Origin of the sequence: Geodermatophilus amargosae, assembly GCF_041028265.1 — a bacterium.
Lineage (GTDB): Bacteria > Actinomycetota > Actinomycetes > Mycobacteriales > Geodermatophilaceae > Geodermatophilus > Geodermatophilus amargosae_A.
In genome coordinates this window covers 112,219-224,603 of record NZ_JABGCW010000010.1, presented here as the reverse complement: position 1 = coordinate 224,603, position 112,385 = coordinate 112,219, and the positions used below count along the sequence as shown (strand labels likewise).

At 75.6% G+C, this 112,385-nt stretch carries 109 protein-coding genes, 1 tRNA gene, 3 pseudogenes and 2 riboswitches (2 of these 115 only partly in view); of the genes and pseudogenes, 53 read left to right on the top strand and 60 right to left on the bottom strand.

Annotated elements, in window-relative coordinates; translation table 11 throughout:
- The 7 genes from HLV61_RS14150 to HLV61_RS14120 form a co-directional block, all read right to left on the bottom strand.
- On the bottom strand, window positions 1-332 hold the 5' portion of the coding sequence (locus tag HLV61_RS14150; RefSeq protein WP_369256463.1) for a bifunctional o-acetylhomoserine/o-acetylserine sulfhydrylase. It extends 961 nt beyond the left edge of the window; only the first 332 of its 1,293 coding nucleotides appear in the window; it begins with the start codon at window positions 330-332; the stop codon falls past the left edge of the window.
- 44 nt (window positions 333-376) lie between these two features.
- A riboswitch (SAM riboswitch) is annotated at window positions 377-492 on the bottom strand.
- Window positions 493-526: 34 nt separating this feature from the next.
- On the bottom strand, window positions 527-2,494 hold the full coding sequence (locus HLV61_RS14145) for an acetyl/propionyl/methylcrotonyl-CoA carboxylase subunit alpha (protein ID WP_369256461.1): 1,968 nt from the start codon (window positions 2,492-2,494) through the stop codon (window positions 527-529).
- 5 nt (window positions 2,495-2,499) lie between these two features.
- Window positions 2,500-4,080, bottom strand: a complete 1,581-nt coding sequence (locus HLV61_RS14140; protein WP_369256459.1) for a carboxyl transferase domain-containing protein — start codon at window positions 4,078-4,080, stop codon at window positions 2,500-2,502.
- A 70-nt stretch (window positions 4,081-4,150) separates the two neighbouring features.
- On the bottom strand, window positions 4,151-4,657 hold the full coding sequence (locus tag HLV61_RS14135) for a hypothetical protein (protein WP_369256457.1): 507 nt from the start codon (window positions 4,655-4,657) through the stop codon (window positions 4,151-4,153).
- On the bottom strand, window positions 4,654-5,538 hold the full coding sequence (locus HLV61_RS14130) for a mechanosensitive ion channel family protein (RefSeq protein ID WP_369256455.1): 885 nt from the start codon (window positions 5,536-5,538) through the stop codon (window positions 4,654-4,656). Before HLV61_RS14130 ends, HLV61_RS14135 begins: the two co-directional genes overlap by 4 nt.
- Window positions 5,539-5,620: 82 nt before the next feature.
- Window positions 5,621-6,403, bottom strand: coding sequence for a thioesterase family protein (locus HLV61_RS14125; protein WP_369256453.1), 783 nt, complete (start codon window positions 6,401-6,403; stop codon window positions 5,621-5,623).
- Window positions 6,404-6,446: 43 nt separating this feature from the next.
- On the bottom strand, window positions 6,447-6,806 hold the full coding sequence (locus HLV61_RS14120) for a hypothetical protein (RefSeq protein ID WP_369256451.1): 360 nt from the start codon (window positions 6,804-6,806) through the stop codon (window positions 6,447-6,449).
- A gap of 125 nt (window positions 6,807-6,931) precedes the next feature.
- On the opposite strand from HLV61_RS14120, the gene HLV61_RS14115 reads away from it, so the two are divergent.
- Complete coding sequence (locus tag HLV61_RS14115; RefSeq protein WP_369256584.1) at window positions 6,932-7,330, top strand: VOC family protein; 399 nt, start codon at window positions 6,932-6,934, stop codon at window positions 7,328-7,330.
- A gap of 47 nt (window positions 7,331-7,377) precedes the next feature.
- Window positions 7,378-8,352, top strand: a complete 975-nt coding sequence (locus tag HLV61_RS14110; protein ID WP_369256449.1) for an EamA family transporter — start codon at window positions 7,378-7,380, stop codon at window positions 8,350-8,352.
- Here HLV61_RS14110 and HLV61_RS14105 read toward each other — a convergent pair.
- Window positions 8,349-9,350, bottom strand: coding sequence for an ABC transporter substrate-binding protein (locus HLV61_RS14105; protein ID WP_369256447.1), 1,002 nt, complete (start codon window positions 9,348-9,350; stop codon window positions 8,349-8,351). The genes HLV61_RS14110 and HLV61_RS14105 overlap by 4 nt on opposite strands.
- Before the next feature lie 110 nt (window positions 9,351-9,460).
- Here HLV61_RS14105 and HLV61_RS14100 point away from each other — a divergent pair, with 110 nt between their 5' ends.
- Window positions 9,461-10,402, top strand: a complete 942-nt coding sequence (locus HLV61_RS14100) for a siderophore-interacting protein (RefSeq protein WP_369256445.1) — start codon at window positions 9,461-9,463, stop codon at window positions 10,400-10,402.
- A 54-nt stretch (window positions 10,403-10,456) separates the two neighbouring features.
- Here HLV61_RS14100 and HLV61_RS14095 read toward each other — a convergent pair whose 3' ends face one another.
- From HLV61_RS14095 to HLV61_RS14060, 8 genes are all read right to left on the bottom strand, one after another.
- On the bottom strand, window positions 10,457-11,311 hold the full coding sequence (locus HLV61_RS14095; protein ID WP_369256443.1) for an ABC transporter ATP-binding protein: 855 nt from the start codon (window positions 11,309-11,311) through the stop codon (window positions 10,457-10,459).
- Window positions 11,308-12,414, bottom strand: coding sequence for a FecCD family ABC transporter permease (locus tag HLV61_RS14090; protein ID WP_369256441.1), 1,107 nt, complete (start codon window positions 12,412-12,414; stop codon window positions 11,308-11,310). The genes HLV61_RS14095 and HLV61_RS14090 overlap by 4 nt, the downstream gene beginning before the upstream one ends.
- Window positions 12,411-13,394 carry a FecCD family ABC transporter permease gene (locus HLV61_RS14085; protein WP_369256439.1) on the bottom strand — a complete coding sequence of 328 codons (984 nt, stop codon included), beginning with the start codon at window positions 13,392-13,394 and terminating at the stop codon, window positions 12,411-12,413. The genes HLV61_RS14090 and HLV61_RS14085 overlap by 4 nt, the downstream gene beginning before the upstream one ends.
- Window positions 13,395-13,569: 175 nt before the next feature.
- On the bottom strand, window positions 13,570-14,286 hold the full coding sequence (locus tag HLV61_RS14080) for a mycothiol-dependent nitroreductase Rv2466c family protein (RefSeq protein WP_369256437.1): 717 nt from the start codon (window positions 14,284-14,286) through the stop codon (window positions 13,570-13,572).
- Between the two features lie 112 nt (window positions 14,287-14,398).
- The gene (locus HLV61_RS14075; protein ID WP_369256435.1) at window positions 14,399-14,893 is read right to left on the bottom strand and encodes a glutathione peroxidase; all 495 of its coding nucleotides are present in this window, start codon (window positions 14,891-14,893) and stop codon (window positions 14,399-14,401) included.
- A gap of 54 nt (window positions 14,894-14,947) precedes the next feature.
- Window positions 14,948-15,355 carry a DUF2237 family protein gene (locus HLV61_RS14070; RefSeq protein WP_369256433.1) on the bottom strand — a complete coding sequence of 136 codons (408 nt, stop codon included), beginning with the start codon at window positions 15,353-15,355 and terminating at the stop codon, window positions 14,948-14,950.
- A gap of 98 nt (window positions 15,356-15,453) precedes the next feature.
- Window positions 15,454-16,836 (bottom strand): hypothetical protein, encoded by a 1,383-nt coding sequence (locus tag HLV61_RS14065; protein ID WP_369256431.1) that lies wholly within the window; start codon window positions 16,834-16,836, stop codon window positions 15,454-15,456.
- A 90-nt stretch (window positions 16,837-16,926) separates the two neighbouring features.
- Complete coding sequence (locus tag HLV61_RS14060; protein ID WP_369256430.1) at window positions 16,927-17,868, bottom strand: hypothetical protein; 942 nt, start codon at window positions 17,866-17,868, stop codon at window positions 16,927-16,929.
- A gap of 175 nt (window positions 17,869-18,043) precedes the next feature.
- Between HLV61_RS14060 and HLV61_RS14055 the strand changes: the two genes are divergently transcribed.
- Window positions 18,044-20,026, top strand: coding sequence for an acetoacetate--CoA ligase (locus HLV61_RS14055; RefSeq protein ID WP_369256428.1), 1,983 nt, complete (start codon window positions 18,044-18,046; stop codon window positions 20,024-20,026).
- Here HLV61_RS14055 and HLV61_RS14050 read toward each other — a convergent pair.
- Genes HLV61_RS14050 through HLV61_RS14040 form a run of 3 tightly spaced genes read right to left on the bottom strand, consistent with a single transcriptional unit; the run spans window position 20,023 to window position 21,871 of the window.
- Window positions 20,023-20,700: an NUDIX domain-containing protein gene (locus HLV61_RS14050; protein ID WP_369256426.1), complete on the bottom strand. Its 678-nt coding sequence runs from the start codon at window positions 20,698-20,700 to the stop codon at window positions 20,023-20,025. The two genes, HLV61_RS14055 and HLV61_RS14050, sit on opposite strands and share 4 nt — an antisense overlap.
- Window positions 20,697-21,074, bottom strand: a complete 378-nt coding sequence (locus tag HLV61_RS14045; RefSeq protein WP_369256424.1) for a DUF4406 domain-containing protein — start codon at window positions 21,072-21,074, stop codon at window positions 20,697-20,699. The genes HLV61_RS14050 and HLV61_RS14045 overlap by 4 nt, the downstream gene beginning before the upstream one ends.
- Entirely contained in the window at window positions 21,071-21,871 is an 801-nt protein-coding gene (locus HLV61_RS14040; RefSeq protein ID WP_369256422.1) for a DeoR/GlpR family DNA-binding transcription regulator, read from the bottom strand. Before HLV61_RS14040 ends, HLV61_RS14045 begins: the two co-directional genes overlap by 4 nt.
- A 166-nt stretch (window positions 21,872-22,037) precedes the next feature.
- Between HLV61_RS14040 and HLV61_RS14035 the strand changes: the two genes are divergently transcribed.
- Entirely contained in the window at window positions 22,038-23,294 is a 1,257-nt protein-coding gene (locus HLV61_RS14035) for an acyl-CoA dehydrogenase family protein (protein ID WP_369256420.1), read from the top strand.
- A gap of 46 nt (window positions 23,295-23,340) precedes the next feature.
- On the opposite strand, the gene HLV61_RS14030 is transcribed toward HLV61_RS14035, so the two are convergent.
- Entirely contained in the window at window positions 23,341-24,582 is a 1,242-nt protein-coding gene (locus tag HLV61_RS14030) for an MFS transporter (RefSeq protein ID WP_369256418.1), read from the bottom strand.
- 151 nt (window positions 24,583-24,733) lie between these two features.
- Between HLV61_RS14030 and HLV61_RS14025 the strand changes: the two genes are divergently transcribed.
- Window positions 24,734-26,020, top strand: a complete 1,287-nt coding sequence (locus tag HLV61_RS14025) for an MFS transporter (RefSeq protein WP_369256416.1) — start codon at window positions 24,734-24,736, stop codon at window positions 26,018-26,020.
- Here the strand turns inward: HLV61_RS14025 and HLV61_RS14020 are convergent.
- Window positions 26,004-27,716: a glycoside hydrolase family 13 protein gene (locus HLV61_RS14020; protein WP_369256414.1), complete on the bottom strand. Its 1,713-nt coding sequence runs from the start codon at window positions 27,714-27,716 to the stop codon at window positions 26,004-26,006. The two genes, HLV61_RS14025 and HLV61_RS14020, sit on opposite strands and share 17 nt — an antisense overlap.
- A 114-nt stretch (window positions 27,717-27,830) precedes the next feature.
- On the opposite strand from HLV61_RS14020, the gene HLV61_RS14015 reads away from it, so the two are divergent.
- The 3 genes from HLV61_RS14015 (at window position 27,831) to HLV61_RS14005 (ending at window position 30,085) form a co-directional block, all read left to right on the top strand.
- Window positions 27,831-28,211 carry an FKBP-type peptidyl-prolyl cis-trans isomerase gene (locus HLV61_RS14015; protein ID WP_369256412.1) on the top strand — a complete coding sequence of 127 codons (381 nt, stop codon included), beginning with the start codon at window positions 27,831-27,833 and terminating at the stop codon, window positions 28,209-28,211.
- A 145-nt stretch (window positions 28,212-28,356) separates the two neighbouring features.
- Window positions 28,357-29,364, top strand: a complete 1,008-nt coding sequence (locus HLV61_RS14010) for a cation diffusion facilitator family transporter (protein WP_369256410.1) — start codon at window positions 28,357-28,359, stop codon at window positions 29,362-29,364.
- 28 nt (window positions 29,365-29,392) lie between these two features.
- A complete protein-coding gene (locus HLV61_RS14005) occupies window positions 29,393-30,085 on the top strand; it encodes a DsbA family oxidoreductase (RefSeq protein ID WP_369256408.1) in 693 nt (230 codons plus the stop codon).
- A 74-nt stretch (window positions 30,086-30,159) separates the two neighbouring features.
- Here HLV61_RS14005 and HLV61_RS14000 read toward each other — a convergent pair whose 3' ends face one another.
- Both HLV61_RS14000 and HLV61_RS13995 read right to left on the bottom strand, forming a co-directional pair.
- Entirely contained in the window at window positions 30,160-30,402 is a 243-nt protein-coding gene (locus HLV61_RS14000) for an acyl carrier protein (RefSeq protein WP_369256406.1), read from the bottom strand.
- A gap of 68 nt (window positions 30,403-30,470) precedes the next feature.
- Entirely contained in the window at window positions 30,471-30,716 is a 246-nt protein-coding gene (locus HLV61_RS13995) for a hypothetical protein (protein WP_369256404.1), read from the bottom strand.
- A 73-nt stretch (window positions 30,717-30,789) separates the two neighbouring features.
- Between HLV61_RS13995 and HLV61_RS13990 the strand changes: the two genes are divergently transcribed.
- A complete protein-coding gene (locus tag HLV61_RS13990) occupies window positions 30,790-31,131 on the top strand; it encodes an ArsR/SmtB family transcription factor (RefSeq protein ID WP_369256402.1) in 342 nt (113 codons plus the stop codon).
- The gene (locus HLV61_RS13985) at window positions 31,128-31,673 is read left to right on the top strand and encodes an SRPBCC domain-containing protein (protein WP_369256400.1); all 546 of its coding nucleotides are present in this window, start codon (window positions 31,128-31,130) and stop codon (window positions 31,671-31,673) included. The genes HLV61_RS13990 and HLV61_RS13985 overlap by 4 nt, the downstream gene beginning before the upstream one ends.
- A 12-nt stretch (window positions 31,674-31,685) precedes the next feature.
- On the opposite strand, the gene HLV61_RS13980 is transcribed toward HLV61_RS13985, so the two are convergent.
- On the bottom strand, window positions 31,686-32,108 hold the full coding sequence (locus HLV61_RS13980) for a hypothetical protein (protein WP_369256398.1): 423 nt from the start codon (window positions 32,106-32,108) through the stop codon (window positions 31,686-31,688).
- A gap of 1 nt (window position 32,109) precedes the next feature.
- A complete protein-coding gene (locus HLV61_RS13975; protein ID WP_369256396.1) occupies window positions 32,110-33,288 on the bottom strand; it encodes an NADH:flavin oxidoreductase/NADH oxidase in 1,179 nt (392 codons plus the stop codon).
- Between the two features lie 221 nt (window positions 33,289-33,509).
- Here HLV61_RS13975 and HLV61_RS13970 point away from each other — a divergent pair, with 221 nt between their 5' ends.
- The 3 genes from HLV61_RS13970 (at window position 33,510) to HLV61_RS13960 (ending at window position 37,461) form a co-directional block, all read left to right on the top strand.
- Entirely contained in the window at window positions 33,510-35,324 is a 1,815-nt protein-coding gene (locus tag HLV61_RS13970; RefSeq protein WP_369256394.1) for a phosphoenolpyruvate carboxykinase (GTP), read from the top strand.
- A gap of 201 nt (window positions 35,325-35,525) precedes the next feature.
- The gene (locus HLV61_RS13965; RefSeq protein WP_369256392.1) at window positions 35,526-36,752 is read left to right on the top strand and encodes an MFS transporter; all 1,227 of its coding nucleotides are present in this window, start codon (window positions 35,526-35,528) and stop codon (window positions 36,750-36,752) included.
- A gap of 4 nt (window positions 36,753-36,756) precedes the next feature.
- Window positions 36,757-37,461: an acVLRF1 family peptidyl-tRNA hydrolase gene (locus HLV61_RS13960; protein WP_369256390.1), complete on the top strand. Its 705-nt coding sequence runs from the start codon at window positions 36,757-36,759 to the stop codon at window positions 37,459-37,461.
- A gap of 55 nt (window positions 37,462-37,516) precedes the next feature.
- Here the strand turns inward: HLV61_RS13960 and HLV61_RS13955 are convergent, their stop codons facing one another.
- The gene (locus tag HLV61_RS13955) at window positions 37,517-38,563 is read right to left on the bottom strand and encodes a zinc-binding dehydrogenase (protein WP_369256388.1); all 1,047 of its coding nucleotides are present in this window, start codon (window positions 38,561-38,563) and stop codon (window positions 37,517-37,519) included.
- Between the two features lie 112 nt (window positions 38,564-38,675).
- On the opposite strand from HLV61_RS13955, the gene HLV61_RS13950 reads away from it, so the two are divergent.
- Both HLV61_RS13950 and HLV61_RS13945 read left to right on the top strand, forming a co-directional pair.
- The gene (locus HLV61_RS13950) at window positions 38,676-40,739 is read left to right on the top strand and encodes a HelD family protein (protein WP_369256386.1); all 2,064 of its coding nucleotides are present in this window, start codon (window positions 38,676-38,678) and stop codon (window positions 40,737-40,739) included.
- Between the two features lie 91 nt (window positions 40,740-40,830).
- Window positions 40,831-43,347 carry a penicillin-binding protein gene (locus HLV61_RS13945; protein ID WP_369256384.1) on the top strand — a complete coding sequence of 839 codons (2,517 nt, stop codon included), beginning with the start codon at window positions 40,831-40,833 and terminating at the stop codon, window positions 43,345-43,347.
- A 23-nt stretch (window positions 43,348-43,370) separates the two neighbouring features.
- Here HLV61_RS13945 and HLV61_RS13940 read toward each other — a convergent pair.
- Window positions 43,371-44,180: pseudogene (locus HLV61_RS13940) on the bottom strand (YhjD/YihY/BrkB family envelope integrity protein); the annotation flags it as partial.
- A 65-nt stretch (window positions 44,181-44,245) separates the two neighbouring features.
- Window positions 44,246-44,470 (bottom strand): hypothetical protein, encoded by a 225-nt coding sequence (locus tag HLV61_RS13935; RefSeq protein ID WP_369256382.1) that lies wholly within the window; start codon window positions 44,468-44,470, stop codon window positions 44,246-44,248.
- 174 nt (window positions 44,471-44,644) lie between these two features.
- Window positions 44,645-44,788: riboswitch (cyclic di-AMP (ydaO/yuaA leader) on the top strand.
- 155 nt (window positions 44,789-44,943) lie between these two features.
- On the opposite strand from HLV61_RS13935, the gene HLV61_RS13930 reads away from it, so the two are divergent.
- On the top strand, window positions 44,944-45,975 hold the full coding sequence (locus HLV61_RS13930) for a C40 family peptidase (protein ID WP_369256380.1): 1,032 nt from the start codon (window positions 44,944-44,946) through the stop codon (window positions 45,973-45,975).
- Here the strand turns inward: HLV61_RS13930 and HLV61_RS13925 are convergent.
- Window positions 45,948-46,505 carry a hypothetical protein gene (locus tag HLV61_RS13925; protein WP_369256378.1) on the bottom strand — a complete coding sequence of 186 codons (558 nt, stop codon included), beginning with the start codon at window positions 46,503-46,505 and terminating at the stop codon, window positions 45,948-45,950. The genes HLV61_RS13930 and HLV61_RS13925 overlap by 28 nt on opposite strands.
- Window positions 46,506-46,609: 104 nt before the next feature.
- Between HLV61_RS13925 and HLV61_RS13920 the strand changes: the two genes are divergently transcribed.
- Window positions 46,610-46,927, top strand: a complete 318-nt coding sequence (locus tag HLV61_RS13920) for a DUF3817 domain-containing protein (RefSeq protein ID WP_369256376.1) — start codon at window positions 46,610-46,612, stop codon at window positions 46,925-46,927.
- Window positions 46,928-46,941: 14 nt separating this feature from the next.
- Complete coding sequence (locus HLV61_RS13915; protein WP_369256374.1) at window positions 46,942-48,282, top strand: serine hydrolase domain-containing protein; 1,341 nt, start codon at window positions 46,942-46,944, stop codon at window positions 48,280-48,282.
- A 56-nt stretch (window positions 48,283-48,338) separates the two neighbouring features.
- On the opposite strand, the gene HLV61_RS13910 is transcribed toward HLV61_RS13915, so the two are convergent.
- Window positions 48,339-48,857, bottom strand: a complete 519-nt coding sequence (locus HLV61_RS13910) for a hypothetical protein (protein ID WP_369256372.1) — start codon at window positions 48,855-48,857, stop codon at window positions 48,339-48,341.
- A 54-nt stretch (window positions 48,858-48,911) separates the two neighbouring features.
- On the opposite strand from HLV61_RS13910, the gene HLV61_RS13905 reads away from it, so the two are divergent.
- Window positions 48,912-49,166, top strand: coding sequence for a DUF3253 domain-containing protein (locus HLV61_RS13905; RefSeq protein WP_369256370.1), 255 nt, complete (start codon window positions 48,912-48,914; stop codon window positions 49,164-49,166).
- Window positions 49,167-49,181: 15 nt separating this feature from the next.
- Here the strand turns inward: HLV61_RS13905 and HLV61_RS13900 are convergent, their stop codons facing one another.
- Window positions 49,182-49,682 (bottom strand): Lrp/AsnC family transcriptional regulator, encoded by a 501-nt coding sequence (locus HLV61_RS13900; protein ID WP_369256368.1) that lies wholly within the window; start codon window positions 49,680-49,682, stop codon window positions 49,182-49,184.
- Window positions 49,683-49,897: 215 nt separating this feature from the next.
- On the opposite strand from HLV61_RS13900, the gene pdhA reads away from it, so the two are divergent.
- The 5 genes from pdhA to HLV61_RS13875 all read left to right on the top strand — a co-directional run bounded on the left by pdhA (window position 49,898) and on the right by HLV61_RS13875 (window position 55,447).
- Window positions 49,898-51,067: a pyruvate dehydrogenase (acetyl-transferring) E1 component subunit alpha gene (pdhA, locus tag HLV61_RS13895; RefSeq protein ID WP_440284739.1), complete on the top strand. Its 1,170-nt coding sequence runs from the start codon at window positions 49,898-49,900 to the stop codon at window positions 51,065-51,067.
- Between the two features lie 79 nt (window positions 51,068-51,146).
- Complete coding sequence (locus tag HLV61_RS13890; RefSeq protein ID WP_369256364.1) at window positions 51,147-52,127, top strand: alpha-ketoacid dehydrogenase subunit beta; 981 nt, start codon at window positions 51,147-51,149, stop codon at window positions 52,125-52,127.
- A 1-nt stretch (window position 52,128) separates the two neighbouring features.
- Window positions 52,129-53,628: a dihydrolipoamide acetyltransferase family protein gene (locus tag HLV61_RS13885; RefSeq protein ID WP_369256362.1), complete on the top strand. Its 1,500-nt coding sequence runs from the start codon at window positions 52,129-52,131 to the stop codon at window positions 53,626-53,628.
- Between the two features lie 85 nt (window positions 53,629-53,713).
- Window positions 53,714-54,892, top strand: coding sequence for an AGE family epimerase/isomerase (locus HLV61_RS13880; protein ID WP_369256360.1), 1,179 nt, complete (start codon window positions 53,714-53,716; stop codon window positions 54,890-54,892).
- Between the two features lie 87 nt (window positions 54,893-54,979).
- Window positions 54,980-55,447 (top strand): SRPBCC family protein, encoded by a 468-nt coding sequence (locus HLV61_RS13875; RefSeq protein ID WP_369256358.1) that lies wholly within the window; start codon window positions 54,980-54,982, stop codon window positions 55,445-55,447.
- Window positions 55,448-55,550: 103 nt separating this feature from the next.
- Here the strand turns inward: HLV61_RS13875 and HLV61_RS13870 are convergent, their stop codons facing one another.
- From HLV61_RS13870 to HLV61_RS13855, 4 genes are read right to left on the bottom strand one after another with little or no spacing between them, the layout of a single operon-like run.
- The gene (locus HLV61_RS13870; RefSeq protein ID WP_369256356.1) at window positions 55,551-55,811 is read right to left on the bottom strand and encodes an HPr family phosphocarrier protein; all 261 of its coding nucleotides are present in this window, start codon (window positions 55,809-55,811) and stop codon (window positions 55,551-55,553) included.
- A gap of 50 nt (window positions 55,812-55,861) precedes the next feature.
- On the bottom strand, window positions 55,862-57,976 hold the full coding sequence (locus tag HLV61_RS13865; protein WP_369256354.1) for a PTS fructose transporter subunit IIABC: 2,115 nt from the start codon (window positions 57,974-57,976) through the stop codon (window positions 55,862-55,864).
- An 18-nt stretch (window positions 57,977-57,994) separates the two neighbouring features.
- Window positions 57,995-59,026 carry a 1-phosphofructokinase family hexose kinase gene (locus HLV61_RS13860; RefSeq protein ID WP_369256352.1) on the bottom strand — a complete coding sequence of 344 codons (1,032 nt, stop codon included), beginning with the start codon at window positions 59,024-59,026 and terminating at the stop codon, window positions 57,995-57,997.
- A complete protein-coding gene (locus HLV61_RS13855) occupies window positions 59,023-59,790 on the bottom strand; it encodes a DeoR/GlpR family DNA-binding transcription regulator (RefSeq protein WP_369256350.1) in 768 nt (255 codons plus the stop codon). Before HLV61_RS13855 ends, HLV61_RS13860 begins: the two co-directional genes overlap by 4 nt.
- A gap of 185 nt (window positions 59,791-59,975) precedes the next feature.
- Here HLV61_RS13855 and HLV61_RS13850 point away from each other — a divergent pair, with 185 nt between their 5' ends.
- The 3 genes from HLV61_RS13850 (at window position 59,976) to HLV61_RS13840 (ending at window position 64,278) form a co-directional block, all read left to right on the top strand.
- A complete protein-coding gene (locus tag HLV61_RS13850; RefSeq protein WP_369256348.1) occupies window positions 59,976-61,658 on the top strand; it encodes a putative PEP-binding protein in 1,683 nt (560 codons plus the stop codon).
- A gap of 137 nt (window positions 61,659-61,795) precedes the next feature.
- A complete protein-coding gene (locus HLV61_RS13845; RefSeq protein ID WP_369256346.1) occupies window positions 61,796-61,948 on the top strand; it encodes a hypothetical protein in 153 nt (50 codons plus the stop codon).
- A gap of 227 nt (window positions 61,949-62,175) precedes the next feature.
- Window positions 62,176-64,278: a diguanylate cyclase domain-containing protein gene (locus HLV61_RS13840; RefSeq protein ID WP_369256344.1), complete on the top strand. Its 2,103-nt coding sequence runs from the start codon at window positions 62,176-62,178 to the stop codon at window positions 64,276-64,278.
- Between the two features lie 71 nt (window positions 64,279-64,349).
- Here the strand turns inward: HLV61_RS13840 and HLV61_RS13835 are convergent, their stop codons facing one another.
- The gene (locus HLV61_RS13835) at window positions 64,350-65,192 is read right to left on the bottom strand and encodes a tyrosine-protein phosphatase (RefSeq protein WP_369256342.1); all 843 of its coding nucleotides are present in this window, start codon (window positions 65,190-65,192) and stop codon (window positions 64,350-64,352) included.
- Window positions 65,193-65,409: 217 nt separating this feature from the next.
- On the opposite strand from HLV61_RS13835, the gene HLV61_RS13830 reads away from it, so the two are divergent.
- The 5 genes from HLV61_RS13830 to HLV61_RS13810 are packed head-to-tail and all read left to right on the top strand — an operon-like array spanning window position 65,410 to window position 70,215.
- Window positions 65,410-66,630 carry a substrate-binding domain-containing protein gene (locus HLV61_RS13830; RefSeq protein ID WP_369256340.1) on the top strand — a complete coding sequence of 407 codons (1,221 nt, stop codon included), beginning with the start codon at window positions 65,410-65,412 and terminating at the stop codon, window positions 66,628-66,630.
- Window positions 66,631-66,654: 24 nt separating this feature from the next.
- On the top strand, window positions 66,655-67,452 hold the full coding sequence (locus HLV61_RS13825; protein WP_369256338.1) for an ABC transporter ATP-binding protein: 798 nt from the start codon (window positions 66,655-66,657) through the stop codon (window positions 67,450-67,452).
- Entirely contained in the window at window positions 67,449-68,192 is a 744-nt protein-coding gene (locus HLV61_RS13820) for an ABC transporter ATP-binding protein (protein ID WP_369256336.1), read from the top strand. The genes HLV61_RS13825 and HLV61_RS13820 overlap by 4 nt, the downstream gene beginning before the upstream one ends.
- Window positions 68,189-69,073 (top strand): branched-chain amino acid ABC transporter permease, encoded by an 885-nt coding sequence (locus tag HLV61_RS13815; RefSeq protein WP_369256334.1) that lies wholly within the window; start codon window positions 68,189-68,191, stop codon window positions 69,071-69,073. Before HLV61_RS13820 ends, HLV61_RS13815 begins: the two co-directional genes overlap by 4 nt.
- Window positions 69,070-70,215 carry a branched-chain amino acid ABC transporter permease gene (locus HLV61_RS13810; RefSeq protein ID WP_369256332.1) on the top strand — a complete coding sequence of 382 codons (1,146 nt, stop codon included), beginning with the start codon at window positions 69,070-69,072 and terminating at the stop codon, window positions 70,213-70,215. The genes HLV61_RS13815 and HLV61_RS13810 overlap by 4 nt, the downstream gene beginning before the upstream one ends.
- Before the next feature lie 17 nt (window positions 70,216-70,232).
- On the opposite strand, the gene map is transcribed toward HLV61_RS13810, so the two are convergent.
- Window positions 70,233-71,006, bottom strand: a complete 774-nt coding sequence (gene map / locus HLV61_RS13805; protein WP_369256330.1) for a type I methionyl aminopeptidase — start codon at window positions 71,004-71,006, stop codon at window positions 70,233-70,235.
- A gap of 65 nt (window positions 71,007-71,071) precedes the next feature.
- Between map and HLV61_RS13800 the strand changes: the two genes are divergently transcribed.
- Entirely contained in the window at window positions 71,072-71,341 is a 270-nt protein-coding gene (locus HLV61_RS13800; RefSeq protein WP_369256328.1) for a helix-turn-helix transcriptional regulator, read from the top strand.
- Window positions 71,342-71,355: 14 nt separating this feature from the next.
- On the opposite strand, the gene HLV61_RS13795 is transcribed toward HLV61_RS13800, so the two are convergent.
- From HLV61_RS13795 to HLV61_RS13785, 3 genes are all read right to left on the bottom strand, one after another.
- On the bottom strand, window positions 71,356-72,243 hold the full coding sequence (locus HLV61_RS13795) for a 3-methyladenine DNA glycosylase (RefSeq protein WP_369256326.1): 888 nt from the start codon (window positions 72,241-72,243) through the stop codon (window positions 71,356-71,358).
- A gap of 97 nt (window positions 72,244-72,340) precedes the next feature.
- Complete coding sequence (locus HLV61_RS13790; protein WP_369256324.1) at window positions 72,341-74,287, bottom strand: helix-turn-helix domain-containing protein; 1,947 nt, start codon at window positions 74,285-74,287, stop codon at window positions 72,341-72,343.
- A gap of 14 nt (window positions 74,288-74,301) precedes the next feature.
- Window positions 74,302-75,054 (bottom strand): 3-hydroxybutyrate dehydrogenase, encoded by a 753-nt coding sequence (locus tag HLV61_RS13785; RefSeq protein WP_369256322.1) that lies wholly within the window; start codon window positions 75,052-75,054, stop codon window positions 74,302-74,304.
- A 256-nt stretch (window positions 75,055-75,310) separates the two neighbouring features.
- On the opposite strand from HLV61_RS13785, the gene HLV61_RS13780 reads away from it, so the two are divergent.
- The 4 genes from HLV61_RS13780 to HLV61_RS13765 are packed head-to-tail and all read left to right on the top strand — an operon-like array spanning window position 75,311 to window position 78,954.
- Window positions 75,311-76,261, top strand: coding sequence for an ABC transporter ATP-binding protein (locus HLV61_RS13780; protein WP_369256320.1), 951 nt, complete (start codon window positions 75,311-75,313; stop codon window positions 76,259-76,261).
- A 31-nt stretch (window positions 76,262-76,292) separates the two neighbouring features.
- Window positions 76,293-77,108, top strand: a complete 816-nt coding sequence (locus tag HLV61_RS13775; RefSeq protein ID WP_369256319.1) for an ABC transporter permease — start codon at window positions 76,293-76,295, stop codon at window positions 77,106-77,108.
- Window positions 77,109-77,149: 41 nt separating this feature from the next.
- Window positions 77,150-78,352 carry a sensor histidine kinase gene (locus HLV61_RS13770; protein WP_369256317.1) on the top strand — a complete coding sequence of 401 codons (1,203 nt, stop codon included), beginning with the start codon at window positions 77,150-77,152 and terminating at the stop codon, window positions 78,350-78,352.
- Window positions 78,349-78,954: a response regulator gene (locus HLV61_RS13765; protein ID WP_369256315.1), complete on the top strand. Its 606-nt coding sequence runs from the start codon at window positions 78,349-78,351 to the stop codon at window positions 78,952-78,954. The genes HLV61_RS13770 and HLV61_RS13765 overlap by 4 nt, the downstream gene beginning before the upstream one ends.
- 26 nt (window positions 78,955-78,980) lie before the next feature.
- On the opposite strand, the gene HLV61_RS13760 is transcribed toward HLV61_RS13765, so the two are convergent.
- The 11 genes from HLV61_RS13760 to HLV61_RS13710 all read right to left on the bottom strand — a co-directional run bounded on the left by HLV61_RS13760 (window position 78,981) and on the right by HLV61_RS13710 (window position 85,689).
- Window positions 78,981-79,172, bottom strand: coding sequence for a hypothetical protein (locus tag HLV61_RS13760; protein ID WP_369256313.1), 192 nt, complete (start codon window positions 79,170-79,172; stop codon window positions 78,981-78,983).
- Window positions 79,169-79,423 carry a hypothetical protein gene (locus HLV61_RS13755; RefSeq protein ID WP_369256311.1) on the bottom strand — a complete coding sequence of 85 codons (255 nt, stop codon included), beginning with the start codon at window positions 79,421-79,423 and terminating at the stop codon, window positions 79,169-79,171. Before HLV61_RS13755 ends, HLV61_RS13760 begins: the two co-directional genes overlap by 4 nt.
- A gap of 112 nt (window positions 79,424-79,535) precedes the next feature.
- Window positions 79,536-81,380 (bottom strand): acyl-CoA dehydrogenase, encoded by a 1,845-nt coding sequence (locus tag HLV61_RS13750; RefSeq protein WP_369256309.1) that lies wholly within the window; start codon window positions 81,378-81,380, stop codon window positions 79,536-79,538.
- Window positions 81,381-81,534: 154 nt separating this feature from the next.
- A complete protein-coding gene (locus HLV61_RS13745) occupies window positions 81,535-81,921 on the bottom strand; it encodes a LapA family protein (protein WP_369256307.1) in 387 nt (128 codons plus the stop codon).
- Between the two features lie 52 nt (window positions 81,922-81,973).
- On the bottom strand, window positions 81,974-82,159 hold the full coding sequence (locus HLV61_RS13740) for a hypothetical protein (RefSeq protein ID WP_369256305.1): 186 nt from the start codon (window positions 82,157-82,159) through the stop codon (window positions 81,974-81,976).
- A gap of 45 nt (window positions 82,160-82,204) precedes the next feature.
- Window positions 82,205-82,630 (bottom strand): hypothetical protein, encoded by a 426-nt coding sequence (locus tag HLV61_RS13735; RefSeq protein ID WP_369256303.1) that lies wholly within the window; start codon window positions 82,628-82,630, stop codon window positions 82,205-82,207.
- Window positions 82,631-82,715: 85 nt separating this feature from the next.
- Complete coding sequence (locus HLV61_RS13730; protein ID WP_369256301.1) at window positions 82,716-83,372, bottom strand: TetR/AcrR family transcriptional regulator; 657 nt, start codon at window positions 83,370-83,372, stop codon at window positions 82,716-82,718.
- 148 nt (window positions 83,373-83,520) lie between these two features.
- Window positions 83,521-83,661 carry a hypothetical protein gene (locus tag HLV61_RS13725; protein WP_369256299.1) on the bottom strand — a complete coding sequence of 47 codons (141 nt, stop codon included), beginning with the start codon at window positions 83,659-83,661 and terminating at the stop codon, window positions 83,521-83,523.
- A gap of 206 nt (window positions 83,662-83,867) precedes the next feature.
- Window positions 83,868-84,020 carry a hypothetical protein gene (locus HLV61_RS13720; protein ID WP_369256297.1) on the bottom strand — a complete coding sequence of 51 codons (153 nt, stop codon included), beginning with the start codon at window positions 84,018-84,020 and terminating at the stop codon, window positions 83,868-83,870.
- Between the two features lie 29 nt (window positions 84,021-84,049).
- Window positions 84,050-85,018 carry a ribokinase gene (locus HLV61_RS13715; protein ID WP_369256295.1) on the bottom strand — a complete coding sequence of 323 codons (969 nt, stop codon included), beginning with the start codon at window positions 85,016-85,018 and terminating at the stop codon, window positions 84,050-84,052.
- Window positions 85,019-85,053: 35 nt separating this feature from the next.
- Window positions 85,054-85,689: a DUF6328 family protein gene (locus HLV61_RS13710; RefSeq protein ID WP_369256293.1), complete on the bottom strand. Its 636-nt coding sequence runs from the start codon at window positions 85,687-85,689 to the stop codon at window positions 85,054-85,056.
- A 94-nt stretch (window positions 85,690-85,783) separates the two neighbouring features.
- On the opposite strand from HLV61_RS13710, the gene HLV61_RS13705 reads away from it, so the two are divergent.
- The 4 genes from HLV61_RS13705 (at window position 85,784) to HLV61_RS13690 (ending at window position 88,701) form a co-directional block, all read left to right on the top strand.
- Window positions 85,784-86,128, top strand: a complete 345-nt coding sequence (locus tag HLV61_RS13705; RefSeq protein ID WP_369256291.1) for a DUF3140 domain-containing protein — start codon at window positions 85,784-85,786, stop codon at window positions 86,126-86,128.
- A gap of 10 nt (window positions 86,129-86,138) precedes the next feature.
- A complete protein-coding gene (locus tag HLV61_RS13700) occupies window positions 86,139-86,921 on the top strand; it encodes a class I SAM-dependent methyltransferase (protein ID WP_369256289.1) in 783 nt (260 codons plus the stop codon).
- Between the two features lie 40 nt (window positions 86,922-86,961).
- Complete coding sequence (locus HLV61_RS13695) at window positions 86,962-87,990, top strand: type III polyketide synthase (RefSeq protein ID WP_369256287.1); 1,029 nt, start codon at window positions 86,962-86,964, stop codon at window positions 87,988-87,990.
- A 69-nt stretch (window positions 87,991-88,059) separates the two neighbouring features.
- Window positions 88,060-88,701: a response regulator transcription factor gene (locus HLV61_RS13690; protein WP_369256285.1), complete on the top strand. Its 642-nt coding sequence runs from the start codon at window positions 88,060-88,062 to the stop codon at window positions 88,699-88,701.
- A 6-nt stretch (window positions 88,702-88,707) separates the two neighbouring features.
- Here HLV61_RS13690 and HLV61_RS13685 read toward each other — a convergent pair whose 3' ends face one another.
- From HLV61_RS13685 to HLV61_RS13665, 5 genes are all read right to left on the bottom strand, one after another.
- Window positions 88,708-90,357 carry a GAF domain-containing sensor histidine kinase gene (locus HLV61_RS13685; protein WP_369256283.1) on the bottom strand — a complete coding sequence of 550 codons (1,650 nt, stop codon included), beginning with the start codon at window positions 90,355-90,357 and terminating at the stop codon, window positions 88,708-88,710.
- 67 nt (window positions 90,358-90,424) lie between these two features.
- Window positions 90,425-90,862 carry a universal stress protein gene (locus tag HLV61_RS13680; RefSeq protein ID WP_369256281.1) on the bottom strand — a complete coding sequence of 146 codons (438 nt, stop codon included), beginning with the start codon at window positions 90,860-90,862 and terminating at the stop codon, window positions 90,425-90,427.
- Window positions 90,863-91,010: 148 nt separating this feature from the next.
- Complete coding sequence (locus HLV61_RS13675; protein WP_369256279.1) at window positions 91,011-91,841, bottom strand: putative protein N(5)-glutamine methyltransferase; 831 nt, start codon at window positions 91,839-91,841, stop codon at window positions 91,011-91,013.
- The gene (locus HLV61_RS13670) at window positions 91,832-92,086 is read right to left on the bottom strand and encodes a TOPRIM nucleotidyl transferase/hydrolase domain-containing protein (RefSeq protein ID WP_369256277.1); all 255 of its coding nucleotides are present in this window, start codon (window positions 92,084-92,086) and stop codon (window positions 91,832-91,834) included. The genes HLV61_RS13675 and HLV61_RS13670 overlap by 10 nt, the downstream gene beginning before the upstream one ends.
- Window positions 92,087-92,146: 60 nt before the next feature.
- A tRNA-Gly gene (locus HLV61_RS13665) sits at window positions 92,147-92,217 on the bottom strand.
- Window positions 92,218-92,579: 362 nt separating this feature from the next.
- Between HLV61_RS13665 and rox the strand changes: the two genes are divergently transcribed.
- The 5 genes and pseudogenes from rox to HLV61_RS13640 all read left to right on the top strand — a co-directional run bounded on the left by rox (window position 92,580) and on the right by HLV61_RS13640 (window position 96,404).
- The gene (gene rox / locus HLV61_RS13660) at window positions 92,580-94,136 is read left to right on the top strand and encodes a rifampin monooxygenase (RefSeq protein ID WP_369256275.1); all 1,557 of its coding nucleotides are present in this window, start codon (window positions 92,580-92,582) and stop codon (window positions 94,134-94,136) included.
- Window positions 94,137-94,152: 16 nt separating this feature from the next.
- Window positions 94,153-94,359, top strand: a pseudogene (locus HLV61_RS13655) (hypothetical protein); the annotation flags it as partial.
- A gap of 29 nt (window positions 94,360-94,388) precedes the next feature.
- Window positions 94,389-94,634, top strand: a pseudogene (locus HLV61_RS13650) (dihydrofolate reductase family protein); the annotation flags it as partial.
- Between the two features lie 211 nt (window positions 94,635-94,845).
- Window positions 94,846-95,253 carry a YciI family protein gene (locus HLV61_RS13645; protein ID WP_369256273.1) on the top strand — a complete coding sequence of 136 codons (408 nt, stop codon included), beginning with the start codon at window positions 94,846-94,848 and terminating at the stop codon, window positions 95,251-95,253.
- Window positions 95,254-95,258: 5 nt separating this feature from the next.
- Window positions 95,259-96,404 carry an RNA polymerase sigma factor gene (locus HLV61_RS13640; protein WP_369256271.1) on the top strand — a complete coding sequence of 382 codons (1,146 nt, stop codon included), beginning with the start codon at window positions 95,259-95,261 and terminating at the stop codon, window positions 96,402-96,404.
- 10 nt (window positions 96,405-96,414) lie between these two features.
- Here the strand turns inward: HLV61_RS13640 and HLV61_RS13635 are convergent, their stop codons facing one another.
- The gene (locus HLV61_RS13635) at window positions 96,415-99,096 is read right to left on the bottom strand and encodes an ATP-binding protein (RefSeq protein ID WP_369256269.1); all 2,682 of its coding nucleotides are present in this window, start codon (window positions 99,094-99,096) and stop codon (window positions 96,415-96,417) included.
- 186 nt (window positions 99,097-99,282) lie between these two features.
- Window positions 99,283-101,949 (bottom strand): S8 family serine peptidase, encoded by a 2,667-nt coding sequence (locus tag HLV61_RS13630; protein WP_369256267.1) that lies wholly within the window; start codon window positions 101,947-101,949, stop codon window positions 99,283-99,285.
- 158 nt (window positions 101,950-102,107) lie between these two features.
- On the opposite strand from HLV61_RS13630, the gene dcd reads away from it, so the two are divergent.
- The gene (gene dcd, locus HLV61_RS13625) at window positions 102,108-102,695 is read left to right on the top strand and encodes a dCTP deaminase (RefSeq protein ID WP_369256265.1); all 588 of its coding nucleotides are present in this window, start codon (window positions 102,108-102,110) and stop codon (window positions 102,693-102,695) included.
- On the opposite strand, the gene HLV61_RS13620 is transcribed toward dcd, so the two are convergent.
- Both HLV61_RS13620 and HLV61_RS13615 read right to left on the bottom strand, forming a co-directional pair.
- Window positions 102,664-103,938 carry a CynX/NimT family MFS transporter gene (locus HLV61_RS13620; RefSeq protein WP_369256263.1) on the bottom strand — a complete coding sequence of 425 codons (1,275 nt, stop codon included), beginning with the start codon at window positions 103,936-103,938 and terminating at the stop codon, window positions 102,664-102,666. The two genes, dcd and HLV61_RS13620, sit on opposite strands and share 32 nt — an antisense overlap.
- A 146-nt stretch (window positions 103,939-104,084) precedes the next feature.
- On the bottom strand, window positions 104,085-106,376 hold the full coding sequence (locus tag HLV61_RS13615) for a (Fe-S)-binding protein (RefSeq protein ID WP_369256261.1): 2,292 nt from the start codon (window positions 106,374-106,376) through the stop codon (window positions 104,085-104,087).
- Window positions 106,377-106,895: 519 nt separating this feature from the next.
- On the opposite strand from HLV61_RS13615, the gene HLV61_RS13610 reads away from it, so the two are divergent.
- From HLV61_RS13610 to HLV61_RS13590, 5 genes are all read left to right on the top strand, one after another.
- Window positions 106,896-107,912 carry a hypothetical protein gene (locus tag HLV61_RS13610; protein ID WP_369256260.1) on the top strand — a complete coding sequence of 339 codons (1,017 nt, stop codon included), beginning with the start codon at window positions 106,896-106,898 and terminating at the stop codon, window positions 107,910-107,912.
- A 223-nt stretch (window positions 107,913-108,135) separates the two neighbouring features.
- Entirely contained in the window at window positions 108,136-110,010 is a 1,875-nt protein-coding gene (gene dnaK / locus HLV61_RS13605) for a molecular chaperone DnaK (RefSeq protein ID WP_369256258.1), read from the top strand.
- Window positions 110,007-110,717, top strand: coding sequence for a nucleotide exchange factor GrpE (gene grpE, locus HLV61_RS13600; RefSeq protein WP_369256256.1), 711 nt, complete (start codon window positions 110,007-110,009; stop codon window positions 110,715-110,717). The genes dnaK and grpE overlap by 4 nt, the downstream gene beginning before the upstream one ends.
- 61 nt (window positions 110,718-110,778) lie before the next feature.
- A complete protein-coding gene (dnaJ, locus tag HLV61_RS13595) occupies window positions 110,779-112,014 on the top strand; it encodes a molecular chaperone DnaJ (RefSeq protein WP_369256254.1) in 1,236 nt (411 codons plus the stop codon).
- A protein-coding gene (locus HLV61_RS13590; protein WP_369256252.1) for a heat shock protein transcriptional repressor HspR crosses the window boundary here: on the top strand, window positions 112,011-112,385 show its 5' portion. The gene runs 102 nt beyond the window's last position; only the first 375 of its 477 coding nucleotides appear in the window; its start codon is at window positions 112,011-112,013; its stop codon lies off the right edge, out of view. The genes dnaJ and HLV61_RS13590 overlap by 4 nt, the downstream gene beginning before the upstream one ends.

Sequence of the window (112,385 nt, the reverse complement as noted above, 5' to 3'; positions counted from 1 at the left end):
GAGGCCGAGGCGACGACGTGGCTGCCTGCCTCGGCGACGTTGAGGATCGCCAGGGTCTCGGCGGCCTGGCCGCTGGCCACGGCGAGCGCCGCGACGCCGCCCTCGAGGGAGGCCACGCGCTGCTCGAGCGCGTCCTGCGTCGGGTTCATGATCCGCGTGTAGATGTTGCCCATCTCCGCCAGCGCGAACAGGTCGGCGGCGTGCTGGGTGTCGCGGAACTGGTAGCTGGTGGTGGCGTAGATCGGCAGGGCGCGGGCCCCGGTGGTCGGGTCGGGGCTGGCCCCGGCGTGGATCTGCCGGGTCTCGAAGCTCCAGCTCTGCGGGTCGGTCACGGCGCCGTCTCCTCTCGCTCGCGGAGACCCCGCGGCGCACGGAGGGCTCCGTCTTGCCGTGCGGCGGGCGCCACGCGGCCGGCTCTTCCCCTGGGAGCACCTCGGACGGAGAGAGGTTGCCGGGCAGCCAGCCAGGTACTTGACGCTGCCTCTCGTGAGCCTGCGCCGACCCTAGCGGGAGCCCCGGCCGGGGGTCAGGCGGGGGTGAGCCGGGCGAGCACCTGGTCGAGCGCCACCTGCGCGCCGGCGGCGACCAGCAGCTCGACGACGCCGTCGACCGGGGCGCGCAGCGTGTGCTCCATCTTCATCGCCTCGACGACGACGACCGGGTCGCCGGCGCGCACGGCCTGCCCCCCGGCCGCCGGGACCGCGATCACGGTGCCGGGCATCGGGCTGGTCAGCTCGGGGGCGTGCGCGCCGGCGGCGTCGGGCCGCAGCAGCACCCGGCGGGCCCGCCGCAGCGGCCAGTCCGCGCCCTCGGCGTGCACGAACAGCGTCTCCCCGTCGTCGGCGACCAGGCAGCGGGAGCGGACGCCGGCGCGCACGAGCACGACGCCGCCGTCCTCGGCCGCGCAGGTCAGCAGGCCGGCGTCGGCACCGTCGACGATGGCCTGCGCGGCCGCGGGGGTGCCGGTCAGGGTGACCGTGCGCGGCTGCGCCCCCGCCTCCAGGCGGACGACGAACGGCGCGGTCCCGGACCCGGCGCGGAAGCCGGTGGGCGCGCTCCACGGGTCGGCCGGGTCGGCCGCGGCCCACGCGGCCAGCCACACGGACGCGGCGGCGGCGAGCAGCGCGGTGTCGGGCACCGGCGCCGGCTCCCAGCCGGCGGCGAACCGGTCGAGCAGCGCGGTGTCGAGCTGCCCGGACCGCACCTCGGGCTCGGCGAGCAGCGCCCGGACGAAGCCGACGTTGGTGGCCACGCCGAGCACCGCGGTGCCGGCCAGCGCGCGGTCCAGCGCGGCCAGCGCGGTGGCGCGGTCGATCCCTGCGGCGACCACCTTGGCCAGCATCGGGTCGTAGTCCGAGCCGACGACGGTGCCGGCCGCGATCCCGCTGTCCACGCGGGCGCCGGCGGGCTCGGCCAGCGCCAGCACCCGCCCGCCGGTGGGGAGGAAGCCGCGGCCCGGGTCCTCGGCGTAGACCCGCGCCTCGACCGCCCAGCCGGTGAGCGCGACGTCGCCCTGGGCGAAGGCGAGCGGCTCCCCGGCGGCGACCAGGAGCTGCTGCTCGACCAGGTCCAGGCCGGTGACGACCTCGGTGACCGGGTGCTCGACCTGCAGCCGGGTGTTCATCTCCATGAAGAAGAACTCGTCCGGCCGGTCGGCGGAGACGATGAACTCCACCGTGCCGGCGCCGGTGTAGCCGACGCTGCGGGCGGTGGCGCAGGCCGCCGCGCCGATCCGCGCACGGGTGGCGGCGTCGAGCAGCGGGGACGGCGCCTCCTCGACCACCTTCTGGTGCCGCCGCTGCAGGCTGCACTCGCGCTCGCCGAGGTGGACGACGGCGCCGTGCGTGTCGGCGAGCACCTGCACCTCGACGTGCCGGGGCCGCTGGACGAACCGCTCGAGGAACAGCGTGTCGTCGCCGAACGAGGCCCGGGCCTCCCGGCGGGCGCCGGCGAGGGCCGCGGGCAGGTCGGCGGCGTCGGCCACCACGCGCATGCCCTTGCCGCCGCCTCCGGCCGAGGGCTTGACCAGCACGGGGAAGCCGATGCCGGGTGCGGCGGCCACCAGGTCGGCGTCGGTGAGGCCGGGCTCGGCGATGCCCGGGACGACGGGCACACCGGACGCCTCGACCGTCTTCTTGGCGGTGATCTTGTCGCCCATGACCCGGATCGCCTCCGTGGGCGGGCCGACGAAGACGACGCCCGCCTCGGCCAGCGCGGCGGCCAGCGCCGGGTTCTCCGACAGGAAGCCGTAGCCGGGGTGCACGGCCTGCGCACCGGTGGCCCGGCACGCCTCGACCACGCGCTCCACCGACAGGTAGCTCTCCGCGGCCGCGGCGGGCCCCAGGCGGTAGGCGACGTCGGCGGCGCGGACGTGCGGGGCGCCCGCGTCGGCGTCGCTGTAGACGGCGACCGAGCGGATGCCGAGGCGGCGCAGGGTGCGGATCACCCGGACGGCGATCTCGCCCCGGTTGGCCACGAGGACGGTGTCGAACACGGGAGTCACATCCGGAAGACGCCGTAGGCGACGTCGTCGAGGGGGGCCTGGGCGCACGCGGACAGCGCCAGGCCGAGGACGGTGCGGGTGTCGGCGGGGTCGAGGACGCCGTCGTCCCAGAGCCGCGCCGTCGAGTAGTAGGGGTTGCCCTGGGCCTCGTACCGGTCGCGGACCGGCGCCTTGAACGCCTCTTCCTCCTCCGCGGGCCAGTCGGTGCCGCGGGCGGCGAGGCCGTCGCGGCGGACGGTGGCCAGCACCGAGGCGGCCTGCTCGCCGCCCATCACCGAGATGCGGGCGTTGGGCCACATCCAGAGGAAGCGGGGGGAGTAGGCCCGGCCGCACATCGAGTAGTTGCCCGCGCCGTAGGAGCCGCCGATGACGACGGTCAGCTTGGGCACCCGGGCGCAGGCGACGGCGGTGACCATCTTGGCGCCGTGCTTGGCGATGCCGCCGGCCTCGTAGTCGCGGCCGACCATGAAGCCGGTGATGTTCTGCAGGAACAGCAGCGGGATCCGCCGCTGGTCGCAGAGCTGGACGAAGTGGGCGCCCTTGAGCGCGGACTCGCCGAACAGCACGCCGTTGTTGGCCACGATGCCCACCGGGTGCCCGTGCAGCCGGGCGAAGGTGGTCACCAGCGTCGGCCCGTAGAGCGCCTTGAACTCCTGGTGCTCCCCGCCGTCGACGAGCGTGGTGATGACGTCGCGGACGTCGTAGGGCGTGCGCGGGTCGACCGGCACCAGGTCGTAGAGGTCGGTCTGCGGGCGGACGGCGTCGCGCGGCGGGGCGACCTCCCAGGCCGGTGGCGCGGGCGGGGCCAGCGTCGCGACGACGCGGCGGACGATCTCCAGCGCGTGCTCGTCGTCGTCGGCGAGGTGGTCGGTGACGCCGGAGACGCGGCTGTGCAGGTCGCCGCCGCCGAGGTCCTCGGCGGTGACCACCTCGCCGGTCGCCGCCTTCACCAGCGGCGGCCCGCCGAGGAAGATCGTGCCCTGCTCGCGGACGATCACCGACTCGTCGGCCATGGCCGGCACGTAGGCGCCGCCGGCGGTGCAGGACCCGAGGACGGCGGCGACCTGCGGGATGCCGCGGGCGCTCATCGTGGCCTGGTTGAAGAAGATCCGGCCGAAGTGCTCGCGGTCGGGGAACACCTCGTCCTGCATCGGCAGGAACGCCCCGCCGGAGTCGACCAGGTAGACGCACGGCAGCCGGTTCTGCAGCGCCACCTCCTGCGCGCGCAGGTGCTTCTTCACCGTCATCGGGTAGTAGGTGCCGCCCTTGACGGTGGCGTCGTTGACGACGAGGACGCACGGCCGGCCGGCGACGCGGCCGATCCCGGTGATGATCCCGGCGCCGGGGGAGTCGCCGTCGTACATGCCCTCGGCGGCCAGCGGCGAGAGCTCGAGGAAGGGGCTGCCGGGGTCGAGCAGGTGGGCCACGCGGTCGCGGGGGAGCAGCTTGCCGCGCTCCACGTGCCGGGCCCGCGAGGCCTCCGACCCGCCGAGCGCCCGCTGCCGGAGCCGTTCCTGCAGCTCGGCGACCAGGTCCTCGTGGTGGGCGCGCGACGACTGCGGCGCGGCGACCGCCATGTGTGCCTCCGGATGAGCTCTGGGGATGCCTGACGTTAACCGGCGTTCACATCCGGTGTCCACGCGCCGGTCAGCCGGTCGGGCTGCTCCCCGGAGTGGGGGCGGGGGGCTCGCCGGCCGGCGGCGCCTCTCCGGTCGTGGTCGGTGCGGGCTCACCCGGCTCGGTCTCGCGGGGCTCGGTGGTCCTCGAGCCGGTCGGCGGGGTCGGGGCGGTGGTGCCGGTGGGCAGGTCGGTCGTCGTCGGCGCGGTGGTCTCCTCCGGCGTCGTCGGCGCCGGCTCGCTCGTCGTCGGTGGCTCGCTCGTCGGGGGTGCGGTCGTCGTCGCCGGCGCGGGCGCGGGGGTGCTCACCTGTGCCGGGTCCCCGGCCGGGACCGTCGTGGGATCCGGCGGCCGGACGTAGAGGTACAGCACCCCGAGGCCGACGAAGAGCAGCGCCAGCACCAGCGTGGAGGTGCGGGCACGGCCGATGTGCCCGGGCGAGCGGCGGAAGAGGCCGGACAGGCCGAAGCGCCCGCGGGCCGCGGGGTCGCCGCCCGTGCCCTCGGGATCGGTCCGCGGGGCACCCGGGACGGTCACTGCTGCGCCCCCTGCGGGGCCGGCGCCGGCGCCGGCTCGGGACCGGGCGTGAGGTTGAGGCCGGCGCGGGCGAAGGCCAGCACGATGCGGGCGCGCAGGTCGCGGCCCACCTCGAACTGCCGGCCGGGCAGCGTGCGGGCGACCACGCGCACGTTCACCTGCTCGAGGTCGATGCTCTCGACGCCCATCACGCTGGGCTCGTCGAGCAGCAGGCGGCGCAGGTCCTCGTCGGCGAAGGCCTGCCGGTTCACCTCGCGGAGGACCTCGTTGACCCGGTTGACGTCGGCCGTCGTCGGCACGGGGACGTCGACCACGGCACGCGCCCAGTCGCGGGAGAGGTTGACGACCTTGACGATCTGGCCGTTCGGCACGGTGACGACCTCGCCGTCGGCCGAGCGCAGCCGGGTCACCCGCAGCGTGACGTCCTCGACCGTGCCGTCGGCCGGGTCGCCGCCGCCGACGACGTTGATCGAGACGACGTCGCCGAACCCGTACTGCCGCTCGGCGATGAGGAAGAACCCGGCGAGGACGTCACCGACGATCCGCTGGGCGCCGAAGCCCAGCCCGACGCCGAGCACGGTGGCCGGCGCCACCAGGCCGGTGACCGGGACGCCGAGGCGGTCGAGGACGTAGAACACCGTGACGGCGTAGACCAGGACGATCAGCGCCCAGGTGATCACCTGGGTCAGCGAGTGGCGGTGCTTGGCGGCCTCCGACCGCACCAGCACGTCGCCGCCGGTGGAGCGGGCGTCGATGCGGTCGGTGATCCGCTTCCCGACCCAGGTGATGAAGCGGGCGACCAGGATCGAGCCGAGGATGATCAGCACGATCTCCAGGCCGCGGCCGGCGAGCCAGTCGAGCAGGGCGGTCAGTGGCGCCATGGCGGCTGCGGTCCTCCCGGTCTCCTCGTCCCTGCGGTCCACCCTGGTCCGGAGCGGCAGATATGGCCATCTCTGTCGCTCGTCACCGGGGTTCGACGAAGAGGGAGGCGACCGAGCGGCCGATCCGCCCGGTGCCGTCGTAGAGGTCGGCGGCGCACTGCCCCACGCCGGTGGGCCCGAGCGTCGTCCTCGCGTCCATGCCCAGCCACTCGCCCGCCGGCTGCCGGAACAGCGCGACGACGAGGTCGACGTTGGCGAAGGTCGTCCGGTCCCACGACAGCTCGGCGGAGATGCCGCTGGCCGCGTCGGTCATCACCAGCAGGTGCTCCAGCGGCGTCATCGGCTCGCCCTCGACCAGCGCGCACAGCGGGCGGGTCCAGGCCGCGGCCGGCCCCGTGCCGGTGAGCGTGCCCGAGGCCTCCCGCCAGTCCAGCGCCCGGTGGTAGGCGACCTCCTGGCGGAAGACGTCGAACACCGCGGGCCGGCCGTCCTCCGGGCCGACGGCGGGCGGCTGCGGCGGCGTCGCGGTGTCGGCGGCGTCCCGGGTGCGCATGCGCCAGGCGGTCACCCGCATCGCCGTGCGCCCGCCGGCGGTGAGCGTGGCCTCGACCAGCTCGATCCGCCGGCCGGGCCGCAGCACCCGCGCCTGCACCGCCACGGGCCCGACCGGCACCGGCCCCAGCACGTCGTAGGCCAGCCGCACCGTCTGCCCGCCGGCGATCCCGCCGGCCCGCTCGACCTCGCGCGCCAGCAGCGCGGCCGGCGGCCCGGCGTGCTGGAGGCCCGGGTCCCAGGGGCCGATGGTCAGCGCGGTCGCGACGTAGCCGTCGCCGTCCGGGAGGTAGCAGGCGGAGGGCAGGTCCACGGTCGGCAGTCTCGCCCGGCCCGGACCGGGCTCCACCCGCGGGTCAGCCGGAGCGGGCCAGCCACAGCGCCGAGCCGAGCCACACGGCGCCGACCCCCGCGGTCAGCCACCACAGCGGCTGGCCCTCCGCCGAGAGGGCGACGAGGACGCCGACGACGAGCACGGCGCCGGCCACCGGGGTGGAGCGCAGCAGCGTGCCGGCCGTGTCCGGTCCCGGGACGGCGACGAAGACGACCGCGGCCGCGACCAGCAGGAACGCGCACAGCGCCGCGAGGTAGGCCGCCGTGGCACCGAACTCGGCGGGCAGCACCAGCGCCGCGACCCCGCCGACGACGGCGCCGGCGGCCAGGCCCAGGAGCAGTCGGCGGCGCCGGCGGGACCACGGCGGGCGGGGTTCGGTCACGCCGTCGAGGGTGCCCGCGGTCCCTGGGAGCCACCCGTCCGCCGATGAGTTCCGCCGGGAGGCGCCGTCTCCCCTCCCGACGGGCCCCGACGGTGGGCCCCCCTGACGGGAGCAGAGCCGTGCGCATGGTCTTCCTCAACCTGCCGGTGGCCGACGTGGCGGCCAGCCGCGCCTTCTACACCGAGCTGGGCTTCTCGGTGGACGAGCAGTTCTCCGACGAGACGTCGGCCTCGGTGGTGGTCAGCGACGCGATCCACCTGCAGCTGGCCACCCGCGAGAAGCTGGCCGGGTTCGTCCCCGAGGGGACCCGGATCGCCGACCCGCGGCAGGCGACGGCGGCGCTGTACGCCCTGTCCTGCGAGAGCCGCGAGGAGGTCGACCAGCTGGTGGAGAAGGCGATGGGCGCCGGCGGCGGCACGTGGATGCCGGCCCAGGACCACGGCTTCCTGTACGGCGCGAGCTTCACCGACCCCGACGGCCACGTCTGGGAGGTCATGTGGATGGACCCCGCGCCGGCGCAGTGACCCGCGGGTAGGTGGCGTCCGGCGCTACGCCCGCTACTGTCGGACGGGTGCCGCACACCCGCCGCCCTGCCGTCGGCTACCTGACCACCATCGCGGCGGCGGGGCTGTTCGCCGTCAACGGCACCGTCTCCACGCTGGCGCTGCAGGCCGGCGTCCCGCCCACCTGGCTGACGGCGATGCGCTGCGGAGGGGCGGCGGTCGGCCTGCTGGTGGCGCTGGCCCTCGTGGCACCGCAGCGGCTGCGGCTGACCTGGCGCGAGGTGCCCTTCCTCGCCGTGTTCGGCGTGGTCGGCGTCGCGATGACCCAGTTCCTCTACTACGTCGCCATCGGCCGGCTGCCCGTCGGCATCGCGCTGGTCTTCGAGATGACCGCGCCGGTGGGCATCGCGCTGTGGGTCCGGCTGGTGCGCAAGGAGCCGGTCCGCCCGCGCATCTGGGCGGCGCTCGCGCTGTCGCTGTCGGGGCTGGTCCTCGTCGCCCAGGTGTGGCAGGGCGGTGGCTCGCTGGACCTGCTCGGCGTCGCGGCGGGCCTGTCGGCCGCGGTCTGCCTGGCCACGTACTACCTGATGGGCGAGCGCGGGACGGCCACCCGCGACCCGGTCGCGCTGACCACCTGGACGTTCGTCGCCGCGGCGCTGTTCTGGGCCGTCGTCGCCCCGTTCACGGCGCGGTTCGACGCCGACGTGCTGGGGGAGCGGGTGCCGGTCTCGCTCGGCTCGGCGCAGCTGCCGCTGTGGGCGCTCGTGCTGTGGATCGCGGTGCTGGGGGCCATCGTGCCGTTCTGGCTGTCGATCGCCGCCCTGCGCCACCTGCCGCCCACCACGGCCGGGCTGGTGGCCACCGTCGAGCCGGTGCTCGCCTCGATCGTCGCGTGGCTGTGGCTCGAGCAGGTGCTCAGCGGGTGGCAGGTGGCCGGGGGTCTGGTCGTGCTGGGGGGCATCGCGCTGGCCCAGACCGCCCGCACCGCCACGGCCCGCCCGGCGCCGGCGCCCGTCCCCGAGACGCCGGCGCCGCTCGGTTAGGCGACCTTCCGGGCGTCGGTCAGCCAGCCGGCCAGGCGCTCCATGAAGCGGGCCTGGGCGGCGTGGTCCATGCCGACGTACTCCCACGGGTACACCTGCCCGGCCTGCGCGGCCGGCAGCAGCTGGTAGGTGGGCTGGGTCGACATCTCCTCGGGCGTCATCGCGCCGCGCAGCGAGTACAGGATCACGTCGCTGGGGTACTGCGGGACCTGCTCCCAGCTCGCGGTCTGCCAGAAGTACTCCTCGCCGCCCGGGTCCACGAACTGCACGCCGAGGTCCTGGTACAGGTGCAGCGACGGGTCGTCGGGCGCCTTGGCCATGTAGAAGCCCTCGTCGGGATAGGCGGCCACCGGCAGCACGGTCACGCCGGAGGAGGCGGCCTCGGTGAGCGCGGCGGAGGCGTCCTCGTACTCCTGGCGCGCCGCGCTGACCTCCTCGCCCTCCATGTCCGCGCCGAGCGCCCCGGCGAGCTCGCCGGTGCGCTCGATGACGTCGGCCGCCGAGCCGCGCCAGGCGATCGCCACGACCGGGGCGATCCGCGCGACCTGCTCCTGCTGCTCGAGGGACTCGAAGCCGTACAGCGGCTGGCTGTCGTCGAGCGTCCCCTCGGAGTCCACCGGGTAGACGGTGGTGACGATGACGTCGGGGTCGGCGGCGGCCAGCGCCTCGAGGTCGATCTGCCCGTAGCTCTCGCCGACGATCTCGACGCCGGAGAGGTCGCGGCCCTCGAACTGGACGTCGTCGGCGGCCGAGGTCTGGCCGAAGGTGGCCACCGGCTCGACGCCGTAGTTCCACAGCGACGACACGACGTCGTTGAGGCCGGCGACCCGCTCGGGCCGGCTGTCGAGCTCGACGGTGGTGCCGAGGTCGTCGGTGAAGGACCAGCCCCCGGTCGCGGCCTCCGCCTCGTCGTCGGTGCCGGGACCGGCGCAGCCGCCGGTGGCGAGCAGGGCCGCCAGCGCGAGGGAGGCGCCGAGCAGGCGCGGGGGTCGGGACACCAGGGACTCCTCCGGATCGGGCAGGGGCTTCCCCCTGCGAGCAGAGGCAGGTTAGCCTTGCCTTACCCGCGGTCCGCAAGGGCCGTTCCCGAGCCGAGCGGAGACCGGCAGTGACGACGACGACCGAGGCCCCGGCAGCGGCGGTGACCGAGCTGCCGCAGTGGCTGTTCTTCGAGACCGTCGTCGCCCGGGTGGTGCCGCTGGGCCCCTCGACGGTGCGGATCACGCTGACCGGACCGCGCCTGGGCGGGTTCGGCGTCGCCGGCGACGACCAGCGCGTCAAGCTCGTCCTCGCCCCCGACGCCGCCGCGCTCGCCGAGCTGCAGGCCGCCGGTGCCGACTGGTACCCGGCCTACTGCGCGCTGGCCGAGGAGCGGCGCCCGGTCCTGCGCACCTACACCGTGCGGGCGGCCCGGCCCGAGCAGGCCGAGGTCGACCTCGACGTCGTCCTGCACGGGGTCTCCGACGGGCACGCCGGCCCCGCCGCCACCTGGGCCGCGGCCGCCCGCCCCGGCGACCCGATGGTCCTCATGGGCCCCGACCGGCCCGGCCGCGGCCGCGCCTGGGGCGTGGAGTGGGCACCGCCCGCCTCGGCCACCTGCCTGCTGCTCGCCGGCGACGAGACCGCGGTGCCCGCCGTCAGCGCGATCCTCGAGTCGCTGGCGCCCGGGCAGCGCGCCGTCGCCGTCCTCGAGGTGCCGCAGGCCGCCGACCTGCAGGACCTGCGGCTGCCCGAGGGCGTGCAGGTGCGCTGGCTGGCCCGCGCCGACCGCCCCCGCGGCGAGCTGCTGGTGCCGGCCGTGCACGCCGCCCTGGTCGACCTCGGTGTCTGCGCCGCGCCGGCACCCGCGCCCGAGGACGTCGACCTGGAGACCGAGCCGCTGTGGGAGGTCCCCGAGGACCCCGCCGCGGGCGCCGGCTGCTACGCCTGGCTGGCCGGTGAGGCCGGGGTGGTCAAGCGGCTGCGCCGGCACCTGGTCGCCGACCTCGGCGTCGACCGGCGCTCGGTGGCCTTCATGGGCTACTGGCGCGAGGGCCGCGCCGAGTCGTAGGAGGCATAGGAAGCTCTCCGCACGTCCTGCGCGCCAGGACGTGCGGAGAGCTTCCTATGCCTGGTCCTGGCGGCGGAGGCGGCGGACGGGGACGACCATCGGCGACCCGGCCACCGGGTCGGGCACCACGCGCGCCTCGAGGTCGAAGACGTCGGCCAGCAGCTGCTCGGTGAGCACCTCGTGCGGCGTCCCGGAGGCGACCAGGACGCCGTCGCGCATGGCCACCAGCCGCCGCGCGTACCGGGCGGCGAGGTTGAGGTCGTGCAGCACGACGACGACGGTGCGCCCGCGCTCGGCGTGCAGCCGGGCCACGAGCTCCAGGACGTCGATCTGGTGCGACAGGTCCAGGTACGTCGTCGGCTCGTCGAGCAGGATCAGGTCGGTGCCCTGCGCGAGCGCCATGGAGATCCACGCGCGCTGCCGCTGACCGCCGGAGAGCTCGTCCACCGGCCGGTCGGCGAGGTCGCCCATGTCGGTCCAGCTCAGCGCCTCGGCCACGACGGCCTCGTCCTCGGCCGACCACTGACGCAGCCAGCTCTGGTGCGGGTGCCGCCCGCGGGTCACGAGGTCGGCGACGGTGAGGCCCGCCGGAGCGACCGGCGTCTGGGGCAGCAGGCCGAGCACGCGGGCGACCTCGCGGGTCGGCGTCCTCGCGATCGAGCGGCCGTCGAGCAGCACCTGCCCGGCCGCCGGGCGCAGCAGCCGGCCCAGCGCGCGCAGCAGGGTGGACTTGCCGCAGCCGTTGGGTCCGACGATCGCGGTGAACGAGCCGTCGGTGAGCGTGAGGTCCAGCCCGTCGACGACGACGCGGTCGTCGTAGGCCAGCCGCAGCCCCTCGGCGGCCAGGCGCACGCGCCCGTCGGAGGGCGGCGCGGACAGCGGGGGCGCGGCGGAGGTGGAGGTCGTCATGCGGGGGTCCGCCTCCCGCGGACGAGCAGCCAGAGCAGGTAGGGGGCGCCGACCGCGGCGGTGAGGATCCCCACCGGCAGCGCCTCGGGCAGGACGGTGCGGGTCAGCAGGTCGGCCCCGGTGACCAGCGCCGCGCCGCACAGCGCGGAGGCCAGCAGCGGCGGCCGCGAGCCCCCGGTCAGCCGGACGGCGACCTGCGGGACGATCAGCGCGACGAAGGCGATCGGCCCGGCCGCGGCCACCGCCGTCGCAACCAGCAGGACGGCCACCACGACGACGGCGGCCTGGGCCAGCGACACCCGGACGCCGAGGCCGCGGGCGGTGTCGTCGCCGAACTGCAGCACGCCGAGCACGCGGCCGGCGGCCAGCGCCAGCGGGACGAGCACCGCCAGCGAGAGCAGCAGCGGTACCGCCTGGTCCCAGGAGCGGGCGTTGAGCGAGCCGGTGATCCACACGTAGGCCGCCGAGGCGTCGTAGATCTGTGCGCGGGTGAGCAGCCAGTCGGTGAGCGCCTGCCCCGCGGACCACAGCGCGATGCCGACCAGCACCAGCCGGAAGCCGTCGAGGCCGGACCGCCAGGCGAGGGTGAACAGCAGTGCGCCGGCTCCCAGCGCGCCGAGCAGCGCCGCCAGCGGGACGCCGAGGCCGCCGAGCAGCGCCCCGGCCGACCCGCCCGACAGCGTGATCGCCGCGACCGCCCCCACGGAGGCGCCCTGCGTGATGCCGAGGACGTCCGGGGAGGCCAGCGGGTTGCGGGCGAAGGTCTGGAACAGCGCCCCGGCCAGGCCGAGGGCCATCCCCACGAGCACGCCGACGAGCGTCCGCGGCGCCCGCAGGTCCAGCACGACGAAGCGCTGGTTCTGCTCCCCGGCGCCGACCAGGGTGCGCAGCACGTCGCCGATGCCGATCGGGTAGTCGCCGCGGCCCAGGCTCAGCGCGCCGAGCACCACGACGACGGCGGACGCGACCACCGGCACGACGACGGCGCGCCAGCGGAACCGCGCCGACACCGGCCCGAGGCGCAGCGTGACCGCCCGGCCGGCGGGGCGGCCTCCGGGGTCGGGCGGCGTCGTCTGCCGGATGGTGTCGACGGTCGCGGTCACAGGGTCGCCGTCCGCCGGCGGCGCACCAGCGCCACGAAGAACGGGGCGCCGAGGAGCGCGAGCACGATCCCGACCTGCAGCTCGCCGGGGCGGGCGACCACCCGCCCGAGGACGTCGGCCATCAGCAGCATGGCCGCCCCCAGCAGGCCGGCGCAGGGCACCAGCCAGCGGTGCGCCGGGCCGGTGAACGCGCGGGCGACGTGCGGGGCGACCAGGCCGACGAAGGCGATCGGCCCGCAGGCGGCGGTGGCCGCGCCGGCGAGCAGCGTCGTCGCGCCGAGCCCTGTCAGGCGCGCCAGCCAGATGCGCTGGCCCAGGCCGCGGGCGACGTCCTCGCCGAGGCCGAGCAGGTCGAGTGCCGGCGCGTTGAGCAGGGCGAGCACCAGGCCGGCGGCGATGAACGGCGCGACCTGCCAGGCGACGTCGGCACCGCGGCCGGCCAGCGCGCCGACCACCCAGAACCGGAAGGCGTCGAGGGAGTCCGAGTCGCTGATGAGCATGGTGCGGACCAGCGCGAACAGCAGCGCGCTCAGCGCCGACCCGGCCAGCGCGAGGGTGACCGGCGTGGCTCCGCCGCGTCCGGCCGACCCGAGCACGTAGACGGCGACCGTGCCGGCCAGCGCCCCCGCGAAGGCGAACCAGACGTAGCCCGCCGGGGTGCCGACCCCCAGCAGCACGATCGCCAGGACGACGGCGAACGAGGCGCCGGCGGTGACCCCGAGCAGGCCGGGGTCGCCGAGCGGGTTGCGGGTGTGCCCCTGGATCAGCGCGCCGGAGACGCCGAGCGCGGCGCCGGCCATGAGCCCGAGCGCGGTGCGCGGGACCCGCAGGTCCCACACGATGACCGCCTCCTCGGTCCGGAGCGAGCGGTCGGTGAGCGCGGTCCAGACGGTGCCGGGCCCCAGCGGGCGGGAGCCGATCGCGATGCTGGCCGAGCACGCGGCGACGACCAGGAGCAGCAGGGCGACCAGACCGAGCACGCGACGCCGGGTGCGGACGGTCCGCACGGCACGCGCCGGGGTCCCCGGGGTCGCCGCGGGAGCGCGGGTCGCGCTGGGGACGGACACCGGGCAGCTCCGGACGCTCGAGTTCAGGCGACGGGATCAGGCAAGGCTCACCTTATTCCCCGCGACGGGGCCGGTCACCCGCGCGGGCTCACCGCTTCGTGCGGCGGCTCCCGCCGTGCCAGTCCTCCTGCACGCCGGCCTCCCCGGGCGCGACGCCGGCGGAGACGAGCTGCGGGCGCTCCCGCAGGCTCCGCTTGAGCTCGGCGAACCCGGGGAAGCGGGCGAGCCCCACCACGTGGTCCCACAGCTCGGCCGCCCGGTCCTCCGGCGGTACCCGGCTGATGACCGGGCCGAAGAAGGCCACGCCCTCCGGTGGCTCGAAGTGCAGGATCGGCGTCCCGACGTCCTTCCCGGTCAGCGCCAGCGCCTCGTCGGTCTCCGCCTGCAGCACGGCGTCCCAGCGGTCCTCGTCGAGGTCGGCGGCGAGGTCGGTCGGCAGGTCGGCGCGCTCGAGCACGGGCTCCAGGTAGCCGCGGGTGCCGCGCTCGGCGGCCGTGCCGGGCCGGTCGGGCTCGGTGTCGTGGATCCGCTCGCCGAGGCGTTCGTACAGCGTGCCGACCGCCGCGCGGCCGTGTTCCTCGCGCGTGCGGGCGGCCACCCGCAGCAGCCGCAGACCGGCGGTGTGGCCGGCCTCGTACTCGGGCGGGAACTGGCTGTCGTAGTCGACGTGCGCGTTGAGCAGCCGCAGCGAGATGAACCGCCAGTCGACGTCGTACTCGCGCTGCGCCGCGACGGTGCGGACCCACCGGCTGGTCAGCCACGCGAACGGGCACACCGGGTCGAAGTAGAAGTGCAGGTCGGCCATGCGGGTGATGCTGCTCCGCTTCGGGCGCTCCTGCGGTGTCCTGCCCCCTCGTACGGCGTCGCAGGACCGCAGGGGCAGGTGGAACACCGCACGACCTCGGCCGAGCAGGTGGTCAGCGGGGGAGCAGTGCCTCGATCGCCGTCCGGACCTCGGGCGCACCCGGGTCGGTCATCGGGCGGAACCGCGCGACCACCGCGCCGTCGCCGTCGACCAGGAACTTCTCGAAGTTCCACTGCACCGGCCCGGCCTCGCCGGCGGCGTCGGGCGCCTCGGTGAGCCGCTGGTACACCGGGTGCGCCTCCTCGCCGTTCACCTCGACCTTGCCGGTCATCGGGAAGGTGACGCCGTAGGTGGCCGAGCAGAACCCGGCGATCTCCTCGGCCGTGCCCGGCTCCTGCCCGGCGAACTGGTTGCACGGGACGCCCACGACCGTGAACCCGCGCGGGCCGTACTCCTTCTGCAGCTCCTCGAGCTGGGTGTACTGCGGCGTCAGGCCGCACCGGCTGGCCACGTTGACCACCAGGGCCGGACGGCCGCCGGTCAGCGCGCCGAGTGTGGTGTCCGCGCCCTGCAGGGTCGAGACGGGCAGGTCGAGCAGGTCGGTCACGGGGACTCCTCGCAGGCGGGGCCGGTCACCGCAGGAGCGCGCGGGGTGCCCGGCTCATTCCAGCTCGCTGGCGTCGTCGGGCACGTCGACGGCGTACTGGCGCAGCGCCGACAGCGGCACGATCTCCAGCGACCGCTCGTTCGTGGCCGCCAGGACCACGCCGGCGGCGGCACCGGCGCGGTAGGCCTGCAGCCACCGGGCGGCGACGACGCACCAGCGGTCACCGGGTCGCAGACCCGGGAAGCCGTACTCCGGCCGCGGGGTCGTCAGGTCGTTGCCGAGCTCGCGCTGCAGTGCCAGGAACTCCCGGGAGACGACCGTGCAGACCGTGTGGCTGCCGAGGTCGTCCGGGCCGGTGCGGCAGGAACCGTCCCGGTAGAAGCCGGTCAGCGGTTCGGTGCCGCACGCCTCGAGCGTCCCGCCCAGCACGTTGCGTTCGGTCCTGGGCTCCGGCTCCGTCACGACGGCGATCGTCGCAGGGAGCGGGGGGGTGCGCCCGTCCGCGGGCCCGGCCGGCGAGGATGCCGGCCGGGCCCGCGGTGCGGGTCAGGCGGCGCCGGTCAGACGGCGTCCTCCCGGCGTCGGCCGGCGAGGGTCAGGCCGGTCCCCAGCGCGAGGGCGAGCAGGGCCGCCCCGAGGGCGGTCGCCGTCTCCGTGCCGGTGTAGGCCAGCTGCCCGGTGTCCCCGGAACGGTCCGACGCCGCCCAGGTGCCGGCCGACCAGTGACCGCTCGCGGACGCCGGCCGGACGATGCCGTGACCGGTGCCGGTGCCGGTGCCGGTGCCGGTGCTGATGCCGGTGCCGGCGTCGTCCCGCGGGCCCGTGCTGCCCGAGCCGGTCTCCGAGCCGTCCTGCGGCGTGCCGGGGTCCTGCGGGCCGTCAGGGTCGGTCGGGTCCGTGGGGTCGGTCGGGTCGGTGACGTCGGTCGCCGGCGAGCAGTCGGCGACGGCGTCGCCGAGCAGGCCGAGGCCCAGGCCGCACACGGTCACCGGGACGTCGACGTCGAGGCCGCCGTCGGAACCGTCCCCACCGGTGCCGGGACCGTCGGTGCCGCCGGTGCCGTCCGGCGTGCACCCGCCGAGGGCGTCGCCGAGCAGGCCGATCCCGTTCCCGCAGACGGTGACCGGCAGGTCCACGTCGATGCCGCCACCATCACCGGAGCCGGAGCCGGAGCCGGAGCCGGAGCCGGAGCCGGGCGTCGCCGGGGTGCAGTCCCCGGCGGCGTCGCCGAGCACGCCGGCGCCGTTGCCGCAGACGGTCACGGGGACGTCGACGTCGAGCAGGCCGCCGTCGGCGTCCGAGCCGGAGCCCGCACCGGGAGCTGCCGGGGTGCAGTCCCCGGCGGCGTCGCCGAGCACGCCGGCGCCGTTGCCGCAGACCGTCACGGGGACGTCCACGTCGAGCAGGTCGCCGAGCGGGCCGGCCTCGACCGGGGCGGGCGCCGGGGGAGCGGCCGGGGTGCAGCCGCCGAGCGCGTCGCCGAGCACGCCGACGCCGTTGCCGCAGACCGTGACGGGCACGGTCACCGCGCCGTCGGGGGTGGCCGGGGCGGTACCGCTCGCCTCGGCGTCGCCAAGCACGCCGACCGCGTTGCCGACGACGGTCACCGGCACCACGACGTCTGCCGGCGCGGTGCTGCCGGGCGCCGGCGCGGCCGGCTCCTGGGTGGCCGTGCCGCCGGCGACGGAGGCGGCGTTGCCGCCGATCGTGACGGGCACGGAGACGGCGACCGGGCCCAGGTCGAGGGCGAGGTCCTGGGAGACGGCGGGCAGGTCCAGTCCGCCGATCGGGGTGCCGGTGTCGAGGACACCGAGCGCGTTGTCGGTGACGGTGACCGGCACCGTCACGTCGAGGTCGTCGGCGGTGGCGACACCGGTGCCGAGGGCCACGAGGCCGCCGGTCATCAGTGCCACGCGCAGGGCGCGGGTGGCCCAGGGGTACATGGCAGTTCTCCTGACTGAGGTGAGGACCGCGTCCCGGACGGGACGGCGGGGCGTGCGCTGCGACCGGCGCGGAGGCCGGGAGCGCGTTCCTCAGTCGGGGGAGCTGGCGGGGTCGACCGGATCGCCGGCGGCGGCGTCCCGGGCCTCGGCGGCGGCGGCCTGCGCGGCCGCCGGCGGCGCGACGTGAACGGTCGCGCCGAGGTGGGAGGAGGGCTGGTCGCGGTCGGAGCCGGTGCTGCCGGCCGCGGTGCCCGGGGACGCCGGGACGGCCGGCGCCACGGGGGCGGCCGGCGCGAGCGGCGCGGCCGGGACCACCGGGGACCGGACGACGGCGGGCGAGCCGGCGGCGGTCCGGGCGGTGCCGGATCCGCCGGTGGACCGGGCCGTCGTGTCGCCGCCCGGCAGGTCCGCGGCGTCGGCGTCCACCCCGGCCGGGGCGGACGCAGCGGTGGCGTCGGCGGCGATCGCGGCCGTGGTGGTCGCGGCCGGGGCGGCGACGTCGACGGTGCCGGGAGCGGGCGTCAGCACGCCGGCGACCGGCGGGAGGGCGTCGGTGACCGGGGTCAGCACGTCGGTGACAGGGGTCAGCGCGTCGGTCACCGGCGACAGGGCGTCGGTGACCGGCGACAGGGCGTCGGTGACCGGCGACAGGGCGTCCGTGACTGGCCGCAGCACCTCCGTCACCGGGGTGACCACCGGCGCGACGGCGTCCGTCACCGGCGCGACGACGTCGCGCAGCGGTGCCGTGACCGGCGCGACCGCCTCGGCCACCGGCGTCAGCACCGGCGCGGCCGCCTGGGTCACGGGTGAGACGGCGGGCGGGACGACGGGTCGGACGACCGCCTCCACGACCTGGTCCACCGGTGCGGTGACCGCCCCGAGCAGGCCGCCGGGCGGCGGTTCCTCGGCCGCGGCGGCGGACGCGCCGGCCAGCCAGACCCCGGCACCGAGTCCGGCGAGGACGAGGGTCCGTCCACCCCACCGGCGCAGGCGGGCACGACGGCCCGGCAGCAGCACAGGACGCTCGGCCATCGCACCTCCCCTCGGTGCCGTCGGACACAGTGCTCACTCATTGGAGCCGGTTGGTCACAGAGCGCGCCACCTGGACGCCGTCCCCCGATGGGGTGGACCGCTCGGGCCGGACGGTCACGTTCCGTGAGTGGCGGTACCGGTCCCGCCGTCCCGCGGGCGGTGGCAGGGTGGTCGTGTGACCGCTGACACCTCCCCCGCGCCGGTGCTCTGGCAGCCCACCCCGGAGGGCCGGGAGGCGACCCGGCTCGCGGCCTTCGCCCGCGAGGTGGCCGCCCGTCGCGGACTCGACCTCGACCCGACCGACTACGACGCGATCTGGCGCTGGTCGGTCGAGCACCTCGACCAGTTCTGGGCCGACGTCGCGGTCTGGTCGGGCGTCCTCCCCGAGCGCGTGCCCGACGACCGCGTCCTCCCCCGGCGCGGGATGCCGGGCGCGCAGTGGTTCCCGGACTCGTCGGTCAACTACGCCGAGCAGGCCCTGCGGCACGCCACGGACGAGCACCCGGCACTGATCGCCGTCACCGAGGACGCCGAGCCGGTCGAGGTGTCCTGGGCGGAGCTGCGCGGGCAGGTGGGCGCGTTCGCCGCGACCCTGCGCCGCCTCGGCGTGCAGCGCGGGGACCGCGTCGCCGCCTACCTGCCCAACACCGCGGAGGCCGTGGTGGCCTTCCTCGGCGCGGCGTCGATCGGCGCGGTGTGGTCCTCCTGCGCGCCGGACTTCGGCACCCGCGCGGTCCTCGACCGCTTCGCCCAGATCGAGCCCACCGTGCTGGTCGCCGTCGACGGGTACCGGTTCAACGGCAAGGCCCACGACCGGCGGGAGGTCGTCGCCGAGCTGCGGGCGGCGCTGCCGACCGTCCGGGCGACGGTCGCGGTGCCCCGCCTGTTCCCCGACGAGGTGCCCGAGGGGGCGCTGAGCTGGGCCGACGCCGTCGCCGACCGGCAGGACCCGGTGTTCGAGGCGCTGCCGTTCGAGCACCCGCTGTGGATCGTCTACTCCTCGGGCACCACGGGGCTGCCCAAGGGGATCGTGCACGGCCACGGCGGCGTCGCCCTCGAGGAGCACAAGCAACTGGGCCTGCACGGCGACGTCGGCCCCGGCGACCGCTTCTACTGGTACGCCTCCACCGCCTGGATAATGTGGAACATCGCCACCTCGGCGCTGCTGCGCGGCGCGACCGTGGTGGTCCACGACGGCGCACCGGCCCACCCCTCGGTCGACGCGCAGTTCGCCCTCGCCGCCCGCACGGGGATCACCTACCTGGGCACCAGCGCCGGGTACCTCATCGCCTGCGAGAAGGCGGGCGTCCGGCCGGGGGAGACGCACGACCTCTCGGCGCTCCGGGTCATCGGGTCCACCGGCTCGCCGCTGCCGGCGTCGGCGTTCCACTGGGTGTACGACGCGGTGGGCGGCGACGTCTTCCTCAGCTCGGCGTCCGGCGGCACCGACGTCGCCACCGGCTTCATCGGCAGCACGCTGCTGCTCCCGGTGACCGCCGGCGAGCTGCAGCGTCCGATGCTCGGCGTCGCGGCGGCGGCGTGGAACGAGGACGGCGAGCCGGTGGTCGGCGAGCTCGGTGAGCTGGTGGTCACCGAGCCGATGCCGTCGATGCCGCTGTACTTCTGGAACGACCCCGACGGCACCCGCTACCGCGAGGCCTACTTCGAGCCGTGGCCGGGCGTGTGGCGGCACGGCGACTGGATGGAGGTCACCGAGCGCGGCACCTGCGTGATCACCGGCCGCTCCGACTCGACCCTCAACCGCGGCGGCGTGCGCATGGGCACCGCCGACATCTACGCCGCCGTCGAGTCCTTCCCGGAGATCGCCGACTGCGTCGTCCTCGGCGTCGAGCAGCGCGACGGCGGCTACTGGATGCCGCTGTTCGTGCAGATGGCACCCGGCGCGGAGCTCACCGACGAGCTCGTCGGCCGCATCCGCGCCGCGATCCGCAGCTCCGCCAGCCCGCGGCACGTCCCCGACGAGATCCTGGTGGCCCCCGGCGTCCCGCACACCCGGACCGGCAAGCGGCTGGAGGTGCCGCTGAAGCGGCTGTTCCAGGGCGTGCCGCCGGAGAAGGCGGTCAACCCCGGGGCCGTCGACGACGCGTCGCTGGTCGAGCACTACGTCGCGCTGGCCCGGGAGCGCGGGGTCCGCTAGACCCGGAACGGCCCGCGCAGCGCCGCCCACTGCAGCAGCAGGACGGTCTTGGCGTCGGCGATCCGACCGTCGCCGGCCATGGCCAGCGCCTCGTCGAACGGCAGCTCGAGCACCTCGATGTCCTCGCCCTCCTCGGCGAGCCCGCCGCCGGCCGACACCCGGTCGGCCGGGGTGTACGGGCCGGCGAAGAAGGCCAGCCGCTCGGTCACCGACCCGGGGCTCATGAACAGGTCCGGCAGCCGGGTGAGCGCCCCGACGGCGACGCCGAGCTCCTCCTCGGCCTCCCGGCGGACCGCGGCCTCGGCGTCCTGCTCGTCGAGCAGCCCGGCGGCGGTCTCGACGAGCATCCCGTCGGGGGAGCCGTTGACGTAGGCGGGGAACCGGAACTGGCGGGTGAGCAGGACGGTCCGGCGGTCGGTGTCGTGGAGCAGGACGGTCGCGCCGTTGCCGCGGTCGTGGGTCTCGCGCTGCTCGGTGCGCCAGCTGCCGTCGCGGCCGCGCCGCGCGAGCGTCGTCCGGCGGTTGACGTACCAGGAACTGGAGAGCACCTCGACGTCCCGCACGACGACGTCGGGGTTGCCGGTGAGGTCGCGCCCCACCAGGTCCAGGCCGGTCCGGCCCCGCGCGTCGGGCACGTCCACACCCGGGACGCCGCGGCCCAGCACGCCGGTCACCGGGACACCGCCGGCACCTGGTCGACGCCGGTGTAGACCGCCGCGCCGCGGGCGCGGGCGAGCTCCACCATCTCGTCGGACCCCGCCGAGGCCCCGGGCAGCCGCAGCACGGCGTCGCAGCGGGCCACCAGGCGCCGTCCCATCGGGTGGAAGACCTCGTCGAAGGCGGCGTCGCCCACCCGGGTGGACCCCGCGAGCCCGGCCAGCGGCAGGGCCAGGTCCTCCCCGTTGACGGCGAGGTGCCCGGCGCGGAACAGCTCCAGGCAGGCGAGCTGGATGGCCCGGTGGTTGGCCGCGATCTTCTCCGGGTCGTCGCCGGTGCCCCCGCGGTAGGGGCCGGCGACGAGGATCATCAGGGGCTGCTGCTCTGTCATGCGAGGTCGACCTCCACGCCGGCGTCGTCGAGCGCGGCGAGGGTCTCCTGCGCCGCGGGGGTGAGCTGCGGGTCGCGGGCGCTGGCGTCCGTGACCAGGCGGCCGACCGCGTCCAGCGGTGCGACCGAGGCGAAGGCGCGCACGCCGAGCTTCGAGGCGTCGGCGACGACGAGGGTGCTGCGGGCCTGCTGCAGCCCGACCTGCTTGACCGCGGCGTCCTCGAGGGTGAACTCCGACCAGCCGGCCGAGGCGCTGACCGCCCCGATCGACATGACGAAGACGTCGAAGGTGAGCTGCCGCAGCACCGCGGCGGTCAGCGGCCCGGCCAGGCTGCGCTCGCCCGGCCGCGACTCCCCGCCCACGACGAGCAGCCGGATGCCGGGCCGGTCGGCCAGCGCGTCAGCCACCGGCAGGCTCACGACGGCGGCGGTGAACGGGCCCTCCCCGGCGGCGGCGCGATCGACCAGGGCCCGCGCGACGTGCACCGTCGTCGTCCCGGCGTCGAGCAGCACGGTCGCGCCCGGCTCGACGAGGGCGGCGGTCGCCCGGCCGATCCGCTCCTTGAGGCCGGCCTGCCAGCCGGCGCGGGCGGCGAAGCCCGCGGAGCTGTCGGGCCCGGTGACGGCGACGGCGCCGCCGCGCACCCGCTCGACCAGCCCGCGGGCCTGCAGGGCGTCGAGGTCGCGGCGGACGGTCATCTCCGAGACGCCGAGGCGGGCGGCGAGGTCGGGGAGGGAGGCCCGGCCGGCGTTGCGCACCAGCCGCAGCGTCACGTCGAGTCGGTCGGGGACGGCCACGGCAGCAGTTCTACCAGCAACGTGTGAGGTGTGTGAAGTAGTTGTTCACTCGACGGGGAGGAGGGTGCGGTCGGTCACGGTCGGCGCCCGCGCCGTGCGCTGCCCGGGAGGGGGCAGCAAGGTGGACCGGGACGGTCCCCCGACCCCGGAGAGAGGCCCCGCGACGATGACGTCGAGCCAGGAGCGCCCCACCGGGCTGCTCGAGCCCCAGCCGCCGGCACTGCTGCCGCCGTGGCACACGCCCGAGCGGGAGGCCCTGCAGCTGCAGGCCCGCCGGTTCGCCGCCGACGAGGTGCTGCCGGTCGCCAACGAGCTCGATCCGCAGAAGGGGCTGCTGCCGGAGTCGCTGCTGGCCCGCACGGCCGAGCTCGGCTACTTCGGCATCACCGTGCCGGCCGAGCACGGCGGGCTGGGACTCGGCGTCTTCGAGTACTGCATGGTCTCCGAGGAGCTGGCCCGCGCCTGGATGAGCAGCGCGAGCATCCTGGCCCGCTCGCAGGGCCTCGGGACGGCGGTGGCCGACGCCGCCCGGCGCGAGGAGCTGCTGCGCCGCAGCGCGAAGGGTGAGTGGATCGGCGCCATCGCGCTGTCCGAGCCCGACGCCGGCTCCGACCTCGCCGGCGTCTCGACCCGGGCCGTGCTCGACGGCGACGAGTGGGTGGTCACCGGGCACAAGCGCTGGTGCGGCAACGCCGAGGCCGCGGACTTCATCCAGGTGCTGGTCCGCGAACGCGACCCCGAGCCGGGGGAGTCCCGGTCGAAGGGGCTGGTCAACCTGCTGCTGGAGAAGGAGCGCGGCTCGTTCCCGGCCGGGCTCACCGGCACGCCGATCGACAAGATCGGCTACCACGGCTTCCTCACCTGGGACCTCGTCTTCGACGGCGTCCGGATCCCGGCGGCCAACGTCGTCGACGAGGCGGCCGCCAGCGACGAACAGGGGGAGGCCGCCGCGCGCGCCGGCTTCGCGGCCGCCCAGGCGTTCCTCAACACCGCCCGGGTGCACACCGCCGCCCGCGCCGTCGGCCTGGCCCGGGCCGCGCTCGAGGACTCGGTGGTCTACCTGCAGGAGCGCGAGCAGTTCGGCCACCCGATCGGCGACTTCCAGGCCCTGCGCTTCGCCGTCGCCGAGATGGCCGCGCAGATCGAGCAGGCCCGCGCCTTCTACCGGCAGGTGGCCCACCTGATCGACCTCGGCGTGCGCTGCGAGCGGGAGGCCTCGATGGTCAAGCTCGAGGCCACCGAGATGGCGGTCCGGGTGACCAACCAGGCCATGCAGCTGCACGGCGGCAACGGCTACACCACCGAGCGGCAGGTGGAGCGGCACTGGCGCGACGCCCGGCTGACCACGATCTTCGAGGGCACCAGCGAGATCCAGAAGCGGATCATCAGCGACCGCCTGCTGCCCCGCTCGCCCCTCACCTGAGTCCGGGGTCCCGCCTTCCGCGCGCGGAAGGCGGGACCCCGGGGGCTCAGGTCGTGGTGACGGCGGCGTCGTCGGCGTGCCCGACGTGCCCGAGCTCCCGCCAGACCAGCACGAGCAGCGCCGCCGAGCCGACGAAGGCGAACCAGAAGGGGCCGGTGACGCCCCACACCCGGGCGACGACGCCGCCGACGGCCTGGCCGACGAGGATGCCGCCGAGGACACCCATCGCGTAGAGGCTCCCGACCCGGCCCTGCAGCGCCGCCGGCACGGCACGCATCCGCACCGTGCGCGACGTCGTCCCCCAGACGAACGCGTGCACACCGAAGACGAACAGCACCGAGGCGGCCACCCAGGGCGTGGTGGTCAGTGCCAGGCCGGCGTGCACCAGCGTCTCGATGGTCAGGCCCACCCGCATGAGCGTCGCCATGCCGACGTGCCGCTCGAGCCAGTCGTAGGACGCCGTCCCGACGATGCCACCCAGCGCCCCGACCGTGGTGAGCAGGCCGAAGCCCGCCGCGCCGAGGCCCAGCCGCTGGTCGGCGTAGAGCACGAGCACCGACCAGGCCGCGCCGTAGGTGACGTTGAACAGCACGATCGTGAGGGTCAGCGTCCGCACCGCCGCGTTGCCCCACGTCCAGCGCAGCCCCTCGGCGATGTCCCGGCCGATGCGGGCCCGCCCCGGCGGGCGCTCCGGCCGGGGGACCCGCATGCGCCCGATGAGCACCGCGCCCAGCGCCACGAGCACAGCCTGCGCCAGGAACGGCCAGGCGGCGCCGGCCAGGAACAGCACGCCGCCGACGGCGGGACCGGCGAGCTGGTTCATCGTCAGCGTGCCCGCGGTCAGCCGCGCGTTGCCGGTTCCCAGGTCGGCGCGGTCGACCACCATCGGCAGCAGGGTGCCCGCCGCGGTGTCGGCGAAGACCTCCGCGGTGCCGAGGACGAACAGTGCGGCCAGCACCGGCAGCAGCCCGACGTCGGCGGTGAACAGCGCGGTGGCCAGGACGGCGAGCACCCCGGCCCGAGCGAGGTCCACGGCCATGACGAGCACCCGGCGGTCCACCCGGTCGGCCAGGACGCCGGCGTGCAGACCGAACAGCAGCCACGGCAGCTGCTGCAGCAGGGCGCCGAGGGCGACCAGCAGCGGGTCCTGCGTCCGCGCGGCCACCAGCAGCGGCCCGGCCGCCAGCGCCACGCCGTCGCCGAGGTTGCCCACCCAGGACGACGCCATCAGCCAGCGGAACGCCGTCCCCATCCGGGCGGGGAGCACCGCCTCGACCACCCGGCCCACGAGGAGGGGACCCTAGGCGGGCGCCGCGCCCGGAGCCACCGGCCGACCGTTCCTGCGCTCTCCGCGATAACCGGCTGCTCCTGTCGCCCCCGTCGGCGAGCATGGGTCCCGCGGGCGCCGACGGAGCGCCGCACCCCCGAGGAGGAACCCGATGGCCGGCCTGCCGCGCGCCCTCGCGCCCCTGCGGCACCGCTCCTACCGCCTGCTGGCCGGCTCGATGGGGCTCTCGCTGCTGGCCCAGGGGCTGTGGACGGTCGCGCTGGTCTGGCAGGTGGTCGACCTCGGCGGCGGGCCGGGCGCCCTGTCGCTGGCCACCGCGCTCTCGGCCGGCGGCATGCTGGCCAGCACCCTGCTCGGCGGCGCGCTGGCCGACCGCGTCCCGCAGCGGCGGATCCTGCTCGGCGTCGCGCTGCTGCAGACCGCCGCGGTCGGGCTGGTCGCCGTCCTGTCGCTGGCCGACGCGCTGGCCCTCGGTCCGCTGGCCGCGGCCGGGCTGGCGCAGGGGATCGCGATGGGGCTGTACTACCCGGCCTACTCCGCGCTGCTCCCGGGCCTGCTGCCGGCCGGCGACCTGCTGGCGGCCAACGGCCTGGAGGGCGTCGTCCGCCCGGGGCTGGCGATGGCGGCCGGTCCCGCGGCTGGCGGCCTGCTGGTCGCCGCGTTCTCGCCGGGCGCGGCGCTGCTGGCCACGGCGCTGACCTCGGCGGCCGCGGCGGCCTGTGTCGCCGCGCTGCCCACCACCCCGGTGCGCCGCGACGACCTCGGCGCCGGGCTGCTCGCCGACGTCCGCGAGGGCGTCGCCTACATGGTCCGGACGCCGTGGCTGCTGGCCACGCTGCTGTTCGCCTCGCTCATGGTGCTGGTGCTCATGGGCCCCTTCGAGGTCCTGGTGCCCTTCGCCGTGCGCGACCAGGCCGGCGGGGGACCGTCGGAGCACGCGCTGGTGCTGGCCGCGTTCGGCATCGGCGGCGCCGTCGGGTCGGCCGTCGTCGCCTCGTTCCGGCTGCCGCGGCGCTACCTGACGGTGATGAACCTGCTGTGGGGGCTGGGCTGCGTGCCGATGGTCGTCTTCGGCTGGACCTCGCAGCTGTGGGTCATGATCGCCGCGGCCGGGGTGCTCGGTGCGGCGTTCGAGGCCGGCACCGTCATCTGGGGCACGCTGCTGCAGCGGCGGGTGCCCCCGGCGCTGCTCGGCCGCGTCTCCAGCCTCGACTTCTTCGTGTCGCTGGCGTTCATGCCGCTGTCCATGGCGCTGGCCGGCCCGGTCAGCGGGGTGGTCGGGCTGACCGGCACCTTCCTGCTGGCCGGTCTCGTGCCGCCGGTGCTCGCGCTGGTCGCCGTCCTCGCCTGGCGGCTGCCCGCCGACGAGATCGCCCACCCGCTCGACGTCCCCGCCGCGGAGGCGTCCGAGCCCGAGGCGGTCACCGAGCCGGTCTGAGCACCCTCGCCTCCCACGGGCGGAGCACGGCGGGGTCGTCCTCGGGCAGGTTGCCGAGGACGACCCCGGCGCCCACGGCCTCCGGCAGCAGCTCGGCCAGCGGCTGCGGCGTCGGGCCGAGGTTGCAGACGACGAGCAGCGTGTCGCCGTCGAGGCTGCGGGTGAACGCGTACACGTCGTCGTGGTCGGGCAGCAGCATGGTGAAGTCGCCCAGCGCCACCACCGGGTCCTCGTGCCGCAGCGCGATCAGCGCCCGGTGGTGGGCGAAGACCGAGGTGGGGTCCGCGCGTTGGGCGGCGGCGTTCCACTCGGCGGAGTCGGGGTGGACCGCGATCCACGGCGTCCCGGTGGTGAAGCCGGCGGTCGGCGAGGCGTCCCACTGCACGGGCGTGCGCGCGTTGTCCCGGCTCGACTGCCGCAGCGCGCCGAGCACCTCGGCGGGGTCGGCGCCGTGCGCCACGGCCTGCACGTGGTGGTTGAGCGACTCGACGTCGCGGAACTGCTCGAGCGCGGTGAACGGGAAGTTGGCCATCCCGATCTCCTCGCCCTGGTAGACGTAGGGCGTCCCGCGGTGCAGGTGCAGCAGCGTGGCCAGGCAGGTGGCGGAGTCCCGGCGGTACCGCGGCGAGTCGTCGCCGAAGCGCGACACCGCCCGCGGCTGGTCGTGGTTGTCCCAGTAGAGGCTGTTCCAGCCGACGTCGGCCAGCCCCGCCTGCCAGCGCCCGAACGAGGCCTTGAGGTCGCGCATCCGCAGCGGCCGGGGGTGCCACTTGTCGCCGTCGTAGTCGAGCTGGACGTGCTCGAACTGGAACACCATGTCCACCTCGGCCCGCGCCGGGTCGGTGTAGAGGCGGGCCTGCTCGGGGGTGACGCCGGGCATCTCGCCCACCAGCAGCAGCGGCTCGGGGTGGCCGGCGAAGACCTCGCGGTGCATCTCCTGCAGGTACTCGTGGATGCGCGGGCCGTTGTAGAAGTACGGCGTCCCGTCGCCGTAGGGGAGGCCGGGCAGCTGGGGCCCGTCCTGCAGGTGGCCGTCCGGGCCGACGTCCTTGCTGATCATGTTGATGACGTCCATGCGGAAGCCGTCGACCCCGCGGTCGAGCCACCACCGCATCATCGCGTACACCGCCCGGCGGACCTCCGGGTTCTCCCAGTTCAGGTCCGGCTGCTTCCACGCGAACAGGTGCAGGTAGTACTCGCCGCTGGCCTCGTCGTACCGCCACGTCGAGCCGGAGAAGTGCGAGTGCCAGTTGGTCGGCTCGGCGCCGGGCTGCCCCGCCGCCATGCCCTCCCGCGGCGGGCGCCACCAGTACCAGTCGCGCTTGGGCGAGTCCCTCGACGACCGCGACTCGACGAACCAGGGGTGCTCGTCGCTGGTGTGGTTGACCACCAGGTCCATGAGCAGCCTGATCCCGCGCGCGTGCAGCGCGGCGACCAGCTCGTCGAACTGCTCCAGGGTGCCGAACAGCGGGTCGATGCCCTGGTAGTCGCTGATGTCGTAGCCGTTGTCGGCCTGCGGGGAGGGGTACACCGGCGAGAGCCAGACGACGTCGACGCCGAGGTCGGCGAGGTGGTCGATGCGCTGCAGGATCCCGCCGAGGTCACCGATCCCGTCGCCGTCGGAGTCCTGGAACGACCGGGGATACACCTGGTAGACGACGGCGCGGGTCCACCACGGGGGCTGCTCGACGGTCACCGCGACAGCCCAGCACCCCGGGCGCCCGTCCGCACCCGCGCGGCCCCCCCGGCGCCGCTGGTTGGATGGCCGGGACCCGTCGGGAACCACCCGGCACCTGATCGAGGAGGACCGATGGCCCAGCCCCTGAGCCGTCCCGACGTCGAGCCGCCCACCGGCCCCGCGCCCGCCGACCTGGTGATCGAGGACCTCGTGGTGGGCGAGGGCCAGGAGGCCAAGGCCGGCGACCTGATCAGCGCGCACTACGTCGGCGTGACCCACGACGGCGGCGAGCAGTTCGACGCCTCCTGGGACCGCGGCGACCCGCTGGAGTTCCGCCTGGGCGTCGGCATGGTCATCCAGGGCTGGGACGAGGGCATGCAGGGCATGCGCGTGGGCGGCCGCCGCCGACTGACCATCCCGGCGCGCAAGGCCTACGGCGACCGCGGTGCCGGCGGCGTGATCCAGCCCGGCGCGACGCTCGTCTTCGTCGTCGACCTCGTCGGCATCCGCTGATCCGCGCAGTCGTGCTCTGCACACCGGTGTGGGCAGAGCACGACTGCCGGCACCGGACCCCGGCGGCCCGCTCGTTGGGGCCGGGTCGGCCGCGTCACTCCGGCCGGACGGTTGTACCGGACAACCACGGGGCACCGCAGGCGCCATGAGCGAGCCGGTGCCCACCCGTGACCACGCCCTCGCGACGGAGGGCTCCGGTGGGGAGTCCGGCGGCGGGGAGTCCACCGCCACCGTCGTCGTCGCCGGCCTGGCCAACCTCGGCATCGCCGTCGCCAAGCTGGTCGGCGGCCTGATCAGCCACTCCTCGGCGATGCTGTCCGAGGCGGCGCACTCGGTGGCCGACACCATCACCGAGGTCCTGCTGTTCATCGCGCTCAAGCGCGGCGACAAGGCACCCGACGCCCGGCACCCGGTCGGCTACGGCCGGGAGACCTACTTCTGGGCGCTGCTGGCCTGCCTGGCCACCTTCACCCTCGGCGCCGGCTTCTCCTTCTACCAGGGCGTCGAGACGATCCGTGAGGGCGAGGAGCAGGGCTCCCCGACGATCGCCTACGTCGTCCTGGCCCTCTCCTTCGTCCTCGAGGGCGCCTCCTGGCTCAAGGCCGTGCGCCAGGTGCGCAGCTCGGCGAGGAAGTGGGGGACGACGCCGCGGCGCTACCTCGCCGAGACGACCGACACCACGGTCAAGGCCGTCACCTTCGAGGACAGCGCCGCGCTCGTCGGCCTCGTCCTCGCCGCGCTGGGCCTCTTCCTCGAGCAGGTGACCGGCGACCCGGTGTGGGACGGCATCGCCGCGATCCTCATCGGCGTCCTCCTCCTGGTGGTCGCCGGATCCCTGGCCCGCACGAACGTCTCGCTGCTCATCGGCCAGTCGATCGCCCCGAGGCTGCAGGACGAGCTGCGCGCCGAGATCGCCGGGCTCCCGCAGGTCGACGACGTCCCCGTCCTGCTCACCACGGTCATCGGCCCCGGGCAGCTGGCCGTCATGGCCAAGGTCGACTTCGCCGACACCGCGACCGTCGCCGACATCGAGCGGGCCTCCGACGAGGCCGAGCGGCGGCTGGTCGCCCGTCACGAGGGCGTCCGCTACGTGTTCCTCGACCCCACCCCCGGCGACGGGCGGGCCAGGGCAGAGGTGCGCCGGCCGGAATGAGCCCGTCCGGCCCGCCGTTGACCGGGCCGTGCGCATCGAGGTGTGGTCCGACGTCGTCTGTCCGTGGTGCTACATCGGCAAGCGCCGGCTGGAGACCGCGCTGGAGCGGTTCCCGCACCGCGACGCGGTCGAGGTCGTCTGGCGGTCCTTCCAGCTCGACCCGTCGGCCCCCGAGGGCGAGACGCACGCGACCCTGCCGGCGCTGGCCGCCAAGTACGGCCGCCCGGTCGAGGAGATGCGGGCGATGATGCGGCACGTCGAGGAGACCGCCGCCGATGAGGGCCTGTCCTACGACCTCGCCAACGGCGTCAGCGGCAACACGCTGCTGGCCCACGAGCTGACCCACCTGGCCGCCACCCACGGGCTGCAGGGCGCGATGGAGGAGCGGCTGTTCTCCGCGTACTTCGAGGAGGGCCGCCCGGTCTTCGACGTCGACGCGCTGGTCCCGCTCGCCGTCGAGGTGGGCCTGGACGAGGCCGAGGTGCGCGCGGCGCTGGCCGACTCCCGCTTCCGCCCGGCCGTCCTCGCCGACGTCGCCACCGCGCAGGCGCTGGGTGCCACCGGGGTGCCGTTCTTCGTCGTCGACCGGAAGTACGGCGCCTCGGGCGCCCAGCCGGCCGAGCTGCTGCTGCAGGTGCTCGAGCGGGCCTGGGCCGACGCCCACCCGCTGGTCACCGTACCCGCCGCCGAGGGCTGCGACGGCGACACCTGCGCCGTCTGAACACGCCCGAGGGCCCCTCACCCCGCGGCAGGAACGGCCATTCCTGCCGCAGGTGAGGGGCCCTCGTCGTACCGCTACTGGGTGGCGGGGCCGCCCTGTTCGGTGCCGGAGATGTTCCGGAGCAGCTCGTGGCAGCGCTTCGCGCGCGCCGAGTCCTGCTCCATGACCTCGCGGAAGAAGGCGGCGACGTCGTCCAGGCCGGCGTTCTCGGCGTCCCGGACGTACTGGCCGTAGTCGTGCCCGGCCTTCAGCGAGTGGTACTGCACGGAGATCAGGTCGAACGTGACGTCCTCGAAGCCGGTCTCACCGGTGGCCATGGCGACCTCCTCGTCGTGGGGGTGGGACGCCGGTCCAGATGCCCCGCGGGAACGGAGCGAAACAGCGCTCAGGCGGGGTTGCGCGGCGCCTCGGGGGACGCGCCGCCGGTGACGTCCCCGCCGCCGGCGTCGTCGGCCAGGGTCTGCCCGGCCGTGGTCTCCGGGTCGTCGGCGGCGAGCTCGTCCTCGACGGTCGACGCCGGGTCGTCGTCGGTCGAGGCCAGGTCCGCGCCCTGGGCGTGGGCGCCGGGGTCGGCCTGCGTCGTCCGGGGGTCGTTCAGCGGGTCCGGGACGTCGGGGTCGGTGACGGTCATGCGTCCTCCCTGCCCCCGTCGCCTGAGCGGCAACCCCTCGCCAGACGCGTAAGCCGCGTGTTACACATCCGGGGTGGAGGCGCTCGCGGCACTCGCGGACCCGACGCGGCGGCAGCTCCTGGCGCTGCTCCGGGACGGCGAGCTGCCCGCGGGTGAGCTGGCCGGCCGGTTCGCGGTGAGCCGCCCGGCGATCAGCCGGCACCTGCGCGTGCTGCGCGAGGCCGGGCTGGTCTCCAGCCGGGTCGAGGGCCGCCGGCGGCTCTACGCGATCGACCCGCGCCCGCTGCGGGAGGTCGACGACTGGCTGGAGTCCTACCGCGACCTGTGGGCGCAGCGGTTCGACGCCCTCGACACCGAGATCGCCCGCGGCCGCCGGGCCCGGGTCCGCACCCCGACGGACGGAGATCCCCCGTGACCGACCCGCAGAGCCCCGCAGACCTGCAGAGCCCCGCCGATCCGCCCGTCAGCCGGCGGGGTGTGGTCACCGAGATGCCCGACGGCCGGCTCCGGCTGGAGTTCCGCCGCTCCTGGTCCGACGGGCCCGACGACGTCTGGGCCGCGCTCACCGAGCCCGACCGGCTGTCGCGCTGGTTCGGCACCTACGAGGGGGAGCGCGCCCCCGGCGGCCGCGGGACCCTGACGATGACGCACGAGGACCAGCCGGTCGGCGAGGCCGTGCAGATCACCGAGTGCGACCCGCCGCGCAGGCTCGTCGTCGAGTGGGCCGAGCAGCAGGACTGGCGGATCGAGCTCGCCCTCGCCGTGGAGAGCGGCCGGACGACGCTGCACTTCGTCCAGGTGTTCGCCGCCGGCACCGACGTCACCGACTTCGCCCTCGGCTGGCACTGGTACCTCGACAAGCTCGACGCCACGGTCGGCGGGCGGACCGGACCCGGCGACTGGGACACCTTCCTCGCCGCGACCGGCCCGCAGTACGGCCGGGCGCCGCAGACCTGAGCCCCGCGGCGGCTACGGCCGGACGCCGGAGGCCCGGGCGCCGAGCGCGGCCATCGCCGCGGCGGCGGCCAGGCCGACGGCGACCACCGCCGTCTCCGCCCGCTCGGCCCCCGCGGGAGTGAGCCGGTGCCGGACGAGCCGCTCCTGCAGGTAGCCCGGCACCAGGGCGGCGCCGACCCAGGCCAGGACGGTCGCCGCCCGGGGGTCGGGCCGGGCCGCCAGCCGCGCCAGCGCCCCGGCGTGCACCGCCACCGTCCACGCCGGCGGGCTCAGCGCCGTCCCGGCCCACCACGAGTCCCGGCCGACGGCGTCCCGGGAGCCGGCGAGCACGGGCGTGTCGAAGGCGCGACGGCGGCGCAGCGCGAGGACCTGGCCGGCGACGTCCGCGCCCAGCTGGACGGCCGACGCCGCCAGCAGCGCCCGGCGGGACCCCATCTCAGGACCGTCCCACCTGGACGGGCTCCGGGCCGGTCCACGGGCCGAGGGTCCCGAGGAGCTCCCGGCGGCGGCCCAGCCGCGGGCCGGCCTGCACCGGATAGGTGTCGTGGGAGCCGGTGAGGTCGCGGGCGGCGTGCACCGCGAAGTTCGGGTCCTCCTGCGCCTCCCGCGCGACGGCGACCAGGTCGGCCAGCCCCCCGGCGACGATCGCCTCGGCCTGCCGCGCGTCGACGATCAGCCCGACGGCCATCGTCGCGACGCCGGCGCCCTCGCGGATGCCGGCGGCGAAGGGCACCTGGTAGCCGTAGCCCAGCGCGTGCTCCCAGCCGCCCAGGCCGCCGCCCGAGGCGTCCACGACGTCGACCCCGCGGGCGCGCAGCTCGCGGGCGAGGGCCACGGTGTCCTCGAGGGTGATCCCGCCGCCGGTGCCGTCGACGGCCGACACCCGCACGAACAGCGGCCGGTCCTCCGGCCACGCCGCGCGCACGGCCTCCACCACCTCGAGCGGGAACCGCCAGCGGGCCTCCCGGCTGCCGCCGTAGGCGTCGGTGCGCCGGTTGGACAGCGGCGAGAGGAACTGGTGCAGCAGGTAGCCGTGCGCGGCGTGCACCTCGACGACGTCGAACCCGGCCGTCAGCGCCCGCCGGGTGGCCGCGACGAACGCCTCGCGCACCTCCGCCAGCTCCCCGGCGGTCAGCTCGTGCGGCACCGGCCACCCGGGACCGGTGGGCAGCGGGCTCGCCGAGACGGTCCGCCACGGCTCCTCGCCCGGCAGCGCGTCCTCCGGGGTCACCGCCGCGCCGCCCTCCCACGGGCGGTGGCTGCTGGCCTTGGCGCCGGCGTGGGCCAGCTGGATGCCGGCGACCGCGCCGGAGGCGTGCAGGAAGTCGGCGATCCGGGCCAGCCCGGGCACGTGCGCGTCCGACCACAGGCCGACGTCGCCGTGGCTGATCCGCCCCTCCGGGGTCACCGCCGTCGCCTCGACGACGACCGTGCCGAAGCCGCCGAGGGCGAAGCGCCCGAGGTGCACCAGGTGGTAGTCGCCGACCAGGCCGCCGGTGACCGAGTACTGGCACATGGGGGCGACCACCAGCCGGTTGGGCAGGGTCACCCCGCGCAGCTCCAGGGGCGTGAAGAGGGCGGGAGGGGCGCCGGATCCGGGCGTGAGGCTGGTCACGTGGAGCCCTCAACACGGCTCCCACCTGCGGTGTTCCCGATCACTCACCCGCGCGGACCTAGACGTCCTAGACGTAACATCTCTCACCGTTACAGGCGGGTGTCCCCGCTTGTACGCTGACCCGACCCGGACGGCCGGACCCGTTCCGCCGGACCCGGGTCACAGCACGCATCGGCGCCGGTGTCCGTCGACACCCGGCGTGCCCAGAGGATGGAGACGCCGTGACTTCCGTGGCCACCCCCGGTCTCGAGAACGCCCCCACGACGCACGCCCGGCTGCTCGCCTGGGTGCGCGAGATGGCGGAGCTGACCACCCCGGACCGGGTGGTGTGGGTGGACGGCACCGACGAGGAGTGGGAGCGGCTGACCCAGAAGCTGGTCGACGCCGGCACCTTCACCCGCCTGGAGAAGAAGCCCAACTCGTTCTGGTGCGCCTCCGACCCCAGTGACGTCGCGCGCGTCGAGGACCGCACCTTCATCTGCTCGGTCGACGAGGCCGACGCGGGGCCGACCAACAACTGGATGGCCCCCGACGAGATGAAGTCGATCATGACCGGGCTCTACCGGGGCTCGATGCGCGGCCGGACGATGTACGTCATCCCGTTCTGCATGGGCCCGGTCGAGGCCGAGAACCCGATGTTCGGCGTCGAGCTCACCGACTCCGAGTACGTCGTCGTCTCCATGCGGGTCATGGCCCGCATCGGCAGCCGGATCCTCGAGGCGATGGGCACCGACCGGCCGTTCGTGCCGGCCATGCACTCCCTCGGCGCCCCGCTCGAGGAGGGCCAGGAGGACGTGCCCTGGCCGTGCAGCCAGACGAAGTACATCGTGCACTTCCCCGAGGAGCGGGCCATCTGGTCCTACGGCTCGGGCTACGGCGGCAACGCCCTGCTGGGCAAGAAGTGCTACTCACTGCGGATCGCCTCGGCGATGGCCCGTGACGAGGGCTGGCTCGCCGAGCACATGCTGATCCTCAAGCTGACCAGCCCCCAGCAGAGGACGTACTACGTGGCCGGGGCCTTCCCGTCGGCCTGCGGCAAGACGAACCTGGCCATGCTCGAGCCGACCATCCCCGGGTGGAAGGTCGAGACCATCGGCGACGACATCGCCTGGATGCGCTTCGGCGAGGACGGCCGGCTCTACGCCGTCAACCCCGAGTACGGCCTGTTCGGCGTCGCCCCGGGGACCGGCTGGGACACCAACCCCAACGCGATGCGCACCATCGACAACGGCAACTCGGTGTTCACCAACGTCGCGCTCACCGACGACGGCGACGTCTGGTGGGAGGGGATGACCGAGGAGCCGCCGGCGCACCTCACCAGCTGGAAGAAGCAGGACTGGACGCCGGACTCCGACGAGCCCTCGTCGCACCCGAACTCGCGGTTCTGCACCCCGATCACCCAGTGCCCGATCCTGGCGCCGGAGTACACCGACCCGAAGGGCGTGCCGATCTCGGCGATCCTCTTCGGCGGCCGCCGCAAGACCACGATCCCGCTGGTCACCGAGGCGCGGGACTGGAACCACGGCGTGTTCATGGGCGCCACGCTGTCCTCGGAGACGACGGCCGCGGCCACCGGCGCCGTCGGCGTCGTCCGCCGCGACCCCTTCGCGATGCTGCCGTTCATCGGCTACAACGCCGGGGACTACTTCCGGCACTGGGTCGAGACCGGCAAGGCGCACGACGCGACGAAGCTGCCGCGGATCTTCTACGTGAACTGGTTCCGGCGGGACGAGGACGGCGGCTTCCTGTGGCCGGGCTTCGGCGAGAACAGCCGGGTCCTCAAGTGGGTCGTCGAGCGCCTCGAGGGCACCGCCGCCGCGGAGGAGACCCCGGTCGGCCACGTCCCCGCCCCGGGCTCGCTCGACGTCTCGGGCCTCGACCTGACCGAGGACCAGGTGCGCCAGGCGCTCACCGTCGACGAGGACGAGTGGCGGCAGGAGGTCCCCCAGATCACCGAGTGGTTCGAGAAGTTCGGGGACAAGCTGCCCAGCACCATGTGGGACGAGCTGGAGATCCTCAAGAGCCGCCTCGCCTGACGAGTCCCCGCCGTCGGGTCCTCGCGGACCGGCGGCGGCGCCCCGAGAGGGGCCACGCGGGCCCCGCACCGGACAGCGTCGTCCGGGGCGGGGCCCGTGCTCGTCCGCTCACGGAACGCGAGGTGTCTGCCAGCCCGGCGTCCGGGCGTCGGTTAGCGTGGCGGGCGAACCAGCGTCCCCCTGACGACAGGTCCCTCCCCGGTGCCCAATCCCTACCTGCACGTGCTGCGTACGCCGCACGCGCTGCCCATGGTGCTCGCCGCCTTCATCGGCCGGCTGCCCCTGTCGATGGTCGGACTCGGCTGCGTCCTGCTCATCGCCGACGAGACCGGCTCCTACGGCCTCGGCGGCACCGTCGCCGCCGCCGGCGCGGTCACCACCGCCCTGGCCGGTCCGGTCCTCGGCCGGCTCGCCGACGCCTTCGGCCAGCGCCGCACCCTGCTGCCGGTCATCGTGCTGTTCGCCGCGGCCGGCGCGTTCTTCCTCACCGCGGTGAAGGAGGACTGGCCGCGCTGGACCTTCTTCGTCACCGCCGGCGTCGCGGGGGCGTGCATCCCGCCGGTCGCCTCCATGATCCGCGTGCGGTGGACCCACCTGCTCCGCGGCACCTCGCGGCTGCCCGCGGCGCTGGCCATGGAGTCCGTCGTCGACGAGATGGTCTTCATCGTCGGACCGGTGCTGGTCACGTTCCTGTCGACCACCGGGCACGCGACCTCGGGCGTGGTCACCGCGTTCACCCTCGCCGTCGTCGGCGCGCTGCTGTTCGCCGCCCAGGGCCGCACCGAGCCGCCGCCGCACGGCCACGAGGCGCGCAAGGGGCCCTCGGCCATCCGGACGCCGGGCCTGCGCGTGCTGTTCGTCGTCGGTGCCGCCGTCGGGTCGATCCTCGGCACGCTGGAGATCGCGCTGGTCGCCTTCGCCGACGAGGCCGGCGCCATGGGCCTGTCGGGCGTGCTCATCGCGGGGCTCGCCGTGGGGTCGATGGTCAGCGGCATCGGCTGGGGCGCGGTGCACTGGCGCCACCCGCTGCGCCACCGGCTGCTCGTCGTCCTGGTGGTGCTCACCGTGCTGTCGGTGCCGCTGGCGCTCATCGAGAACGTCTGGGTGATGATCCCGTTCGTCGTGCTGGCCGGCGTGGCCGTCTCGCCGTCGCTGATCAGCTCGTTCACCCTCGCCGAGCTGATCGTGCCGAAGTCCGCCGTCACCGAGGCGTTCACGTGGATCGGCACCGCGCTCGGCCTCGGCGTCGCCGTCGGCACCTCGATCGCCGGGAAGATCGTCGACACCGTGGGTGCCAACGCCGCCTTCCTCGTGGCGACGGCCTCGGCCGGGATCGCCGCGGTGGTCGTGATCGCCGCGCAGCGGCTGCTGCACGTGCCGGCCGAGAACCTCGCCGAGCCGGCGCTCGCCGGTGAGGTCACCGGCTGAGCCGGTGACCCGCCCCCGGCCGGCGGCCGGCGGCGGCCGCGTCCTCGGCGTCGCACCGGAGCGGCTGGGCCGCTGGCTGGACGGCGTCGTCACGCGGCACGGCGCGTTCGAGGCGCGGGCCGGCGACGACGGTGCCCTCCACGTGTCGTGCGCCGACGGCACCATGCTGACCCTGCGCGCGCCCTTCGGCTGGACGCCGGCGGCGCCGCTGCTGACCGCCTTCACCGCCGCCGCGCGGCAACCCCGGCGCGCGGCGGTCCTGCTGGTGCGCCGGGGGCGCTGGGCCACCGGCGTCTTCGACGGCGCGGACCTCGTCGTCTCCAAGATCGACAGCCGCCTCGTGCAGGGCCGCAGCGCCGCCGGGGGCTGGAGCCAGCAGCGCTTCGCCCGCCGCCGCGGCAACCAGGCCGACGCCGTCGTCACCTCCGCCGCCGACACCGCCGCCCGCGTCCTGCTGCCGCACGCCGGCGCGGTGACCGCGCTGTTCACCGGCGGCGACCGGGGGATGGTCGACGCCGTGCTCGCCGACCCCCGGCTCGCGTCCCTGGCGGCGCTGCGCCGGGAGCCGGCGCTGGAGGTCGGTGAGCCGACGAAGGAGGTCCTGCTCGGCACCCCGGGGCGGTTCCGGGCGGTGCAGGTCCACATCGTGGAGCCCGGCGACCTCCCCGGGAGCCAAGAGCGCGACAAAGGCCCCCTCGGGGGGCCCTGAGCGCGGCAAAGCCCCCTCGGGGGGCCCATAGCGCGACAAAGGCCCCTCCCGGGCCTCAGCCGTTGGGCTGCAGGACCAGGCGGATCGGGTTGCCCTCCTTGCGCTCGAGCATCTCCACGCCCCGCGCGGCCTCCTCCAGCGGCAGCGTGCCGGAGATCGAGCGGGACAGGTCGAGGCGACCGTGCCGGATCAGGCCGACGAGCTGCTCCACGTGCTGGGGCTCGGAGCCGTAGTGGCCGAGGATCCGCTGGGAGAAGTAGCTGAACTGGGTGCCGTTGCGGATGGTCAGCGGCTGGTCGGTGAGGCCGACGAGCACCAGCTGGCCCTCGCGCTCCAGGCAGCGGACCGCCTGCTCCCGCACCGGGGCCACGCCGGCGAAGTCGAACGCGTGGGCCAGCCCCGCCCCGCCGGTCAGCTCCCGCACGCGGGTGGCGATGTCCTCGGCGGGGTCCAGCGCGAGGTCGGCGCCGAAGGCCAGCGCCCGCTCCCGGGCGGACTCCACCGGGTCGACGGCGACGATCGGCGCCGCGCCGGCCAGCCGCAGCAGCTGCACCGCGTGCGCCCCCAGGCCGCCGATGCCCCACACGCCCACCGGCTCGCCCGCACGCACGCCGGCGGTCTTCACGATCGAGGCCCACGGCGTGGAGACCGCGTCGGGGACGATGCAGGCCTGCTCGAAGGGCAGGTCGTCGGGGATGGGCACCAGCGTCTCGACGGTGGACAGCGCGTACTGCGCCCACCCGCCGTCGTAGTCCACGCCGCGGGTGTGGATCCACCCGTCGACCTCCTCGCCGGCCTGCAGGGTGACCCGCTGCCCGGCCTGCGCGCCGGTCACGCCGTCCCCGAGCTCGGCGACGACGCCGGCGACCTCGTGCCCGAGGGTGACCTCGTCGCCCTGCAGGAACAGCGGGTTGAGCTGGCCCTCGATGAGGTGGACGTCGGAGAGGCAGATGCCCGCGGCGCGCACCTCGACGAGGACCTGGCCGGGACCGGGCGTCGGGCGCGGCACCTCCGTGACCTCGAACTGCTTGGTGCGCACGTTGAGCCGGCCGGCGAGCATCGAGTCGGACAGCCTCGAGTCGGACAGCATCGGGTCGGACATGGCCCGATCCTCCCCAGGGCCCGGCCTCCCCACACCGGCGCCTCCCGTCTCCGCCTCCCGCGCGCGAAAGGCGGGAGACGGCCGGACGACGGCGGCGTAACGTCCACCGACCGTGTCCGCGACACCGACCGACACGACCGGGACCGCCACTCCTACCGATCCGGGGACCGACCCCGTCCTCGCCGCCGAGCGCGCCCACCTGGCCCGCGCCGACGACTGCCTCACCGAGATGCGTACCGCCGCCGACGCCGTCGTCGACGCCGGTGTCGACGCCTGGGCCTCCGAGCGGCTCGGTGCCGCCCGCGCCGAGCGGCTGCGCTCCCTGGCCGCCGACCCCGGCGTCCCCGCCTTCTTCGGCCGTACCGACGGGCGGGCGGGGGAGGGCACCGAGACCTTCCACATCGGCCGCCGGCACGTCCGCGACGCCACCGGCTCCCCGGTGGTCATCGACTGGCGGGCACCCGTGAGCCGGCCGTTCTACCGGGCCAGCGCTGCCGATCCGCAGGGCCTGGTCCGCCGCCGCCGGTTCGGCTTCTCCGGCGGCGAGCTCACCAGCTACGAGGACGAGCTGCTGGGGGCCGGTGAGGAGGGCGACGGCACCCTGCTGCGGGAGGAGATCGAACGCCCCCGCAGCGGCCCGATGCGCGACATCGTGGCGACCATCCAGCCCGAGCAGGACGAGATCGTCCGCGCACCGCTGGCCGAGTCGGTCTGCGTGCAGGGCGCCCCGGGCACCGGCAAGACCGCCGTCGGCCTGCACCGCGCCGCCTACCTGCTGTACACGCACGGTGGGCAGCTGGCGCGCACCGGCGTCCTCGTCGTCGGCCCCAACCGGGCGTTCCTGCGCTACATCGAGCAGGTGCTGCCCACCCTCGGCGAGGTCGACGTCGACCAGACGACGGTCGCCGAGCTCACCGGCCGCGTCCCGGTGCGGGCGCAGGACGCCCCGGAGGTCGCCGTCCTCAAGGGCGACGCCCGCATGGCGCAGGTGCTCGAGCGGGCGCTGTGGGGGGCCGTCGCCAAGCCCGCCGACGACGTCCTGGTGCCGCTGGGCGGCCGCCGGTACCGGGTGGCGGTGGAGCGGCTCAAGCGGTACGTCGACGACCTGCGCCGCCGCGGCCGGGTGGCCGACGACCAGCAGCGCCTGCACTACGCCGCCGGTCGCGAGCGGCTGGCGATGCTCGTGGCCGGGGACGCGCGGCGCCAGCGGGAGGAGGCCGGCGGCAGCCCTCCCGACGGGGAGGTCCGGCGGGCCGCGCGCAGCCCCGAGGTCCGGGCGTTCTGCGACGCCGTCTGGCCCGCCCGGGACCCCGCCGGGCTGGTGGCCGAGCTGCTCGGCGACCCCGCCGTCCTCGCCCGCGCCGCGCGGGGCGTGCTCACCGCCGAGGAGCAGGCGCTGCTGCACCGGCCGGCGCCGCGCTCGGTCCGCACCGCGCCCTGGACCGCGGCCGACGCCGTCCTGGTCGACGAGGTGGCCGGGCTGCTCGAGCGGACGACGGGCTACGGGCACGTCGTCGTCGACGAGGCGCAGGACCTCTCGCCGCTGCAGTGCCGCGCGGTGGCCCGCCGGCTGGCCGCCGGGTCGCTCACCGTGCTCGGCGACCTCGCCCAGGCCACCAGCCCCTGGTCGCCGGCGGACTGGGCGCCCACGCTCGAGGGCCTGGGCCGGCCGGAGACCGCCGTCCGCCCGCTGACCCGCGGCTACCGGGTGCCCGGGGAGGTCCTCGACTACGCCAACCGGCTGCTGCCGGCGATCGCGCCCGGTCTGCCGGCGGCCACCGCCGTGCGGCACGACCCCGGCGCGCTCACCGTCCGGCCGGTCACCGACCTCGCCGGGCCGCTGGCGGAGGTGGTGGCCGAGCTCGCGGCCGGTCCCGGGTCGATCGGCGTGGTCTGCGCCGACGACGCGGTGCCCGGTGTCGCGCGGCTGCTGGGCGACGCGGGGCTGCCCGCAGCGGTGCTGGCCGACGACGGGTCGCCCGCCGCGCGGATCGCCGTCGTCCCCGCGACCCTGGCCAAGGGCCTGGAGTTCGACGCCGTCGTCGTCGCCGACCCGGCGGCGATCGTGGCCGCCGAGCCGCGCGGGCTGTCCCGCCTGTACGTGGTGCTCACCCGCGCGGTGAGCACCCTCGTCGTCCTGCACCGCGGGGACCTGCCGGCCCTCCTGGCCGGCTGAGGTGGTCCCCCGACCGCGGGACCGTACGGCGCGGGTGGTTGTGGCCGGCGGTGATCTCGGTTTCCATGAGCCCGGCCGAGGAGGGGGGCGCATGGACCGGCACGACAGCCGGGCCGGCACGCTGCTGCGGCTGGCCGCCACCATCGTGGTCGCCGGGGTCCTGGTGGCGGGTCTGCTCCTCCCGTGGATCGGGGGCCCGACGGTCGCCGCGCAGCAGTCCACCGGGCTGCTCGGCGACCTGCCCACCGAGTTCACCGACGACCCGCCGGCGGGGAACACCGTCCTGCTGGCCGCGAACGGCGAGCCGATCACGTACTTCTACGACGAGAACCGCGACCCGGTCGAGCCGGAGCAGATCGCGGGCGTCATGAAGGACGCGCTCGTGGCCATCGAGGACTCCCGGTTCTACGGCCACCGCGGCCTCGACGTGCAGGGGACCCTGCGCGCGCTGGCCACCAACATCGCCGCGGGGGAGGTGGCCGAGGGCGGCTCGACGCTCACCCAGCAGCTGGTCAAGCAGACGCTGCTGCAGACCGCCGACACCCCCGAGGAGCGCACCGCCGCCACCGAGCAGACGCTGGGCCGCAAGCTGCGGGAGGCCCGCCTGGCGCTGGCGCTGGAGGACCTCTACGGCAAGGACGAGATCCTCACCCGCTACCTCAACATCGTGTACTTCGGGCAGAACGCCTACGGCGTCCAGCCGGCCGCCCGGGCGTTCTTCGGGGTCGACGCCGCCGCGCTCACCCTGCCGCAGGCCGCGCTGCTGGCCGGGCTGGTCCAGAGCCCGGTCAACGACGACCCGTTCACGAACCCGGAGGCAGCCACCGCCCGGCGCAACGAGGTGCTGTCGCGGATGGCCGACCAGGACCTCGTGACCGCCGACGAGGCCGCCGCGGCCGCGGCCGAGCCGCTCGGGCTGGCACCGGGCCCCGCGCCGCCCCGCGGGTGCGTCGAGGCCACCGTCGGCCCGTTCGTCTGCGACTTCGTGCAGCGCTACGTCGTCCAGGAGCTCGGGCTCAGCCAGGAGGAGCTGGACAACGGCGGCTACACGATCCAGACCACCCTGGACGTCGACCTGCAGCGCTCCGGCGACGCCGCGGTGCTCGCCACCCTGCCGCGGGAGGACTCGCTGGCCGCGATGTTCAGCGCCGTGGAGCCCGGCACCGGGCACCTGCTGGCGATGAGCGTCAACCGGACCTTCGGCTACGACCTCGCCGACCGCACGCAGGAGTCGTTCAACCTCAACACCTGGCCCAGCCAGGGCTCGGGCTCGACGTACAAGGTGTTCACCGCGGCCGCGGCGCTGGCCCGCGGGTACTCGTCGTACTACTCGCTCACCGCTCCGGACCCCTACGTCTCCAGCGTCTACTCCGGCCCGTGCCAGGGCCGCGACACCGACGGCCGCTACTGCGTGCGCAACGCCGGGTCGGGCTACCGCTCCACGCTGGACATGACGACGGCGCTCTACCAGTCGTCCAACACCTACTTCCTCGCGCTGGAGGACGCCCTCGGCAGCGTGGAGGAGCCGGTGCGGATGGCCGAGGCGATGGGGCTGTTCCAGTTCAGCCCGCCGGAGCTGCCGCAGCAGATCATCGACGAGAACCGCGGGTCGTTCACCTTCGGCTCCGAGGCCACCAGCCCGCTGGCGCTGGCCAGCGCCTACTCGACGCTGGCGGCCAGCGGCACCCAGTGCGACGTCGTCCCGGTGACCGCCGTCCTCGACCAGAACGGGGAGCCGGCGGTCGGGGCCGACGGCGAGCCGCTCGCGGTCGGCGACCGGTGCACGCCGGAGGCCGTCCCGCCAGGGGTGGCCAACACGCTCAACCAGATGCTCCGCCGGGACGTCGAGCCCGGGAACCCCGGGCAGACCGGCTCGCGCGCCTACGTCCGCGGGCACCAGATCGCCGGCAAGACCGGGACCTCGCAGGAGAACTACTCGATCGCCTTCGTCGGCTACACGCCGGAGATCACCGCGAGCGTCATGGTCCTCAACCCCAAGCAGAACGAGGACGTCGGCGGCTTCGGCGGCGGCAAGGGCGCCACCATCTGGCGCGACGCGATGGCGCCGATCCTCGACGCCCGCGGCAGCGGCGAGTTCCCCCCGGCCGACGAGACCGTGCAGAACGGCAACACCCGCCCCGTGCCCGGCTGCTCCGGGACCCGCTCCTGCGAGCGCACGCTGGCCGACGCCGGCTTCTCCCCGCGGACCGTGCGCGTGGACAGCGACGAGCCGGCCGGCACCCTGCTGGGCACCAGCCCGCCGCGCGGCGGCCGTGCCGTGCCCGGCCAGGTGGTGACGATCCTCGTGAGCAACGGCAGCGACTACACCAGGCCCGCGCCCGCACCCGCGCCCGCGCCGGCGCCGGCACCCCCGGCCGACCCCGCGCCCGACCCGGCACCCGTGCCCGAGCCGCCTCCGGCGCCCGAGGCCCCGGCACCGGAGCCCCCCGCGCCGGAGCCACCCCCGCCGCCTGCCCCCGAGCCGCCCCCGCCGCCGCCCCCGCCGGCTCCGGAACCGCCCGCTCCGGGCGCCCCGGCGCCGGACGCCCCGGCCCCGGGTGCGCCGGCTCCGGAGTTCCCCCCGCCGGGCTTCCCGCCGCCCGCCTGACGCAGGCCCAGCCGCTCGTCCAGGGACTGGGTGAGCAGCCACCCCGAGACCAGCACGAGGTGCAGCAGGAACAACCAGAACCCGATGGCGACCATCGCGCCGACGACCACCAGGCCGCCGAACGGTGCGCCGAGGTCCAGCGGCAGGGACAGGAACACCACGAAGCCCTGCAGGAACCCCGAGAGGCAGGCGGCGGTGAACAGCGCGCCGCTGACCAGCGCGCCCCAGCGGTGCCGCCCGCCGGCCACCACGCCGAAGCCCCAGAGGATCGGCACGGTCAGCACGAAGAGCACGGTGTAGTAGCCGACGGCGAAGCCGCCGAGCGCGGGCCCGAACCCGCCCTCCCGGGCCAGGTCGGCCATCAGCCGGGCGGCCAGCAGCAGCGGGTACAGCAGCAGCGGTGTCACCACGACCAGCGGCAGGGTGGCCAGTCGACCCCGCCAGGCGGTGAGGTTCTCCCGCCGCTGGCTGAACCGCAGCAGCGCCCGCCGCAGGCCCTCGCCGTAGAGCGACAGCGGCAGCAGGGCCAGCACGAAGCCGAGCAGGTCCAGCCGCACGCCGGCGTCGACCAGCCGGTCGACCGCGCCGGGAGCGCCGAGGGTCGAGGGCAGCAGCTCGGCCAGCCGCCCGCTGAGCGTGCGCACCTCCTCGGGGGAGGTGACCAGCGCGGTCAGCCGGACGGCGACCAGGATCAGCGGCACCACCGCGATGCCCGCGTAGAAGGTCAGCCCCGCGCCGATGAGGGCGAGGTCGCGACCGCGCAGCAGGCGGCGGGTGCCGGCGAGCAGCGCCCGGGACTCGATCCGCAGCCGGCCCGCCGTCCGCCTCCGCACCGGGTCCACCTCCTCAGCCCACCAGCCCGGGCGGCGGCGCGCCCGTCGGGAGAGCCAGGGCGACGTCAGTCGTCGGTGCTGGCGTCGTCGGTCGTCGGCGCGTCGTTGCCCGGGTTGGGACCGGTCTCCTCGCAGCTGGCGTCGGCGTCGTTGTTCGCGTTCTGCCCGCTGGCGTCGCAGTTGGTCGGGCCGCGGGAGAAGTCGGTGTTGTCGCCGCAGGCGACCAGCGAGCCGAGCATCGCGAGCACGACCAGCGGGCGGGCCAGGCGCATCCGGGTGGAGGAGGACATGCCGTCATCGGTACACGTCCCCGGGGTCCGCCAAACCGGCGGGGGATGGCCGTCCCTCCTCGGATCACCGGGTGTGAGCGATGTGATCACGGGGAGGTGGTTGTCACCCGCGCGTCACGACCCTTACGCTGAGTACGTCCAACGGGGCGCTCCGTCACCAGCCTGGGTGACACCTCGTGGACGCCGTCGAGCCGGTCCTCCTCCGTGGAGGCCGGGCCGGGGACCCACCTGAGCACTGGGGTGTAGCGCGCTCGTGCGCGCCGGGCGACTCCACGCCCGAACCCGTCAGCTAACCCGGTAGGCGGCATGGGAGAAGGAGAGACAGCCGCGTGGCGTCCCTGCGCACGTCCGTCCCCGGCATGCCCGCGACCACCCGGTCGCGCAGCCGCCGCGCCGCTCTCGCCCTGGTCGGCGCCCTAGCCGTCGGCCTCGGAGTCGGGGGCGTCCCGGCATCCGCGCTGGCGGAGGAGCCGGTGACGTCCGCGCAGGCCGCGGAACTCGTCGCGGCCCGGGGACACGAGCTCGAGGTCGTCACCGAGCAGTTCAACGAGGCGCGCGAGGCCCTCGGCGCCCAGCAGGCGGCCGCCGACGCCGCCGCCGCACAGCTCGCGGCCGCCCAGGTCGCCGTGGACACCGCCCGCGGCCAGGTCGTCGGCATCGCCCGCTCCGCCTACACCGGCGACAGCATGGGCTCGCTGCAGGCGCTGATGACCAGCGACACCGCCGAGGAGTTCGTCAACCGCGTCTCGCTGCTGCAGGGCATCGCCGGCTACCAGGGCGAGCTGCTCGGCCAGGCCGTCACCGCCACCGAGGCGGCCACCACGGCCCAGGCCACCGCCACCCAGGCCGCGGCCGAGGCGCAGCGCCAGTACGACTCCGTCGCCGCCCAGCAGGCCGACCTCGAGTCGCAGATCGCCGACTACCAGGCCGACTTCGCCCGGCTGAGCGCCGACGAGCGCCGCGCCGCCCTCGAGGCCGCGGCCGCCGCGCACGCCGCCGAGCAGGCCCGCGCCAGCCGGGACGAGGAGCGCGAGGCCCCTGAGGCCCCGGCGTCCTCGGAGTCGTCGTCCGGGTCGTCCGCGTCGTCGTCCGCTGCGTCCTCGTCGGGCTCGTCGGCCGCCGAGGCGCCCGCCGCCGCAGCCGCTCCGGCCAGCGGGGTCGCCGGGACCGTCGTCGCCACCGCCATGGCCCAGCGCGGCAAGCCCTACGTGTGGGCCGCTTCCGGCCCGGGCTCCTTCGACTGCTCGGGTCTGACCCAGTACGCCTTCCGCGCCGCCGGGATCAGCCTCCCGCACTCCAGCAAGATGCAGTCGCAGATGGGCACCGCGGTCTCCCGCGCCAACCTGCAGCCCGGTGACCTGGTGTTCTTCTACAGCCCGGTCAGCCACGTGGGCATCTACATCGGCAACGGCCAGATGGTGCACGCGCCGACCTCGGGCGACGTCGTCAAGGTCGCGCCCGTCGACGCGATGGGCGGCTACGCCGGAGCCCGCCGCATCGGCTGAGCACGGACCACCTGGAGCAGGCCCCACACGAACGCCGCGGTGTCGCCGGAGGGCAGCCGCACCTCCCAGCGGGTGACCACCCGGGGGTCGACCTCCACCGCACCGGGCAGGCCGCTGACGTCGGCCACCACGTGCTCCCACACCCGCAGCCGCCCGTCGGCTGCCGGCGGGACCGGGGAGCCGGCGGCCCGCACCAGGTGCTCGTGCAGCACGGTGCCGCCGGGGCCGGACAGCACCTCCCAGCGCAGGTGCGGCCACAGCGGCAGCGGCCAGCGGTGGACCTCGAGGTCGAGGTCCCCGAACCGGCGGTCCTCGGTCTCCGGGGCCGGCCCCAGGACGGCGGTGCGCAGCGCCAGGCCGCGCGGCGCCCGCGGCGCGGAGTGCAGCGCCTGCCAGCGGGTGTGCGCGGCGTGCGCCTCCGCGCGCGTGGCGGCGAGCCGCGGCAGGGCGGCGGCGGCGAGGTCCGGCCGCAGGTCGGCCATCCGGCGCAGCAGGACCAGGCAGAACTCCCGCCGCGCCAGACCCCGCACCCGTCCGACCCTGCCATCCAGCTCACACCGCCAGGCGGGACGTCCGGAGGCGCCGCCGCGTTGAGACGACGAGACCCGTCCCGACGCAGGAGACCCCGCAGCCGATGACCCCCCGCACCGTCGCCCTGGCCTTCCGCACCGTCGCCGTCGCCGAGGCGCTGTCCTGGATCGGCCTGCTCGCCGGGATGTACGTCAAGTACGTGCCGGAGACCTCCGAGCTGGGCGTGCAGGTGTTCGGTCCGATCCACGGCGCGGTGTTCGTCGCCTACGTGCTGGTGTCGCTGGTCGCCGCCCGCGTGCTCGGCTGGTCGCGGGGGACGACGCTGCTCGCGCTGGCGGCCTCGGTCCCGCCGCTGGCCACCGTCGTCTTCGAGCGCTGGGCCGGGCACACCGGGCGGCTGGGCGTTCCCGCCCGGACCTGACCTACCGTTCCGGCATGCCCGAGCCCGTGCTGCCCTCGACCGCGTGCACCCTGCTGGCCCGCACGGCGCGGGTGCAGCGCGACGGCCGCGCGCCGAGCCTGGTCGCCGGCGTGGTCCGGGACGGCGGGCTGGCCTGGTCGGCCGGGCGGGGCGACGTCGCCGAGCCGCACACCGACGTCCAGTACCGGCTGGGGTCGATCAGCAAGGCCGTCACCGCCGTCGCGGTCATGCGGCTGCGCGACGAGGGCCGGCTGGCGCTGGACGACCCCCTGGAGCGCCACGTGCCGGGGACGCCGTTCGGCGACCGCTCGGTCGGGCAGCTGCTCTCGCACCTGGCCGGCGCCGCCGCGGAGAGCCCGGGCGGCTGGTGGGAGCGGGTGCCCGGCGGCCCGCTGGCCGACCTGGGGCTCACCGGTGAGCACGCCGTGCTGGGGGAGGCGCGGCGCTTCCACTACTCGAACCTCGGCTTCGGCCTGCTCGGCGAGCTCGTCGCGCGTCTGCGGGGGCGGTCGTGGGACGACGTCGTGGCCGGCGAGGTGCTCGCCCCGCTCGGCATGACCCGGACGACGCCACGCCCGTCCGGCCGGGCCGCGCAGGGGTACGCCGTCCACCCGTGGGCCGACGTCGTCCTGGCCGAGCCCGAGCACCACGCCGGCGTGATGGCCGCCGCCGGGCAGCTGTGGGCGACGCTCGACGACCTCGCCCGCTTCGCCGCCTTCCTGCTCGGCGACACCGGCGACGTGCTGTCCCCGGCGACGCTGGAGGAGATGGCCGTGCCGGCCGGCGTCGACTCCTCCTCACCGGCCTGGTCGGCGTACGGGCTGGGCCTGCAGGTGCTGCGGGTCGACGGCCGCACGCTCACCGGCCACGGCGGCTCGATGCCCGGCTTCCTCGCCGGGGTGTTCGTCGACCGCGAGGAGGGCACCGGCGGCGTCTCACTGGCCAACACCACCAGCGGCCTCGACGTCCTGGTCCCCGGGCTGCTCGCCGACCTGCGCGCCGCCGAGCCGCGGGTGGTCGGGCCGTGGCGTCCGGCGGAGCCGCCGGTGCCGCTGGACCAGCTCGGCGTCTGGTACTGGGGCCCGGCGCCGTACGTGCTGCGCGCGGTGGCCGGCGGCCTGCTGCACCTCGGTCCGCTGCCCGGCCGGTCGGGGCGCGCCAGCCGCTTCCGCCCGCTCGCGGACGGCACCTGGGTCGGCCTGGACGGCTACCACGCCGGCGAGCCACTGCGGATCGCCCCGGACCACCTGGACCTCGGCACGTTCGTCTTCACGCGCGAGCCCTACGACCCCGCGGCCCCCGTGCCCGGCGACGTCGACCCCCGCGGCTGGACCCTCCCGACCGACGAGGCATAGGAAGCTCTCCGCACGTGTCGGCCGCTCAGACGTGCGGAGAGCTTCCTATACCCCGCTCAGGGGCGGTCGAAGGCGTCCATCGTGGTCTTGAGGACGGCGCCGTAGGCCAGGTGGGGCACGACGTCGCTGATCCAGTCGGTGGCCGACCAGGTCCGCGGGTCGGTGATCCCGAGCGCCGTCATCGGGCCGTTGGAGGCCACCAGGACGCCGAGCGTGGTGAGCAGCGTGCCCACCAGCGGCTGCGACCGGAACCCCGACGCCCGCGCCAGCCCGGTGAGGACGCCGACGCCGATGCCCGCGACCAGTCCGGTCATCGGGCCGAGCCCCTGGATCCGGTTCTGCCGCGTCTCCTCGTCGCCGGGGATGGGCACGTGCGCCTTCCGCGCGAGGGCCTCCACCGTCTGCTCGGGTGTGGAACTCGAGCCGCGCCCGCGGAGGGTCATGTCGAGGTAGGTGACGGCGTTGAGGGCGGTCGTCCCCGCCGCCCCGGCCGCGGCGCCCCGCGCCGCCCAGCCGAGCGTGCCGATGCCCCGCTTGCCCTTGCCGATCGTCCCGACCGGGGTGCGCTTCGCCATGCCCGCGGCGGTACCCGTCGCGCCTCCCCGGACACACGGGCGCATCCTGGGGAGGTGGACGACGCCGGCCCCGCCCTCGAGCGCGCGATCGACGCGCTGCTCGACGCCCGCGCACCCGGCGCCACCATCTGCCCGTCCGAGGCGGCCCGGGCCGTCGCCCCGGAGGACTGGCGCGACCTCATGCCGCAGGCCCGCGCCGCGGCCGGCCGGCTGGCGCAGCGGGGCGATGTCGAGGTGACCCAGGGCGGCGTGGTGGTCGACGTCGCCACCGCCCGCGGCCCGGTGCGGGTCGGGCGCGCCGGGCGCTGACCGCCCGCGGCATCCCTATCCCGCCGCGGGGGTCTCCGCTCCGGCGGCGCGCTCCAGCAGCGGCGCGACCCGGTGGTCGACGTAGCGGCGCAGCGCCAGCGCGGTGTCCGTGCGCTCCACGCCGCGGACGGCGAGCACCTGCTCGGTGAGCCGCCACAGGTCGTCGGCGTCGACGGCGACCACCCGCACCAGCAGGTCGGCGGCGCCGGACAGCGCGGTCACCTCGAGCACCTCGGGCAGCGCCGACAGCGCGGACGCGACCTCCTCGAGGCTGCGCTGCACGACCTGCACGGTCATGTAGGCGCCGAGCCGGTAGCCGAGGGCCTCGGGCCGCACCCGCGCGTCGAAGGGGGCGAGCAGCCCCCCGGACTCCAGCCGCGCCAGCCGCGCCTGCACCGTGTTGCGGGCCAGCCCGAGCCGCTGGGACAGGGCCATCACGGTGGCGCGGGGGTCCTCGGTGAGGGCCTGGACAAGGCGCGCGTCGGTGGCGTCCAGACGGTCCGGACCGGGCGGCATGTGCTCAGTCTGGCACGTCCGGTCGCCCTGCTGGTTGTCATCCTGCGCAGTCCGCCCTGACGACCTTGCGCAATCCGTCCGGGGGGTGATGTGCTCCGGATCGAGCCGGCCGTGCCACGATGTGTGAGTGGCGCCACACCCCGGTGCCCACTGACGTCCAGCACCGCAGCCGGCCGGTGACCCCGGCAGCCGCGGCCGACGGCGAGGAGAGCGCAGTGCGCGAGCTCGTGAGCGAACCGGACAGCCCGGCCCTGCCGAGCGTCACGACGGAGGCGGTGGACCCCGTCCCGGGAGCGGGTGCGCCGCACCTGCCGCAGCAACCGGACCTGGTGCAGCTGCTCAGCCCCGAGGGCGAGCGGCTCGAGCACCCCGACTACTCCATCGACGTCTCCGCCGAGGAACTGCGCGGCCTCTACCGCGACCTCGTGCTGGTCCGCCGCTGGGACGTCGAGGCCACCGCCCTGCAGCGCCAGGGCGAGCTGGGCATCTGGGCCTCGCTGCTGGGCCAGGAGGCCGCCCAGATCGGCGCCGGCCGGGCCATGGCCGACGGCGACACGGCCTTCCCCACCTACCGCGAGCACGGCGTGGCCTGGACCCGCGGCGTCGACCCGCTGCACGTCATCAGCCTGTTCCGCGGCGTGGACAACGGTGGCTGGGACCCGGTGGCCACCGGCTTCAACCTCTACACCGTCGTGATCGGCGCGCAGACGCTGCACGCCACCGGCTACGCCATGGGCCTGCAGCGCGACGGCGCCGAGAGCGCGGCCCTGGCCTTCCTCGGCGACGGCGCGACCAGCCAGGGCGAGGTCAACGAGGCGATGATCTGGGCGGCCAGCTTCTCCGCCCCGGTCGTCTTCTTCTGCCAGAACAACCAGTACGCGATCAGCGTGCCGCTGGAGCGGCAGTCCCGGGTGCCGCTGTACCAGCGCGCGGCCGGGTTCGGCTTCCCGGGCGTGCGGGTCGACGGCAACGACGTCCTGGCCGTCCTCGCCGTGACGCGTGCCGCGCTGGCCGCCGCCCGCGAGGGCCAGGGGCCGACGTTCATCGAGGCCTTCACCTACCGGATGGGCGCGCACACCACCTCCGACGACCCGACCCGCTACCGCCTGGCCAGCGAGCTCGAGGAGTGGAAGCTGCGCGACCCCGTCGCCCGGGTGAAGGCGTACCTGTCGCGGACCGGCGTGGCCGACGCCGCGTTCTTCGCGGCCGTCGAGGCCGAGGGCGACGAGCTGGCCGCGCGGATCCGGTCCGGCACGGTCGAGATGCCCGATCCACCGGGGACGGCGATGTTCGACCGGGTGTACGCGGAGCAGACGCCGCACCTGGCCGCGCAGCAGGCGGAGTTCGAGGCGTACCAGGCGTCGTTCGAGGGGGCCGGGCACTGATGGCCACGAGAACGACGCCCGAGCGAGCATCGCAGGGAGCGCCAGCGACCGAGGAGCGGAACGAGGGCGGAGTCGAGTCATGAGCACCGAGATGCTGACCATCGGCAAGGCCCTCAACCTGGGCCTGCGCCGGGCCATGGAGGACGACGCGAAGGTCGTCCTCATGGGCGAGGACATCGGCCGCCTCGGCGGGGTCTTCCGGATCACCGACGGCCTGCAGAAGGACTTCGGCGAGGACCGCGTCGTCGACACCCCGCTGGCCGAGGCCGGCATCCTCGGCACCGCCGTGGGGCTGGCCATGCGCGGTTACCGGCCGGTCTGCGAGATCCAGTTCGACGGCTTCGTCTTCCCGGCCTACAACCAGATCGTCACGCAGGTCGCCAAGATCCACGCCCGCTCCCGCGGCCGGCTGCCGATGCCGATCGTCGTCCGGATCCCCTTCGGGGGCGGCATCGGCGCCGTCGAGCACCACAGCGAGAGCCCCGAGGCGTACTTCGCGCACACCCCGGGCCTGAAGGTGGTCGCCGTCAGCAACCCGGTCGACGCCTACTGGGGCATCCAGCAGGCCATCGCCCACCCCGACCCGATCGTCTTCCTCGAGCCCAAGCGGCGGTACTGGGAGAAGGCCGAGGTCGACACCGACGCGACCCCCGGCCCGCTGTTCGCCTCGCGGGTGCTGCGCGGCGGCGACGACGTCACGCTGCTGGCCTACGGCCCGATGGTGAAGACGGCGCTGCAGGCCGCCGAGGCCGCGGCCGAGGAGGGCCGCTCGATCGAGGTCGTCGACCTGCGGACCCTCTCCCCGCTGGACCTCGACCCGGTGTTCGACTCGGTGCGGCGCACCGGGCGCTGCGTCGTCGTCCACGAGGCGGCGGTGACCCTGGGCCTCGGCGCGGAGATCGCCGCGCGGGTCACGGAGACCTGCTTCCACTCGCTGGAGGCACCGGTGCTGCGGGTGGGTGGCTACGACACCCCGTACCCGCCGTCGAAGCTCGAGGAGGAGTACCTCCCCGACCTCGACCGCGTGCTCGACGCCGTCGACCGCTCGATGGGGTTCTGACATGGGGCAGCTGCGCCAGTTCAAGCTCCCCGACGTCGGGGAGGGCCTGACCGACGGCGAGATCCTGCAGTGGCTCGTGGCCGTCGGCGACACCGTCACGGTCAACCAGCCGCTGTGCGAGGTGGAGACCGCCAAGGCCGCGGTCGAGCTGCCCTCGCCCTATGCCGGCACGGTCACCGAGCTGCTGCACGAGGCCGGCACGACCGTCGACGTCGGCACGCCCATCATCACCATCGACGTGGGCGGCGACGCCCCCGCGGCGGCGCCGTCCGGGGACGGTGCCGAGCCGGCCGCCGGCCTGATCGGCGGGGCGGCGCCCGGCGGGCGGACGGCGGTGCTCGTGGGCTACGGGCCGCGCACCACCGAGGCCCGCCGGCGTCCGCGCCGGGGGGCGCCCGCGGCTGCTCCGGCGGCTGCTCCGGTCGCACCCGAGGCCGCGGCGGTCCCGGGCGCGGACTACGGCTCGGGCGGCGCCGAGCGGCCGCCGTTGCTGGCCACCGCGCCCGACGCGACGGTCAAGCCGATGCGCCACGGCGGTCTCGAGGTCGGCCGGCAGGCCGAGGCGCACGCCCGCGCCGAGGCGGCCGCCCCCTCCCGGCCGGTCTCGCCGGGCCGCGGCTCGGCGAGACCGCTGGCCAAGCCGCCGGTGCGCAAGCTCGCCCGCGACCTCGGCGTGGACCTCACCGCGCTGAGCGGCAGCGGAGCCGGCGGGGTCATCACCCGCGAGGACGTGACCGCCGCGGCGTCGGCACCGGCCACCGCCCCGACGGCGGTCCCGACGGCCGCACCCCTCACCGCCACCGCCGGCGAGCAGCGGATCCCGGTCAAGGGCGTCCGCAGGGCGACGGCGGCGGCGATGGTGGCCAGCGCGTTCACCGCGCCGCACGTCACGGAGTTCTTGACCGTCGACGTCACGCGGACGATGAAACTGCGCTCGCGGGTCGCCGCCCGGCCCGAGTTCGCCGGGGTGAAGGTCAGCCCGCTGCTGTTCGTGGCGCGGGCACTGCTGCTGGCCGCGCGCCGGCACCCGATGGTCAACAGCTCCTGGGACGAGGCCGCGCAGGAGATCGTCGTCCACGGGCAGGTCAACCTCGGGATCGCGGCGGCCACCCCGCGCGGGCTGGTCGTGCCCAACGTCAAGGACGCCGGCCGGCTCGCGCTGGCCGAGCTCGCCGGCGCGCTCACCGAGCTCACCGAGACGGCGCGGGCGGGGCGGACGGCGCCGGCGGACATGACCGGCGGCACGATCACGATCACCAACGTCGGCGTGTTCGGCGTCGACACCGGCACGCCGATCCTCAACCCCGGCGAGTCGGCGATCCTGGCCTTCGGCGCCGTCCGCGAGATGCCGTGGGTGCACAAGGGGAGGATCGCCGTCCGGCAGGTGACGCAACTGGCGCTGTCGTTCGACCACCGGATCATCGACGGCGAGCTGGGCAGCCGGTTCCTCGCCGACGTCGGCGCGCTGCTGTCCGACCCCGGGCTGGCGCTCACGTTCTGACCCCTCCGCGATCATGGCGCCGGGACCGCGGATCCGGCCCGACGGGTGGTTCCGCCGCCATGATCGCGCGGGTAGGAGGGCGACCATGACCGACCTCGACGGCCTGCTGGCGTTCGCGGCCCGCTCCCGGCTGCCCGGCGGCGGCTTCGGCTACCTGGGTGCCGACGGCACGGTGCTGCCGGACCGGCCGCAGGAGACCTGGATCGTCGCCCGGATGACACACGTCTTCGCGCTGGCGCAGCTGCTGGGCCGGCCGGGGGCCGACGACCTCGCCCGATCCGGGGTGGACGCGCTGCGGCAGGGGCCGCTGCACGACGGCGTCGACGGCGGCTGGCGCGCGGCCGAGGACGACGACACCAAGAGCGCGTACGTGCACGCCTTCGCCGTCCTCGCCGGGGCGACGACGACGGTGGCGGGCGTCCCGGGCGGGCGGGCGCTGCTGGACGAGGCGCTGGCCGTGTGGGACACCCGCTTCTGGGACGACGCCGAGGGCCTCGCCGTCGAGGAGTGGAACGCGGACTGGTCGCGGCTGTCGGACTACCGCGGCGCCAACGCCAACATGCACGGCGTCGAGGCCACGCTGGCCGCGGCCGACGCCCTGTCCCTGGCCGGCGGAGCCGGGGAGGCCGCCCGCCTGCGCCAGCACGCACTGCGCAGCACCGGGCGGATCGTGCACGGCTGGGCGCGGGAGCGGGACTGGCGGCTGCCCGAGCACTTCGACGCCGCGTGGACGCCGCTGCCCGAGCACAACCGCGACCGGCCGGCCGACCCGTTCCGGCCCTACGGCGTCACCGTCGGGCACCAGTTCGAGTGGGCCCGCCTGTGCCTGCACCTGCGCGCCGCGCTCGGCGACGCCGCGCCCGCCTGGCTCCTCGACGACGCCGTCGGGATGTTCGACGCCGCGGCCGGGCGCGGGTGGGCGGCCGACGGGACGCCGGGCTTCCCGTACACGCTGGACTGGGACGACCGTCCCGTGGTGACGGCGCGGATGCACTGGGTGCTGTGCGAGGGGATCGCCGCGGCCGCGGTGCTCGGGGCGGTCACCGGCGAGGACCGCTACGCCGACCTGGCCGCGGCCTGGCGGGCGCACGGCGAGGAGCGCTTCGCCGACCCCTCCACCGGCAGCTGGCACCACGAGCTGGCGCCGTCGGGGGAGGTGGCCTCCGGCACGTGGGCCGGACAGCCCGACGCCTACCACCTGGCGCAGGTGCTGCTGCTGGAGGACGCGCCGGTGCGGGGGAGCGTGGCCCTGGCGCTGCGCTGACCTCGGCGCTGCGGTGTGTCCGCCCCCGGGACCCGGGGTAGGGGCGCGAGGACCGCAGCGACATCCCGAGTCAAGAGGAGCGTTCCCGTGGCAAGCGTGCAGGAGTCCGTCGACGTCGACGTCCCGATCCGGGTCGCCTACGACCAGTGGACGCAGTTCGAGTCCTTCCCCCAGTTCATGGGCGGCGTCGAGCGCATCACGCAGATCGACGACACGCACACGCACTGGATCACCAACATCGACGGCGTGAAGCGTGAGTTCGACGCGGAGATCACCGAGCAGCACGTCGAGGAGCGGGTGGCCTGGACGAGCACCGGCGGCGACGCCAAGCACGCCGGCGTCGTCACCTTCCACCGCCTCGACGACGACAAGACGCGCGTCATGATCCAGATCGACTGGGAGCCCACCGGGCTCGTCGAGAAGGCCGGCGCCGCGCTCGGTTTCGACGACCGTCAGGTCAAGGCCGACGCCAAGCGGTTCAAGGAGTTCATCGAGAGCCGCGGCAACGAGACCGGCGCCTGGCGCGGCGACGTCCCGCGGCCCGACCAGGCGTAACCGGCCCCGACGCACCGGCGCCCGTCCCCTCCGTTCGGAGGGGACGGGCGCCGTCGTCTGTGCGGTCGGGCGGCAGGAACGGCCGTTCCCGCCGTCCGGGGGGCTACTCCGCGTCGAGGTCGGCGGCCACCAGGCCCGCGATCCGCTCGACCACCGCGGCGTCGTCGCTGGTGACGGTGACCTCGGCGCCCTTCTGGGCACCGAGCGTCATGATCATCAACGGCGAGCCGGCGTCGACGGGGTTGCCGCCGGGCGTGGCCAGGGTGACCGGGACGCCGGCCTTGCCCACGGCCTCGGCGATGAGCGCGGCCGGGCGGGCGTGCAGGCCGACCCGGGAGCCGACGGTGACGGTCTGACTGGGCATGGGCGGGATCCTCGCTGCTCGGGGTGGGTGGTGGGGTCGAGCCTGCCGTGTCAGACGCGCGCGGGCGCGCTGACGGCGGGAGCGACGGTGTGGGCGTGGGCGAGGTCGACGGCGTCCTCGGGGACGGCGTCGGCCTTCGGGCGGCCGAAGCTCTTGGCGATGGTGACGGCCGCGGCGCCGACGATCGTGCCGACGACCAGCGCGACCACGAACATCAGGACGCCGTTCATCGCGAAGAACACGAAGATGCCGCCGTGCGGAGCCCGCAGCTCCACGCCGCTGGCCGCCACGATCGCGCCGGTGGTGGCACCGCCCAGCATCATCGACGGGATGACCCGGAAGGGGTCGGCCGCGGCGAACGGGATGGCGCCCTCGGAGATGAACGAGGCGCCGAGCAGCCAGGCGGCCTTGCCGTTGTCGCGCTCGGCCGGCGTGTAGAGCCGCGGGCGGACCGCGGTGGACAGCGCCATCGCCAGCGGCGGGACCATGCCGGCGGCCATGACGGTCGCCATGATGACCAGCGGGGCGCCGCTGCCGGCCGCCAGGCCGGTGGTGGCGAAGACGTAGGCCGCCTTGTTCACCGGGCCGCCGAGGTCGAAGCACATCATCAGGCCGAGGATGATCCCGAGCAGCACCGCCGAGGTGCCGGTCAGGCCGTTGAGCCAGTTGCCCAGCCCGGTGAGGGCAGCGGCCAGCGGGCGGCCGAGCAGGACGGCCATGATGCCGCTGGAGATCAGCGTGGCCAGCAGCGGGATGATCACGACCGGCTGGAGCCCGCGCACACCGGCGGGCAGCTTCCACGAGGCGATCCACCGGGCCGCGAAGCCGGCGATGATGCCGCCCACCAGGCCGCCGATGAAGCCGGCGCCCACGCTCACCGACACGGCGCCGACGACGAAGCCGGGGACGATGCCCGGCCGGTCGGCGATGGCGAAGGCGATGTAGCCGGCCAGGGCCGGCACGAGGAAGCCGAAGGCGGCCTGGCCGAGGACGGTGCAGACGGCACCGAGGTAGCCCAGGAAGCCGTCGTTGAGGCCCTCGACCCCCGGGGCGCTCGGCAGGTCGAAGAACGAGTTGCTGAGCACCCAGCTCAGCGCGTAGTTCTGCCCCTCGACGTCGGGGTTGGCGCTGACGATCTGGTACCCGCCGAAGAGGAAGCCCAGCGCGATGAGCAGGCCGCCCGCGGCGACGAACGGGATCATGTAGCTGACGCCGGTGAGCAGCCAGCGGCGGACCTCGGTGGCGGTGCCCGGCCGGCCGGCCGGAGCGGCGGCGGCCGCGGCCCCGCCCGCGGAGCCCGGCACCCGGCGGGAGTCCGGGTCGTCGGCGGCCGCGAGCGCCTCGCGGATCATCACCTCGGGCTCGTTGATCGCCCGCTTGGTGCCCGACTGGACCACCGGCTTGCCGGCGAACCGCTCTTGGTCCCGCACGCCGACGTCGACGGCGAAGATGACCGCCTCGGCGTCGCGGATGACCGCCGGGTCCAGCGGCGTGGCGCCCGAGGAGCCCTGCGTCTCGACGACGAGGTCGACGCCCTCGGCCTGCGCGGCGGCGGTGAGCTTGTCGGCGGCCATGTAGGTGTGCGCGATGCCGGTCGGGCAGGCGCTGACGGCGACGATGCGGCGGCGGGCCGGGGCAGCGGCGTCGGCAGCGGCGGCGGGCGCGGTGGCCGGCGCCGGGACCGAGGTCGCCGCGCTCGCACCGGTGGCCGGCGTCGGGGAGACGACCTCCTCCACCAGCGCGACGACGTCCTGCGGGGAGGCCGCGGCCCGCAGCGAGACGACGAAGTCGGGCCGGACCAGGGCGCGGGCCAGCGCGGACAGCAGCGTGAGGTGGTCGGCGTCGCCGGCCGCGGGGGCGGCGATCAGGAAGACCAGGTCGGCCGGGCCGTCGGCGGCGCCGAAGTCGACCCCCGGGGCCAGGCGGGCGAAGGCCAGGGACGCCTGCGTCACCGCGGCCGACCGGCAGTGCGGGATCGCGATGCCGCCGGGCAGGCCGGTGGCGGCCTGCGCCTCGCGGGCCAGCGCGTCACCGGCCAGGGCGTCGGCGCCGGTGGCACGGCCCGCGTCGGCGACCAGGCCCGCCAGCCGGCGGACCACCGCGGCCTTGTCGGAGCCCAGGTCGGCGTCGAGGACGACCAGCTCGGGGGAGATGAGTGCGGTCATGACGGGCCTTCCGGGGCGTCAGGGGACGTCGCGGCCGGCGGCCGCGACGGGATCGGGGGCGGTGGTGGGCGCGGGCCCGGGCAGGCCGGGCGTCACGACGACGGCGGCCGGGTCGACCTGGTGCGGCAGCGGCACCGCGGACCCGGGCAGCGCGGCCGCGGCCGAGCCGGTGGCGACCGCGCGCCGCAGCCGTTCGGCGGGCGGGGCGCCGGCGAGGTCGGCGAGCAGGGCGCCGGCCAGGCTGGAGTCGCCGGCGCCGACGGTGCTGCGGACGGTGGTGCGCGGCGGGCGCGCCGACCAGACGCCGTCGGCCGTGGAGAGCACCGCGCCGTCGCCACCGAGGGTCAGCAGCACCTCGGCGACGCCCCCGGCGTGCAGCGACTCGACCGCGGCGCGCAGGGCGGCCGGGTCGGCCAGCAGCGCGGCCTCGGTGGTGCCGGCGACCTGGGCGAGCTCCTCGGCGTTGGGCTTGAGCAGGTGCGGCGCCGCGTCGGGCCCCGCGGCGAGCAGCGCCCGCAGCGGCGCCTCGGAGGTGTCGACCGCGACGCGGGCGCCGGTGGGGCGGACCGCCCGGACCAGCTCGGCGTACCAGTCCGCGGGCGTGCCCGGCGGCAGGGAGCCGGAGAGCACCACCCAGCGGGCGTCGGCCGCCGCACCGGTCAGCACGGCCGCGAGCGCGGCCCGGGTGTCCCCGCCGAGGGCGGTGCCCGGCTCGTTGAGCTTGGTGGTGGTGCCGTCGGGCTCGGTCAGCGAGTAGTTGGTGCGCACCGGGGTGCCGGTGGGCACGGTGAGCAGGGGCAGCCCGAGCGCGGTCAGGGCGGTGACCAGCGGGTCGGTCCGGTCGGCCGGGACCACGGCGACGACGTCGGCGCCGGCGGCGGCCAGCGCCCGCGCGACGTTGACGCCCTTGCCGCCCGGCTCGGTCGAGCTCGTGCCCAGGCGGGCCACCCCGCCGCGGGCCAGCGGGCCGGGGAGCGCCAGCGTGCGGTCCAGGCTCGGGTTGGCCGTCAGCGTGACCACCCGTCCCCCGCGCGCGCGGTCGCCGCTCACGCGACCACGACCTCGACGCCCGAGGACTCGAGGTGGTCCAGGACGGCCGGCTCGGCCCCGCCGTCGGTGACCACCACGTCGACGTCGTCCAGGGAGGCGAAGCGGACCAGGTGCTCGCGGCCGAGCTTGCTGCTGTCGGCCAGCACGACCACCCGCTGCCCGGCGCGCACCATCGCGCGCTTCACCGAGGCCTCGGCCTCGTCCGGTGTGGTCAGCCCGTGGCCGGGGGTGATGCCGTTGGTGCCCAGGAAGGCCACGTCGACCCGGAGGTCGGCCAGCGCCCGCACCGGCGTCTCACCCACGGCGCACTGGGTCAGTCCGCGCACCCGGCCACCCAGCACGTGCAGGGTCACCCCCGGCGCGTTGGCCAGCCGGGCGGCGATGGGCACCGAGTTGGTGGCCACGAACAGCGACCGGTCGGACGGCAGCACGTCGGCCAGCGCCGCGGTGGTGCTCCCGCCGTCGAGCAGCAGGCTGCCGCCGCGGCCGGGGAGCAGGTCCAGGGCGGCCGCGGCGATCTTGCGCTTGTCCTCGGCGCGGGTGGAGTGGCGCTCGGCCAGCGCCGTCTCCACGAGGGTGAGTGCCGCGGCGGGTACCGCACCGCCGTGCACGCGCCGCAGGACACCCGCCCGCTCGAGGACGGCGAGGTCCCGGCGCACGGTCTCGGTGGTGACACCGAACTGCTCGGCCACCGCGGTGACGGCGATCCGCCCCTGCTCGGCGACGAGAGTGGCGATGGCCTGCTGGCGTTCCTCGGCGTACACCGTCCATCCCCTCGGTCGGTGCGCGGGACCTCGACGGCCCCGCAGTGTGCCCGATCGTGTGGGACCGGACTTGTGTCTGTGTTGTTCTACGTGGCTTACGTTGACAAGTCAACACCAATTGGTGAGTCTGGTCACGGACGACGAGGTCCGGCGCCCGTTCTCCCTCCGACCGACGTGAGGTCCGCATGTCCACCACCGCCGCCCGCACCGTGCTCACCGGGACGCCGGTCGTCCCCGGCGTGGTCCTCGGCCCCGTCGTCCGCCCCTCCGGCGCGGTCCTCCTGCCCGCCGAGGCCTTCGACCCGCTGCCGGAGGCGGCGCGCGAGGAGGAGCGGGCGCGGTTCACCGCGGCCGCCGAGGCCGTCGCCGGCCGGCTGGCCGAGCGCGCCGCTGCGGCGACCGGGATGACCGCCGAGGTCCTGTCGGCGACCGCCGGCATGGCCCGCGACCGCGGGCTGCTCGGCGCGGTCGAGCAGCGGATCGCCACCGGCGTCCCGGCCGCCGTGGCGACCGTGCAGGCCGCCCAGCAGTTCGTCGACGTCTTCACCTCGCTGGGCGGCGTGATGGCCGAGCGGGTGACCGACGTGCGCGACGTCCGCGACCGGGTGGTCGCCGAGCTGACCGGCCAGGGGGAGCCCGGCGTCCCCTCGCCCGCGGAACCCTCGGTCCTGCTCGCCGACGACCTCGCGCCCGCCGACACCGCCGGCCTCGACCCCGCGCGGATCGTCGGGCTGGCCACCCGCCTGGGCGGGACCACCAGCCACACCGCGATCATCGCCCGCCAGCTCGGCCTGCCCCTGGTGGTCGCGGTGGAGGGACTCGACGCCGTCCCGGCCGGTGCGACGGTCCTCCTCGACGCCGAGGAGGGGGCCGTCACCGTCGACCCCGACCCGGAGGCCGCCGCCGGCCAGCTCGCCGCGGCACGCCGGGCGGCGGAGGCCCTGGCCGGGTACGCCGGGCCGGGTACCACCCGCGACGGCGTGGCGGTCCCCGTGTACGCCAACGTCCAGGACGGCGACGGCACGCGGGCCGCCCTGCGCGCGCACGCCGAGGGGGTCGGCCTGTTCCGCACCGAGCTCGCCTTCCTCGGCCGGGCGGCCGAGCCGACCGTCGAGGAGCAGGCGAGCGGCTACGCCGACGTCCTCGAGGCCGCGGCCGGCCGGCGGGTCGTCCTGCGGACCCTCGACGCCGGATCGGACAAGCCCCTGGAGTTCGCGACGCCGCCCGAGGAGGCCAACCCGGCGCTCGGCGTCCGCGGGCTGCGGATCGCCCGCCGCGACCCCGGCCTGCTCGACCGCCAGCTCGACGCCGTCGCCGAGGCCGCGCGCCGCACCGGCGCCGCGCCGTGGGTGATGGCGCCGATGGTGGCCACCGAGGGCGAGGCCGCGGACTTCGCCGCCCGGGTGCGCGAGCGCGGGCTGGTGCCCGGCGTCATGGTCGAGGTGCCCTCGGCCGCGCTGCTGGCCGACCGGCTGCTGCGGCACGTCGACTTCCTGTCCATCGGCACCAACGACCTGTCGCAGTACGCGCTGGCCGCCGACCGGCTCTCCGCCGACCTCTCCGACCTCACCGATCCCTGGCAGCCGGCCCTGCTGGCGCTGGTGGAGACGACGGCGGCGGCGGGCCGGCGGGCGGGCAGGCCCGTGGGTGTCTGCGGCGAGGCCGCGGCCGACCCGCTGCTCGCCTGCGTGCTGGTCGGGCTCGGCGTGACCTCGCTGTCCTGCGCCGGCTCGGCGGTGGCGGGTGTCGGCGCGCGCCTGGCCACCGCCGACCTCGCCGCCTGCCGGGACGCCGCGGCTGCCGCGCTGGCCGCCGACGACCCGCGGGCGGCACGGGCCGCGGCACGGGGGGTGCTCACCCGCGGGTGAGTGGCCCACCCCCCTCCGACGGGTGAACGATCGTCGGACATCACACCGTCATCCCTGCGATCCTTCGGAATACTGAGGCTCTCACCTGCTTTGCTATGGGTGTAGGACGACGACGTACCGAAGAGGGAGACACGGACATGTCCATCGGGACCACTTGGCGCCAGCGTCGGCAGGCGGCTCGCACGCGGCGGGCCATCGACCGGGCCCTCGCCCGTACCGGCAGCCCCGCGATGCGCGACGAGCTGCTCACCATGGCCAACAGCAGCTCGTTCTTCACCCGCGAGGTCTGATGTAAGGACCCTCCTGCCCCCACCCCTCGCCGACGCTCGGGGCGGGGCCCTGCAGGAGGGCCGCCCCGTCCTCCCCGGGAGGGGGGCGCCTGGAGCGCACGGCCCCGGCCTGCACCCGCAGCCCGGGGCCGACTGCTGTCCGGGGTGGCTCCCCCGTGCGGGGGAGTGGGCCGCCGGTCCGGGCCGGCGCACTCAACCCGCACCGGAACGGTGCCGACAGTGCCCAGGTGAGCGCAGCGCGGCCGGCGGACCGGCAGGCACGGCCGGCGGAGGCCCGGGAGACGTCGGGGGCGACGACGGCCCTCGTCCTGGAGTTCGTCCGGCAGCACGCCGGTGAGGCGGCGGTCGAGGAGACCCTCCGCCGGGCCGGGGTGCCGTTCACGGCCGCCGAGCTGGCGCAGCCCTCGACCTGGACCAGCTACGACACGCGGATCCGCCTGTTCACCGCGGCCACCGAGGTCCTGGGCGACCCCGGTGTCATGTTCCGCATGGGCGCGGACTCGCTGCGCACGGGCATGAACCCCTCCGTCGTGGTCCTCGTGCGCGCCATGGGCTCCCCGCGGCAGGTGTACGCCCGGCTGCCGCGCGCCGTCGCCAACTTCACCACCACCTCCACCATGGAGGTGCTCGCCTCCGACGCCACCTCCGCGACGCTGCGCTACCGGCTGCACGAGGGCTACGTGCACTCGCGGCTGGACTGCGACTACGCGCGCGGGCTGATCAGCATGGTCCCGACCATCTTCGGCCTGCCGCCCGCCCGCGTCGTCCACGAGGCGTGCGAGTCCTCCGGCGCCGAGGCGTGCGTCTACTCCCTCACCTGGGACCGGCGCAGCCGGTGGTCGCGCCGCCGCGGGGGCCCGGCCTCGGCCGACCCGGAGCTGGCCGCCCTCCGCAGCCAGGTCCGGAACCTGCAGGAGGCGGCCACCGACCTCGTCGACGGCGGGGACCTGGAGACCGTCCTGCGCCGCATCGTCGACCGCGCCGCCGCCGCCGTCCTCGCGCCCGCCTACCTGCTCGCCGTCTCCGCGCCGCACGGGGGCCCCCCGCTGGTGCACAGCTCCGGCCTCGACCCCGACGAGGTGCCGCTGCTGGTCGCACGGCTGCTCGCCGGGGACGACCTGGGGCCGGGTGCGGTGGCCGTGGACGTCGCCTCCGCCCGCCGGACCCACGGCCGGCTGGCCGCGCTGCGGCGTCCCGGCGAGGGTGGGCTCGGCGACGAGCGGGCCATGCTCGCCGCCTACGCCGGCCACGCGGCCGCAGCGCTGGACCTCGTCCTCGCCCTCGAGGACAGCCGGTCGGAGGCCCGCCGCGCCGGCGCCCTGCTCGACCTCGCCCACGAACTGGCCTCGGCGGCCGAGGCCCGGGAGATCAGCGCCGTGGTGGCCGGGGCACTGCCCGGCATCGTCGGATGCGGCAGTTCCGGCGTCCTGCTCTGGGACCCGGCCGAGGCGGTCCTGCGCGCGTCGGCCTGCGCCGGCCTGCCGCCCGAGCAGGAGGCGGTGCTGCGGGCGGCGACCCTGCGGGCCGGCGACGTCCCGGAGGTCTTCGGCATCCTCACCGACCGCGAGCCGCGCATCATCAGCGCGACCGGCGCCAGCGCCCCGATGCGCGACCTGCTCGCCGCGCTGCTGCTCACCGACGTCGTCGCCGTCCCCCTGCTCGCCGGCACGACCGTCCTCGGCGTGGTCACCGCGAGCTGGGCCGACGGGGAGGTCAGCGGTGCCCTCGACGCCGACGTCCTGGCCCGGCTGCGCGGTGTGGGTGACCAGGCCTCCACCGCGCTGCAGAAGGCCCGGCTGCTGGAGACCGTCCGGCACCAGGCCAGCCACGACGCCCTGACCGGCCTGCCCAACCGCCTGCTGTTCCGCGAGCGGCTGGTCGAGGCGCTCGCCGCCGTCGCGCCGTCCGGGTCCGTCGGCGTGCTGTTCTGCGACCTCGACCGGTTCAAGGCGGTCAACGACACGCTCGGCCACGCCGCCGGCGACGAACTGCTGCGGCAGGTGTCGGCGCGGCTGCGCGCCGCCGTCCGCCCCGGCGACACCGTCGGCCGGCTCAGCGGGGACGAGTTCGCGGTGCTCCTGCCGCGGCTGGCGTCCCCGGCGGACGCCCAGGCGGTCGTCGGCCGGGTCGCCACGGCCTTCGCCGAGCCGTTCCGGCTCGACGGCATCCCGGTGCCCGTGGGCACGAGCACCGGCGTCGCCGTGCACACCGGCCGCGGCGACGACCCGTCCGCGACGGCCGAGCATCTGCTGCGCGAGGCCGACGCGGCGATGTACCGCCACAAGCACCGCGACCGCCCGCCGGCCCGGGCTCCCCGCACGTCGGAGTAGCGCCCGCCCGGGACGAGAACGCGTCCACGGTGGTCCCCGCGACCCCGGGGACCACCGTCAGCGCGTGGTGATCACTCGCGGAGGCGGGCGCGGAGGGCGGCCTGCTCGCGGGCGCCGAAGCCGTTCTCCTCGAGCCACCCCAGCGGCCCGCCGTGCCGCTCGCCGAGGATCTCCAGCAGCCGGCGCATCGTCTGCGCCCGCGGCGTGTGGACGGCGACCTCGCGGCGGGTCATGTCCTCGGCGTAGGTCGGCGACTGCCGCAGCTTGGCCACCAGCGCGTCGATGACGTCGGCGGTCATCGCGTAGTCGGCCACGATCTCCTCGTCGGGCACCCCGGCCGCGGCCAGCGTGAACATCGTGACGACGCCGGTGCGGTCCTTGCCCGCCGCGCAGTGGACGACCGCCGCGCCGTCCGCGGCCGCGACCGCCCGCAGCGCGGCCAGCACGTTCTCGGGCCGGTGGTGCAGGTAGCCGAGGTAGGAGCGCACCGCCGGCGGCTCGACCTCGTCGGCCTCGGTGGTCTGCCGCGGGAGCAGCGTCTCGGCCCAGCCGACCGGCAGCTCGGGGACCTCGTCCTCCTCGACGGCGAAGACGTCGGTGTGGTGGCCCCGCTCGGGCAGCAGGCTGAAGTGGCGGTGGGTGACGCCCTCGACCCCGCGCAGCGGCCCGCGCCCCTCGAGCAGCACCTCGGCCGTGGTGCGCAGGTCGATGACCTCGCGCAGGTGCAGGCCCTCCACCAGGTGCCGGACGTCGTCGTCGCTGAGGGTCTGCAGGTTGTCGCTGCGCAGGACGCGGCCGAACGCCGTCGTGCCGCCGTCGGTGGTCGGCAGGCCACCCAGGTCGCGGGTGTTGGTCGTCCCGTCGAGCCGCAGCCAGCGGCCGGTACGCAGGTCGTCGGGGGAGGTCGAGGTCACGCCCCGACGGTACGACGCGCATCCGGCCGGGAGGCGACGGGACGGGAACCGGACGGGGGCGCCTCCGGTGTGGCGGTCACCCACACCCTTCCGAGTGGCTGTGGGAGCGACCGACATGGGCACTCGGGAGGTGACTTCCTACGGTGTGGTGCAGACCACCCCGGACGGGATCGTCCGGAGTACGCCGTGCACCGCCGCACAACCCGAGGAGCCCGCCATGTCGCGTCCCCGTCACCGGTCCCGGACCGCCGTCCTCGCCACGGGGGCCGCGCTGGCCCTGTCGGTCGCCGCCTGCGGCAGCCCCACCGCCGCCTCGTCGGGAGGCAGCGGCGGGGACTCCGGCGGGGAGGGGGACCCGATCCGCGTCGGGCTCGTCTACTCGGCCACCGGGCCGCTGGCCACCTACGGCGAGCAGTACCTGCAGGGCTTCGAGGCGGGCCTGGACTACGCCACCGACGGCAGCGGCGAGGTCGACGGGCGGCCGATCGAGGTCGTCGAGCGCGACGACGCCGGCGACCCCGCCAAGGCCGTCGCCGAGGCCACCGACCTCATCGGCCAGGGCGTGCAGGTGCTCGCCGGCTCCACCGCCTCGGGCGTGGCCACCCAGGTCGCGCCGCTGGCCGAGCAGAACGACGTGCTGTTCATCTCCGGCCCCGCCGCCACCGACGCGGTGACCGGCGTCAACGACAACACCTTCCGCTCGGGCCGGCAGACCTACCAGGACATCCTCACCGCGCAGTCGTTCATCGGGGACGCGCAGGGCAAGGACGTGCTGGTCTTCGCCCAGGACAGCGCCTTCGGGCAGGCCAACGTCGGCGCCGTCACCGCGGTCCTCGGCGGTGCGGGCGCCACCGTCACCCCGCTGCTGGTGCCGGCCAGCGCCACCGACCTCACCCCGTTCGCCTCGCAGGCCCGCGACGCCGGTGCCGACCTGGTCTTCGTCGCCTGGGCGGGGGAGAGCGCGCCGGCCATGTGGCAGGCGATGGGCCAGCAGGGCGTGCTCGACTCGACGACGGTGGTCACCGGCCTGGACATCCGCGCCAGCTACGCCACCTACGGCGCGCAGGCCACGCAGGTCGACTACCTGTCGCACTTCTTCGCCGAGGCCGTCGACAACGAGGTCAGCCAGGCGATGACCGAGCGGGTCGAGGAGGCCGGCGGCACGGTCGACCTGTTCACCCCCGACGGCTTCACCGCCGCGCAGATGGTCGTGCGCGCGCTCCAGGAGGGTGGCGACGACGTCAGCGCCATGATCGACGCGCTCGAGGGCTGGGAGTTCGACGGCGTCAAGGGCCAGCTGACCATCCGCGAGGAGGACCACGCGCTCCTGCAGCCGATGTTCCAGGCGCGGCTCGAGGAGCAGGGCGGCGAGCTGGTCCCGGTCGTCGTCGACACCCTCGACCCGGAGGCCACCGCGCCGCCGGTCGCCACCGCCTGACCGGATCTGCGGAGGACGGCGAGAGTGACCACCTCCCTGCCCGCCCCGGCACCGGCCGCCCGCCCCGCGGGTGAGCCGGTGCTGCGGGTGGCCGGACTGACCTGCGCCATCGGCGGCGCGGTCATCGTCTCCGACGTCGGCTTCGACGTCGCCCCTGGCGAGTTCGTCGCCGTGATCGGCCCGAACGGGGCAGGCAAGACCTCGCTGTTCAACCTGCTGTCGGGCCTGCTGCCGGTCACCTCCGGGACGATCACCCTCGACGGCGTCGACGTCACCGCGGCGAGCCCGGCCGCGCGGGCCCGCCGCGGCCTGGGCCGGACCTTCCAGGCCTCGTCGGTGTTCGCGGGCCTCGGCGTCCGGGAGAACGTGCGCCTGGCGGCCCAGGCCCGGCTCGGCGGCAGCCTCCGGTTCTGGCAGCGGGTGCGCGCCTCCGACCGGGCCTTCGAGGTCGCCGAGCGGGCGCTGACCCGCGTGGGGCTGGCCGCGCGCGGCGACGTCCTCGCCGGCTCCCTGTCGCACGGCGACAAGCGCAAGCTCGAGCTGGCGATCCTGCTGGCCACCGACCCCGCCGTCGTGCTGCTCGACGAGCCGATGGCCGGGGTCAGCACCGAGGAGGTGGCCGGCCTGACGCAGGTCATCGCGGACGTGCACCGCGAGGAGGGCCGGACGGTGCTGATGGTCGAGCACCACATGGACGTCCTGCTGGGCCTGGCCGACCGGGTCGCCGTCATGCACCACGGCTCGCTCCTGGCGCTGGACACCCCGGCGCGGGTGACCGCCGACCCCGCTGTCCAGGAGGCGTACCTGGGAGACCAGCTGTGAGTGCCGACCGGCCGGTGCTGCTCCGGCTGTCCGACGTGCACGTGCGGCTGTCGGGGTCGCACATCCTGCAGGGGGTGGACCTCACCGTCCGCCGCGGCGGGGTGACCGCGCTGCTGGGCCGCAACGGCGCCGGCAAGACGACGACGGTGAAGTCGGTGCTGGGGCTGGTGCCCGCCACCGGCACGATCGAGCTCACCGACGCGGGCGGGCGGGTGCACCGGCTCTCGGACCGGCGCACCCACGAGGTCGTCCGGCTCGGCGTCGGCTACGCGCCCGAGGACCGGGAGGTCTTCGGCGGGCTGACGGTGGCCGAGAACCTCACGCTGGCCGAGCGGCGCGACTCCGCGCACCACCCCGACCGCGTGTACGAGCTGTTCCCCGAGCTGGCGGAGCGCAGCCGGCAGCTGGCCGGGACGCTGTCGGGCGGCCAGCAGCAGATGGTGGCGATCGCCCGGCTGCTGCTCAACGACAACCAGCTGCTGCTCGTGGACGAGCCGACGAAGGGCCTGGCGCCGCTGCTGGTGGCCGAGGTCGCCGACGTGCTCGCCCGGGTCGCCGAGGAGGTGACGGTGCTGCTCGTCGAGCAGAACCTGTCCGTGGTGCGCCGCATGGCCACCGACGCCGTCGTCGTCGACCAGGGCCGGGCGGTGTGGAGCGGGTCGGCGGCGGAGCTCATGGCCGACGCCGACCGCACCCGCGAGCTGCTGGGCGTCGCCGCCAGCGGAGGTGCGCACGCATGAGCACCGTCGTCCTGCTGGCCGTCACGGGCCTCGGCCTCGCGGCGCTGTACTTCCTCGTCGCGTCGGGCCTCTCGCTGATCTTCGGGCTGATGGGCGTGCTCAACTTCGCCCACGGCGCGTTCCTCACCATCGGCGCCTACGGCACCTGGTGGGCCGCGGAGAACCTGCCCGGCGCCGGCGCCGGCGGCTGGGGCTTCGTCCTCGCGGTCGCCGTCGGGGTGGCCGTCGGCACGGTCGTCGCCGCGCTGGTCGAGCTGCTGCTCATCCGCCCGCTCTACGAGCGGCACATCGAGCAGGTGCTGGTCACCGTGGGGCTGAGCCTGGCGCTGGTCGCGCTGGTGCGGGCGATCTGGGGCGCCGACCCGCGGCCGTTCCCCGCGCCGGCCTGGGCCAAGGAGACGACGTCGCTGCTCGGCGCGAGCGTGCCCAACGACCGGTTCCTGCTCATCGGCAGTGCCGTCGTGGTGCTGCTCGCGGTGCTGGCCTTCCTCCGCTACACCCGCTTCGGCCTGGTCATCCGCGCCGGCGTGGAGAACCGGTCGATGGTCACCGCGCTCGGCATCGACGTCCGCCGGGCGTTCACGCTGGTCTTCGCCATCGGCGGCGCGTTCGCGGCGCTGGCCGGGGCGCTCGGCGGGGTCTACCTCGGCTCGATCTCGCCGGGCCAGGGCACCTCGCTGCTGATCTTCGCCTTCATCGTCGTCGTCATCGGCGGGATGAGCTCGATCACCGGCGCCGCGATGGCCGCGGTCCTGGTGGGCCTGGTGCAGCAGTTCGCCAACTACTACGCGGCCAGCGGGGTGGGCGACCTGTCGGTCGTCCTGCTGCTCGCCGTCGTCCTGCTGACCCGCCCCGGCGGGCTGACTGCGAGGGTGGCATGAGCCGGAAGCTGACGCGGCTCGCGCCGCTGGTGGTGCTCGTCGTCCTGGCGGTGCTGCCGTTCTCGACGCTGCAGGTGCCGGGCCTGTTCGACGGCGTCCTCAACAGCCCCGGCACGCTGCAGCTGCTGGCGCTGTGCCTCGTCTTCGGCGGGGTCGCGCTCTCCTACGACCTGCTGTTCGGCTTCACCGGTCTGCTGTCGTTCGGGCACGCGCTGTACTTCGCGGCCGGCACCTACGTGGCCAACCTGGCGCTCACCGAGCTCGGCTGGGGACTGGGCGCGGCGCTCGCGCTGACCACCGTGGTCGGCGTCGTGCTGCCGCTGCTGGTCGGCGCCGTGGCGCTGCGGGTGTCGGGCATCGCCTTCTCGATGGTCACGCTGGCCATCGCGCAGGTCGGGTCCATCGTCGTGTTGCGCGACCCCGGCGGGCTGACCGGCGGCGAGGAGGGCCTGGCGCTGGACCGCTCGAACGTCCCCGACGCGTTCGTCGGCGTGCTCAACACCGTGAACCTGTACTGGCTGGCGCTGGCCTACCTCGCCGTCGTCTACGTCGTCGTGGCGTGGGTGACCGGCTCGCGGGCCGGGCGGGTGTGGCAGGCGATCCGGGAGAACGAGCGCCGCGTCGAGGTGCTGGGACTGCGGCCCTACTCGTTCAAGCTGGTCGTCTTCGTGCTCGCCGGCCTGCTCGCCGCGCTCGGCGGGGTGGTGCACCTGCTGCTGCTCGGCGGCTCCACGCCCCGCACGACGACGGCCGACTTCACCCTCGGCCTGCTGGTGATGGTCGTGCTCGGCGGCGCGGGCAGCCGGTGGGGCGCGGTGCTCGGCGGCGTCCTCTACACCTACCTGGACAGCCGGCTCACCGACCTCGCGTCCTCGGCGGCGGTGCAGGACCTGCCGGCGTGGCTGCGGGTGCCGCTGTCCGAGCCGCTGTTCCTGCTGGGGTCGCTGTTCGTCCTGGTCGTCTTCTTCGTCCCGGGCGGCATCGCGGGCCTGGTCGCCCGGCTGCGCGAGCGGCGCTCCGGCCGCCGTCCCGCCGCACCGACGGGCGGTGCCACGCCGCCCGGCCGGGTGGTGGAGCAGCTGCGGGAGACGGCGTCGCGCGGGGTGGGCGTGGGCGCAGGCGGCCCCCGCGACGGCGTCTGACCGCTGCTGCCGCGGCCTCAGGGCTCCGGCAGGGTGAGGACCTCGGCTCCGTCGTCGGTGACGGCGATCGTGTGCTCGCTGTGCGCGGTCCGGCAGCCCGTCGAGCTCCGGAGCGTCCAGCCGTCGGGATCGGTGACGAGCTCGTCGGTGTCGGCCATGACCCACGGCTCCAGGGCCAGCAGGAGCCCGGGGCGCAGCCGGTAGCCTCGACCGGGCCGGCCGGAGTTCGGGACGTGCGGGTCCTGGTGCATCGTCGAGCCGACGCCGTGACCGCCGAACTCCGTGTTGACCCGGTACCCCGCCTCGCCGAGGACCGTGCCGATGGCGTGCGAGACGTCGCCGATCCGGGCTCCGGGGCGGGCCGCGGCGATCCCCGCGCCGAGTGCCCGCTGGGTCGCGCTGATCAGCGCGACGCTCTCCGGGGGCCGCGAGTCGCCCACGAGGAAGCTCACGGCGGAGTCCGCGACGACGCCGTCGAGGGAGACGGCGAGGTCGAGCGTCAGCAGGTCGCCGTCGGCGAGCGTGCGGTCGTGGGGCAGCCCGTGGAGCACGGCGTCGTTGACCGACGTGCAGATGTGGTGGCCGAACGGCCCGCGCCCGAAGGACGGCGCGTAGTCGACGTAGCAGGACGTCGCCCCGGCCTCGGCGATCATGGCCTGGGTCCAGCGGTCGACGTCGAGCAGGTTGGTGCCCACCGCGCAGCGGCTCCGCAGCGTCTGCAGGATGCCGGCGACCAGCGCGCCGGCCGCCCGGGCGCGCGGCAGCTCCGTCGGCTCCAGGATCTCGATCATCCGGCGTCCTCCCCGTGTCGCCCGCGACTTCCCGGTAAGACTATCCCGGTACTAGAATCGGCGTCATGGTCAGGTTGCCGCTCACCCCGGCCGAGGTCGAGCGCGGACGGCGCCTGGGCGCCCTCCTGCGGCGTGCGAGGGGCGAGCGCTCCATGCTCCACACCGCGCTGGCCGCGGGGGTCTCACCGGAGACCCTCCGGAAGATCGAGTCCGGCCGCGTCGCCACTCCGGCCTTCCCGACCGTCGCCGCGATCGCCGACGTCCTCGGCCTGTCCCTCGACGGGCTGTGGGCGGAGGTCAACCGGTCCGGCGCGGGGCAGCGCCTGGTCTCGTAGGTCCCGGCGTCCGGTCAGGACGGCCGGGACGCGAGCAGGGCGTCGCAGACGTCGACCAGCCGCTGCCTCAGCGGGGCGGCGCGCGCGGCGAACTCCCGCTGCGCGACGACGTAGGCCGCCCTGCCCTCCGGCGTCTCGACCGGCACCGGCTCGTAGCCGCGGTCGCGCAGGTCGTAGGGCGAGGCGCGCATGTCCAGCTCGCGCACCTCGACGGCGAGGGCGAAGCAGTCGGCCACCAGCTCGCCGGGCACCGCGGGGGAGAGCTTGTAGGCCCACTTGTAGAGGTCCATCGTCGCGTGCAGGCAGCCGGGCTGCTCCATCGCGACCTGCGTCTCCCGCGTCGGCCGCAGCCGGTTGAGCGCCACGGCCGACGGCGTGAAGAAGCGGAACGCGTCGAAGTGGCTGCACCGGATCGGGTGCGACTCCACGACCGCGTCGGTGCCCGCCCGTCCCAGCCGCAGCGGGACCGCGTGCCGCCGCTCGTCGGCGCGGTGCACCATCGCCCACTCGTGCAGCCCGAAGCACCCGGTGTGCGCCGGCCGCGACGCGGTGGCCGCCAGTAGGTCCCGCACGAAGCGCACGGTGGGGGAGCGGTCGGCCAGGAAGGCGTCGACGTCGAGCCGCACGGTCCCGTCGTCGGCGGTCGCGTACCAGCGCCAGGCGGCGTGCGGAGCCGGGCCGTCCGGCGACGGCGCGAGCGCGACGCCGGGGCCCGGGTGCCAGCGGCGCAGCCGCGACGGCGTCTCGGAGTAGTAGGTGAACAGGAAGTCGAGCACCGGGTGCGACTCCCCGCGGCGGCGGCGCTCGCGGTGCGGCGCCGTCCACCACTCCACCCGCGCCTCGTGGTCGGCCGCCCGCGCCGTCCACTCGGCCGCCGGCAGGCAGGGGAGGACGGTGGTCACCGGACCAGGGTAGGAGCCGCCCGGCGTGCGCCCGCGGTGACGTGCGCCTCCGGCGCACCCCGGGCAGGGACGCGCCACGGGCGCACGTCACCCGGGCTCAGGCGTCGGCCTCGGCGGAGGTCAGCCGGTGCAGCCGCAGCGCCAGCTGGACCTCCAGCGCCCGGTCGGGCGCCGACCAGTCCCGGCCGAGCAGCCGGGCGACCCGGTCCAGGCGCTGGGTGACGGTGTTGACGTGCACGTTGAGCACCTCGGCGGCGCGGGCGGGGGAGCCGCCGGTGTCGAACCACGCCCGCAGCGTGGCCACCAGGTCGGTGCCGCGGCGCGCGTCGTAGTCGAGCACCGGCGCCAGCGTGGCCGTGACGAACGCCGGCACGTCCCGCCCCTCGCCCACCAGCAGGCCGACGAAGCCCAGCTCGTCGGCGCTGGCCGCCTGGCCGCCGCGCCCCAGCGCCTCCAGCGTCGAGGCGCACCGCCGGGCCTCGGCCTCCGTACCGGCGACCGCCGCCGGGCCGTGTGCCGGTCCCGCGCCGCCGGCGGTGACCGGCCGCCCGACCGCGGCGCCGACCTCCCTGCAGACCAGCGCCGCGGCGGCGCCGGGCGCCAGGTCCGGCAGGCACAGGACGACCCGGCCGTCGCGGATCCCGGCCAGCCCCGCGCGCGTGGCGGCCAGGTGCGCCGCGGCGGCCAGCGCCCGCCCGCGGCAGCGTTCCTCGACCCGGACGACGACCACCGCCTGCGGCCGGTCGAGGTCGGTGCCCAGCCGGCGGGCCCGCTCCCGCAGGCCGTCCGGGTCGCGCAGCGGCGCGCTCAGCAGCTCGTCGAGCAGCTCGCCGCGCACCCGGCCCTCGGCCTCGCTGGCGGTGCGGCGGATGAGCAGCAGCAGGGCGGTGACCAGCGCCGCCCGCTCGAGGATGCGCTGGTCGGCGTCGGACAGGTCGCCGGCGCGCTGCAGCACCAGACCGCCGAGCAGGTCGTTGCCCACGGTCACCGCCGCGGTCCACCACTCGCCGTCGCCCACGGTGCGCCCGGTCGACCGGGCCAGGCCGAGCGCGGCCGCCGGGTCGGGTGGCAGGGCGCTGCCGGGGACGTCGGAGGGAGTGGGCCGGCCCTCCTCGTCGAGCACGGTGATCCGCCCGCCGAGGGCCTCGGTCACCGCGGCCGCCACGCCCTCGACGCCGCCCCCGCGCAGGACGACGTCGATGAACCGGTCGTGCGCCCCCGCGGCCCGCTCGACCGACTCGGTGTGCGCCCGCAGCTCCCGGGTGGCCGCCGACAGCTCGTCGAGGGCCGTGCGGGTCTCCTCGAGCAGCCGGGCGTTGTCGATGGCGATCGCGGCGTGGGCGGCCAGCGACCCGAGCAGCGCCACCTCGGAGCGGTCGAACGTCCGCTCGGTGCGGTCGGCGGCGTAGAGGACGCCGATGACCTGCGACCCGCGGATCAGCGGCACGCCGAGGATGGCGACCAGACCCTCCTCACGGACGCCGCCGTTGATGTCGTCGGTGTGGTGGAACCGCGCGTCGGTGAAGTAGCTCGCCGTCGCGTACGGCGCGGCCGTCTGGGCGACCAGCCCGCCCAGGCCCTCGCCCATGGTCAGCCGCAGCGCCTGGAAGCGGGCCGAGACCGAGCCGTCGGTGACCCGCATGTAGGTGTCGCCGCGGGCGTCGTCGTTGAGCGTCAGGTAGGAGACGTCGGTGCCCAGCAGCTGGCGCGCCCGGCGGACGATCGCGGTCAGCACCGAGTCGACGCCGCGCAGCGTGGCCAGGTCGCTCGCCGTGTCGAACAGCGCCGACAGCTCCGACTCGCGGCGCCGGCGCGCGGCGAAGGCGGCGCGCACCTGCAGCGCGATCAGCCGCACCCGCTCCAGCTCGGCGAGGGTGTCGGGGTCGGCGCCACCGGCCCGGGCGCGCACCAGCGGGCCCTCGTACTCGATGGCCGCGGCGTCGTCGAGGACGAGCTGCAGGTACTCGGCCGCGGCCGAGGGGACGCGCGGCGCGCGTCCGGGACCGTCGGCGGGCAGCGCTGCGGTCCGGGTCACGAACGGCATCCTCCCCGGCCGCGTCAGTGGGCGGTCCACCCGCCGTCCATCCGCAGCGACGTGCCGGTGACCGAGGTCGCGGCGGGCGAGCACAGCCAGGCGACGGCGTCGGCGACCTCGGCGGGCTCCATCAGCCGCTTGAGCGCCGCGGGCGCCAGCATCACCTGCTCGACCACCTCGTCCTCGGAGATCCCGTGGGTGCGCGCCTGGTCGGCGATCTGCCCCTCGACCAGCGGGGTGCGCACGTAGGCCGGGGCCACGCAGTTCGACGTCACGCCGTGCGGGGCGCCCTCGAGCGCGACGACCTTCGACAGCCCCTCGAGCGCGTGCTTGGCCGTCACGTAGGCGGCCTTGAAGGGCGACGCCCGGTGCCCGTGCACCGAGCTGACGTTGACCACCCGCCCCCAGCCCCGCCGGTACATGTGCGGCAGCGCGCCGCGGACCAGCCGGAACGGCGCCTCGACCATCAGCCGCTGGATGGTCGAGAAGACCTCGACCGGGAACTCGTGCAGCGGCGCGACGTGCTGGAAGCCGGCGTTGTTGACCAGGACGTCGACGTCGAGGTCGAGCGCGTCGACGGCGGCCAGGTCGGTCAGGTCGACGGCGAGCGCGCGGCCCCCGACGGCGCGGGCCACCTCCTCGGCCGACGCGCCGTCCCGGTCGACGACGACCACCTCCGCCCCGGCCCCGGCCAGCCGGGACGCGACCGCGCGCCCGATGCCCGAGCCCCCGCCGGTCACCATCGCCCGCCGCCCCTGGAGGTCCTCCGCGCTCATGGCCGGGACGCTAGGCCGCGGCGGCAGCGCCTGTCACGGCGCCGGACCACACAGCTGACGCCACCCGGGTGGGCGCGGGCCACACCGACCACGGTGACACGGGACACCCCTGACACGTGTCAGGGGTGTCCCGTGCGCACGTCCGCGCAGGTCGTGAGGGACGGCACCTGTGCCGGGCGCAGTCCGGCGGGAGCGTGGGGACGTGCCCCGGAGGACCGGCCCGCCACGGGCCGGCGGGGCACGAGGAGGAGGCCCCGTGCAGCTCACCCGCCCGCGTACCGACGTCGACCCCCGCGGGGACGCCGTCCGCCCCGCCGTCGAGGTCACCGACCTGCGCCGCCGCTACGGCGACGTCGAGGCCGTCCGCGGCATCAGCTTCGAGGTCCACCCCGGCGAGGTCTTCGCGCTCCTCGGCGTCAACGGCGCCGGCAAGACCTCCGCGCTGGAGGTGCTCGAGGGGCTGGCCCCGGTCTCCGGCGGCACCGTCCGCGTGCTCGGCGCCGACCCCGTGGCCGACCGCGCCGCCGTCCGCCCGCACCTCGGCGTGCTCCTGCAGTCCAGCGGGCTGCCCGCCGACCTCACCGTGCGCGAGACGGTCCGCCTGTGGGGCGCGACCCTCACCGGCGCCCGTCCCGAGGACGAGGCGCTCGCCCAGGTCGGCCTGACCGGCCGCGCCGACGTCCGCGTGCGCAGCCTCTCCGGCGGCGAGCGGCGCCGGCTCGACCTCACCCTGGCGCTGCTGGGCTCCCCGCGGGTCGTCGTCCTCGACGAGCCCACCACCGGCCTGGACCCCGAGAGCCGGCGGACGGTGTGGGGGCTGGTGCGGCAGCGGGTGGCCGAGGGGGCCGCCGTCGTCCTCACCACCCACCACCTCGAAGAGGCCGAGGAGCTCGCCGACCGGATCGCGGTCATGCGGGCCGGCCGCATCGTCCTGTCGGGGACCGCGGCCGAGATCGCCGCCACCCAGCCCGCCACGATCCGCTTCACGATGCCCGCCGGCGCCCCCGCGCTGCCCGCCGTCCCGGGGGCCGAGGTGGTGGCCGCCGCGCCACGCGTGGAGCTGCACACCCGCGCGCTGCAGCCGGTGCTCACCCGTCTGCTGGCCTGGGCCGACGCGCACGGGCTCGTCCTCGGCGGGCTGCAGGCCCGCGCCGCGTCCCTCGAGCAGGCATTCCTCGCCGTCGCCGACGGCGCCGACCCGTCCTGACCCGTCCCTCCCGAGAGCGAGGAGCTCCGCCATGACCACCCTGACCACCCCGGCCGCCGCGGCCGCCGCGCCCACCCGGCTGCGCCGCACGCTCGCCCTGGCCGGCGCCGAGACCCGGCTGCTGCTGCGCAACCGCACCGCCGTCGTCAACTCGGTGCTGCTGCCGCTGTTCCTCGTCGCGTTCGTGCCCGTCGCCGGGCTCGGCGGCCACGGCCCGGTCGGCCCCCGCATCGCCGTCACCGCGTTCGCCGTGACGCTGGTCTTCCTCACCTACTACAACCTGGTGACCACCTACGTCGCCCGCCGCGAGGAGCTGGTCCTGCAGCGGATGCGCAGCGGCGAGCTCACCCCCGGCGAGGTGCTGCTGGGCACCGCCACCCCGACGCTGCTCGTGACGGTCTCGCAGGTGGTGCTCGTCCTGGCCGGCACCGCCGTCATCGGGGAGTGGTCGGCGCCGGCCGACGTCGTCCTGCCCGTGGTGGCCCTGGTCGGCGGGATGGTGCTCATGACGCTGCTGGCCGCGGCGAGCACGTCGTTCACCCGCACCGCCGAGAGCGCGCAGATCACCACCCTGCCGCTGGTCGTGCTGGCCTCGGTCGCCTCCGGCGTGGTCGTCCCGCTGTCCGCCTTCCCGGACCAGGTGGCGCAGGTGATGCGGCTGACGCCCATCGAGCCGATCGTCGAGCTCGCCCGGCTCGGCCTGGTCGGGCAGACCTGGGACGGCCGGGCGGTCGACTGGGCCGGCGCCTGGGCCGCCGCGCCGCAGCCGCTGCTGGTCCTCGCGGCCTGGATCGCCGTCGCCGCCGTCGTGGCGCCCCGGGTGTTCCGGTGGGCGCCCCGCCGGTGAGCGGTACGGCCCGCGGCGGTCGGTACGGCAGCATGGGTGCCGTGCCGACCGTCGCACGCTGGTGGCGCACCCGCAGCGACCCCCAGCGCATCGAGCTCTACACGCGCTGGTCGTACTACTCGGTCCTCGTCACGCTGCCCGTCTTCGTGCTGCTGGCCGTGGCCCCGGACTGGGCGAGCGACTCGCGGTGGCTGCCGATCCTGCTGGCCGCCGCCACGCTGCTCACCGCCGCGGCCGCCCTGGAGCTCACCCGGCGCGGGTTCGCCGACCGCGCCGCACCGCCCGACCGGGGAGCGCTCGCCGTCGCCGTCGCCGCCGGTCTGGCCACCATCGGGACCGCCCTGGCCGTGACGGCCGAGGGCCCCTCGCCGGCGATGTCCTGGGTGGCCGGCCTGGTCGGCGTCGAGGTGCTGCTCGCGCTGTCGGTCAGCACGGCCACCCGCTGGCTGCTCGCCGGCACGGCCGTCACCGCGCTGCTCACCACCGTCGTCGCGCTGCTGGACGGCAACCCGCCCCTGGCCGCCGCGGTGCTCGGCACCTCGATCGCGGTGGCCGTGGCCTCGATGACGCTGGCCTTCCGCTTCACGGTCTGGATCCTCGACGTCGTGGTCGAGATGGACCGCAGCCGCGGTGTGCAGCTGCAGCTCGCCGTCGCCGAGGAGCGGCTGCGCTTCGCCCGCGACCTGCACGACGTGATGGGCCGCAACCTCTCGGCGATCGCGGTGAAGAGCCAGCTGGCCGGCGAGCTGGTCCGGCGCCAGCGGCCCGGGGCGGCCGACGAGGTGGCCGACATCAGCCGGATCGCCGAGCAGTCGCTGCGCGAGGTCCGCGACGTCGTCCGCGGCTACCGCGGCACCGACCTCGCCGGGGAGCTCGCCGGCGCCCGCTCGGTGCTGCGCGCGGCCGGCATCGCCTGCACGGTGACCGGCGAGGAGGCCGGCGCCGCGCTGCCCGAGCCGGTGCAGGTGGCGCTGGGCTGGGTGGTCCGCGAGGCGGTCACCAACGTGCTGCGGCACAGCTCGGCGGGGGAGTGCGCGGTGACGCTGACCGCGGGGGACCCGGTGCAGCTGCGCGTGGAGAACGACGGCGTCGGCTCCGGCGGCGGAGGCGGCCGGGGCAACGGCCTGCGTGGGCTGTCCGAGCGGCTCGCGGCCGCCTCCGGGCAGCTGTCCGCCGGGCGGGAGGGCGACCGGTTCGTCGTCGTGGCCCGCGTGCCCGTGCGCGCGGTGGAGGAGGTGCGGTGATCCGGGTCCTGCTCGCCGACGACGAGAACCTGATCCGCTCGGCGCTGGCCGCGCTCCTGGCGCTGGAGGACGACGTCGAGGTGGTCGCCGAGGCGGCCTCCGGCAACGAGGCGCTGGCCATGGCGCGGGCGCACACCCCCGACGTCGCGGTCCTCGACCTGCAGATGCCCGACCTCGACGGGATCAGCGTCGCCGCGCAGCTCGGGTCGCTGGTGCCCGGCTGCGCGGTCGTCATCGTCACCGGGCACGGCCGCGCGGGGCACCTCAAGCGGGCGCTGGCGGCGGGCGTGCGGGGGTTCCTGCCCAAGACCGTGGCCGCGCCGGTCCTCACCGACGTCGTCCGGACCGTGGCGCGCGGCGGGCGCTACGTCGACCCGGAGCTGGCCGCCGAGGCGATCAGCGCCGGTGACAGCCCGCTGACGCCGCGCGAGGCCGACGTCCTGGAGCTGGCCGCGGGCGGCGCCCCCGTCGAGGAGATCGCCGCCCGCGTGCACCTGTCACCGGGGACGGTTCGCAACCACCTGTCGTCGGCCGCGGGCAAGCTGGGCGCGGTCAACCGGCACGCCGCGGTGGAGGTCGCCCGCCGCCACGGCTGGATCTGAGCCCGGGCGGTCCCGGGGCGGCGCCGTCAGCCGGCCTGGTTGCCGCCGCGTACCACGGAGTCGTCGCGCTGGGCGTCCTCGTCGGTGGTCAGGGTGACGTCGCGCTCGCCGCCGTCGGGACGGTCCTCGCCCGGGACGCCGTCGACCATGTTGCTGTTCGTCGGCCCGTCCGAGGTGTCGGCGGACTCGCCGTAGCCGCTGCTGTCGGTCTCGCTCATCGGTTCGCTGCTCCTCGAGAACGGGGGGTGGGGTCCTCGACCTCGCCGGACGCACCGGCACCCCGGGCGCGGGCGACGTCGCTGTCGGCGCCGGCGGGCAGGTCGTCGTCGTGGGCGGCGTCCCGCGCGATCGCCTCGTCGGCGGTGAGCGGCACGTCGTCGAACGAGGACCCGGTGCTGCTGTCGTCACCGGTGGCCGACGCGGTCGGGACGTCCTGCTGGATGCGGTCGCTGCCCTGGGGGTCGCTCACCGTGGCCTCCTGTCCGACGCTGTCGCAGAGGCCATGCCCGCCGCCGTGTCCGCGAAACGGCCGGCGGCCGCCTCCCCCGGGCGGGGAGGCGGCCGCCGGTGGGGTCGCGAGGCTAGAAGGCGGCCTCGGGGACCTCCATCAGCGCGTTGTCGGTGGCCTCGACGATGGCCCGCTCCCCGGCCAGGCGCGGCAGCACCTGGGTGGTGAAGAAGCGGGTGGCGGCGAGCTTGCCCTCGTAGAACAGGCGGTCCTTCTCGCCGACCTCGCCGGCCAGCGCGGCCAGGGCGACCTCGGACTGGCGGACCAGCAGCCAGCCGGTGATGAGGTCGCCGGCGGCCAGCAGGAGACGGCTGGTGTTCTGCGCGACCTTGTAGAGCGAGGTCATGTCCTCCTGCGCAGCGGTCAGGTGGCCGAACATCGCGGCGAGCATCCCCTGCACGTCCTGCAGGGCGGCCGCCAGCAGCGCCCGCTCCTCCTTGAGGCGCCCGTTGCCCGCCTCGGCGTCGATCGTGCCCTGGATCTGCTCGGCCACCCAGGTCAGCGCGACACCGCCGTCCTTGACGATCTTGCGGAAGAAGAAGTCCTGCCCCTGGATCGCCGTCGTGCCCTCGTAGAGGGTGTCGATCTTGGAGTCGCGGATGTACTGCTCGATCGGGTAGTCCTGCAGGTAGCCCGAGCCGCCCAGGGTCTGCAGCGACTCCTGGGTGAGCAGCTGGGTGGCCCGCTCGGAGCCGAAGCCCTTCACGATCGGCAGCAGCAGGTCGTTGACGCGGGCGGCGAGCCCGGCGCGCTCGCCGTCGCCCTCGCCGGCGGCCTCGGCCTCGGTGACCTGGTCGCGGAAGCTCGCCGCGTACAGGTACAGGGCGCGCATCCCCTCGGCGTAGGACTTCTGCAGCATGAGCGAGCGGCGCACGTCGGGGTGGTGGGTGATGGTCACCCGCGGGGCGTCCTTGGAGGTCGCGGTGAGGTCGGCGCCCTGGACGCGGGTCTTCGCGTAGTCGAGGGCGACCTGGTAGCCGGCCGACAGCGTGGCGATCGCCTTGGCGCCCACGAACATGCGGGCGTGCTCGATGACCTTGAACATCTGGGCGATGCCGTCGTGCACCTCCCCGACGAGCCAGCCCTGGGCCGGCACCGGGCCGTCGCCGAAGGTGAGCTCGCAGGTCGTGGAGACCTTGAGGCCCATCTTCTTCTCGACGTTGGTGACGTAGACGCCGTTGCGCTCGCCGAGGGCGCCGGTCTCGAGGTCGACGTGGAACTTGGGGACGACGAACAGCGACAGGCCCTTCGTGCCGGCCCGCGCGCCCTCGGGGCGGGCCAGGACCAGGTGCACGATGTTGTCGGAGAGGTCGTGCTCGGCCGAGGTGATGAAGCGCTTGACCCCGTGGACGTGCCACGAGCCGTCGGGCTGCCGCACGGCCCTGGTGGTGCCCGCGCCGACGTCGGAGCCCGCGTCGGGCTCGGTGAGCACCATCGTGGCGCCCCACTTGCGCTCGAGCATGAGCTCGGCCATGCGCTTCTGGTCCGGGGTGCCCAGCTCGTCGAGGATGGCCGCGAACGCGGCACCCGAGCCGTACATGAACACGGCCGGGTTGGCGCCGAGGATCATCTCGAAGGCGGCCCAGGTCAGCACGTGCGGCGCCCCGAAGCCACCGAGGTGCTCGGGCAGGTCGAGCCGGTACCACTCGCCGTCCTCGATCGCCTTGACGGACCGCTTGAACGACTCGGGGAGCGTGACCGAGTGAGTGGCCGGGTCGAACACCGGCGGGTTGCGGTCGGCGTCCACGAAGCTCTCGGCGATCGGGCCCTCGGCCAGCCGGCGGATCTCGGCGAGCACGCCGCGGGCGGTCTCGGCGTCCATCTGCTCGAACGGTCCAGTGCCGAACCGGTCCTTGGTGTCGAGGAACTCGAACAGGTTGAACTCGAGGTCCCGCAGGTTCGCGGTGTAGTGGCTCATGGGGCGCTGGCTCCGTTGCTCCGTACCGGTGGACGGCGAGTCCGTACTCGTCGGTAACAAACGCTATTACCGACGGGTAACCGCGGGCAAGGGAACAGCCCGGGACACGCCCTGAGGGGTCAGGTGGTCCCGGGCCGGACGCGGCGGGGTGCGGTCAGCGACTGCGGCGGCGGGCGCGCATCACCGCACCGGCCAGCGAGGCGATCAGCGCCCCGAGCACCGCGGCGATGAGCAGCGCCAGCACGAGGGGCGCGTCGACGTCGGCGAAGACGAGGCTGATCTGCACGGTCTGCCCGTTGAACACGACGAACAGCACCAGGATCACCGTGACGGCGATCAGCAGGGCCAGCGCCAGGCCCAGTCCGGCCGTGCGGCCGGCGGCGCGGGCGCGGGACGGGCCCCCGGGCCGGTTCGAGGCCGGCGGGGTGGCGGGCGGGTTCGAGGCCGGCGCACCTGTCCCGTACGGGGCGGCGCCGGTCGCGAACGGGTCGGTACCCGGCGCGGAGGGCCGGGGCTCGGCAGGCGTTCCGGGAGTGGTCACACCGGTGGTCTGTCCCCCCGGCACGCTGCTCAAACCGGGCGTGCGCGCCCGGTCAGTCGCGGTGGGCGGCCGGTTCGGTCTCCGCGGGCGGCCAGGAGGGACCGGCCGCGCCGTCGGCCGGGCCGGTCGCCTCGGGGCCGTCGGAGTCCGGCGCCGGCGGGCCCGAGGTGGCGCTGCCGAGGGGGCCGACCGAGCGCGGCTCGTCCGGCTCGGGCATCTTCTGCTCGCGGGTGCTCACCGCACCGAGTCTGCGTGCCGCCCGCCCGACCGGCGACCGGGGCGTTCAGTCCGACAGTGCGGGGCCCGCCTCGTGCGCGGGGTGCCCGGCCGTGCGCTCGCGCTGCTTCATGCGCGCCTCGAGCACGTGCCGGTCGCCGCCGGAGAGCTCGGCGCGGGCCCGCTCGTCGAACGCACGGAAGACCGACCAGTAGTTGTCGTCGAAGTCCTCGACGACCTGGAACGTCCACCGGTCGGCAATGACGTTGCGGCCGACCAGGTCGCGGTCGAGGTCGTCGGCGAGCCGGGCGTGCCCGGCCTCCCGGAAGAGCGCCACGGCCTCCTGCACGAGCCGGTCGGCCTTGCCGGAGTGCTGGTGGAAGCCGTAGAGCTGACCGCGGGCCTGCTCCATGGTCTCGAGGGCCTCGGAGAGCCTGCCCAGGCCCTCGACGGTGGTGTCGTCCAGGTCGGGGCGGCTGCGGTCGGCGGTCACCGGCCCATCCTGGGGTCGGGGGACCCGGGCCGCCCGGCGAGCGGCGGGCGGGCCCCGAGTGGCCGGTCGGGCGGAGGAGGCCCCGTCAGGCGGAGAAGACCTGGCCGGCCGCGGACTCCGCGACGGCGAGGTCGACCAGCCGCTCGGCCAGCTCGCGCCCGTGGGCGGCCGGGCCGTCGGGGCCGAGCAGGCCGCCGGAGAGGTACATGCCGTCCATGATCAGGTGCACCTGCGCGGCGAGGTCCTCGCCCCTGCCGGGGGCCACCTGCTCGGCCAGCCGCTCGAGGCGGGCGTGCAGCTCGAACTTGTAGTCGGCGGCCGCGCTGCGAGCCGGGTGCGACGGGTCGTCGTACTCGCTGCTCACGTTGGTGAACGGGCAGCCGCGGAAGCCCACGCGGGTCACGTCGCCCTCCACGTACTCGACGACGGCGAGCAGCGCGGCACGCGGGTCACCCTCGAGCAGCACCAGGATCTCGTCGATGTGACCCAGCACCGTGGCGGCCTTGCGGGCGAGGTAGGCGCCCACGAGCTCGTCCTTGCTCTTGAAGAGCCGGTAGACGGTCATCTTGCCGAGGCCGGTCTCGCGGACCAGCTCGTCCATGCCCACGCTGCGCGAGCTGCGGGCGGAGAACAGCCGCTCCGCGGTGTCGAGGACGATGGCCTCCCGCTCCGTGCGGCTGCGGCGGACCGGGGAGGGGCTGTCGGCGTCGGCGTCGGCGTAGGAGAGGGCGGCGGCGGTCACACGGGCGATGGTGCCGCCTGCCGTGACGGATCAGTTCGCGGCACGCCGGGCGCACGGCACGGCTGCGCGCTCCCGGGTGCAGAGGGGCGAACGCGCAGGTCGGGGCGGTGGGGGAGGGTGGGACCGCTGTGACGACGGCCCGCCGTGCTCAGGCGCGGCGGATGCGGCGGGGGTTGGCCAGGAGGCGGGCGACGCGCTCGGCCACGGCCTGCGGGGAGCCGGGGTCCTCGGCCGGCGGCGCGCCGGGGGTGTGGTCGACGGTCCGGTCCTCGCGCTGCTCGTCCTCCATGCGGACGAGCCTGCCCCGCTCCCCACCCGCGGGAACAGACCCGAGGGGGGCATCACACCCTCCCGGGTGGTGGGCGCCGCACCACCGCCGCCGTCGTCCTGACCGTCCTCCGCGCGTCCCGGCTCAGCGCCGGCGCCGAGCCAGGACACGGCACGAGCAGCTCTCCTGATCGTGCCGCGCCCCGGGCGGGACGGGTCCGTCCCGGTTCAGACGTCGGGGGTGTCGGCGGGGCCGTCCTCGGTCGGCCGGCCCTCGGCGGGGTCCTCGGAGCGCGGGGTGCGGCCGGCGTCGGGCTCCTCGCCGGGCGGGTCGCCCTCCGCGCGCTCAGGGCTGCGCGGCGGCCGTTCGGGCTCGGTCACGGCGTCCTCCTCGGGATGCGGCGGTGTGGTCACCGACGGCCTTGCCCACCTGTGCGCCGCCGAACCCCGGGGAGGTCCACGCGCGTGGCCGCGGGCACCCGCGGCAGCGCCTCCGCGACGGCGGCGGCGTCGGGCAGGGCGTCCCGGGCGCCGGGCCCGGTGGTCGACAGCGCCGCCGCCGCGACCGCCTCACGCACCGCGCCGGCCAGGTCCGTCCCCCGCGCCAGGGCGGTGCCGAGCGCTCCGGAGAAGCAGTCGCCCGCGCCGGTGGTGTCCACGGCGTCGACCGGTGGCGGCGCCTGCAGCAGCACGGGCCCGTCCTCCGGCACCACCAGCGCACCGCGGTCGCCCAGGGTCACCACCGTGGCCGCCGCGCCGAGCGGGCGGGCGAGCACGGCGAGTTCCGCCGGCGTCCGCGGTGCCGGGTCCGCGCCGGCCAGCTGCACCAGCTCGTGCTCGTTGGGCACCAGGACCGTCACCCGCCGCAGCAGCTCCGGCGGCAGCGGCTGCGGCGGTGCCGGGGTGAGGACGACGGTGCCCGAGGCCGCGTCGGCCGCCGCCTGCACGGTGGCCAGCGGCACCTCGAGCTGCAGCAGGACCACCGCGGCGCGCTGCACGGCCGGGACGTCGACGTCGTCGGGCGCGAGCGCGGCGTTGGCTCCCGGGACGACGACGATGAGGTTCTCCCCGCTGCCGTCCTCGACCGGGATCGTCGCCGAGCCGGTGGGGTGCCCGGGCGTGGCCAGGACCAGCGCGGTGTCCACGCCGGCGTCGGCCAGCGCCGCCCGCTGCCGCTCTCCTGCCGGGTCGTCGCCCACCCGGCCGACCATCGCGACCCCCGTCCCGGCCAGCCGCCCGGCGGCCGCGGCCTGGTTGGCGCCCTTGCCGCCGGGCGCGCGCACCGCCTCCCGGCCGACGACGGTCTCGCCGCGGCCCGGCAGCCGACCGACGGCGACCAGCACGTCCTCGTTGAGGCTGCCGACGACGGTGACGGACACGGGCGACCTCCGGGGAACGCGGCGACGACGGCGTCTCAGTCTGCGGGGCGGCCCTCGTCCTCGTCGGGGCCGCCCGGGTCGTCGTCCGGGTCGTCGTCCGTGTCGTCGTCCGTGTCGTCGTCCGTGTCGTCGTCCGGGTCGGGCTCCACCCCGCGTGCCCACAGCGGCAGCGCGTACCAGGTCAGCACGCCGACGAGCAGCACGGATCCCCCGCCGGCGACGCCCGGCCCGCGCCCCAGGACGACGTCGAGGACGAGCAGCACGCCGCTGCCGATCGCCAGCACGAGCAGCGCGAGGCCCACCAGCAGCAACCGGTCGGCCACCGTGATGAGCACCGCCTTGCGCCGTCGCCGGAAGACCAGCCGGTGGAACGGCACCGGCGCGATGAGGACCACCGTGGCCAGGGCCGTGGCCAGCAGCGTCACCGTGTAGACGCCGAGCTGGAAGTCGTCGAGGTCGGCGAAGCGCTGGGTGAAGGCCAGGCCCAGCAGGAAGGCGAAGAGCACCTGCACGCCGGTGATGGCCACCCGCAGCTCCTGCAGCAGCTCGGCGAGGTTGCGGTCGAGCACCTGGTCGAGCGTCTCGCCGCGGGCCCGGGCGGTGCGGGCGGCGGCCGCGAGGTCCGGGCGGCGGGCCCGCCGCCGTCTCGTCCCCGCCCGTGCCGCGTCCACGGGCACGGCGTACCCGCCGCGGTGATCCCGCGACACCCGTTTCCCGAGGTCGGCGGCGCGGTACCGCCCCGGGAGGACCGACCGAGGAGGGGCCGTGGCCGACGACGACAGGGACACCATCCGCGCCGAGTTCGGCGAGGCGGTGAACATGAGCGCCTCGGAGCTGGAGGAGTGGCTGCGGACCGACGAGTCCCAGGCGGTCGGGCAGAAGAGCGACGGCTCCGGGGAGTCGACCGGGCACGAGTCGGGACGGCGGATCGTCGAGATCCTGCGCACCAAGAAGGACGACCTGACCGACGACGACCTCGCGCACATGCGGAAGGTCCACGGCTACGTCCGGCGCCACCTGGCCCAGGAGCCGGCCAAGGAGGACGTCGAGACCTCGAAGTGGCGGTACTCCCTCATGAACTGGGGCCACGACCCGCTGAAGAAGAAGTAGCGGCCCGCCGGTGCGCCTCGACGACCCGCGCCGCAACGACCCCGACCAGTACGACGACCTGGCCGACCAGTGGTGGGAGGCCTCGGGCGGCTTCGCCATGCTGCACTGGCTGGCCGCCTCGCGCGCCGGGCACATCCCCCCGGCCGGGCACCCCGGCGCGCTGCTCGTCGACCTCGCCTGCGGCGGCGGGCTCATGGCCCCGCACGCCGCCGGATTGGGCTACCGGCACGTCGGCGTCGACCTCAACGCCGCGGGCCTCGCGGTCGCCGCCCGGCACGGCGTCGCCGCGGTGCGCGGCTCGGTGCTCGCCGTCCCGCTGCGCGACGGGTGCGCCGACGTCGTGGTGGCCGGCGAGGTCCTCGAGCACGTGGAGGACGACGTCGCGGTGCTCGCCGAGGCCGCCCGGCTGCTCAGGCCCGGCGGGACGATCGTCGTCGACGCCATCGCCGCCACCCGGCTGGCCGAGGTGGTCGCCGTCCGGATCGCCGAGCGCCTGCCGGGCGGGCCGCCGCCGGGCATCCACGACCCCGCGCTGTTCGTCGACCGCCGCCGGCTGCTGGCCGCTGCCGACCGGCTGGGCCTGGACCTGCGGCTGGTCGGCCTGCGGCCCTCGCTGCGCGACGTGGTCGCGTGGCGGCGCGGGCGGCGCGACGTCGTCCGGATGCGCGAGGTGCCGGTCACGGCGGTGCTGTTCGCCGGCTACGGGCGTAAGCGCGACGCTCCGCGTCCGCCGGGTGACGTCGCGCGACCCGGAGAGCGTGCGACCGCTCCCGCACGTACGGTCGGGGCGTGACCTCCTCCCTGAGCAGCGCGAACACCCGGGGACCCCGAGGATGAGCACGGCCGTGCTGACCGGCGCCGGCGCGGCCCTGCCGGCGACCCTCGACCAGGACGCCGCGTGGGAGGGCTTCTTCTCCCGCCACTACGACGGCGTCCGCGCCGCCCACCGCATCTGGGCCGGTGCGGGCGTGCGCACGCGGCACGCGGTGGCCAACCCCGTCGACGAGGACCTGAGCCAGTGGGGGACCGGCGCGCGCATGGCGCGCTACGTCCAGGAGGCCCTGCCCCTGGGCAAGCAGGCGGTCGCCGGCGCGCTCGACGCCGCGGGCCTGGCGCCCGGCGACGTCGGCCTGTTCGCCGTGGCCACCTGCACCGGGTACGCCACCCCCGGCCTCGACGTCCGGCTGGCCAGCGACCTGGGCATGCCGCCGGGCCTGCAGCGGCTGCTGGTCGGGCACATGGGCTGCTACGCGGCGATCCCCGGGCTGGCCGCGGTCGGCGACTTCGTCACCGCCCGCTCGCGCCCGGCGGTGCTGCTGTGCTGCGAGCTGACCAGCCTGCACGTCCAGCCGGCGGTGCGGGACCTCGACCAGGTGGTCGCGCACGCACTGTTCTCCGACGCCGCGGCGGCCGTCGTCGTCGAGCCCGGTGCCGGCCGGGGACGGCGGCTGGCGGGCGTGGTCGCGCGCACCGACCCGTCGACCTCCGACCACATGACCTGGGACGTCACCGACCTCGGCTTCCGCATGGGCCTGTCCCCGCGGGTGCCCGACGTCCTGTCCCGGCACGTGGGCGACGTCGTCGCCGAGCTGCTGGACGGCGCCGGCCTGCGGGTCGAGGACGTCGCCGGCTGGGCGGTGCACCCCGGCGGCCCGCGCATCCTCGACGTCGTCCGGGACGAGCTGGGCCTCGCCGAGGCGGACGTCGCGGCGTCGCGGCGGGTGCTGGCCGAGCACGGCAACTGCTCGTCGGCCACGGTGCTGCTCGTGCTGCAGGAACTCGCCGACGTCGACGGCCCGGTCGTCGTCACGGCCTTCGGTCCGGGATTGACCCTGTACGCAGCGCTACTGCTGCCTGCCTGACCTCGCGTATCGACCCGGTCCGGCACTACCCTCTGTGATCGCGATCACGATCCGAGAGGGGAGTCGCCCATGGCCACCGGTGGGTCCGTCCGGGTGTTCCTGGTCGACGACCACGAGGTGGTGCGCCGCGGCGTGGCCGAGGTGCTCGAGGACGACCCCGCGCTGGTGGTGGTGGGCGAGGCCGGGAGCCTCGCCGAGGCGCTCGCGCGGGGCCCGGCGGTCCGGCCCGACGTCGTCGTCGTGGACATGCGGCTGCCCGACGGGGACGGCGCCGAGGTCGTCCGCCGGCTGGGCGAGCGGCTGCCGGGGGCGCGCTGCCTCGTGCTGTCCAGCTACGCCGACGAGGACGCGGTCGCGGCGGCCGCGGCGGCGGGCGCGGCCGGGTACCTGGTCAAGCAGGTGCGGGGCGCCGATCTCGTCTCGGCGGTCCGGATGGTGGCGGCCGGCGGCACGCTGCCCGGCTGGCCCGGGCGGCGGCCGGGCGCGGGTGGCGACGGCGACCGGCGGGTGGCCTCGCTCACCGAGCAGGAGCGCACCGTCCTCACGCTGATCGGCGAGGGCCTGACCAACCGGCAGATCGGTGAGCGGATGGGGCTGGCCGAGAAGACGGTGAAGAACTACACCAGCCACCTGCTGGCCAAGCTGGGCCTCGAGCGGCGCACCCAGGCCGCCATCCTGGCCACCGAGATGCGCGGTCGCCGGCCCTCCTGAGGGAGGTCAGGAGGCGCGCAGCCCGGGCACCGTCCAGGTGACCTCGGTACCGGCCGGCCCCCCGGCCGCGGTGAGCCGTCCGCCGCGGCGCTCGGCCCGCTCGGCGAGGTTGGCCAGCCCGCTGCGCACGGTCACCTCGGGCAGTCCGCGGCCGTCGTCGGCGACCCGGACCGTCACGGGCGAGCCGCCGGCGTCGTCCTCCGCCTCGACGGTGACCTCGACCCGGCTGGCCCCGGCGTGCCGGACGACGTTGGTGACCAGCTCCCGCACCACCGCCATGAGGTCGGTGGCCAGGCCGGAGGGCAGGCCGTCGAGGTCGCCGCGCAGCCGCAGGCCCGGCTGCACCCCGGAGCCGTCGGTCACCTGCCGGACGGTGTCGGCCAGTCCGGCGGCCAGCCCGGCCGGCGCGGCGTCGTCCTGCAGGCCGAAGATCGCCGAGCGGATCTGCTGCATCGTGGCGTCGAGCTCGTCGACGCTGCGCCCCACCCGCAGGGCGGCGTAGGGGTCGACGTCCTCGAGGGCCCGGCCGACGCGGTCCAGCGACAGCGCCGTCGCGTAGATCCGCTGCACCACGTGGTCGTGCAGGTCCCGGGCGATCCGGTCGCGGTCGGCCTGCACCTGCAGCCGGCGTTCGCGCCGCTGGCTGCGGGCCAGCTCCAGGGCCAGTGCCGCCTGGGCGGCGAAGGCCGACAGGTCCTCGAGGACCTCGGTGTCGAACGGCTCGCGGTCGGCCCGCCGCAGGCAGGCGAGCGTGCCGAGGGACGGGCCGAGCGGGACGATCACCGCCGACCGCGCGCCCCGGGAGATCTCGACGGCGACCTCCGCGTGCCGGCCGAGGACGGGGTCGGCGCTGACGTCCTCGACGAGCTCGCCGACCCCGGTGCGGTGCACGCGGCCGACGTGGGTGTCCTCCAACGGCACGCGCACCCCCTCGAGCCGGCCGGACATCCGTCCCGCCGAGGCGACGATCGTCAGCGCCTCGTCGTCCCCCTCCTGGGCGACCAGCAGCGATCCGCCGTCGGCGTCGCTGAGCGCGACCGCCCGCTCGGCCACGGTGAGCAGCACCTCGCGGGGGTCCTGGCCGGAGAGCAGCGCGGTGGACACCTCGGTGGCCGCCTGCACCCACGCCCGGCGGCGCTCGGCAGCCTCGGCGAGCCGGGCGTTCTCGACGGCGAGGCCGGCGACCGCGGCGAGGGCCAGCACGGCCTCCTCGTCGGCCTCGGTGAACGCGCCCCCGGAGCGCTTCTCGGTGAGGTAGAGGTGGCCGAAGACCGCGTCGCGGACGCACACGGGCACCCCGAGGAAGGACTGCATCGGCGGGTGCCCCGGAGGGAAGCCGACCGAGGCCGGGTGCGTGCTGAGGTCGGCGAGCCGCAGCGGCTCCGGGTGCTGGACCAGCAGGCCGAGCAGCCCCTCGCCGGCCGGGAGGCGCGCGATGCCCTCCCGGGCCCCGTCGTCCATGCCGACGATGACGAACCGGTCGAGGCGCCGCCCGTCCCGGGTGAGGACGCCGAGGGCGCCGTAGGTCGCGTCGGCGTGCGCGACCGCCGCCTCGACGATGGCACGCAGCGTCGCCTCGAGGTGCTCGCCGGCCGCGGCCGCGCGCACACCGGCGGCCAGGGCGGGCGGGAGGTTCTCCGGGTGGGGCGGGGTCACGGCCCGTCCGGAGGGGACCTGCTGGGTGCGGGGCACTTCCCGTCCGGGGCTGCTCACGCTCCCGTGCTCACGCGCCGCGCGCGAGGCGGCCGGGGTGGCGCGGCGGGACGTGCCGCAGCAGGGCGCGTCCCGCGCCGGCCACGAGGACGAGGTCCCCGCCGCGGCCGGCCGCGGTCAGGGCCTCGAGCACGGGGCGCTCGACGGTGGCCGTGCGGATCCGGCCGGTCACGCCGGTCTCGGCGATCGCACGGACGACCTGGGCCTCCACCCGCCCGATCGCCGTGGCCCGGACCCGGTCACCGGCCGGGCGCTGTCCGGGCAGCGGCCCGTCCGCGGGGTCGACGACGTCGACGGCGAGCACGGTGCCCTCGCGGCGGGCGGCCTCACGCAGCGCCCACACCAGGGCGCCGTAGGCGGCGGCCGAGCCGTCGACGTGGACGACGAGCGAGGGCGCGGGCCGGCGGGACAGCTGGGGGACCAGCCGGACCGGCTCGACGGTGGGCACGGACCGGTCCTCCGACGGAACAGGAGCGGTCGGATCGGCCATGGCAATGATCCTGACGACACCCTGCCCGTTCGGACAGGGACCAAGGGCCCGGCGTCGCGGATCCGCGCCGGTCAGGGCGGTGCCGGGTGCGGTGCCGGCCCATCGGTCAGGTCGTCGGCCGGCTCCCGGTGACCACCGTGGCGCCGTCCTCCTCGGGCTCGTGCACGTGCGGGTGCAGTCCGCAGGCGGTGAGCGCGGCGGCCAGGACGGGCGCCTGCTCCTCGCCGACCTCGGCCAGCAGCACTCCGCCGGGGACCAGCCAGGCCGGCGCTCCCGCGGCCACCCGGCGGTGCACGTCGAGCCCGTCCCCGCCGCCGTCGAGGGCGGTCCGGGGCTCGTGCAGCCGGGCCTCGGGCGGCAGCAGGTGCAGCGCGGCGGTGGGCACGTAGGGCGCGTTGACCACCAGGACGTCGATCCGCCCGCGCAGGTCCCCCGGCAGCGCGTCGAACAGGTCGCCACCGTGCACCTGCCCGCCCACGGGGGCGAGGTTGCGCCGCGCGTACGGCAGCGCCGCGGGGTCGACGTCGGCGGCGTGCAGGGCGGCCAGGTCGACGGCGGTGGCGAGGGCCAGCCCGACCGCGCCGCAGCCGCAGCACAGGTCCACGGCGACCGGCGCCCGCCCGGTCCCCTCCCGGACCCGGCGGGCCGCGTCGACCGCCCGGTCCACCAGGGCCGCGGTGCGCTGGCGGGGCACGAAGACGCCGGGGCCGACGGCGATCCGCAGGCCGCAGAACTCGACGGTGCCGAGCAGGTGCTCGAGCGGCTCGCCGGCCACCCGCCGCCCGGCCAGGTCCTCGAGTCCGGCCGGCGTGGTCGCGGCGGCGGCGAGCAGGCGGGCCTCGTCCTCGGCGAAGACGCACCCGGCGGCGCGCAGTCGCGCCACGAGGGCAGGAGGAGGGGACGGCGGCTCGCCGGCCGTGCCCGGCGTCAGACGCACGCGAGCACGGACCGCAGGGGCGCGGGGACCGCCGGGGGCCCGAGCCGTTCGGGATGGCCCGTGGCCACCAGCGCGAGGTGCCGCCGGAGCGCGGTGGCGCCGCCCATCGGGACGACGCGCACCCCCTCGGCAGGGAGGTCCCGCCCCTGACCCCGCGCGGCGGCCATCACGGCCTCGCGGTCGCTGGTCCCCTCGACGAGCAGCACGGCCCGGACGGCAGTCGGGAGCTGCGCGGATGCGGCCACGGACGGACCGTCCCACGAGGGGGGCGGCGGGGCGACCGGGTCGCCGGCCGGGCGGAGGAGAGCGGGTGACGAGAATCGAACTCGCACTGTCAGCTTGGGAAGCTGATGTTCTACCATTGAACTACACCCGCGGTGATGCTCTGACCTGCGGTTCTCTCTCCGCAGACCCGGGTGCCGGGCCGGTCGAGCAGTCGCGACGAGAGTACACGGTGCGTACGCCGCGGTGGGCCCGGGGCGGTCGCCGCCGGAGCGCGTGCCGGGCACGGCGTGCGCGGGAGCGTGAGCTGCGGGTCGCCGGTCCCCTGGTGGGAAAGGACTGGACCGGCTGACGGTCGGGCTCGTAGCTTCCCGTCGGTCGTGACACCGCCCGAGGAGGTGAGACCCGTGGACGCTGGTTCGACGTGGGTGCTCCGCCTCGCCGTCACGGTCGAGCGGTCGACGTAGGGATCGCCGGGAGCGCCTCCCCTGAAGGCACTCCTGGAAGGCGATCCCCATGCCCTCTCCGCAGTCCCCCGCCGGGCGCGCGCCCCTCCCGTCCGACGTGATCGTCGTCGGGTGCGGGCCGACCGGTGCGATGCTGGCCGCCGAACTGCGGCTGCACGACGTACGGGTACTCGTCCTGGAGAAGGAGACCGAGCCCGCGTCGTCCGTCCGCATCGTCGGTCTGCACGTCCGAAGTCTCGAGCTGATGGCGATGCGCGGACTGCTGGAACGCATCCTCGAGCACGGGAGGAGGCGTCCGGCCGCGGGCTTCTTCGCCGCCATCCCCAAGCCCGCGCCCGCGGGCCTGGACAGCGCCCACGCCTACCTGGTGGGCATCCCGCAGCCGGTCGTCGTCCGCCTGCTCGAGGAGCACGCGATCGAACGGGGCGCGCAGGTCCGGCGCGGTCGTGCGGTGGCCGGTCTCGAGCAGGACGACGCGGGTGTGACCGTCGAGCTGGCCGACGGCGAACGGCTGCGTTCGCGCTATCTCGTCGGCTGCGACGGCGGTCGCAGCACGGTGCGCAGACTGCTCGGCGTCGGCTTCCCCGGCGAGCCCTCGCGGACCGAGACGCTGATGGGCCAGATGGAAGCAGGCGTGCCGCAGGAGGAGATCGCGGCCACGGTGGCCGGGATCGGCGGGACCGACGGGCGCTTCTGGCTCCGGCCCTCCGGCGACGGGACCTACAGCGTCGTGGTCCCCGCCGCGGGAGTCGGCGACCGTGCGGAACCGCCCACCCTCGAGGACTTCCGGCAGCAGTTGCGCGCCGTCGCCGGAACCGACTTCGGGGTGCACTCACCGCGCTGGATGTCCCGCTTCGGAGATGCCACCCGGCTGGCCGAACGCCATCGGGTCGGGCGGGTGCTGCTGGCCGGCGATGCGGCACACGTCCATCCACCCATCGGCGGACAGGGCCTCAACCTGGGCGTCCAGGACGCGGTCAACCTCGGCTGGAAACTGGCCGCACAGGTCCGCGGCTGGGCGCCGGACACACTGCTGGACACCTACCAGGCCGAACGCCGGCCGGTCGCCGAGGACGTCCTGGACGTCATCCGCGCGCAGATGGAGCTGTTGTCGACCGGACCGGGCCCGCGTGCGCTGCGCAGGCTGTTCACCGAGCTGATGGACCTCGACGAGGTGAACCGCTTCCTGATCGAGAGGATCACCGCGATCGGCATCCGCTACGACGTCGGCGAGGGGCCCGACCTGCTCGGCCGCCGCCTGCGCGACATCGACGTCGGCCAGGGCCGCCTCTACGGTCTGCTGCACCGCGGCCGCGGCCTGGTGCTGGACCGCACCGGACGCCTGACCGTCGGCGGCTGGTCGGACCGGGTCGACCACCTCGCGGACCCCACCGCGGAACTGGACGTCCCGTGCCTGCTGCTGCGCCCCGACGGCCACGTCGCCTGGATCGGCGACGACCAGCAGGACCTGGACGACCACCTCTCCCGCTGGTTCGGCGAGCCCGCCCCTCGATCTCGCCCCCGCAGCTGCTCGACGGCCCGGGCCGCCCGCGGCGAGGAGCTCCCCCCTCCCGACCGGTCACCACCGGTGTCAGCACACCCGTGACGAGGAGGAGAGCCCGATGCCGGACCTGACGGTGGACTTCATCTGCTCACTCGACGGACACGGGGCCGCGGAGGGGTGGCCCGGCTCCTGGGGCCCGGAGGGGCCCGAGTACCTCGCCTGGATCGGGGACGACGCCCAGGAGGAGCACCCCGTCCTCATGGGCGCGACGACGTACCGGCTGATGTCGGGGTACGCCGCCGAGATGCCCGACGAGCCCGGCCTCGCCGCCCTGACCGCCCTGCCCGAGGTGGTGTGCTCCTCGACCCTGCGGGAGCCCCTCCCGTGGGCCGGCACCGAGCCGGTCGACGGGGACGCGGTCGAGGCCGTGCGGGACATGAAGCGGCGCGGGACACGAAGCGGCGCGGGACGCGCAGGCTGCGCACGGTCGGCAGCCTCGGCCTCTGCCGGTCGCTGCTCCGGGCCGGCGTGGTGGACCGCTTCCGCGTGGTCGTCTTCCCGGTCATCACCGGCGTCACCGGGCGGGACCGCATCGTCGACGGGTATCCCGACGTCGCCCTCGAGCTGGCCGAGAGCCGCACGTCCGACGGCCGGCTGCAGCTGCTCGAGTACGTCCCCACCGTGCTCGACGGGGCCGCCCGGTGCCGGGAACTCCTGAGGGAGTCCGCCGGGGGATGTCGAGAACCGCTGCCCGGCTCCGTCCCAGGGGTGGACGCGGCCAGGATGGGCCGCACCTTCCCAGGGAGAGACCATGGCCAAGTACCTGCTGCTCAAGCACTACCGCGGCGCGCCGACGCCGGTCAACGACGTGCCGATGGACCGGTGGACGCCGGAGGAGGTCACCGCCCACGTCCGGTACATGGAGGACTTCGCCGCCCGGCTGGAGGGCACCGGCGAGTTCGTCGACGGCCAGGCGCTCTCCCCGGAGGGCACGTGGGTCCGCTACGACGGCGAGGGGCGCCCGCCGGTCACCGACGGCCCGTTCGCGGAGACCAAGGACCTCATCGCCGGCTGGATGGTGATCGACGTCGACACCCACGAGCGGGCGCTCGAGCTGGCCGGTGAGCTGTCCGCGGCCCCCGGCGCCGGCGGGAAGCCGATCCACGAGTGGCTCGAGGTGCGCCCGTTCCTCGGCGCCGCGCCGACCATCACGGAGTGACGCCGGTGGACGAGGCCCTCCTGCGGGCGATCGTCCCCGGCGTGATCGGGGTCCTCGGCCGCCGCGGAGCCGACTTCGCGGCGGCCGAGGACGCCGTCCAGGACGCGCTCGTCGAGGCCGTGCGGGTGTGGCCGGAGGACCCGCCGCGGGACCCGAGGGGCTGGCTGGTGACCGTCGCGTGGCGCAGGTACCTCGACGCCGTCCGGGCCGACACCTCCCGGCGGCGGCGCGAGGAGCGTGTCGACGACGAGCCGCCCCCCGGGCCGGCCGAGACCAGGGACGACACGCTGCAGCTGTACTTCCTCTGCGCCCACCCGTCGCTGACCCCGGCGTCGGCGGTCGCGCTCACGCTGCGCGCGGTCGGCGGCCTGACCACGCGGCAGATCGCGCAGGCCTACCTCGTGCCGGAGGCCACGATGGCCCAGCGCATCAGCCGCGCCAAGCGCACCGTCTCCGGCGTCCGGCTCGACCGCCCCGGCGACGTCGCCACGGTGCTGCGGGTGCTCTACCTGGTCTTCAACGAGGGCTACTCCGGCGACGTCGACCTCGCCGCCGAGGCGATCCGGCTCACCCGCCAGCTGGCCGGCGCGATCGAGCACGAAGAGGTCACGGGCCTGCTCGCGCTCATGCTGCTGCACCACGCGCGGCGCCCGGCCCGGCTCCGCCCCGACGGCAGCCTGGTGCCCCTCGCCGAGCAGGACCGCGCCCTGTGGGACACCCGGCTGGTCGCCGAGGGCGTCGACCTGCTGCAGGCCGCCCTCGCCCGCGACCGGCTGGGCGAGTTCCAGGCGCAGGCCGCCATCGCCGCCCTGCACGCCGACGCCCGCACGGCGGAGGAGACCGACTGGGTGCAGATCGTCGAGTGGTACGACGAGCTGGTGCGGCTCACCGGCAGCCCCGTGGCCCGTCTCAACCGGGCCGTCGCGGTCGGCGAGGCCGACGGTCCCCGGGCCGGCCTGGCCGCCCTGGCATGCCTCGACCCCGCCCTGCCCCGCCACGCCGCCGTCGCGGCGTACCTGCACGAGCGGGACGGGGACCGGGTCACCGCGGCGCGGCTCTACGCCGAGGCCGCCCGGTCGGCGCCGAACCTGGCCGAACGCGACCACCTCACCCGCCAGGCCGCCCGGCTCAACGCGGACCTGCGCGGCTGAGCGCCTCGGCTCAGCCGGCCGGCCGGGGGCTGCGGATGGTCACCGTGGTGCCCGCGGGGCCCGGCACTGCCGCGATCTCCCCGAAGGCGCTCATCAGCATCGAGCCGCGGCCGCGGTCCATGCTCGACGTCCGCTCCTTCCACTGCCCGTGGTCGCGCACCGCGATCTCCACCGCGCCGTCGTCCAGGGTCACCCGGACGTCGACGACGGGCTCGGCGGGGTCCTGCGCGTGCTCGACGGCGTTCGTGGCGGCCTCGCAGGTGGCCAGCACCAGGTCGTAGACGCGGTCCTCGTCCAGGCCGGCGTCGCCGAGCAGCGCCCGCAGCCGGCGGCGCAGCGCCGGGATCGACGACGGGCGCGAGGGGAAGCGCCAGGTCGTCGTCGTGCCGTCCGGGCGGTCGGCCGGGGCCTGCGGCGGCGCGACGGCGGCCGCTCCGGAGCCCGCGGCGGGCGGCGGCGGGGGAGGAGGCGCGGGGAGGGCCGACGGTGCCGCCGGCGGCACGGGTTCCCGGCGTCCCCGCGAGCGCTCCAGCACCGCGCGCAGCCGGCCGAGCAGCTCGGCGGACTCGAAGGGCTTGGGCAGGTAGTCGTCGACGCCGGCGTCGAAGCCCTCGACGGCGGCCTCCTGCCCGGCCCGCGCGGTGAGCATGACCACCGGGACCGCCCGGGTGCCCGGGTCGGCGCGCAGGGCCCGGAGCAGCCCGAACCCGTCGAGGCCCGGCATCATCACGTCGGTCAGCACCACGTCGGGGCACACCCGGGCGACGTCGACCAGCGCCTGCTCGCCGTCGGAGGCCGTCCGCACCGTCCACGACGGCGACAGCAGCCGGGTGAGGTAGGCGCGCATGTCGGCGTTGTCGTCGACCACGAGCACGGTGCCCAGCGGGTCGGCGGTGTGGCCCTGCCAGCCCAGGTCGTCGTCCCAGGGGGTCAGCGCGGCTGCGCGGACCTCCGCCGGTGGCCCGGGCGGCGCGGGCGGCGCGGTGTCGGTGTCGGGCTCGCCGAACGGCACCCGGACGGTGAACGTGCTCCCGGCGCCGGGCTCGCTCTCGACCGTCACGGTGCCGCCGTGCAGCCCGGCCAGCTCGCGGACCATCGCCAGGCCCAGCCCGGTGCCCTCGCGGCTGCGCGCGGGTGAGCCGGCGACCCGGTGGAACCGCTCGAACAGCGCCGGCAGCTCGGCGGCGGGGATGCCGACGCCGGTGTCGGAGACCCGGAGCACGACCCGGTCGCCCTCCGGGCGCAGGGTGACGGCGATGCTGCCGACGAAGGTGTACTTGACCGCGTTGGCGACGAGGTTGAGGACGATCTTCTCCCACATCCGCGGGTCCACCGCGGCGGGACGGGGCAGCGGCGGGCAGTCGACCCTGAGGGTCAGCCCGGCCCGCTCGGCGGCGGCGCGCAGCACGCCGGCGAGCTCGGCGGTGGTGGCGGCCAGGTCGGTGGCCACCCGCACCGCCGCGGTGCGCCCCGCCTCGATGCTGACGAACTCCAGCAGGTCGTCGACCAGGCGCTTGAGCCGCTGGCCGTTGCGCAGGGCCAGGGTGAGCTGGTCGCGGACCGGCGCCGGCAGCTGCCCGCCGGACTCGGCGAGGGCGTCGGTGATCGGGCCCAGCAGCAGGGTCAGCGGCGTGCGCAGCTCGTGGCTGACGTCGGAGAAGAAGGTGGTCTTGGCCCGGTCGAGCTCGGCGAGCGCCTCGGCGCGGGCGCGCTCGGCGGCGTAGGCACGCGCGTCGGTGACCGCGCCGGCGACCTGCCCGGCCAGCAGCTCGTGGAAGGTCCGGTACTCCTCGTCCAGCGCGCGGTTGGGGCTGACGCCGACCAGCAGCGCCCCGACCGGCTCGCGTCCGGCGCCGCCCGACAGCGGCAGCGCCACGGCCTGGGCCACCTCGTCGCCGAACGGCCCACCGGGCACGTGCAGCGCCGCGACGTCGACGCCGCCCAGCTCGGCGGCCCGTTGCGCGGTCGCGGGCAGGGAGGCGGCGTCCACACCGACGGTGGCCACCCGGTGCAGCCGGGAGTCCTCGCCGGTGAGGTAGACGGCGGCGAAGGGCACGTCGAGGGGATCGCCGGCCAGCGCGCCGCACACCTGGGTGGCGAGGTCGCGCTCGTCCTCGCGGCGCCCCGCGGCGGTGGACACCTCGTGCAGCAGCCGCTGCCGCCGCTCGGCCACCACCTGCCGGGTGACCTCGGTGCAGACCGCGTGCATCCCGGCGACCTCGCCGTCGTCGCCGAACGCGGGGGCGTGCGAGACGGTGAAGTAGGTCTCCTCGCGGTACCCCGCGCGCTCCAGCAGCAGGAGCAGCTGCGGGATCCACGAGGCCTCGCGGGTGGCCATCGCGTGCTCGACGGGCTGCTGCAGCGCCGCCCAGCCCTCCGCCAACGTGATCCGCAGGTCGTCGCCGATGGCGCCGGGGTGCTTCGCGCCGATGAGGTCGGCGTAGGCGTCGTTGTAGAACTGCGTGTACCCCGGACCCCACGTCAGGATCATCGGGAACCGCGAGGCCAGCACGGTGCGGACGGCGTAGCGCAGGCTCGCCGGCCAGCCCTCCACCGGCCCGATCGGCGTCGTCGACCAGTCGAAGGCGGCCATCAGGCGCCCGTTCCTGCTGCCGCCGGCGAAGACGTCCTCCGTGCCGGGGCCGGGTGCGACGTCCTGGATCCCGGTCCCCGTGACGGGATCCGGTGCCACGCACACCTCCAGGCACACACGTGCGGACGCCGGGCGGACCCCGCCCTGGCGTCAGGACCTCGGGAGCCGCGGCGGCTCCACGTTGCCTGCACGGTACATGCGCAGGTCCGGCCCTCGCGGCACCGTTCCCGAGCACACGGCCGGGCCCGGGGGGCGTCCCCGGGCCCGGCCGTGTGCCCCGCCGGTTCAGCCGCGCAGCACCACGCCGCGGCAGGACGACGAGCAGTCCAGCGACCAGACCGACGCCGGCACGGCGGCCCACCGGTCCGAGCGGACCAGTCGCAGGCTCCCCGGACCGGTCACCTCCGACGGCGGCGTCGGAGCCGCGCCGCCGCTCCCGCCGCCCGGGGTGGGCGTGCCGCCGGCACCGGGCGACGGCGGAGGCGTCGGGCCGCCGGTGCCCGGGGTCGGCGTCGTGCCGCCCCCGGTGGGGGCCGCGACGTACTCCAGGACGCTCCGGAGCACCTCGGACCGGCCGTCGAGGGCGAAGACCGTGACGTCGTACCGCCCGGCGACGCGCGCCGGGGCCCGGAACACCACCTCGGTGGCGCTGGAGCGGACCACGGTGGCCGCGCCGGTCGAGCCGACGAGCACCCGCGCACCCGACGGGAGCGCCAGGCCGGTCACACGGACCTCGGTGCCACCGGCCACCGACACCCGCACCGGGCTGATCGAGGTGATGCGGAAGGTGCCGGTGCCCGGGTAGGTCTGCTGTCCGCCGTCGACCGGGGTCGGCGTCGTGGTGCCCGGCGTCGGGGTGCCCGGCGTCGGGGTGCCGGGCGTGGTGGTGCCCGGCGTGCTGCTCCCGGGGTTCGGGGTGCCGGGCGTGGTGGTGCCCGGCGTGCTGCTCCCGGGGTTCGGGGTGCCGGGCGTGGTGGTGCCCGGGGTCGGGCTGCCGGGTGCCGGGGTCCGGGGCGTGGTCGTGCCGGGACCCGGGGTGCCCGGGTTCGAGACGCCGGGGTTGGTCGTCCCGGGGTCGGGAGCGCCGGGCGTGGTGGTGCCCGGGTTCGGGGCGACCGGCGTCGGGGTCCCGGGTGCCGGGGGTCGGGGGGTGGTGGTGCCCGGGTTCTGGGGGCCAGGGGTGGTGGTACCCCGGTCGGGGGCGCCCGGGGTGGTCGTGCCCGGCGTCGGCGTCCCGCCGGACCCGCCGCCGGCCGGAGCCGGCGAGCCGACCACGAGCGGGGCCGCGCGGGGCGAGCCGACCGGCTCGCCGTCGCGGGTGAGCTGGACGGTGAAGACGTAGCGGCCCTCGGGGAGGTTCGCCGACGGTGCCAGGACCAGCCCGTCGAGCGAGGTGCGGGCGCCGAGGGAGAAGGTGGCCTGCCCGTCGTCGTCCGTGGTCACGGTGGCGCCGTCGAGGACGACCGGGACGTCGGCGACGCCCCAGGTGGTGCCCTGGTACTGCACGCCCAGGCCGAGGGTGACGGCGAAGGAGCCCGGGGCCACCGTGCCGCTCACCGCGATCGTCGGGCGGACCGTCCCCACCGGCGCGGTCGTGGACCGGAACGAGTAGTCGACGGCCTCCAGCCCGCGCTCGGCCAGGCCGGTCATCGACAGCCGGCCACCGCTCACGGACCGGCCCTGGAAGGCGGCGATCCGGTCGGTGTCCTCGAGCAGTGCCTGCTTGAGCTGGGCGATCGTCGCGGTGGGCATCGCTGCCCGGTAGAGCCCGAGGGCGGCCGCGACGTGCGGCGCGGCGATCGACGTCCCGCTCACCAGGCGGTAGCCCCCGTCGTGCCAGGTGGTGGCGACGAGGTTCCCCGGGGCGAACAGGTCCACCATCGTGGCGCCGTAGGCGGACGAGGTGCTCATCGTGTCGGCCGCGGTGCTGGAACCGACCGTGACGACGTTGGCGTCGGGGAGGCTGGCCGGGTACAGGATGGTGCTGTCGCGGTTGCCGGCGTCGTTGCCGGCGGCGGCGACGACGAGGACCCCCTTGGACGCCGCGTAGGCGATGGCCGAGCGCACGTTCTCGAGTGCCGATCCGGTGAACGCCCCGCCCCAGGAGGCGTTGACGACGTCGGCGCCGTGGTCGGCGGCGTAGCGGATCGCCAGGGCGCCCAGGTTCGCGTCGACGGAGTCCCCGGTGCCGATCACCAGCGGCATGATCGTCACGTCCGGAGCCACCCCGGCGGAGCCGTGGCCGTTGCCCGCCCGGGCGCCGATCACCCCGGCGACGCTCGCCCCGTGCGAGCCTCCCGCGCCGTTGTCCACGTCGGCGGAGTTGGTGGCGAAGTTCCAGCCGTGGCAGTCCCCGGCCTTGCCGTTGCCGTCGGTGTCGACGGTCCCGCAGGGCTCGGCGGGGTTGGTCCACAGGGCGCCGGCGAGGTCGGGGTGGTCGGAGTCGTAGCCGGAGTCGGTCAACGCCACGACGACGCCGGCCCCGGTCCCGACCGCCCAGCCGTCGGTCACGTCGGCGTCCGCGTCGGCCACCGCCACCTGGTTGTAGGCGTTGCTGCCGGTGTTCTCGAGGTTCCAGCCGTAGGGCCCCCAGTACGGGTCGCTGACGGTCCCGAGCACGGGCACGCGGGGTGAGACCTCGACCGCGGCCACGCCCTCGACCGCGGCCAGGTCGTCCGCGGACAGCCCGTCGGTGGCCACCAGGGCGCTGTCCTCGCCGAGCCCCTGCGCGTTCACGACGCCGTCGAGGGCCGTGAGCGTCCCCAGCAGCGCCGCGGCGTTCCCGTCCTCCGCCGTCACCACGTAGCGGTCCAGGCCGTCGCCGGGCCCGAAGTCCTCGGCGACGGGGACGGCCGGTGCGGCCAGGGCGGTGTAGGCGGCGGCGCCGGCGTACCCGGTCACCACGGCCGTGACCAGCACGACCGCCTGCGTGCGCCTTCTCAGGGTCGCCACGTCTGTGCTCCTCCCCGGCCCGGGTCCCGTGCCCGGCCGGCGACCGGTCCTCCGATGGGCCGGCACGGGGACCTCGGCGTCCCGGCGGCCGGCCTCCAGCCCGGGCCCGTGGCGGTGACCCGATGGGGGGAGACGGTGTGCTCCCTAGACTCCGCGCCATGCTGCTGTCCGACCGCGACATCCGCGCCGCGATCGCCGAGGGGCGTCTCGGCATCGAGCCGCACGACGCGGGGCTGGTGCAGCCCTCGAGCATCGACGTCCGGCTCGACCGCTTCTTCCGGGTGTTCAACAACGCCCGGTACACCCACATCGACCCGGCGCAGCAGCAGGACGACCTCACCACCCTGGTCGAGCCCGACGGCGACGAGCCGTTCGTGCTGCACCCCGGGGAGTTCGTCCTCGGCTCCACGCTCGAGGTCGTCTCCATCCCCGACGACCTCGCGGCGCGCCTGGAGGGCAAGAGCTCACTGGGGCGGCTCGGGCTGCTCACCCACTCGACGGCGGGCTTCGTCGACCCCGGCTTCTCCGGTCACATCACGCTGGAGCTGTCCAACGTGGCCAACCTGCCGATCACGCTGTGGCCGGGGATGAAGATCGGGCAGCTGTGCCTGTTCCGGCTCACCGGCCCGGCCGAGCACCCCTACGGGTCCGAGGTCTACGGCTCCCGCTACCAGGACCAGCGCGGGCCGACGCCGTCGCGGTCGTTCCGCAACTTCACCCGCGCGGAGACGCGGCCGCAGGGCTGACCGCCGCGGGCGACCAGCCGGGCACCTCGTCGTCGACGTAGCGGTCGCGGGTGGCCAGCCACCCGGTGACCGTGAGCCCCACCGTGGCCGCGGCGATGAGCACGAACATCCCGGTGTAGCCGCCGGTCGCCCCGCGCAGCACGCCGACCAGCAGCGGGCCGGTGCCGGCCAGCACGTACCCCCAGCCCTGGGTCACCGTGGACAGCGCGGCGGTGGTCTCCGGGGTCCGGGCGCGCAGCCCGATCAGCGCCAGCACCATGCTGAAGGTCCCCATGCCCACGGCGAGCACACCCATCCACAGCCACGGCAGCGTGGTGGGGGCCAGCCACAGCCCGGTCCAGCCCACCGCGTAGCAGGCCATGAACCCGAGCAGCAGCGGCCGCTGCCACCGCTGCCGGACGGTGAGCGACGGGACGACGGCGTTGACCGGGATGACGACGATCGAGTTGATCCCCAGCAGCAGGCCGGCGGTCGCGGCGCTCAGCCCGGAGTCCCGCAGGTACTGCGCCGACCAGCCCATGACCACGTAGGCCTGCATCGCCTGCAGCCCGAAGAAGGCGGCCATGGTGAGGGCGAGCGGGCTGCGCGCCAGCGGGCGCATCCGCACCGAGCGGTGTGCGGCACGGCCGGCGCCGGGCTGGCGCGGGGTGAGGAACCACGGCACCGCGGCGACCAGCGCCAGCACCGCCCAGACGCCCAGTGCCCAGCGCCAGCCGCCCGGGCCGACGGCGGCGGCGATGGGGGCGGTGGAGACCGCGGCGACGGCGCCGCCGATGGCCATGCTGGCGCTGTAGGCGCCGATCAGCAGCCCGGTGCGCTCGGGGAACCAGCGCTTGACCAGGCCGGGCAGCAGCACGTTGCCGAGCGCCCCGCCGACCATCGCCAGCACGGTGCCGGCGAGGAACAGCGGGAAGGAGTCGACGACGGCCCGCAGCACCAGCCCGGCGGCCATCGTGAGCAGCGCGCCGGCGAGGACGTGCGCGTCCCGGAACCGCGCGGCCAGCGGCGGACCGGCGAAGCCGATGGCGGCGAAGCACAACACCGGCAGCGTCGTCACCACGCCGGCCGCGGCGCTGGAGACGCCGAGGCCCTCCTCGAGCTCCTCGAGCACGGGACCGACGGTGCTCACCGCCGTCCGCAGGTTCGCGGCGGTCAGCACGATGGCGAGCCCGACCAGCAGCAGGCCGCGCCGGGAGTCGCCGGCCGTGGGGATCGGGGGAGCGTCGTCGGCCGTGCGGGTCACCCGTCGATGGTCCCCCCGGCCGTCGAGCCGACCGGAGGCGGGTGCAGAGGACAACCGATCCCCGCGCAGACGACGGACGCCGCCGGCGAGGAGGGACCTCGCCGACGGCGTCCGTCGGGGTGGTGCCGGTGGTGTCCGGCGGTGGCTCAGGCCTGACCGTGACCCGTGGCGGCCGAGCCGGTGCCGGCGATGTCGTCGTCGGCGGTGCCGACCTCGGCGCCGTGCTCGGTGCCCGGGGTGCCGACCGGCGCCATCGAGCGGAGCAGGATCTGGCTGACGTCGAGGACCTCGACGTGCTCGGCGGCCTCGCCGTTCTGCTTCTTCGACGTCAGGGCGTCCGACAGCATCGTGATGCAGAACGGGCACGCGGTGGAGATGACGTCCGGGTCGAGGCCCAGGGCCTCCTCCGTGCGCTCCACGTTGATCCGCTTGCCGATCTTCTCCTCCATCCACATGCGCGCGCCGCCTGCGCCGCAGCAGAAGCCGCGGTCCTTGCAGCGGTGCATCTCCTGGGTGGTGAGGCCCTGCACGCTGTCGAGGATCTCCCGCGGCGGCGTGTAGACCTTGTTGTGCCGCCCGAGGAAGCACGGGTCGTGGTAGGTGACCTTGCGGTCCACCGGGGTGACCGGGGTGAGCCGGCCCTCCTCCACCAGCTGGCTGAGCAGCTGCGTGTGGTGCACGACCTCGTACTCGCCGCCGACCTGCGGGTACTCCTTGCCCAGCGAGTTGAAGCAGTGCGGGCAGGTGGTGACGATCTTGCGGGTGCCCGGCACGCGGCCCTCGAAGACGCCGTTGAGGGTCTCGACGTTCTCCTGGGCCATCATCTGGAACACGAACTCGTTGCCCATGCGGCGGGCGGGGTCGCCCGAGCAGGTCTCCCCGGAGCCCAGGACGGCGAACTCGACACCCGCGGTGTGCAGCAGCTCGGCGACGGCCTTGGTGACCTTCTTGGCGCGGTCGTCGATGGCGCCGGCGCAGCCGACCCAGAACAGGTACTCGACGTCGTAGGGCAGCGGGCCGTCGGCCATGCGGACCTCGAAGTCGACCTCCTTGATCCAGTCCTCACGGGTGCTCGGGCTGACGCCCCAGGGGTTGCCGCGGTTCTCGAGGTTGCGCAGCATCACGCCGGCCTCGGACGGGAAGTTCGACTCGATGAGCACCTGGTAGCGGCGCATGTCCTCGATGTGGTCGACGTGCTCGATGTCGACCGGGCACTGCTCCACGCAGGCGCCGCAGTTGGTGCAGCTCCACAGGACGTCGGGGTCGATGACCCCGCCCTCCTCGAGGGTGCCGACCAGCGGGCGGTGCGCCTGGGCGTCGTTGGTGCCCTCGATGCGGGCGTAGCCCGACGCCCACACCTGCTCGTCGCTGGGCTTCAGGATGTCGTAGTCCGGCGCGGTCTCCGACGCCGCCTTCTCACCGAGCAGGTACGGGGCCTTGGCGTACAGGTGGTCCCGCAGGTCCATGATCACCATCTTCGGCGACAGGGGCTTGCCGGTGTTCCACGCCGGGCACTGGCTCTGGCACCGCCCGCACTCGGTGCAGGTGGTGAAGTCCAGCATCCCCTTCCACGTGAAGTCCTCGATCTTGCCGCGACCGAAGACGTCGTCCTCGCCCGGGTCCTCGAAGTCGATCGGCTTGCCGTTCGAGGTCATGGGCTGCAGCGGGCCGAGGGCGACGGTGCCGTCGTCGTTCCGCTTCCAGTAGATGTTGAAGAACGCGCTGAAGCGGTGCCACGCGACGCCCATGTTGAGGATCCGGCTGATCACCACGAGCCACGCCAGCGAGACGACGATCTTCACGAACGCGACGACGCTGAGCAGCGTCGGGCTGTCGGGCAGCACGGTGGCCACGAGGCCGGAGACCGGGTGCGACCAGGCCGGGGCCTCGGTCAGGTCCGAGGAGATCTTCAGCGCGCGGATGAGCAGGATGCAGACGCCGACGGTGAGGACGACGGCCTCGACGAAGTAGCCGCGGCCCTCGTTGGAGCCGGCGAAGCGGCTGGTGCGGCCCTGGCGGCGCGGGTGGTCCTTCTGGCGCCGGTAGATCAGGTACAGGATCCCGAGGATCGTGCCCGCGCCGATGATGTCGGCGAAGAGGTTCCACAGTCCCCACTCGCCGATGAGCGGCAGGTGGAAGGCAGGGTTCCAGACCTCGCCGAAGGCCTCGACCAGCGTGAGGAAGAGGCCGTAGAAGCCGACGAAGACGAACCAGTGGGCGGCGCCGATGGCCGACCACTTGAGCATCCGGGTGTGGCCGAGCGACTCGACGGCGAGCGTCTTGAGCCGCGGGCCGACCGGTCCGTTGCGGGAGCTGTCGGGTTGGCCGGTGCGGATGATGCGCACCATCGCGCGCACCGCCCGGTAGGCCAAGACGACGGCCACGATGAGGAACAGCACGCTGATCGTGCCGAGCACGACCTGCAGGGGGCCCGTCATGATTCCCTCTCCCCACGCCTCGTGGCGTCGGTTGGCTCCGTCCGCACCGGACGGCGAGAGGGGTCTCGCCGCCGTCACCGGTCCGCGGGACCGGCGGCGGAACGCGCGCGGGCGGCTGTGCCCACGCAGGCCAGCACGATAACCGGCCGACACGCACGTTACTCGCGGGTAACCGAGGGCGCCGCGCCCCGTTCCGACCCCCTCGGGCGGTGCTCCGCGTCCACCCGCACCGCGCCGACCTGCGCGTACCCGATCGACACGTGGGGCTGTAACGCCCTGGGACGGTGTTTCCGGTCCTGGGTGGTCCGCCGCAGAGGTGACGGGGCTCACGGCTCGGGGTCACGACCCGGTCACCGCCTCCGCGGCGCGCATGGTCAGGTGAGCTGATCGTGCTGCGTCCCAGCTCGGCATCGACAGTCAGCCAGGACGCGTCGCGGTGAGCCAGGACGTCGTCGCGTAGCCGTCCACAGATCTCGCGGGGGCCTCGTCCCGACCCTCGCCTGCTCGAAGACCGCCGACGTGCACCCGGACCTCACGGCTCTCGCCGCCCCGCGACTCGGCGTCTTCACCGCACGGGAGGCCGTGCGCACCGGCTACCGACCCGACGAGATCCGCTCCGAGCTCTCCTCAGGCCACTGGTGCTGGCTGCGTCGGGGTGTCCACGTCCGAGCCCAGGACCTCGCGCACGCGGAGTCCGACGCCCGTCTGCGGCACCTGGTCGACGGCATCGCCGTGCTGCTGTGCCTCGCGCCGGGCCCGGTGCTGAGCCAGGCCTCCGCGGCGCGGGTACACCGGCTGGTGCTACCGGGTCACGTCGACGGGACCGTTCGGCTCACCGATGCCCGCCAGTGGAGGCGTGGTCGCGACGACGTCGTCACGCGGGCGTCGCTGCCGGACGGCGACCTGGTCGGTCTCCTCGACTTCGCGGTGACCGGGCCCGGGCGCACCCTCGTCGACTGTGCCCGCGAGTGGGGCGTCGAGGACGCGGTGGTCGCGATGGATGCGGCGCTGCGCAGTGGGCTCGTCGACCGCCAGGACCTGCGCGCTGCCGTCCTCCGCGCCACCCACTGGGTCGGTGTCGGGGATGCGGCCCGGGCGTTCGGCCTGGCAGACGGGAGGGCGGAGTCGCCACTGGAATCCCGCGGCCGGCTCGCCCTGGTCGAAGCGGGCCTACCGCGCCCGGAGCTGCAGGTCGAGGTCCACGGTCCGCGCGGTCTCGTGGCGCGGGTCGACGCCTGGTACGAGGAGGCCGGCGTCGCGGTCGAGTTCGACGGTCGGGTCGAGTACCTCGACCCCGTCGGCGGCCGGGAGCCGGGGGAGGTGCTCTGGCGAGAGAAGCGGCGCGAGGACCGGCTGCGCGAGCTCGGCATCCGCGTGGTCCGTCTGGTGCAGGAGGACGTCGCGCCCCGCCGTCGCCGGGAGCTCGCCGTCCGGGTCGGCGCGCTGCTGGCCGAGCCGATGACCGGGCCTGCGTTTCCGTGTCGTCCGCACTGCCGAACCGGGTGGGGGCGCGCCGCGGTCGCGGCCTCGTCCTAGCTCGCCGCCGTGCGTCCTGGCTCACCGTCGACGCTGAGCCAGGACGCAGCACGGTCAGGTCACCTGATCGTCCGGACCCTGCACCCACCCCGGGAACACAGGCGGGCGGACTGCCGTTACCCTGGGCAGGAAAGTTGAGTGGACCCCGCGCAAGAGCGCGCCGCTCCCTCGACCGACCCCCCTGACACCCGCACCACCCGCACACGGAACAGGAGCCAGCTCCATGGCACGAGCGGTCGGTATCGACCTCGGCACCACCAACTCCGTCGTCACCGTCCTGGAGGGCGGCGAGCCGACGGTCATCGCCAACAGCGAGGGCTCGCGCACCACCCCGTCGGTGGTCGCCTTCGCCAAGAACGGCGAGGTCCTGGTGGGCCAGTCGGCCAAGAACCAGGCGGTCACCAACGTCGACCGCACCATCCGGTCGGTCAAGCGCCACATGGGCACGACGTGGCAGACCGGCGAGATCGACGGCAAGAAGTACACGCCACAGGAGATCAGCGCCCGCATCCTGCAGAAGCTCAAGCGGGACGCCGAGACCTACCTGGGCGAGCCGGTGACCGACGCGGTCATCACCGTCCCGGCCTACTTCGAGGACGCCCAGCGCCAGGCCACCAAGGAGGCCGGTGAGATCGCGGGCCTCAACGTCCTGCGCATCGTCAACGAGCCCACCGCGGCCGCGCTGGCCTACGGCCTGGACAAGGGCGAGACCGAGCAGACGATCCTCGTCTTCGACCTCGGCGGCGGCACCTTCGACGTCTCGCTGCTCGAGATCGGCGAGGGCGTCATCGAGGTCAAGGCCACCGCCGGTGACAACCACCTCGGCGGCGACGACTGGGACGAGCGCGTCGTCAAGCACCTGGTGCAGACGTTCAACGCCCAGAACGGCATCGACCTGTCCAAGGACAAGCTCGCCATGCAGCGGCTGCGCGAGGCCGCCGAGAAGGCCAAGATCGAGCTGTCCGGCGCGCAGTCGACCAACGTCAACCTGCCCTACATCACCGCCGGCGCCGAGGGGCCGCTGCACCTCGACGTCACGATGACCCGCGCGGAGTTCCAGCGCCTGACGCAGGACCTGCTCGACCGCGCCCGCGCGCCGTTCAACCAGGCGATCCGCGACGCCGGCATCCCCGTCGGCGAGATCGACCACGTCGTCCTCGTGGGTGGCTCGACCCGCATGCCGGCCGTGAGCGAGCTGGTCCGCGAGCTGACCGGCGGCAAGGAGCCCAACAAGGGCGTCAACCCCGACGAGGTCGTCGCCATCGGCGCCGCGCTGCAGGCCGGTGTCCTCAAGGGTGAGGTCAAGGACGTCCTGCTCCTCGACGTCACCCCGCTGTCCCTGGGCATCGAGACCAAGGGCGGGATCATGACCAAGCTCATCGAGCGCAACACCACGATCCCGACCAAGCGCTCGGAGATCTTCACGACGGCCGACGACAACCAGCCCTCCGTGCAGATCCAGGTCTTCCAGGGCGAGCGCGAGATGGCGATGTACAACAAGAAGCTCGGCATGTTCGAGCTGACCGGTCTGCCGCCGGCGCCGCGTGGCGTCCCGCAGATCGAGGTCGCCTTCGACATCGACGCGAACGGCATCGTGCACGTGTCCGCCAAGGACCTGGGCACCGGCAAGGAGCAGTCGATGACCATCACCGGCGGCTCGGCCCTCCCCAAGGACGACATCGAGCGGATGATGCGCGACGCCGAGGCCCACGCCGAGGAGGACAAGCGCCGTCGCGAGGAGGCCGAGACCCGCAACCTCGCCGAGTCGCTGCAGTACCAGACCGAGAAGTTCCTCGCGGAGAACGGCGAGCGCATCCCGGCCGACAAGAAGGAGGAGCTCGGCGAGGCCCTGACCGAGCTGCGCTCCGCCCTCGGCGGCTCGGACATCGCCTCGATCAAGTCGGCGCAGGAGAAGGTCGCCCGCATCTCGCAGGAGGTCGGCGGGGCGCTCTACGCCCAGCAGGCCGACGCGGGTGCCGCGGCCGGCGACGGTGCCGGTGCCGGTGCCGGTGCCGGTGCGACGGGTTCCTCCACCCCGTCCGGCGACGACGACGTCGTCGACGCCGAGATCGTCGACGAGGACAGCGACCGCCGATGAGCCAGGGGGACGAGCAGCCGCGGGTCGTGATCCGTGACAAGCGGCGGATCGACCCCGTCAGCGGTGAGGTGCGGACGCCGGCCGGCGAGCAGCCGGCCGGCGTCCCGCCCCGCCCGACTCCGGCACAGACACCGGCCCACCCAACGCCAGGGGAGCAGATGACCGAGAACGAGACGGCCGCCGTCCCGGAGGCGCCCGTACAGCCGGCCGCCGACAGCACCGCGGACGGTGACCTGTCGCGCCAGCTCGCCGAGCGCACGGAGGACCTGCAGCGGGTCACGGCCGAGTACGCCAACTACCGGCGGCGGGTCGACCGCGACCGGACCCTCGTCGTCGACCAGGCGGCCGAGCGGTTCGCCGCCCAGCTGTTCCCGATCGTCGACGACATCGAGCGGGCCCGGGACCACGGCGACCTGACCGGCGCCTTCAAGGTCGTGGCCGACCGCGTCCTCGGGCTGCTCGACGGCCTGGGCGTGGAGGCGTTCGGGGTCGCGGGCGACCCGTTCGACCCGTCGCTGCACGAGGCGGTCCTGCACGACACGTCCGACGAGGTCAGCGTGCCGACCGCGACGACGGTCCTGCGGCAGGGTTTCCGCCGCGGGGACCGGGTGCTGCGGACGGCCATGGTGTCGGTCAGCGACCCCTCGGGCGTCGCCGCGGAGCCGGCCGGCGACGGCGCGCCGGGGGAGACCCCGGCCGCCGGCTGACCGGCGGGACGGGGACCGACCGCGAGATGCGGACCGACGAGGACCAGGGAGGAGGCGCCCGATGAGCACTCGGGACTTCATCGAGAAGGACTACTACGCCGCGCTGGGCGTCTCCCAGGGCGCCGACGCCGCGGAGATCAAGAAGGCGTACCGCAAGCTGGCGCGGGACCTGCACCCGGACAAGAACCCGGGCAACGCCGACGCCGAGGCCCGCTTCAAGGACGTCTCCGAGGCCTACGACGTGCTGTCCGACCCCAAGCGGCGCGGCGAGTACGACGACGCGCGGAGGCTCTTCGGCGGCGGTGGCGCCGGGGCGCGGGCCGGCTTCCCCGGCGGGTTCCCGGGATCGGGCGGCGGCCAGCCGTTCGACCTCGGTGACCTCTTCGGCCAGGCGGCCGGCGGGGCGGGTGCCCGTGCCGGCGGGCTGGGCGACCTCTTCGGCGGCCTGTTCGGCGGCGGTGGCGGCGGTGGCGGTGCCGCACCGGGCTCGGCCCGGGCCCGCTCGCAGGCGGCGTCGGGTCCGGCCCGCGGCCAGGACGTCGAGACCGAGGCGACCCTCTCGTTCGAGGAGTCCGTCCTCGGCGTCACCGTGCCGCTGCGCATGCAGAGTCCGGGCACCTGCCCGACCTGCACCGGCACCGGCGCCCGGCCCGGCACCTCGCCGCACACCTGCGAGGTGTGCGGCGGGGCGGGCGTCACCAGCCGCAGCCAGGGCGCGTTCGCCTTCTCCGAGCCGTGCCGCGCCTGCCGCGGCACCGGCCAGGTGGTCGACGACCCGTGCCTGACCTGTCACGGCGACGGCGTCACCACCCAGACCCGCACCATCACCGTGCGGATCCCGTCCGGCGTCAAGGACGGCCAGCGCATCCGGCTGGCCGGCAAGGGCGCGCCGGGACGGCGGGGCGGTCCGGCCGGTGACCTGTTCGTCGTCGTGCACGTCAGCGAGCACGAGCTGTTCGGCCGCAAGGGCGACGACCTCACCCTCACCGTGCCGATCACGTTCCCCGAGGCCGTCCTCGGGACGACGCTGACCGTGCCCACGCTGGACGCGAACGTCACGCTCAAGGTCCCCGCCGGCACCGCCAGCGGTCGCACGCTGCGGGTCCGGGGAAGGGGTGTGCCGGGTCGCGGCCGCAACGGCGACCTGCTGGTGACCGTCGAGGTCGCCGTCCCGCAGCGGCTGTCGGCCGAGGCCGAGCGGGCGGTGAAGACCCTCGACGCCGAACTGGGTGACCCCCGGCCGCAGGTCACCGCGGCCGTGCAGGCGAGGAGCACCGATCCCGGGAGCACCCGGTGAGCGCGCCGGGCACCGGGGGTCGCGAGCGGGCCGACGGCGCCCGGGCCGTGGCCGACGACGCCCCGGTGTTCGTCATCTCGGTCGCCGCCCAGCTGGCCGGCATGCACGCCCAGACGCTGCGCCAGTACGACCGGCTCGGCCTGGTGACGCCGGGCCGCACGCCCGGCGGCGGCCGGCGCTACAGCCCGCGTGACGTCGCGCTGCTGCGGGAGGTCCAGCGCCTGTCCCAGGAGGACGGCGTCAACCTGGCCGGGATCAAGCGGATCATCGACCTGGAGTCCCGCGTCGAGGCCCTCCAGCAGCGGGTGCACGAGCTGATCGACGAGCTGGAGAGGTCCGAGCACCGGCGGATGTCCGCCGAGTCGGCCATG

Excerpts from the sequence above, each read along its gene's own strand:
- HLV61_RS13815 (WP_369256334.1), top strand. The coding sequence starts at position 68,189 with ATGAGCACCGTCGTCCTGCTGGCCGTCACGGGCCTCGGCCTCGCGGCG.
- HLV61_RS13920 (WP_369256376.1), top strand. The coding sequence starts at position 46,610 with ATGACCCCCCGCACCGTCGCCCTGGCCTTCCGCACCGTCGCCGTCGCC.
- rox (WP_369256275.1), top strand. The coding sequence starts at position 92,580 with ATGCCCTCTCCGCAGTCCCCCGCCGGGCGCGCGCCCCTCCCGTCCGAC.
- grpE (WP_369256256.1), top strand. The coding sequence starts at position 110,007 with ATGAGCCAGGGGGACGAGCAGCCGCGGGTCGTGATCCGTGACAAGCGG.
- HLV61_RS13845 (WP_369256346.1), top strand. The coding sequence starts at position 61,796 with ATGTCCATCGGGACCACTTGGCGCCAGCGTCGGCAGGCGGCTCGCACG.
- HLV61_RS13690 (WP_369256285.1), top strand. The coding sequence starts at position 88,060 with ATGGCCACCGGTGGGTCCGTCCGGGTGTTCCTGGTCGACGACCACGAG.
- HLV61_RS14010 (WP_369256410.1), top strand. The coding sequence starts at position 28,357 with ATGAGCGAGCCGGTGCCCACCCGTGACCACGCCCTCGCGACGGAGGGC.
- HLV61_RS13880 (WP_369256360.1), top strand. The coding sequence starts at position 53,714 with ATGACCGACCTCGACGGCCTGCTGGCGTTCGCGGCCCGCTCCCGGCTG.
- HLV61_RS13750 (WP_369256309.1), bottom strand. The coding sequence starts at position 81,380 with ATGAGCCACTACACCGCGAACCTGCGGGACCTCGAGTTCAACCTGTTC.
- HLV61_RS13775 (WP_369256319.1), top strand. The coding sequence starts at position 76,293 with ATGACCACCCTGACCACCCCGGCCGCCGCGGCCGCCGCGCCCACCCGG.
- HLV61_RS13945 (WP_369256384.1), top strand. The coding sequence starts at position 40,831 with ATGGACCGGCACGACAGCCGGGCCGGCACGCTGCTGCGGCTGGCCGCC.
- dnaJ (WP_369256254.1), top strand. The coding sequence starts at position 110,779 with ATGAGCACTCGGGACTTCATCGAGAAGGACTACTACGCCGCGCTGGGC.
- HLV61_RS13885 (WP_369256362.1), top strand. The coding sequence starts at position 52,129 with ATGGGGCAGCTGCGCCAGTTCAAGCTCCCCGACGTCGGGGAGGGCCTG.
- HLV61_RS14035 (WP_369256420.1), top strand. The coding sequence starts at position 22,038 with ATGACGTCGAGCCAGGAGCGCCCCACCGGGCTGCTCGAGCCCCAGCCG.
- HLV61_RS14060 (WP_369256430.1), bottom strand. The coding sequence starts at position 17,868 with ATGGCCGAGCGTCCTGTGCTGCTGCCGGGCCGTCGTGCCCGCCTGCGC.
- HLV61_RS13810 (WP_369256332.1), top strand. The coding sequence starts at position 69,070 with ATGAGCCGGAAGCTGACGCGGCTCGCGCCGCTGGTGGTGCTCGTCGTC.
- HLV61_RS14000 (WP_369256406.1), bottom strand. The coding sequence starts at position 30,402 with ATGGCCACCGGTGAGACCGGCTTCGAGGACGTCACGTTCGACCTGATC.
- map (WP_369256330.1), bottom strand. The coding sequence starts at position 71,006 with ATGATCGAGATCCTGGAGCCGACGGAGCTGCCGCGCGCCCGGGCGGCC.
- HLV61_RS13890 (WP_369256364.1), top strand. The coding sequence starts at position 51,147 with ATGAGCACCGAGATGCTGACCATCGGCAAGGCCCTCAACCTGGGCCTG.
- HLV61_RS13870 (WP_369256356.1), bottom strand. The coding sequence starts at position 55,811 with ATGCCCAGTCAGACCGTCACCGTCGGCTCCCGGGTCGGCCTGCACGCC.
- HLV61_RS13790 (WP_369256324.1), bottom strand. The coding sequence starts at position 74,287 with ATGCCGTTCGTGACCCGGACCGCAGCGCTGCCCGCCGACGGTCCCGGA.
- HLV61_RS13830 (WP_369256340.1), top strand. The coding sequence starts at position 65,410 with ATGTCGCGTCCCCGTCACCGGTCCCGGACCGCCGTCCTCGCCACGGGG.
- HLV61_RS13615 (WP_369256261.1), bottom strand. The coding sequence starts at position 106,376 with ATGACGGGCCCCCTGCAGGTCGTGCTCGGCACGATCAGCGTGCTGTTC.
- HLV61_RS14045 (WP_369256424.1), bottom strand. The coding sequence starts at position 21,074 with ATGACAGAGCAGCAGCCCCTGATGATCCTCGTCGCCGGCCCCTACCGC.
- dcd (WP_369256265.1), top strand. The coding sequence starts at position 102,108 with ATGCTGCTGTCCGACCGCGACATCCGCGCCGCGATCGCCGAGGGGCGT.
- HLV61_RS13980 (WP_369256398.1), bottom strand. The coding sequence starts at position 32,108 with ATGGGGTCCCGCCGGGCGCTGCTGGCGGCGTCGGCCGTCCAGCTGGGC.
- HLV61_RS13785 (WP_369256322.1), bottom strand. The coding sequence starts at position 75,054 with ATGAGCGCGGAGGACCTCCAGGGGCGGCGGGCGATGGTGACCGGCGGG.
- dnaK (WP_369256258.1), top strand. The coding sequence starts at position 108,136 with ATGGCACGAGCGGTCGGTATCGACCTCGGCACCACCAACTCCGTCGTC.
- HLV61_RS14080 (WP_369256437.1), bottom strand. The coding sequence starts at position 14,286 with ATGGCCGACCTGCACTTCTACTTCGACCCGGTGTGCCCGTTCGCGTGG.
- HLV61_RS13800 (WP_369256328.1), top strand. The coding sequence starts at position 71,072 with ATGGTCAGGTTGCCGCTCACCCCGGCCGAGGTCGAGCGCGGACGGCGC.
- HLV61_RS13645 (WP_369256273.1), top strand. The coding sequence starts at position 94,846 with ATGGCCAAGTACCTGCTGCTCAAGCACTACCGCGGCGCGCCGACGCCG.
- HLV61_RS13995 (WP_369256404.1), bottom strand. The coding sequence starts at position 30,716 with ATGACCGTCACCGACCCCGACGTCCCGGACCCGCTGAACGACCCCCGG.
- HLV61_RS14140 (WP_369256459.1), bottom strand. The coding sequence starts at position 4,080 with ATGGCGGTCGCCGCGCCGCAGTCGTCGCGCGCCCACCACGAGGACCTG.
- HLV61_RS13760 (WP_369256313.1), bottom strand. The coding sequence starts at position 79,172 with ATGAGCGAGACCGACAGCAGCGGCTACGGCGAGTCCGCCGACACCTCG.
- HLV61_RS13910 (WP_369256372.1), bottom strand. The coding sequence starts at position 48,857 with ATGGCGAAGCGCACCCCGGTCGGGACGATCGGCAAGGGCAAGCGGGGC.
- HLV61_RS13955 (WP_369256388.1), bottom strand. The coding sequence starts at position 38,563 with ATGTCCGACCCGATGCTGTCCGACTCGAGGCTGTCCGACTCGATGCTC.
- HLV61_RS13915 (WP_369256374.1), top strand. The coding sequence starts at position 46,942 with ATGCCCGAGCCCGTGCTGCCCTCGACCGCGTGCACCCTGCTGGCCCGC.
- HLV61_RS14115 (WP_369256584.1), top strand. The coding sequence starts at position 6,932 with ATGGTCTTCCTCAACCTGCCGGTGGCCGACGTGGCGGCCAGCCGCGCC.
- HLV61_RS13850 (WP_369256348.1), top strand. The coding sequence starts at position 59,976 with ATGTCCACCACCGCCGCCCGCACCGTGCTCACCGGGACGCCGGTCGTC.
- HLV61_RS13900 (WP_369256368.1), bottom strand. The coding sequence starts at position 49,682 with ATGCCGCCCGGTCCGGACCGTCTGGACGCCACCGACGCGCGCCTTGTC.
- HLV61_RS14095 (WP_369256443.1), bottom strand. The coding sequence starts at position 11,311 with ATGACGACCTCCACCTCCGCCGCGCCCCCGCTGTCCGCGCCGCCCTCC.
- HLV61_RS13865 (WP_369256354.1), bottom strand. The coding sequence starts at position 57,976 with ATGACCGCACTCATCTCCCCCGAGCTGGTCGTCCTCGACGCCGACCTG.
- HLV61_RS13935 (WP_369256382.1), bottom strand. The coding sequence starts at position 44,470 with ATGTCCTCCTCCACCCGGATGCGCCTGGCCCGCCCGCTGGTCGTGCTC.
- HLV61_RS13725 (WP_369256299.1), bottom strand. The coding sequence starts at position 83,661 with ATGGAGGACGAGCAGCGCGAGGACCGGACCGTCGACCACACCCCCGGC.
- HLV61_RS14130 (WP_369256455.1), bottom strand. The coding sequence starts at position 5,538 with ATGGCGCCACTGACCGCCCTGCTCGACTGGCTCGCCGGCCGCGGCCTG.
- HLV61_RS14065 (WP_369256431.1), bottom strand. The coding sequence starts at position 16,836 with ATGTACCCCTGGGCCACCCGCGCCCTGCGCGTGGCACTGATGACCGGC.
- HLV61_RS14025 (WP_369256416.1), top strand. The coding sequence starts at position 24,734 with ATGGCCGGCCTGCCGCGCGCCCTCGCGCCCCTGCGGCACCGCTCCTAC.
- HLV61_RS14015 (WP_369256412.1), top strand. The coding sequence starts at position 27,831 with ATGGCCCAGCCCCTGAGCCGTCCCGACGTCGAGCCGCCCACCGGCCCC.
- HLV61_RS13695 (WP_369256287.1), top strand. The coding sequence starts at position 86,962 with ATGAGCACGGCCGTGCTGACCGGCGCCGGCGCGGCCCTGCCGGCGACC.